Below are 85,287 nucleotides of genomic sequence, written 5' to 3'. Positions count from 1 at the left end.
GAATCCGCGTTTTACCCCCGGTTCTGCTGGCGCCATTACGCCGCCCATCCCCGGCTCCTTTACGCCGCCCCGCGACATGGTGTCGAGCCGACCGTGTTTGGGCAGGCGTTGCTCAAGCGTGGCACGGCGATCTTCGACGAGTTGCGGCGTGGCGCCGTCGATATGGCATTTCTGGCGGATCCCGACGCCGGCGAGCTCAGCATCGGGTGCGTGGAGACGATCACTGCGGGGCTGGCCGCGGCGATCATCGAGGAGATGTCGGAACAGCATCCGCGCCTGACCTTCTCTGTTGCATCGGGCGATGCGCCGGTGCTGCAGGCCCACTTCCTGCGCGAGCGGATCTGTGAGCTAGTGGTTGCGAGACCGTTCGCCGCCGCTCCCGAACCGGACATGAACGGCGAGCCGCTGTTTCACGAGCAGATGAGAATCGTCGTGTCGAATCGCAGTGCGTGGGCCGCGAAGCGGCGCCGACTCGTTCTCGCCGATCTCGTCGACGCCCCCTGGATCCTGTCGCCGAACGAGATCGGGCAGCACTCGCCGATCGTCGAAGCATTCCGCGCGATCGATGCGGAGCCGCCCGTCGTCCGCGTACTGACCGGGTCGTTGAACCTGCGTCGCACGCTTCTTCGTACCGGTCGTTTCGTGACTGTGATGCCGCACTCGCTGCTGCGCTTCGGCCCTGATCAGGAGTGGATCAAGGTACTGCCGATCGAGCTACCGACCTGGACTGTCCCGACGATGCTGATCACGCTGAGGAATCGCACACTGAGCCCCGTTGCGGAGCGGTTCGCCGAGCATGCACGCACGTTGGCTAGATCTCTCGCCGCGGGGTGATCGCTGCCATTGCGGCGGGCGACTCCCTGTACCTGTAACCTTGCGGACTCTTCCGTTCGATCGGGTGAACGACAAACATAGCGGATACCACATTCGCGGGCGCGATGCGCCGAGCGACAGAAAGGAATGGCAAGCCGCCTCACGAACTCACGGGTCTGCGCGTCCGCAAAGGTCGAAGATCTGTCCTCAAAACGACGGCACGGAATGACCGTTCCACTCCGATAACTTCCCTTGGAACAGAGACTGCTCGACCGGCTGTAACGAGTCGGAACCCGTCGATCCTCGAAAGGTAAGCGCAGGTCGCGGCATAGGTTTGCGCGCTGATCCCTGTCATATAAAGCGCAGGTACTGCTGCATCATTGGGGTGATGGGTGCAGGTGCTGCGGTGGGTTGGGTGCTCATGAGACCGGGAAAAGTTGCTTTGGCTGCCCGAGTTTACCAGCGGCTTCGGCGTTCACGCGCGAAGTTCGCCGTTTGGCCAGGTGCGAGTGATGGTGAGCGGCAGTCAAGCGTTTCCAAACTCTCGCGACGGCTAGACGACGAACAAGCAACCACAAAATATCAGAGACGGACCATTAGTACATACCTTCGCCAGGCTTGCACCAGGGCAAAGGTATTGACTGCATCATAAACGTCACTCCGCGCGTGTCGACGGTCGGATTCTGCGCATGACTAAAATCTACGAAACGGTATTGATTTGGAGGTGGTAGATCGTCGCTGGCTCCCAGTCCAAACTGACGGCAGTGAGGCGTCTCGACACGAATGAACCCGTACTCGCCGTCCGGGCCATTCATATGCCTAGATAGGTCCTTTGATAACCCGATGAGAGTCGCAGCGTTCTGTGCCTGCGCTGTCGAAACGACCGACAAGCCTGTAAATGCAACCAGAATGAGTAGTGACTTCACAAGTTGCCCAGTTGGTTTTTCGCGACGACGCATGATTGTGACACGTTCGATGCCGTGCCCTTTTCGGCTAACGACAGATTCTGAAAAGGGTGAGCGTAGGTCTTGGCGTAGCTTTGCGGGCTGATCCTTGTCAGGCAAGGCGCAGGTACTGCTGCATCATCAGCGTGCGCTACGCGGGACCTGGCAGTGGGTCAGTGGGTGTGGAAGCCGTCACGGGTGCCGCTGTCGAGTTGAGTCGGCCGGCTCAACTGAGCCGATAGGCCTTGCCAGGCGTCACTTCCGCCGGCAGCGGCTCGCGGTTCAGTTCGAGCAGCGTGCGCTCGATCTGGCGCGTCATTGCATCGAGGGCGAGATGGTTCGGCCCGTCGCCGAACGGTTCGGCGATCGCATGCGCGATCGCGTCGAGCGCGATCAGCGTATAGGCGACGAACACGGTGACGAACGGCGTCGCCGCGCCGATCGAATCGACGAGACCGAACGGCAACAGCACGCAGTACGCATAGATGGTCCGGTGCAGCAGCACATCGTATGAAAACGGGATCGGCGTCGACGCGATGCGCTCGCAGCCGCTCACCATCGCGACCAGATCGTCGAGGCGCGCGTCAAGCATCCACAGGCGCGTGTCGGAGAGGGTGCCCGTATCGGCGCGTGCGGCGAACGCTTCGCGCAGTGTGTGCACGATGACGACCGGGCGGAACCGCGAAGCGGCGACGCGCGCATAGCTGGCATCGTCGAGCAGCCCGCGCAGGTCCGCGGCCGGATCGGTGCCGCGCAGTTGATGTTTGAGCGCATAGACGTACGCGACGACCTTCCGCACGAACGCGCGTCGCGACGCATCGTCACGGTCGATCGCGCCGTAGCAGAGCGCCTGCGACACCAGCGTGCGCGTGGCGGTCAGTACGCCGCCCCACAGCTGCCGGCCTTCGCGGTAGCGTTCGTAGCTCGCGTTGTTGCGAAACCCCGCGAAAATCGCGAGCGTGAGGCCGATCAGCGTGAACGGCGTCGGGTTCAGCGGTACCTTCTCGCCGAGCACGCGGCCGCCACCCCAGACCGCGACGAGGCTGATCGCGAGCGTCAGCACGAGCTGCGGCAGGATGGTCGGCAGCACCGAGCCGTTCCAGACCAGCAGCATCCGCAGCCAGTGCTCGCGCGGACGAACGATCATCGCCGTGCTCCGTCAGGCGGCGATCGAGGCCGGCGCGGCCGCGCGATGCAGCAGCACCGGAATCGACTTCGACGTCGGCGTGTTGCAGATGTCGCCGACGCTGTCGAGCGGCACGAGCGGGTTCGTTTCCGGGTAGTACGCGCCGATGCAGCCGCGCGGGATGTCGTACTCGACCAGCAGGAAGCCGTCCGCGCGCCGCTCGATGCCGTCGTGCCACACGGTTTCCATGTCGACCCAGTCGCCGGCCTTCAGGCCGAGCATCGCGAGATCGTCGCGGTTCGCGAACACCACGCGGCGCTGGCCGAACACGCCGCGATAACGGTCGTCGAGCCCGTAGACGGTCGTGTTGTACTGGTCGTGCGAGCGCGTCGTCATCAGCGTCATCAGCCGTTCGCCGTGCTGCGCGCGGGCACGCTGGATCGGCGTGTCGGCCGGCAGCGCGTGCGCGATGAAGTTCGCCTTGCCCGTCGGCGTCAGCCATTCGCGGTCGCGCGACGCGACGCGCAGGTGGAAGCCGCCCGGCCGCGCGATGCGCGTGTTGTAGTCGTAGAAGCCGTCGAGCGTCGCCTCGATCGCATCGCGGATCTTCGCGTAGTCGTCCTTGTAGGCCAGCCAGTCGATCTTGCCGCTGCCGAACAGCGCGTGACCCATGTGCGCGACGATCGCCGGTTCCGACATCAGGTTCGGCGACGCCGGCTTGTTCATCCCGTACGACACGTGGACCATGCTCATCGAATCCTCGACCGTCACGCCTTGCGCGACGTTGTCCTGCAGGTCGATCTCGGTGCGGCCGAGCGTCGGCAGGATCAGCGCGTCGCGGCCGTGGATCAGGTGGCTGCGGTTCAGCTTCGTCGTGATGTGCACGGAGAGGTCGCAGCGGCGCATGCCTTCCCACGTGCGCGGCGTGTCGGGCGTCGCCATCGCGAAGTTGCCGCCGAGGCCGATCAGCACCTTCACGTGGCCTTCGAGCATGCCTTCGATCGTCTCGACGACGTCGTAGCCGTGGTGGCGCGGCGGTTCGAAGTCGAACACGTGGCCGAGCCGGTCGAGGAAGGCCTGCGACGGCTTTTCCTCGATGCCGACCGTGCGGTTGCCCTGCACGTTCGAGTGGCCGCGCACCGGGCACAGGCCGGCGCCGGGGCGGCCGATGTTGCCGCGCATCAGCATCAGGTTGGTCAGCATCTGCACGGTCGCGACCGAATGCTTGTGCTGCGTGATGCCCATGCCCCACGTCGCGATCACGCGCTCGCTGCGCGCATAGAGTTGCGCGAGGCTGTCGATCTGCTCGTACGGCACGCCGCTTTCGGCCGTCAGCGCCGACCAGCTTTCGCGGCGCAGATCGTCGGCGAACGCGTCGAAGCCGGCCGTGTGTTCATCGATGAACGCGGTGTCGAGCACGCGCGGCGCACCGGCGGCACGCGCGGCATCGTCAAATTCGAGCACGCGTTTCGCGATGCCCTTGATCAGCGCGAAATCGCCGCCGATCGTCGGCTGGATGAACGTCGATGCGATCTTCGTGCCCGACATCGTCAGCATTTCCAGCGGGCTTTGCGGATCGGCAAAGCGTTCGAGACCACGCTCCTTCAGGGGGTTGATCGACACGATCGTCGCGCCGCGCTTCGCGCACTCGCGCAGCTCGCCCATCATCCGCGGATGGTTGGTCGCCGGGTTCTGGCCGAAGATCAGCAGCGTGTTCGCGTGTTCGAAATCGTCGAGCGTGACGGTGCCCTTGCCGACGCCGACCGACGCCGGCAGCCCGCGGCTCGTCGCCTCGTGGCACATGTTCGAGCAGTCCGGGAAGTTGTTCGTGCCGTACAGCCTCACCAGCAACTGGTACAGGAACGCCGCTTCGTTGCTCGCGCGGCCGGACGTGTAGAACGCGGCCTGGTTCGGGTCGGGCAGGGCGCGCAGGTGGCGCGCGATCAGCTCGAATGCGTCGTCCCACGCAATCGGCACGTAACGGTCGGTCTGCGCGTCGTACACCATCGGGTCGGTGAGCCGGCCGTGCTGTTCGAGTTCGAAGTCGGACTGTTCGAGCAGCTCGGTGACCGTATGCGCGGCGAAGAACTCGGGCGTCACGCGCTTGCTGGTCGCTTCGGCGGCCACCGCCTTCACGCCGTTCTCGCAGAATTCGAACGTCGATGCGTGCTGGCGGTCGGGCCATGCGCAGCCCGGGCAGTCGAAGCCGTCCGGCTGGTTCTGGCGCAGCAGCGTGCGGTAGTTGCCGCCGGCGACCTTTTCCTTGATCAGGTTGATCGTGACGGCTTTCAGCGCCCCCCAGCCGGCGGCCGGGTGGGTGTACGGTTCGATGCGCGCGGTGGCGGATTTCTTTTTCATGATGCTGCGTGGGTCGGGGTCGATGCGTGCAGAGTACGCGCGGCGCCCCGGCCGCTGTGTGTACACCTGTTCACTTCAAAAAAGAGTACAGTTGCGCCAACTCGCACAGTGCGGATCGCAACTGTGTTGTTGAATGGTTTTTGAAAGGGAAGCGGGTGAAGCGCTACGAACAACTGGCCGACGAACTCCACGCACAGATCGAGCGTGGCGTGTACCGGCCCGGCGAGCGGATTCCGTCGGTGCGGCAGGCGAGCCGGCAGCAGCAGCTCAGCGTCACGACCGTGCTGCGCGCGTATCTCGTGCTGGAAAGCCGCGGGCTGATCGAGAGCCGGCCGCAGTCCGGCTATTTCGTGCGTGCGCGGGCCCCGGCGCCGGCCGAGGCCGAGCTGCATGCGTCGGCGCCGGCGGCCGAGCCGTCGGCGGTGGACGTGAGCCGGCTCGTGCTGTCGACGCTGCGCTCGATCGCGCGTGACGATGCGGTGCCGCTCGGCTCGCCGTACCCCGACGCGTCGCAGTTTCCGGTACAGAAGCTCGCGCGCTACGCGCAGACGATCGGGCGGCGCCGCACGCGCTGGGGCGTGATCGACGACCTGCCGCCCGGCAACCAGGAACTGATCCGCCAGATCGCGCGACGCTATGCGGAGCGCGGGATTCCGGTCGAACCGGACGAGATCGTGATGACGATCGGCGCGACCGAGGCGATCAACCTGTGCCTGCAGGCGGTGGCGCGGCCCGGCGACACGATCGCCGTCGAATCGCCGACGTTCTACGCGATGCTGCACGCGATCGAACGCATGGGCATGCGTGCGCTCGAGGTCGCGACGCATCCGGTCGACGGCATCGATCTCGACGCGCTCGAACGGTTGCTCGAACGCGAGCGGATCGCCGCATGCATGGTGATGCCGAACTTCCAGAATCCGCTCGGCTTCCAGATGCCGGATGCGCGCAAGCGCGCGCTCGTCGAACTCCTCGCGAAGCACGGCGTGCCGGCGATCGAGAGCGACGTGTATCACGAGCTGCACTACGGCGAAGCGACGCCGAGCGCGCTGAAGTCGTTCGACCGCGACGGGCTCGTGCTGCATTGCGCGTCGTTCACGAAGAGCCTGTCACCGCGCTACCGGATCGGCTGGGCGATGCCGGGCCGCTACCGCGACCAGGTCGAGAAGCTGAAATTCCTGAACACGCTGGCCACGCCCGCGATCGAGCAGCTCGCGATCGCCGAATACCTGAAATACGACGGCTACGATTTCCACCTGCGGCGCATGCGCAAGCAGTACGCGCAACAGGCGAGCCTGATGAGCGCGATGGTGCGGCGTTTCTTTCCGGAAGGCACGCGGCTGTCGCAGCCGCAGGGCGGGTACGTGCTGTGGGTCGAGCTGCCGCCGCAGGTCGATGCGATGAAGCTGTATGCGCTGGCGCTCGCGCAGCGGATCACGGTGGGGCCCGGGCACATGTTCTCGGCGAGCAGCGATTACCGGCATTTCATCCGGCTCAACTACAGCTATCCGTGGTCGCGGCAGATCGAGGATGCGTTGAAGGTGCTCGGGCGGCTCGCGTCGGAGTGCGCGGCGCGGTGAGCGTAGGCGGCCGCGCGGCGAGCGGCGGCCGATGACCGGCCGCCGTCGCGCGCGTCAACCCGCGTGCGGCGCCCGTTGCCCGGCTTGCGCGGCGCCGGCCATCTGCCGCATGTCGAAGCCCGACGGGTGCTGGTACACGCGCAGCCCGAACTCCGGCAGCACCGCGATCAGGTGATCGAACAGGTCGGACTGGATGGCCTCGTAGTCGACCCAGGTCGTCGTGTCGGTGAAGCAGTACAGTTCGAGCGGAATGCCTTCGGCCGTGAGCGGCAGTTGTCGTGCCATGCAGGTCATGTCGCGGCGGATGCGCGGATGGCCTTTCAGGTAGTTCGCGACATACGCGCGGAACGTGCCGAGGTTCGTCAACTGGCGACGGTTCGCCGGGCAGTCGCCGGCCGCGCCGAGCGTGCCGTTCCATTGCTCGATCGCGTCAACCTTGTCCTCGAGATAGTCCTTCAGCAGCGTCAGGCGTTCGAGCCGTTCGATCTCGTCATTGGACAGAAAGCGCACGCTGGTCGCGTCGACGAACAGCGCGCGCTTGATGCGGCGTCCGCCCGCTTCGGTCATCCCGCGCCAGTTCTGGTAGCTCTCGGTGATCAGTTTCCACGTCGGCACCGTGATGATCGTGTGGTCGAAGTTCGCGACCTTGACGGTGTTCAGCGTGATGTCGATCACGGTGCCGTCCGCGCCGGCCGACGGCATCGTGATCCAGTCGCCGATCCGCAGCATGTCGTTCGACGACAGCTGCACGCCCGCGACGAGGCCGAGCAGCGTGTCCTTGAAGATCAGCATCAGCACCGCCGACATCGCGCCGATGCCCGACAGCAGCAGGCCGATCTGCTTGCCGGTCGCATCGCCGATCACGACCAGCGCGGCCGTGATGAACATCACGAGCTTGACGAGCTGCATCGCGCCTTTCAGCGACAGGTGCGGCTGGTCGCGCTGATCGCGCTGGTACGTGCGATGCGTGTGTTCGAGTGCGGACAGCGTCGCGCTGACGGTCATCGTCACGAGGAACACGATCAGCGCGAACAGCACCTTGTCGGCGGCCTGCGCGGCCGTCTCGGGAATGCCGGGCACCGCGCCGAGCCCGAGCTTGATCACGACGAACGGGACGATGCGGTTCAGCCACTTGAATGCGCCGAACTCGAACAGCGCGTCGTCGACGCGCGTGGCGGAAAGCCGCGCGAGCCGCGCGACCACGCGGAACAGCAGGAAATGGACGGCGGCGGTGATTGCGCCGGCGGCGGCGAGCAGGATGAGGAGGCCGACGAGCGGCGCAAACCAGGGTTCGTTCAGGGTCATAGGGGCAAACGGGGGCCTTCTTGTGCGTTGAATCGGCGCCGCGGCGCGGCGCGCGCCCCGTGAAGGGCACATGAAAGGGACCGTGATTGTGCCATCGGGTTCCGTGCACGTCGCCGTGAATGCAGGGTGTACGGCTCCCGAACCTCCTCACCATTGCGCAGGTCTCCTCTGTAATCGGGTGAGGGCCGGTAATGAAAAAGCGTCACCGCAAGCCGGCGTACGTGCGTGTTGCTGGGTCCGTTGCACGCAGGCCCGGAATCGGTGCGACGCCGCTATCCCGGGCCTTCGCGCTTCAATGCGCGTGAACGGCGATCCATGCAATCATGCAGGCGTCGCATGGATTGTCGGTGCGCCGTTCGTCCTTTTGTGCGGCCCATCCGCAGACGGTGAGCACCGTGCGCGGCCTTCGCGCACTTGCCATGCGATGCCCGCACGGGGCACGATGCGCGAACGACTTCGCGAACCACGCCACCCCATACTCACGCATTTCACGCATGCAAGATTCCAACGAAAGCCGCCCGTCAGGCGTGCGGCTGCTGAAAGGCATCCTCCCGATCCGCCGCGGCGGGGCCATCCGCGATGTATTCGCGGGCATGTCGCTCGCGTCGATGGACATCCCGCAGGTGCTCGGCTATGCGCGCATCGCCGGCATGCCGGCCGTCACGGGCCTCTACACGGTGTTCCTGCCGCTCGTCGCGTTCGCGTGCTTCGGCGCGTCGCGGCATCTGGTCGTGGCGGCCGATTCCGCGACCGCGACGATCTTCGCGAGCCGGCTGTCGTCGATGGCGCCGGCCGGCAGTGCCGAGTATGTGGCACTGGCCGGCATGGTCGCGCTGCTCACCGCCGCGATGCTGCTGCTCGCGCGCATCTTCAAGCTCGGCTTTCTCGCCGATTTCCTGTCGCGTACGGTGCTGGTCGGCTTTCTCGCCGGGGTCGGCGTGCAGGTGTCGATCGCGATGCTCGGCGACATGTTCGGGCTGGCGGTGCCGTATCCGGCGTCGCGCAGCCTCGCGCAACTCGACTACGTCGTCACGCATCTCGTCCACACGAACCGGCCGACGTTCGCGCTCGCGGCGCTCGTCGTCGTCGCGATTCTCGTGTGCAAGCGGTTCGTGCCGCGCGTGCCGATGCCGATGATCGCAGTCGCGGGCAGCATCGCGGCAAGCTACACGTTCGGATTCGCCGCGCATGGCATCGCGGTACTCGGGCCGGTCGCGGGCGGGTTGCCGCCGTTGCGCTGGCCGTCCGTCACGTGGCAGCAGTTCCTCGACCTCGTGCCGGTCGCCGCGTCGTGCTTCGTGATGATCATTGCGCAGAGCGCGGCCGCCGCGCGCGTGTTCGCGCAACAGTACGACGAGGAGGTCGATACCAACGCCGACATCCTCGGCCTCGCGGCCGCGAACGCGGCTGCGGCGGTGGGCGGCGCATTCGTCGTCAACGGCAGTCCGACGCAGACGGCGATGGCCGACGGCGCGGGCGTGCGCAGCCAGATCGGGCATCTGGCGTTTGCCGCCGTGGTGGCGGTGGTGCTGCTGTTTTTCAGCACGTTTCTGCAGTATCTGCCGCATGCGGTGCTGGCCGGCATCGTGTTCACGATCGCGCTCGGGCTGATCAACGTGCGCAGCCTCGCCGCGATCCGCAAGGAGAGCCCAGGCGAGTTCACGCTCGCGCTGGTGACGGCGCTCGCCGTCGTGACGGTCGGCGTCGAGCACGGCATCCTGCTGGCCGTGGCGCTGTCGCTGATGCGGCACGTGCGCCACAGCTACCAGCCGCACACGATGGTGCTCGAACCTGTCGAAGGCAACGGGCGGTGGCAGCCGGTGCCCGCGCGGCGCGGCGCGATGACGGCGCCCGGGCTGATCGTCTACCGGTTCGGCTCCGACCTGTTCTTCGCGAACGATCATCTGTTCACTGCCGAAGTGACCGAGCTCGTCGAGGCGGCGCCGGTGCCGACGCGTTGGTTCGTCGTCGATGCGGGCGCGATCACAGACGTCGACTATTCGGCCGCGCGGACGCTGACCGACCTCATCAAGATGCTGCAGGCACGCGGGATCGGCGTGCTGTTCGGGCGGGTCAACCGCTACCTGCGCGCGGACATGGATCGTCACCGGATCACGGAGATCGTCGGCGCGTCATGCATTTTCCCGACGCTGCACCAGGCGCTCGAGGCCGCCGGCACGACGCCGGCGCCGCAGGAACCGGGCGTCGTGTAGCGGGAACAGGCCCTAGGCCGCCGCCCGCACGCGCGCGAAACCGTTGCGCAGGTGGCGGGCGAGTTCCGTCGCGGCCGGCGTGCGCTGGCCGCGCGGCAGATGCAGGTTGATCGCGAAGTTCGGCAGCGCGGGCAGGCCGCTGTCGGCCGGCAGGATGTCGAGGTCGGCCGGCACGGTCGACGCGAGCCAGGCGGTCACGGCGAGGTCGGAGCGGACGGTCGCGGCCGTCGCGTCGATGCTGCCGTTCTCGAACACGGTGCGCCACGCGCGATCGCAGCCACGCAGCGCGTCGAGCACCGTCGGACGGAACGCGCAGGTCTGCGCGACCATCGACACGGGCAGCGGCGTATTCCGGTACGCGGTGCCGCCTTTCGCGCCGACCCAGACCAGGCGGTCGACGGCGATGCACTCGCCGCGCGACGGCCCGGCCGGCGCCTCGATCAGCGCGACGTCGAGTTCGCCCTGTGCGAGGCCCCGGCGCAGCTCCGGCGACGCCGCGCACACGAGCGTGAGCGCGACCTGCGGATGCGCCTGCGCATAGCCTTTCAGGATCGGTGCGAGACAGCTGCCGACGAGATCCTGCGGCGCGCCGACGCGCACGGTGCCTTCGACCGCACCGGCCGTCATGTCGGTCAGCAGCGCATCGTGCGCGGCGAGCAGCCGGCGCGCCTGCCCAAGCAGCCGCTCGCCGTCCGCCGTGAGCAGCAGGTTGCGGTGCTCGCGGACGAACAGCGGGCCGGACAGCGTTTCGAGCCGTGCGACCTGCTGGCTGATCGCGCCTTGCGTCAGGTGCAGCGCGCGGCTGGCCGCCGTCATGCTGCGATGTTCGGCGACCGTGACGAAGGCGCGCAGCAGCGCGATGTCGAGATTGCGTACCATGCGACGCATTATGAACGCTAATGGAAGACATAAAAAGCTTTCGCTGTCGTAATGCGAAGACCGCGGGTAAAACGGGGCTTCGACGACGACAACCGGGAGCTTCCGTGCCGTTCCGCGACTACCTGCCGCTGATGTTGTTCGTGATCGTATCCACCGTGACGCCGGGCGGCGCGACGACGCTCGCGACCGCCTCGGGCGCGCATTTCGGCTATCGGCGTTCGCTGCCGCTGATGGCGGGCATTGCGGTCGGACTGGCGTCGATGGCCGCCGCCGCTGCGGCCGGGCTCGGCGGTGTGCTGCTGGCGCTGCCCGCGTTGCAACTCGCGATGAAGGCGGTCGGTTCGGTGTATCTCGTGTGGCTGGCCGTGCGCATCGGGCGCGGCGGCAAACCGCGGCTCGATGCCGCGGTGCACCGGCCGCAGGGGTTCGTCAGCGGCGTCTGGATGCTCTGGCACAACCCGAAAGGCTGGGCAATGACGCTCGGCGCGGCCGCGTCGTTTGCCGCGCTCGCGTCCGGCCCGGCACGGCTCGGCGTCTTGCTCGGGCTGGCGTTCGGCGTGGCAGCGATGGCGTCGCTGTCGCTCTGGTGCTTCGCCGGGCTGTTGTTTGCGCGCGTGTTGCGCACGGAGCGGCAGTGGCACTGGCTGAATGCCGGGCTCGGTGTGCTGCTCGTGGTGTCGATCGTGCCGATGTGGCTGCCGTAGCGACGCTACGCACGCTGCGCGGCACAGCGTGACGTAGCGTCTGCGTTCAGCGCGATCCGGCGCGCGCGGTCTCGCCAGGTTGCCCGCCCGCACCGGCCGACCACAGCGGCAGCCGTAGCGTGGTGACGAAGCTCGCCGCGTGCAGCACGCAAAGCAGGCCGAACGCCCACGCATATGCGTTCGCCTGCGTGCCGCCGCTCGCCACTGATTCGGCTTGCAGCCGCCACGCGAGGAACAGCGTGCAGACGGTCGTGAACGTCGGGCCGCCGAGACGCTGCACGATATTGAGTGAGGTCGTCGCCATCGGCAGGTTGCGGCGCTCGACCGACGCATACGCGGCGGAGATCGACGGCGCGCCGATCGCGCTCTGGCCCATGCCGCGCAGAAACAGCGCCGGCACGAGCAGGGTCGGATCGTAGCCGGTCAGCGCGAGAAACACGAACGGCAGCGTCGCGAACAGCGCGAGCAGGGCACCTGCGGCGGCGAGGCGGCGCACGCCGAACCGGCTCGTCAGCGCACCCATCGATGGATACGTGACGAGCATGCCGAGGCCCATCGGTGCGAGCAGCCAGCCCATTTCTCCGGGTGTGCGGCCGCATGCCTGGATCAGGAACACCGGAATCAGCATCTGGCCCGCAAACAGCGCACCGTTCGACAGGAACTGCGTCGATGCGGCCGCGCCGAACACCTTGCCGCGAAACAGCGCAAGGTCGATCAGCGCGCGGTCGCCCTTGCGCGTTTCGACCCGCAGGAACGCCACGAGCAACAGCGCAGCCGCGACGATCGCCGCGATCCCGAGTGCTTCGTTGATCCGCTCGATGCCGTACAGAAACAGCACGAGCCCCGGCGACAGCAGCGCGAGGCCGACCCAGTCGAGTTCTCGCGGCTGCGTGTCGTCGCGGTCGCCGGGCAGGAACCGCACGGCCAGCGCGAGCGCCAGGACGCCGACGGGCAGGTTCACGAGAAACAGCCAGCGCCACGACATGTGCTGCAGGATCGCGCCGGCGACGACCGGGCCGAGGATCGGCGCGAGCAGCACCGGCACGGCCGCGTAGCCGATCACGCGCGCCATCTGCTGGCCGGCGACGCGCGCGATCATCATCTGCGCCATGGGCGCGAGCAGCCCGCCGCTCACACCTTGCAGCACGCGGAAGGCGATCAGCGACGGCGCGGACCACGCGAGCCCGCACAGCGCCGACGAGAGCGTGAACGCCGAGAAGCACCACAGGTACAGCGCCTTTGCGCCGATCCGGTCGACGAGCCAGCCGTTCAGCGGCAGCACCAGCGTGAGCGCGAGCAGATAGCCGCTCGTGACCCACTGGATCGTCGCGAGGCTCGCGTGCAGGTCGGTCGCGAGGCTCGACAGCGATACGTTGACGATCGTCGCGTCGAGCTGCGACAGCAGCGAGCCGAGCACCGCGACCGCGCTGACCTTCCAGATCGACGGATCGGGCCGGCCGGTCGCGTCGTCCTGCGCCGGCCGCGTGCGCGGGTCGCTCACGCGCCGCGCCGGTCGAGCAGCGCGACGATGTCCTGCGTCGTGCCCGTCTCGCCGAGACGAGGGAACAGGCGTTCGACGCTGTTCACGTGCGCATCCGCGTTGAGGTCGGTCATCGCGTCGACGGCGAGCGTCACGTTGTAGCCGAGTTCGTGCGCCTGACGGGCGGTCGATTCGACGCCGATGCTCGTCGCGACGCCGGTCAGTACGATCTGCGTGACGCCGGCGGCCTTCAGGTGCGCATCGAGGTCGGTGCCGGTGAAGGCGCCCCAGGTCTTTTTCGTCACGAGGTGGTCGCCCGGCTGGCGGTTCAGTTCAGGCACGAGCTCGGCCCAGTCGGCGGGAAGGGCGTCCAGGCGCACCTGCTGCTGCGTGCGGCCCGGTGCGCCGCCCGCGACGTTGACGAGCACGACCGGCAGGCCGCGGCTGCGGAATGCGTCGAGCAGTTCGCGGGTGTGCGCGATCACCGGTTCGACCGGGTGCGCGGTGGGGAGGGCGACGATGCCTTTCTGCAGGTCGATGACGACGAGTGCGGTGTGCGTGTCGAGACGGGTTGCGCTCATGATGGGACTCCGTGAAAGAGACGAAGAAAGCCGTGCGCGCGGATGCGGTGGAGCGCGCGGGCCGGATTCATTGCTCGCCGATGCGGCGGATCAGCGGGATCGCGGCGGCGAGCGTATCGATGTCTTCGGGATCGAGCTGCGCGATCGCGGCGCCGAGCCATTGGTGTTTCGCGGCGTTGCGCTTGAGCCGTGCGTCGAGGCCGGCCGCGGTCAGCCGGAACAGGATCTGGCGGCCGTCGGTCGGATGCGGTTCGCGCTCGACCAGGCCGTCTTCCTCGAGGCTGGCAAGCGTCGCTTTCATCGACTGAGGCTTCATTGCTTCAGCGCGCGCGAGATCGGCGGTCGTCATTGGCCCGTGCCGTTCGAGTCGCGCGAGCGCGCTCGTCTGGGACATGCCGAGCCCTCCGGATTCGATCTCGGAGCGGAGCCGGCGGATCAACTGGCCGACCGCGAGGGTCAGGTCGGCGGCGACGGTATCGGCGGAAACGCCGGGTTTGCGTGGCGGGTTCATGCGGCGGATCATAGGACATGACAGTTAAACTTGCAAGTTTAACTGTCTAATTGACCGCCGGATCGACGTGGAGCCGGGTGCGCGGTTACTCGTCGCGGAGCGGGACCGGTACGACCTCGTTGTATCTCGGGGTCGCGGCCTCGTGCAGCAGGTCGCCGAGGTATTGCGCGAGTTCATCCGCGGCGAGCGTGGGCGGAATGTGCAGGTCAGCCGGGCGCCGCTTGCCTTCAGCGCCGAGAGCAAACACCATCCAGCGGTCGTTCTTGCGTACGACGGCGAGTAGCCGACCAAATGCGTTAAAGCGGTATTCGTCCTGCATGGCATCGCTCCCGTCTGGTGAACGCGCCGGCCGCCCGTGCGCGATTACTGGATCGAGCAGGACAGCCAGCGGTGGATTTTGATGGCATCGCTCGATACGCCCGCGCGCGTCGGGGCACCGAGCAGCACGACCGTTTCGCGGCGGCCCTTGACGCGCATGCGCATCACGACGCCGTGTCCCGACTCGTTGATGAAGCCGGTCTTCTGCAAGCGGATCGGCAGGCGGCGGTAGCGGACGAGCGGGTCGGAATTCACGTAAAGCAGCTCGCCGTCGCCCGGGCGCACGGTGGTCGACGTATCCGTCGAGAAATAGCGGATCAGCGGATCCTGCGCGGCCGCGCCGACGAGCTTCGCGAGATCCTCGGCCGTCGACACGTTGTGCGGCGACAGGCCGGTCGGCTCGCGGAAGTGCGTATGGCGCATGCCGAGGCGGCGCGCTTCGCGGTTCATCGCCTTGACGAACGCGGCGCGCCCGCCCGGATAGTCGCGGCTCAGTGCGGCGGCCGCGCGGTTTTCCGACGACATCAGCGCGATATGGAACATCTCGCGGCGCGACAGTGCCGAGCCGACCTGCAGGCGAGATCCGGTGAACTTGATCGTGTCGCGGTCGTGCGCGGTGACACGCAGCACACCGTTCAGCGGACGGTCGGCGTCGCGCGCGACGACGGCCGTCATCAGCTTCGAGATCGACGCGATCGGTCGCACGGTGCGCGCGTTGCGGGCCAGCAGCGGCGTGCCCGAATCGACGTCGAGCACGTAGGCCGCGCGTGAATGGAGCGAGTTGACCGCGCGTGGGGTGTAGCCGCAGCTCGCCATCAGGCGCGGCCCGGCGGCCGGGCGTGGGCGTACCGCACTCGAACGTTTCGCGCGGCGCTGCTGCGGGGCCGGTGCCGCCTGGCGCTTGACCGCCTGATGCTTCACGCGCGGGCTGCGGTGCTTGACGGCCTTCTGTTTACGCTGCGCGGGCTTTTTCTTGACGGCTTTCTTGACGACCTTTTTCGCATGCGGCTGCGCATGCACGACGCGCTGCGGCGCGTGACGTTGTGCGGACGATGCGTTCGTCGAGAAGGCGAGCATCAGCATCGACAGCGCGACGAGCAGGGTGGTCCGGGCGAGAGGCAGGCGCGCGATGAGGCCGGTCAAGCGAAAGTCTCCTTTTCACGCGTGGTGAGGCTGCGTGAAATGCATGGGCGGTCAGCGGGATGCGGAAAATTATACGGTCGATCGCGCGAAGATGACGATTCGTTTACGCATGGCGCGACGATACGCCCCCATGTCGTCATTGCGTGTCGTGCTGGACACGGGTGCCGATACATCGCGCATGCGTGACAAACGGTGGCTGCGTCGGCAAGATGCCAAGGTCACTTTTCAGGAGCTTTCCGTGTCCGCGCACCCGCATGATTTGTCCGTGTCGCCGTATGCGTCGATCGATCGCCTTTGCGAGACGGGCGATCTCGTGGCCTTCAACGTGGGGCCGGACGATGCCGTCTACATGGTGTTCGCGCTGGAGCCGCTCGATTATCGAACCGAGGGGGCCGGCGGCGCGTCGTTTGCGAAAACGGTGCCGTCGACGTCGCAGCGGTATCGCGTGATGGCCTGGCAGGGCGGCGGGGTTCGCATGGACTGCATGATCGATAACGAGCCGTTCAATATTCACGACATCCAGCCTGTCGGCGACGATCTACTGCTGGTTTGCTGCCGGTCCGTCCGTCGCGGGGACGATGATTTCGACCTGAACGGGCGTTTCTACCGGCGCGACGGCACGCCGTGCGGCGCAATCCTGCTTGGCGACGGCATCGAGGCCGTGCAGGCCACGGCTGCCGGGGAAATCTGGACGTCCTATTTCGACGAGGGCGTGTACGGCAATCTGGGCTGGGATTCGCCGGTCGGCGCGTCCGGGTTGGTCGCGTGGAGCCGGGCCGGCGAGCAGCGCTATGCGTTTGCTCCGTCGCCGGGGTTCGGCCCGATCGACTGCTGTTACGCGCTCAACGTTCCGAACGACCGGGACGCGTGGATCTACTACTACAACACATTCGCGCTCGTCCGCGTGCGCGACCGGCAAACAGTCTGGTCATCGCGCATGCCGGTCAATGGCAGCTATGCGTTCGCAGTCATGGAGGATGTAACGCGGCACGACGGATGCGTGGCGCTGTTTTGCGGCTCGTATCAGGAACGCGACATGTTGTACATGGTGCATATTGATGGCGGCGGCGATGCTCGACTGGTGCGCACGTATCGCTTGCAGCGCAATGGCGCCGAACCGGTCGGAATCGCGCGAATGACTGGCCGCGGCCGGGTGCTTCATGCGGTCGGTACGGACGGCAACCTCTATCGCATCGATATCGCCGACCTGGCGCTCGGGTGAGCGCATCGCGCGTTTGACGTCGCGATGGCCGAGGCCGGCATGAAAAGCATGCACGGGCGCCGCACGCCATTCAACGCGGCCAGTTGCGCCGCGACACCACCGCGAAACTGATCGCGATCGAACCGGTCACGGGGCGCGGCGGCGCGTCGTTCATCGCGCTCATCGCATCCACCGCATCGCCGAAGCGAAAGCGGCGGCCGCGGCCGTCAGCGCGTTCGGTACGCGCGACACGTTCGGCACGACGTTTCGGCACGCGCGGATCGGCTGTTGCTGCGGGCTCGTCGATGGCCGCTGCTGCACACGAAGTGTCGTCGGTCGGACATTCACACACGGGATCAAGGGACATGGCGGTCGATTCCGGAAAGGGCATGTCCGTATTGAACGTCATCGCATTCGATCGGTAAAATGAATGTTTCGATCATTACGATTCCTTTTAAGAATGGAATTGAAGCTGCTGCGAACCTTCCTGACGGTCACCGAGCTGTGTCATTTCAGTCGCGCGGCCGATGCGCTGCACATGAGCCAGCCCGCATTGAGCAAGCAGATCGGCGCGCTCGAAGCGAGCCTCGGTGGCAAGCTGTTCGAGCGCGGCCGGCACGGCGCGGAGCTCACATCGTTCGGCGAGCGTTTCCTGCCCGATGCGCAGGCACTGGTGCGCGATGCGGATGAGATTCTCGCCCGCGCGCGTGAGCTGTCGAGCGGGCAGCGCGGTCATTTGCGGCTGGGCATCTGTTTGTCGGTGCTGACGCTCGTCCCGAAGCTCGTCGCCGAGTTTCGCAGCCGGAATCCTGGCATTGCCGTTACGCTGAGCGACCTGTCGTCCGCGGAGCAGACGCGTCGGTTGCGCGCGGGCAAGCTCGACGCCGGGTTCCTGCGCCTGCCGTCCGACGAAGGACTGTCGTCGTTCAAGGTGATCGACGAGGCGCTGGCGCTGGCGGTGCCGCCGCATCTCGGCCTGAAGCGCGTGCCGGCCGATCTCGGTACGCTCAACGAGATTGGCTTCATCGCGTTGCAGCGCGCACGCGGGCAAGGGTTGGCCGCGCAGGTGGACCGGTGGTGTGTCGAGCGCCGCTTCGTGCCGCACGTGACGCAGCAGGCCGAAGATGTGCAGTCGGTGCTCGCGTCGGTCGCGGCCGGCGCGGGCGTCGCGTTCATTCCGTCGCGTGCGCAATATCTGCTGCGTGACGCGACGGTATTGCCGCTCGACGGCCGGGACGCGAAGTGGCGCGTCGGGCTTGCGTGGCTGTCGGGCCGCGACGATCCCGTCACCACACGCTTCGTGTCGTTCATGCGTGCCGCGATCAAGAATGCATGACGGACGAGGCGGTATAGTGTCCTCCCCCGGCGGCGATCGCCCGATCGCGTGCCGGTGCCCGTACGAAAGCCCAGTCTTGCTCACCGACCGCAATCCATGACTTCAGAATCCGACGAATCCCCGCTCGACCCCGCACTCGTTGCGACGCTCGCGACGCTGAACGATGCCGCAAGCGACCCGGCCGGCAAGACCTGGTCGTTGCCGAAGATCGCGAAACGCACGCAACTGCCGATGAGCACGCTGCGCCGCGTGCTGACGCAGCTCGACGCCGCGGGCCTGAGCGCGACGACGTTGAACGAGGACGGCACCGGCAGTGCCGCGCTGACCGACGAAGGTCGCGCCGTGTGCGCGCAACTGTTCGGCGCGAACGACGCGCAATAAAAAACGGGCCGCTGGAAGCGGCCCGTCGTCTTGCGGTCCGATACGGCGTACCGGCGCGTTACCACCGCACTGTCACGCCGCCCATCACCGAATGATCGTAGGTCTGGTCGTTCAGCCTGCGCCGGTAGCCGATGTCGAGATCGAGCCACGGCTTCGGCGAATAGATCGCGCCCGCGATCATGAATGCAGGATTCGCGCCGGCACCGCTTTCCGTGTTGCGCGACGTGCCGATGTCGGCCACGATCTGCAGCTTGTCGGTCGCCTTGTAGATCGCCGCGCCCGACACGGCCCAGATCGACGTCAGGTCGCCCTGGCGATTCGGCTGGTACGTCATGCCGGCATTCGCGAGGAACGAAAACCGCGCGACGTCGAGCTGCGCGAGCAGCGTTGCGCCGGCACCCACGCGTCCGGTGCCGAGCCCGCGCCGGTCGTTGCCGGTCGGCGCGGTCAGTTTCGGCTTCAGCGCGATCGACAGCGGGCCGCGCTCGACGAACCGCCATTTCATGCCGATCTCGACATCGCCGATCCCGGCGCCGTTTTCATCGGTGCGCGTTTGCAGATGCGTGTAAGGCGCGTTCACGTAGAGATCGACGTGGTCGCCGAATCCGCGCGTGAGCGTCGCGTTCCACAGCTGGTGGCGGCCGTTTTCTTCCTGTTTCGAGGTTTCCTCTGCGTTGAACTCGAACTGCCAGTTCGCGTTGCCCTGCGTGCCCGTGTCGTCGCTGACGAGCGGATGGGTGGCGAGGGCATCGAACGGCGCGAGGAGGGCGCTCGCGGCTGCGAGCGGAAGCATTCTCTTCATGGGATCACCTGTCGTGCGTGGCGAGCCGGCCGGCCCATGCAGGGGAGTGCGGGCCGGCCGGCTTCAGGCAAAGATCTTCAGAACCACTGCTTGTAGCGGCGCACGTAGATCGTCTTGACGATCTGCGCGAGCAGGATGTAGCCGACCATCGTCGCGGCGAGCCACAGCCAGAAGGTGCCCGGCAGGTGCATGAAGCCGAGCGATTCCGCGAACGGCGAGAACGGCAGCCAGCAGCCGATCGCGATCGCGGTGAAGGTCGACAGCAGCACCGGCAGCGCGGCCGTGCTTTGCAGGAACGGGATCTTCTGCGTGCGCAGCAGGTGCACGACGAGCGTCTGCGACACGAGGCTCTCGATGAACCAGCCCGAGTTCATCACGATCTGGCCGCCGGTGCCGCCGTTCAGGTGATACATCGCGCCCGCGCCGAACACGGTCCACATCAGGATGTAGGTCGTGATGTCGAATACCGACGACGTCGGCCCGACCCACAGCATGAAGCGGCTGATGTTGCCGGCTTCCCATTTGCGCGGCTTCTTCAGGAACTCGGGATCCATCTTGTCCCACGGCAGCAGCATCTGCGACGTGTCGTAGATCAGGTTCAGTACGAGCAGCTGGGTCGCGAGCATCGGCTCCCACGGCAGGAACGCGCTGGCGACGAGCACCGAGAACACGTTGCCGAAGTTCGAGCTCGCGGTCATGTTCAGGTACTTCAGGATGTTGCCGAACGTCTCGCGGCCCTTGATCACGCCTTCCTCGAGCACCATCAGGCTCTTTTCGAGCAGGATGATGTCGGCGGTTTCCTTCGCGATGTCGGCGCCGCTGTCGACCGAGATGCCGACGTCGGCGTCGCGCAGCGCGGGCGCATCGTTGATGCCGTCGCCGAGGAAGCCGACCGTGTGGCCGTTCGCCTGCAGCGCCTTGACGATGCGCGCCTTCTGCAGCGGCGTCAGCTTCGCGAATACGGTCGTGCGTTCGACGACCTGCGCGAGCGTCGCGTCGTCGAGCGCTTCGATCTCCGTGCCGAGCATCGGCTTGCCGGGTTCGAGGCCGACCTGGCGGCACACCTTCATCGTGACGATCGGGTTGTCGCCCGTCAGCACCTTCACCGCGACGCCGTTTTCGCGCAGCGCGGCGAGCGCCGGCGCGGCCGATTCCTTCGGCGGATCGAGGAAGGTCAGGAAGCCGCGCACGACGAGGTCGTGTTCGTCGGCGGTGCGGTACTGCTGGCGCTCGTCGCCGCGCGTGATCGTGCGCGTCGCGAGCACGAGCACGCGGAAGCCGTCCTCGTTGTACGCGCTGGCCTGTTCGAGCAGCCGCTTGCGCGCGACGAAGTCGAGCGGACGCACGCCGTCTTCATCCTGCACGTGCGTGGAGACGGCCAGCATCTCCTCGACCGCGCCCTTGCAGATCAGCAGGTGCGTGCCACGCGCATCCTCGACGACGACCGACAGGCGGCGCCGCACGAAGTCGAACGGCAGTTCGTCGATCTTCTTGTAGCCCTGCGGCTTCACGCGCTCGCCGATCTCGTCGGCACGCGCGACGACCGCGATGTCGATCAGGTTCTTCTGGCCGCTCTGGTGGAAGCTGTTCAGCCAGCCGAGCCGCAGGATCTCCTCGTCCTTGTGACCCGACAGGTCGAGGTGGTGCTCGAGGATGATCTTGTCCTGCGTGAGCGTGCCGGTCTTGTCGGTGCACAGCACGTCCATCGCGCCGAAGTTCTGCACCGAGTTCAGCCGCTTGACGACGACCTTGCGGCGCGCCATCGCGACCGCGCCGCGCGCGAGGTTCGCGCTGACGATCATCGGCAGCATCTCGGGCGTGAGGCCGACGGCCACCGCGAGCGCGAACGTGAGCGCGCTCAGCCAGTCGCCCTTGGTCAGCCCGTTGATCATGAACACGATCGGCACCATCACGAACATGAACTTGATCAGCAGCCAGCTCACGCTCGCGACGCCGCGGTCGAAGCTCGTCTCGATGCGCTTGTGGCTCACGACGTTGCGCGCGAGCGAACCGAAGTAGGTGTCCTCGCCGGTCGCGACGACGACGGCCGTTGCGGTGCCGCTGACGACGTTGGTGCCCATGAAGCAGACGTTCTCGAGATCGAGCAGCGATGCCGACGTATCGGTCGCCGCGCCGGCCGCGCGCGTGCTGGCGGATTTGCCGGCGACCGCGCCGAGCGTGTCGTACTTCTCGACCGGCAGCGCCTCGCCGGTCAGCACGGCCTGGCTGATGAACAGGTCGCGCGACGCGAGCAGGCGCACGTCCGCCGGAATCATGTCGCCGGCCGACAGGTGCACGATGTCGCCGGTCACGACTTCGCGCATCGGCACCTCGCGGCGGGCCGGTTCGGACGTGTCGGTCACCGAGCGCTGCACGGTCGCGGTCGTGCGGACCATCGCCTTCAGCTTCTCGGCCGCGCGCAGCGACCGGAATTCCTGCGCGAAACGCAGCAGCGCGCTGATCGTGACCATCGTCAGCAGGATCGTCATGCCGACATAGTCGCGATCGTCGGGGGCCGCGAAGTAGACGTCGGTGAAGAAGCTGATGGCGGCCAGCACCAGCAGCACGTAGACGAACGGGTTGTGGAACGAGAGCAGCAACTGGCGGGTCCAGTGCGGCGGCTTGTCGTGCGCGATTTCGTTCGGGCCGTAGTGCTGCAGGCGGTCGGCGGCCTGGTCGTAGGTGAGGCCGCGCGTGCTGGTGTGCAGCGACTTCAGCGTGTCTTCGAGCGGGCGGGCCGCTTCCTGCGCGGCGCGCATGATGCGCGGGTCGTTCTGCGGGCCGGTGCCGGCCTTGATGAAGCCACGCTGTTTCTTTTGCGATGTGTTGTGTCGTGTCGTCATGAGTTGCTCCTTGCGCACGAGTCGGCGGGCGGGGAGCGACCGTGACGTTATCGACGCACGAGCGCTTCCCGCCGCGTCGCGTCGGGCGCGATCGGCTGTGGATCGGTGAAGGCGGGAACGCTCGCCGGCGCGTGCGGTGCGGCCGGAGGGGCGATGTGCAGCGTCGCACCGGCGAGCGGTAATCGACTACTGTCGTCTGAGTTCATCTGCACTCCTGTCGGTTGCGGATAGTCGGCACGGGCGATCGACAGCGACGCACGCACGAAGGCGCGCGGCCGGATGGCACGCGAACGGAAAGCGCGCGAGGCTGACGCTGCGCGCAACACGAACGCACGCGCGCGACGGCGCATCGCGTGCATTCGACAACCATGAAAATTCGGCGGGAGATCTGGCCAGTCAGGCCGGAAGGACGCCGCATCCTGCTTCCCGGGATGCGGCAGAAGACGAGGCTCTGCGCGTTTTCCTCAGGCAGCAGTCAAGTTGGTCAAGCACCAACTACAACTCGCATCGGTGTTCACAGAACACTCCATGTAATTAGACGGGAGCGATGGTAATGGGTCGCTGTGCGAAGCGTCAACCCTTTTGTCAGTCGTTATTTCGAGAAACGTAATCCAGCCGTTGCGCGAGCGGAGAAACGCCGGATCGCCGCCAATGAAACGGCCGCGCGCATGCGATGTCGGCATGCGCGCGGCCGCGACGAAGCAGGGTGCCGGTGACTAGTTGACCGACGCGACGGCCGCCCCTGCATCGAGGATGCCCGAGCCCGCCGGCATCGCGGTGCACGACGTGCCGGCCGCCAGCTTGGTCGTGCGCGTGCCGCCCTGCAGTTTCTGCTGGATCTGCGCGGGCGTGAGATTGCCGTTCACCGACAGCATCAGCGCGGCGACCCCCGACACTTGCGGTGTCGCGAGGCTGGTGCCGTTCGCGAGGCCGTAGGTGTCCGCGCCCGGCGTCGTGGTGCCGGTATTCGACGTCGACAGGATGTTGACGCCGGGTGCGCTGAGCGTGACATCGGCGCCGAAGTTGCTGAACGACGCGCGGCGGCCCGTCGCGTCGGTTGCGCCGACGCTGATCACGCCGCGGCAGTTCGCGGGCTGGTCGAGTCCGGTCGACAGGCCGTCGTTGCCGGCGGCGACGACGACGGTCACGCCCTTCGCGGTCACGTCGTCGATGGCCTGCTGGAACGTCGTGCTGCATGCGCCGACGCCGCCGAGGCTCAGGTTGATGACCTTCGCGGGCGTCGGGTTGTTCGGTACGCCGGTGACCGGAATTCCGGCCGCCCAGCGCATCCCGTCCGCGATGTCGCTCGTCGTGCCACCGCACTTGCCGAGCACGCGAACCGGCAGGATTCGGCCGAGCCACGATACGCCGGCGATCCCGGCGCCGTTGTTCGCGGTCGCGCCGATCACGCCCATCACGCGGGTGCCGTGCCAGCTGCTGTCGCTCGGCTGCGGCGCGCAGTTGTAGTACGGACCGTTCGCATTGCTGAGTTCCTGCTGCGTGACCCAGTCGCCCGGATCGGTTGCGTCAGGGCCGCGCGTCAGGCCGTTGTTGCTGGTGTTGACGTTGCTGATGAAGCTGTAGCCGGGCATCAGGTTCGCGGCGAGGTCGGCATGCGGCCGGTAACCGGTGTCGAGCACGGCGGTGACGACGGTCGGCGAACCCTTGGTCACGTTCCAGGCCGGCGGCATGTCGATGCCGGCGGTCGGGTCGGACAGGTACCACTGCTGGCTGTAGAGCGGATCGCTCGGCGTGTCGCGGATCTGCATCGGGTGATCCGGTTCCGCGTAGTCGACGTCCGAATCGGCTGCGAATGCCTGCGCGAGCGCGGCTGCGTCGGTGGCGGCCATGCGCTGGCCGAGCGACAGCACGGCCGCGCCGTTCGAGATCGTCCGTTCGACCTGCACGTTCACCGGCGCTTGCCCGACCGTGCTCGCATAGGCACGTGCGCTGCCGGCGACCGGCGCAGTCCAGCGCGTCATCGAGCGCTGGATCACGGCGTCGAGCCGCGTCCCGTTGTCGATGGCCGCCATCGCACGCGTGGCCGTCAGCGTCTTGAGCTTGACGATCAGGTGATCGATCGGCGGTTCGGCCGGTGCGGTCTGCGCGGCCATCTGCACGGCGGCCTGCTGCGTCGGGCAGGCATTGCTGCCGGTCGTGGTGGGCGTGGGCGTCGGGGTGGTCGGGGCGGGCGCCGGGGCCGGCGCCGGCGCTGCGTTGGAGGAGGACGGGTTGCTGCCGTCGCCGCCGCCTCCGCCGCAACCGGCGAGGGGCAGGAGGGCGGCGGCAGACAGCATGCCGGCGAGCATGCGCGCATGTGCGGAGCGCGCCAGCGCGAAATTGAAACGCTTGGTTCTCATGTTGAAACTCGATCCTCGTAGATAACCGTCGTGCCGGCGGTGGCGCTGGTCCGGCTGACCCGGACCTTGTCTTTTTTTGTCTGACGGCGGCAGCAAGGTTGCTGCGACGCGCCATGCACTGGGTAACGGCCGGCGTGGCGGCTTCTTGAGTACGTTTCACGAGAAAAACCTGTGCGCGCGCAAACGATTACGTTGGTGCGTTGCAGCATGAACGCGCGTTTGGAACGTGTGGCACAGAAGGTGGGGTCGAGTCCACGCGTGGCCGGTCGGGCGAAACCTGCGTCGCGGGCCGGTTTGCGCGGCACGGCAAACGTCTTTCAACGGGCGGCCACGGTGGAAGGTTGTTTACGCTTTCCCTGATGCGACGCGAATTTTGTCGGGCGTACGATCGCGATTCGATCAACGTTTCGTCAGGAGAAAAGCATGGATCGCCGCTTACGCTGGCTGGCCGTTGCGCTGTCCTGTGCGCTGGCGGGTACCGCGCACGCGCAGGCACTTACCGGCACGCTGAAGAAGATCAAGGACACGGGCGTCGTGTCGCTGGGCATTCGCGAATCGTCGGTGCCGTTCTCGTATTCGGACAACCAGCAGAAGAACATCGGCTATTCGCGCGACATCGCGTCGCGCGTCATCGACCAGTTGAAGACGGAACTGAACCTGCCGAATCTCGCGGTGAAGGAAATCCCGATCACGTCGCAGAACCGGATTCCGCTGCTGCAGAACGGGACGATCGATTTCGAATGCGGATCGACGACGAACACGCTCGAACGGCAGAAGCAGGCCGCGTTCTCGAACAGTATTTTTCTGTATGGCATCCGCTTCAGCACGCGCAAGGATTCGGGCGTGAAGGATTTCGCGGACCTGGCGGGCAAGACGGTCGCGACGACGGCCGGCACGTCGGACGAGCGCCTGCTGCGCAAGCTCAACGAAGAGAAGGCGATGAACATGACGATCATCAGCGCCAAGGATCACGCCGAAGCGTTCATGAACGTCACGACCGGGCGCGCGGTGGCGTTCGTGATGGACGAGCCGCTGCTGTACGGCGAGATCGCGAAGGATCGCAACCCGGGTGCGTACACGGTGACGGGCACGCCGCTCGTCCACGAGAACTACGCGTGCATGATGCGCAGGGACGATCCGGCGTTCAAGCATGTCGTCGATGGCGTGATCGCGAAGATGCAGACGTCGGGTGCGGCCGAGAAGCTCTACAACCAGTGGTTCACACAGCCGATTCCGCCGAAGGGCGTGAGCCTCAACTATCCGCTGTCGGTGGAGATGAAGCAGCTGTTCAGGAATCCGACGGATCAGGCGCAGTATTGATTGCGAGTCGGTGCTGATCGACGTTTGGTCATGAAAAACCGCCGGCGCGTGCCGGCGGTTACGGTGCGGAAGGCGGAAGGCGGAAGGCGCGAAACACGCCAGGCCTCGATTTCCGGCCCACGCGCGGCCGGTGTTGCTGGCGCTGCCGAATGTGCCAGCGGGCGTGCCGTCGCGATGACGGGAATATCGCCCACGGCGCCATCGCGAACCCGACCGGGTGCGGCATCGGCATCGCGCGTGCGTTGGCGAGCGCGACGTGCCGGAGGGCCATCGGGTGCCGGCTCAAGTCAGGATTCAAGCGGCGGACGCCACGCCGATAGCGGATTTCCGGGCAGGCCGCAATCGGCATTCAACCTCGTCCACGCCAGGGGAATCCGGCTGCGCGACCGGACAACAGGCACAATACGATATTCGTCACGACGCACGCGTGTTCGCAGTTCGAACATCGCGCGGCTGCGTCACTGCTGTCCGACCTCCTTCCCAGCCGTCATGAACGCCACGCTCACTCCCGCGCGCGAGTCGAACTCGCCGCGTTTCCTGCTGTTCCTGATCTGCCTGTTCGCGTCCGCCGGCCAGCTCGCGATCGACATCTACGTCCCCGCGCTGCCCGACATGGCACGTTCGTTCGCGACCACGCCGCAGGCGATCCAGTCGAGCGTGTCCGGCTACATGGCGGCCTACGCGCTCGGCCAGCTCATCTTCGGCCCGATCGCCGACGCTTACGGCCGCAAGCGCGTGCTCGCGTTCGGGCTCGTGATCTACACGATCGGCTGCCTGCTGTCGCTCGGCGCGCAGAACCTGGAGACGTTCGTGCTGGCGCGCTGCCTGCAGGGCTTCGGAATCGCGACCACCAACCTGCTCGCGAAGGCGATCATCACCGATTCGTTCTCCGGCCAGGCGCTGATGCACGCGTTCACGTACATGTCGATCGCATGGGGGCTCGCGCCGATCATCGCGCCGGTGATCGGCGCGCACCTGCAGGAATGGTTCGGCTGGCGCGCGTGCCTCGTGTTCCTGCTGGTGTACTCGCTGGCGATGTGGGCGCTGCTGTGGCGTTACCGCGAAACCTTGCCGAAACCGGTGCATCTCGAGCCGCGCACGCTGATGACGAACGCGGGCAAGGTGCTGGCGAGCCCGGTGTTCCAGAGCTGCTTCCTGGCGCAGGGGCTGTGTTACAGCATCCTGCTCGTGTTCAACATCGTCGGGCCGTTCATGGTGCAGACCACGCTGCACAAGCCGCCGACCTTCTTCGGCTATCTCGCGCTCGGGATCGGGCTGATGTATTTCCTCGGCGGCCTGTCGAACCGCATTCACGGGCGCGGGCTGCCGAGCGCCGAGCAACGTCTGCGCATCGGCGCGCGCGTGATGGCGGGGGCCTCGGTGGCGATGCTGGTGCTGGCGCTCACAGTCGGGCTGCGCGTCTGGACGCTCGCGACGCCGGTGCTCGTGATGGGCTTCTGCGCGGGCGCGATGTACCCGACGCTGATGGCCAAGGGGAATTCGCTGTTTCCGCATATCGCCGGCCTGACGAGCGCGATCCTCGGCTGCGCACTGCTGCTCGTGTCGTCCGCGATGATGGGGCTGGCCGGTTTCGTGTCGATCCATGTCCTGACGCCGCTCGCGGTGTTCTTCGTCGCGCTGTCGTGCATCGTCGTGTGGATGGTCACCAAGCTGCTGCGGTACCTGTCGCAGCAGCAGGCCCAGGCCGCGTCCGTCGTGTGCGGGAGCGGGGAGGCTGCGTAAGTGCCGCCCGTCGACCGACCCATGCCCCCGATCCTGCTGAACCGTGTCGCCCGAACCGACGCCGCCGATCTGATCGCCGCCAACCGCGCGAGCCGGAGCCACCATCTGCCGTGGGTCGACTCGTTCACCGACCCGGCGGGATTCGACCAGTGGTTCGCCCGCTGCCTGACGGGGCCGAACGTCGGCCTCGTCGCGCGCGAGCGCACGTCCGGGGCGGTGGTCGGCGTGGTGAACCTCAACGAGATCGTCGGCGGCGTGTTCCAGAGCGCGTATCTCGGGTACTACGGGATGGTGGCGTTCAGCGGCAAGGGGCTGATGACCGAGGCGCTGCGCGCGGCGATCGGCGTCGCGTTCGGCGAACTCGGGCTGCATCGGCTCGAAGCGAACATCCAGCCCGGCAACCACGCGTCGATTGCGCTGGTTCGGCGGCTCGGTTTCACGAAAGAGGGGTTTTCGCCGCGCTATCTGCGCATCGGCGGCGAATGGCGCGACCACGAACGGTGGGCGCTGCTGGCCGACGGCGAGCCCGAAACGCGCGCCTGACGCCCGATCCCGGGCGATCTTCTTTCCGCCGCCGGCCGCTTACAGCGGATGTGCCGCGCCGGCCTGCGCCAGCAGCGAAACGGCCACCGGATCCGGCATCCCGTTCGAGTCGATCGCACCGGCTTTCGCGAGTGCGACGAGGTCGCTGTCGACGCCCGGTTGCCCGACCGTGAACGACGTGGTCAGGAATGCCGGCGCCGCGAGCGTGACCGAATAGCGCTGCTGCAGATTCGTCACCACGGCCGATTGTGCGGCCTGTACGGTGTTCGCATTGTTCATCGCCTGCTGGTAGCGCGAATTCCCCTGGAAATTGCCGATCAGTGTGGCCGTGTCCGTGCCGAGTTGGGCGGCGAGATAGACCAGCATCAGCTCGGTCTCAGGCGTCGTATTGAACGTGCCGCCCGCGTACGCGAGCGAATGCAGGCTCGTGCCGCCCGACGTCACGGTGATCGCGCACGGCAGCACGGCATTGACCGTCACCTGATAGTTGCCGCCGCCGTCCGTCAGCGTCGTCGCCGAACCCGTCACGCAGTTGACCGCCACCTGCGCGCTGGCGAGCGCGTCGCCTGTCGCGGCCGTGCCCGAGAGCGCGACGGTCTGCGTGTTGTTGTTGAAACAGACATCCACGCCGAAGCAGGCATCGCCGTTGCACGCCTGAAGCGTCGCGAGGATGGCGATGCAGAGCGTGCCCAGCGCGGGGCGGATGAAACGGCGGGGGTGAATGTTCATGGTCGCTGGCCTTGAGGAGAGTGGGGCAACCGGTGGGCGCCGGAGAGGTGGTGCCGTTCACATTCTAGGTCCCGAATCGGGTGGCTGCTCGCCGGGTTCGCCCGTTTGGCCCGCTTGTGGCCGGGGCGGCCTGCCGTCGAGCGTGTCATGCGCTGCACGGCTTTGCCGGCATCGGGGCGATACGACGACAGATTGAAATGACGAGGTCCGGAAGCCGGCCGGAAACCTTTCAGTTCCCTTCGCAATTGGTTATGCTGCGGGACGATTAAAAACGACGAGAGAACGCGCCGCTCCCGATGGAGCCGGCGCGCCGTTTCCGACATGAACTTGAAACGACTGACGGGCCGGCCGCGCCTGCCGGGTGGCGAGGGCGATCCGGCAGCGTGGGCAGGCACGACCCGAAACGGCATTCCGCCCACACGCAGCACGAAGGGGGAGGCCCGCAGGCCCGGCTTCTGGAAGGCCACGGCCTTGCTGACGGGCGCGGTCGTGCTGTTCGGCGGCGCGGCCATTGCCGCGACAACCGAAGACGGCAGCAACGCCGTCGTGGCGTCGTCGGCCACCCCGCCTTTCACCCCGGCCCAGTCGGCGTGCACGCACGTGGCTGCCGCAGCGGCCTATCCGGTCGCCGCAAAGCCTGAAGCCGCACCGCCACTCAAAGGCCGCGTGACGGACACCACGGGCGTGCTGAGCGCCGCCTGCGCATCCGAGCTGACCGACCGCCTCGCGGCGCTCGAACAACGGCTTGGCGTGCAGATCGCGATCCTGCTGGTCGGGTCGACCGGGCAATCGACGATCGAGCAGTTCGCGACCACCGTATTCGATCAATGGAAGCTCGGCAAGGCCGAGGTCAACAACGGCCTGTTGCTCGTCGCCGCGCTCAACGACCATGCCGTGCGGATCGAAGTCGGCTACGGGCTCGAAGGCACGATTCCGGACATCGTCGCGGGCCGGATCATCCGTGAGCGGATCGTGCCGGCTTTCCGCGAGAACCGTGTTGAAGGCGGCATCAGCGATGCGGTGGACGCGCTGGCACACGAAATGATGCCGGCAGACGTCGCCACGCCTGAGCCGGCGGCACCCGCGACGGCGCCCGGCGGGCGCGACGACGCATACGAAACGGCCACGGCGACCACGGCGGATGCCACGAACGCACCGCCTCGTGACGCACGGGCCGGCGGCGAACAGTATCAGCCGAACGGCCTGCCGGTGCGGAAACATGCGAATACGGGCGGGGTGCGGTTCTGGTTCCTGCTCGGGGTGGCCAACGTCGTGCTGGGCGTGGTCGCGCAGTGGCGCCAGTTGCGCCGCCGGGTGGCGCTGCTGGCCGCCTGGCTCGTGGCGGCCGTCGTACCGATCGTGATGCTGCCGGTCGGCACAATCTTCAACGGCAATCTCGAAGCCATGCTGGGCGCCGCGTTGTTCGTCCCGGCGGCGGCCGGTGTCGCGCCGTGCCTGCTCGGGATCAACCTGTTCCTGTCGGCGCGCGTGCGCAAATACACGGCGATCGTGGGCGGGACGCTGTTCATGATCGTCGCGATCGGGCGCGAGATGGATTATTCGGTCGAGGAAGTGCTGTCCGGCATCTTCGGCGTGCTGTGCGTGCTCGCCGTGATCTGGGCGAAGTTGATGGGCATCGGCTCGTCTTCGTCGTCTTCCTCGTCCGGCTCCCGGTCGCGCTCGAGCGCCGATTCGTTCCGCGGCGATGGCGGTTCGAGCGGTGGCGGCGGTGCATCGGGCCGCTGGTAGCCACCGCGCGCAGCGTGGCCGCTCGCTCGTTTCTTTTCACCTACGGCTCCACCCGGAGCGTTCAACCGGAAACATCCACCATGAAATGGTTTCGAATCCTGCTTGTGTGCTGCGTGCTGGCTCCGCTCGCGGGGTGCGGTTATAACGCGATCCAGTCGTCCGACGAGAACATCAATGCCGCGTGGTCCGAAGTGCTGAACCAGTACCAGCGCCGCGCCGACCTCGTGCCGAACCTCGCCGCGTCGGTGAAGGGCTACGCGTCGCACGAGGAGCGCGTGCTGACCGAGGTGGCGTCGGCCCGTGCGCGGGTGGGCAGCGTGCAAATGACGCCGGAGATGGCAAAGGATCCGGCCGCGCTCGCGGCGTTCGACCAGCGGCAGGGCGAGCTGTCGGGTGCGCTGAGCCGGCTGATGGTGGTGTCCGAGCGCTACCCGGAGCTGAAGGCGAGCGAAGCGTTCCGCGACCTGCAGACCCAGCTCGAAGGCACGGAAAACCGCATCGCGGTCGCGCGCGGCCGCTACATCAAGACGGTGCAGCACTACAACGTGCAGATCCGCCAGTTCCCGGGCGTCGTGATCGCGAAGATCTTCGGCTACCAGCCGCGCCCGAACTTCGGCGTCGCGAACGAGGCGGCGATCTCGACCGCGCCGGCACTCGACTTCTCCGCGCAACCGCAGTCGCCGAAGGCGAACACGAACGCGGCCGGCGAGTAAGGCCGGCTCACCCACTCAAGCGCTCAGGGCTTGCGCACGGCCGCCTTTGCGAACGCGCCGCGCACCTCGAAGCTGATCGCATCGGCGACATTGCCGCGCGCGTCGACGAGTTCGAGCCGGTGCCGGCCCGGCCACGGCAGCCACGCGATGCGATCGGCATGCCCGATCACCTTGTCGTCGAGCCGCCACGCAAACTTCGTGGCGCGCCCGGCCGAACGCTCGAACCAGATCCGCTGGTTCTTCGGTGGAATGTCCGGATCGATCGCGAAGATCGTGCCGTCGGTCGGCGTGCCGATCGTCAGCGGCGCGCGTGCGCCGTCCTTGCCCGGCGTGACGGGGGCGGCGAGCCGGATCGTGTCGACCGCCGTTCCCGCGATGAACCACTCGTTGCGTGACGGTTCGATATCGCGTTCGAACGTGATGCGGCGCGTCTCGACCCCGGCCGGCGCGCGTGGCGCACGGCTCGGCTGGTCGCGGTGCAGGTAGCCGACGACCGCCGACCACACCGGCGACGCACCCGTGACACCCGACACGTCCCACATCGGCGAACCGTCCGCATTGCCGACCCACACGCCGACCGTATAGCGCGACGTGAAACCGACCGTCCAGTTGTCGCGCATGTCCTTGCTCGTACCGGTCTTGACCGCCGAGAAGAAGCGCGTCGCGAGCGGATTGTCGAAGCCGAACGTGCGCACACGCGCGTTGTTGTCGGACAGGATGTCGGTGACGACGAAGCTGGCCGCCTCGCTGAACACGCGTGTACCGTCGGCGGCGCGGGCGGGCGACGCGGCGGACGCGCCGGCTGCCGGAGCCGGCGCTGGCACGTCGATGACCTTGCGCGCAATGCCGCCGTTCGCGAGCGCGCGGTACGCGTTGGTCAGCGACAGCAGCGTGACGTCCGCACTGCCGAGCGCGAGGCTGAAGCCGTAGTAGTCGCCTTCCTGCGCGAGCGGCAGGCCGAGCGCGGTCAGCGTGCGCGCGAAGCGGTGCGGCGTGACGAGCACGAGCGTGCGCACGGCCGGCACGTTCAGCGAGCCGCCGAGCGCGCTGCGCACGCTCACCCAGCCCTTGAAGTCCTTGTCGTAGTTCTGCGGAATGTACAGGCCGCCGCCGGCGGCGAGGTTGATCGGCGCATCGTCGAGCAGTGACGCGGCCGTCAGCCGTTTCTCGTCGATCGCCTGCGCATACAGGAACGGCTTGAGCGTCGAGCCGGCCTGACGTGGCGCGAGCACGGCGTCCACGTCGCGGGCGCTCGACAGCGCGCCCGACGATCCGACCCACGCGCGAATCTCGCCGGTCGCGTTGTCGATCACGACGACCGCGCCGTCCTGCACGTTGCGCCGGTGCGCGGGCGCGTTGAGTTCGGTCAGCGCGCGCACCAGCGTGTCGCGCGCGAAGCGCTGCAGCGGCGCATCGAGCGTCGTGCGCACCTGCGCGCCGGCCGTTGGCCGGACCTCGGCCGCGATGCGTCGCGCGAAGTGCGGGGCGAGGGCGGCGCCGTCGTCGCGCGCGGCGCTGGCGGGACGCGCGGTGACAAGTTGCACGTAGCCGTCGAGCGATGCGCAGGCCTGCTCGGCATGCATGTCGCGCAGGATCCGGCACGCGCGCTCGGCGACTTTCGCGGGCGTTGCGTTCGGCGCGCGTACGAGCGCGGCCGCGATCGCGGCTTCGCGTGCGTCGAGGCCCGATGGCGCCTTGCCGAACAGCACCTGCGACAACGCGGCGAGGCCGATCGTCTCGCCGCGGAACGGCACGAGGTTCAGGTACGCCTCGAGCACCTGGTCCTTGCGCCAGCCGCGTTCGAGCAGCAGCGCGTTGACCGCCTGCGACGCCTTCTGCGGCAGCGAGCGCTGGCCCGACCGGCGCGGCGAATCGCTGAGCAGCCCGGCGAGCTGCATCGTGACGGTCGATGCGCCGCGCGTGCGCTCGTTCCACAGGTTGCCCCACGCGGCGCCGGCGATGCCGCGCCAGTCGACGCCGCTGTGTTCATAGAAGCGCTTGTCTTCGGACACGACGATCGCTTCGCGAAATGCGGGCGACACGTCGGCGAGCGACACCCAGTCGCCGCGCCGTTCGGTGAGGTCGACTCGCGTGCGCTGCAGCGGCGTGCCGTCGCGCGCGAGCAGCACCCAGTCCGAGCTGCGCCAGTTGCGGCGCACTTCGTCGTAGCTCGGTAGCGCATGCGCGACGAGCGGCGCGGCCAGCACGATGGCGACCAATACGCGGCCGGCGAAACGCGCCGACCGCGGCAATACCAGATCGATCATCACGGTCTCGTTACTTGCCCGCGTCGGCCGCCTTCACGGTCATCGGCGGGTTCGGCCACAGGCCGTACACGGACGGCGCGTACAGCGCCTCGACACGCGTCGGCGGCAGCCCGAACGTGCCGACGTTGTTCAGCCGCACCGTGTATTCGACCGAGAATTTGCCCTTCGGCAGATAGTCGTAGTACGCGCGGTAGCCGTCGAAGTCGCGCTCGATGAACGCCGGCCACGCGCCATCCGGCGTCTTCTCGCCCTGCGTCGCGGCTTCGGAGTCGCGGCCGAGGCCCGATCCGAGGATCGTCGACCCGGCCGGAACCGGATCGTTGACGACGACCCACGTCATGTCGCTCTGCGCATCGATGTCGAGATGCACGCGCACGACGTCGCCGCGCGTCAGCACGCCCTTGACGGCGGGCGACACGGGCGTGACGGTCTTCGTGATCCGGTAGCCGGCCGCGAACGGCGAACGCAGCGGCACCGCCGCGAGGCTTTCGATCGTGGCCCACGGGCGGCCCGTGCCGTCCTGCGTGACGGACAGCGTGGCCGGCGCTTGCGACGCGCGCGGCCACGGCAGCATCACGCTGCGGGACGCGGCGGCGCGGGTGGCCGGGGTGGCCGACGCCGGCGTATCGACCGGCGCGGGTGCCGATGCCTGCGACCACGAGATCGTGCGCTCGTCGCCGCCGAGCGCGACCTTCGTCGCGCCGGCCACCGGCGTGCTCTCGTAGGTGCGCGAGAAGCGCTCGACCGCGAGCAGGCCGAGCGCGTTCGACGTGGTCGTCTGCCATGCGCCCTGGCGCTGCAACGCGAGCAGGCCGGCCGTCACGCGCGGCATCTCGTCCTTCCACGCCGGGTCGCCCGCGAATTCCAGCGCGAGACGTGCCGCGTTGGTCTCGTTGCTGGTCATCAGCCACCACAGGTCGTCGTCGCGCGCGGTCGAGAACACGAGCTGCGTGCCCTGGTACGTGAGGCGTGCCCGCAGGATTTGTTCGGCCTGCGCGCGTTTCTCGTCGCGTTGCGGGATGTCCTTCACGCGCGTCAGGATCGCGTGATAGTCGATCACCGCCGAGGTCGGCCACTGGTTCGGCGCGATCTCGATCGAGCCGAGCATGCGGCCCTGCGCGGCGCCATAGCGCGACAGTGCCTCGATCGCGGCGAGCTTGCGCAGGTCGCGATCCTGGCGCGGCGCCCACGAGTTGCGCTCGAGGCGGCCGTCGACGAAGCGCGCGAGCCCGGCCTCGAGCTGCGTGCGCAGGTCTTCCGGCAGCGCGAAGCGCGGGTCGAGACGGCTCGCCTCGTCGGACACCACGAGCAGGTACGACGACAGCGTCGCGCTGCCGGCGTGCGAATCGTCGGACGACGGCGGGAAGTAGCTCGCGAGCCCGTCGCTGTCGAGATAGACGGGCATGCGGGCGATCAGCGCCTGCCATTGCGCGGGGTCGCGCAGGCCGATCGCGCGCGAGGTCTGCTGTTCGAGGCAGCGGTACGGATAACGTTCGAACCAGCGTTTCACGCCAGGCAGCCCGTCGGCAAGCTTCGACTGCAGCGACACCGCGATGCCGCCGCGCGGCAGGCCTTGCGCGTTGTTCGTGGCGCCGGCCGGAGAGGCCACCGGCACCGTCAACGTGCCGTCGACTTGCGCGAGCGTCGCCTGCTGGACCGTGACCGGCAGCGCGGGCACGACCTTCTGCGCGACCGCCAGCGCGTCGGACGCGCGCTTGCCGCCTTGCTCGGCTGCTTCGATGCGCCAGTTCAGCGCGCCAGCCGTGTCGATCGCCTGTTCGGGCACGGTGATCGTCCACGCGACTTCGGTTGCCGTATTGGCCGCGAGCGATACGGTCTGCGGCGCGACCTCGACACCCGTCACGCGCGGCGTCACGACGACCTGCATCGCGCGGTCGGTCGTGTTGCGCAGCGTGACCTGCGCGCGGAACGCGTCGCCTTCGCGCACGAGCGGCGGCAGGCCGGAGATCAGCTGCAGATCCTGCGTGCTGCGGATCGACGTGCTGCCGGTGCCGAAGCGGTCGGGGCCGACCGCCGCGATCGCGACGATCCGGAAACGCGTGAGCGCGTCGTTCAGCGGTACTTCGACGGTTGCGCTGCCATTGGCATCCAGCGTCACGCGCGGATTCCACAGCAGCAGCGTGTCGAACAGTTCGCGCGTCGGTGCGCTGCCGCCACCGCCGCCGGCCGGCACGGCCTTGCGGCCGAAGTGGCGGCGGCCCACGATTTCCATCTGCGCGGTGGCCGTCTCGACGCCGTACGCGCGTCGCCGCAGCATCGCGTCGAGCAGATCCCAGCTGTTGTTCGGCATCAGTTCGAGCAGCGCCTCGTCGACGGCCGCGACCGCGATCTGCGTGCCGGCCGGTGCGGGCTGGCCGTTCGGCAGTGTGACCTTCACGTGTGCCTGCGCCTTGCTGCGCACCGTGTAGCGCGTCGCGTCGGTCGTCACGGTCACGCCCAGGCGATGCACGCCCGTGCCGACCTTGATCTCGCCGAGGCCGTAGCGGAACGCGGGTTTCGACAAGTCGACGAACGCGGTCGGCGCTTCATAGTGACGGCCTTCGCGCCAGAATGCGCGTGCCCATTCGACCGGTGCCTTCCAGCCCCACGTGAAGAACGAGTACCACGGCACTTCGCGAATCCGGCCGCGCAGTGCGAGCACCGACACGTAAACGTTCGGCCCCCACGATTCGCCGACCTTCAGGTCGACCGTCGGGTTCTTGCCGTTCAGCTCGACGATGTGCGTTTCCATCACGCCGCCGCGTTCGACTGCCACCAGCGCGGTTGCGTAGCGGAACGGCATGCGCACCTGGAAGCGGGCGGTTTCGCCCGGCTCGTACGAGGTCTTCTCCGGGATCACGTCGATCCGGTCGGTGTTGTCGCCGCCGAACCAGAGTTCGTCCTCGCGCGTGACCCACACCGACGTCGATGCATTCGACGTGCGGCCGTCGCCGTCCTTGGCCACCGCGATCAGCTGCACGTTGCCGGCCTGTTCGAGTGTCGCGTCGCAGGCCATGCGGCCCTTGTCGTCGGTCTTGCCCGAGCACAGCACGCCGAGGTCGCGCGTGTCGCTCTTGTTGTCGTAGGCGTAGAAGCCGCCGACCATCCGCTTGCGCGACGACGTCGTGATGTGCGCGACACCCTTGATCTCGATCGGCACCGACGCGCGCGGCTTGCCTTGCAGGTCGACCGCCAGTGCCTGCACGGGCACGTGCTGGCCGACCGATACCCAGCGGCCGGCCTTGATTCCGGCCACCACCGCGGCCGGCCACAGGATCGTGTCGCCGCGAATCGTCTGCACCTCGCCGTTCGGGTCGGCGAACGTCGCTTCGAGCGCGATGCGCTTCGGTGCGTCGACGTCCGGCAGGCCCTTGAGCGTGACCGAGCCGGCACCGTTGCGGTCGAGCGTCAACGGCAGCTTGTCGGCGATCAGCTTCGTCGCGTCGGGATCGTTGTTCGACGCCGATGCGTTGTCGCCGTCCTGCGAATCGTCATCGGCATTGCCGTCGCTCGCTTCGGGGCGATATGGCGTGAAGCTGAAATCCTCGAAGCGATCGGCGAACGGCGGCGACGCCCACTTCATCAGCGCCGACACCTGCACGGGCAGGTTCGATGCGCCGCCGCCCGACACGTAGTCGATCTGCACCGCGAGCGGCGCTTCCTTCACGGCGACGAGCGGGCTCTTCTGCGCGTCGCGCGCGCCGATCGATCCCTTCAGCACCGGCAGGCGGAACGCCTCGACGCGGAAGCTGCCGCTGTAATAGGTGGCGGTCGGCGCATCTTCCGGGCCGCCTTCGAGCTCGACGCTGTATTCGCCGAGCTTCGCGGCGGCCGGCAGCGTGAACTGCGTGTCCGCGCTGTGGTCGGCCGCCCACGTGAGCGGCAGCTTGTAGGTCTGGCCCGTGCCGAGATGGCGGATCGTCACGCGCGTCGGGTATTGCGCCGGGAACGCGAGGCTCTGGAGCGTCTCGGTGCGGATGAAATGCTTCATCGACACGGTTTCGCCCGCGCGCAGCAGCGTGCGGTCGAATACCGTATGCGCGCGCACGGTCCGCGCACTGTCGGTGTCGGTCGGCACGTTGAAGCGCCACGATTCGATCCCGCGGTTCCAGCCCGAGCTGACGAACGCCATGTCGGGGCCCGTCTTCGGATCGTTCACGCGGGCCGACACGAAGTAGTCGTCGAAGCGTTGCTCCGAATCGGACGAGCTGCAGGCGCGCTTCGATTCGAACGCGCCGTCGATCTTCAGCAGGCCCTGCGCATCGGTCGTGCCAGACGCGATCTCGTCGCCGTTGCAGTCCGACACGCGGATCTGCGCGTTCGGCACCGGCTTGCCCTTGTCGAGCGTCGTGACCCACACGAGGTTGTTTTCGCGGCCCTGTTTCAGGTGCACGCCGAGGTTGGTGACGAGCACCGTGGTGCGCACGTACATGCTCGACGGCTTCGCGAGCAGCGAGCGGCCGAGCGCGGGCGACGCGAGTTCGAGCACGTAGAAGCCGGGCTTGTCGATCGGCACGCCGACGACTTCGAACGGGCGCAGGGCCTTCGGGTCCGCCTTCGGCAGCGTCAGCGCCTGCACGCCGGGCTGGCCCTTGAGCAGCGTCAGCGAGCGCACGTCGATGCGGCGATCCTTCGGCGCGGGCGCCTTCTCGCCGGCTTCGCGCGGCACGTAGACGGGGTGCTGGCCCTTGCGTTCGAGCAGGCCGGGAATCTGGCTGTCGATCGAGCCGGCCGTCATCGACCAGTTGTCGAAGCGGTCGACCGTGCGCATCCACTGGCGAATCGCCGTGTCGTCGTCGACCTTCAGGTTCGAGAACTGCGCGCCCTGGGTGTTGAGGCCGTCGATATGCAGGTCGGCCTCGACGTTGCGCAGCGTGACGGGCACGAGCGCGGGCGTATCGGGTTCGGCGAAGCGCTCGACGATCCCGAAGGTGCCCGACGAAAACTTCGCGAGCGGCGGCATCGGCGCGGTGCGCGTCGCGAGCGGGAACAGGTCGGCGTTGGACAACGAGCGGTCGGTCACGTCGCGCAGACCCGACGGCAATTCGATCGTCAGGCCGGCTTGTTCGGGCAGCGGCGGATTGAACGTGACGGTGGTGACTTCCTCGCTCTTGTCGTCGGCCGCGAAGGTCGGCGACAGCGAACCGTCAGGACCGCGCAGCTTGATCGCCTCGGCGTTCTTGCGCGAGATCGGCGCGTTGAACGACAGCGTGAGCGGGCGCAGCGGCGTGCAGGGCGCCTTTGCGTTCTCGCGTTCGCACGAGAAGCTCGCGGCGAACGGTGCGCGCACGGTGAAATCGAAGCGCCGTTCCGTTTCATTCGGGATGCCGCTCGGGCTCGTGACGCCCTTGCCGTAGACGAGCTGCATTTTTGCGCTCGCCGGCAGCGCCTGCGCGCACGACAGCGTCAGCACGCGCGCGGCATCCTTCTTCAGCCCGAAGTGATCGAGCAGTGCGTTGCGCGCATCGTCGTCGGCGGCCGTGACGGGAATGCGGTTGCCGATGCCGGCCGCTTCGCACCAGATGTTCGCGAGCGCCGAGCGCGGTTCGGCCGGGCCGTTCAGCTTCAGCACGAACATCTGCCGTTCCTCGATCTCGCGCGAGCCGGGGCGGACGTTCACCGGGAACGGGCCGCCCGTCTGGAACGTGAAGCGGCGCGGGCCGCTGGCCGCGTTGCCGGCGACCGAGCGCAACGTGTCGTTGAGCGCGACCGCGCAGCGCACGCCGGGCGGCAGGTCGTTTTCGAAATCGTAAACCCAGGTCTTGTCGTCGAGCCAGTGACCCTGGCCGCGCGCGGCGGTGGAATCGTTGCAGGTGACGCGCGCGGGATTCGGCGCGGAGGCCGAGCCGAACGCGACCATCGGTTCGTCGAACTTGACGACGGTTTGACGGACCTCGGTGACGGTGCCTTGCGGCGATACGCTCACCGTGCGCGCCGCGCCCGCATGCAGCGACAGCGCCGTGGCGCCGCCGAGCGCCGCGACGGCGCCGATGCGCCAGAGCAGCCGGGTGGTGTGGTTGGTTCGTTTCGCTTTGTTCTGTTTGTCGTGCTGCTTCATCGCTCGATTGCCCTCGGAGGGAAGCTTTCTGTTTGATTGCACGGGATTCTAACCGACCGACATGCGCGCGCATCGCGCTGCGCAGTGTGTCGTCGGTGTGCGACAACGATGTGCGTGCCGCAGATTTGTCGCGCCAACGACACAAAAATGCAGCGAAATGTCGATTGTCTCGGATGGCGGAACATTTAATGGACTATAAAAAGATTGTTCGATCCGATTTGTGCGCGTACATTTCAGGTCCGCGCCAATGTTTGAGAAATATCAAGCGTGGTTTTCCCGAATCCGGTGTTCGAGAGAAGGAAACATGCACAACGACAACACTCCCCACTCGCGTCGCACTGGCGACGCAGCCGTAACAGGCATCACACGGCGTCAATGGCTGCAGGGCGCACTGGCGCTGACGGCGGCGGGCCTCACGGGCTCTCTGGCGATGCGGGCCCTGGCCGACGATCCCGGCACCGCGCCGCTCGATACGTTCATGACGCTCTCCGAAGCATTGACCGGCAAGAAGGGGCTGAGCCGCGTGCTCGGCCAGCGCTTCCTGCAGGCCTTGCAGAAGGGCTCGTTCAAGACGGCCGACAGCCTGCCGCAACTCGCCGGCGCACTCGCGTCCGGTTCGCTGAATCCCGATCAGGAAGCACTCGCGCTCAAGATTCTTGAAGCGTGGTATCTCGGCATCGTGGACAACGTCGTGATTACCTACGAAGAAGCATTAATGTTCAGCGTCGTATCCGATACGCTCGTGATCCCGTCGTATTGCCCCAACAAACCCGGCTTCTGGGCCGACAAACCGATCGAGAGGCAAGCCTGATGGCCGATACCGATACGCAGAAGGCCGACGTCGTCGTCGTCGGGTCGGGTGTCGCAGGCGCGATCGTTGCACACCAGCTCGCGATGGCGGGCAAGTCCGTGATCCTGCTGGAAGCCGGCCCGCGCATGCCGCGCTGGGAAATCGTCGAGCGCTTCCGCAACCAGGTCGACAAGACCGACTTCATGGCGCCGTACCCGTCGAGCGCGTGGGCGCCGCATCCGGAATACGGCCCGCCGAACGACTACCTGATCCTGAAGGGCGAGCACAAGTTCAACTCGCAGTACATTCGTGCGGTAGGCGGTACGACGTGGCACTGGGCCGCGTCGGCGTGGCGCTTCATCCCGAACGACTTCAAGATGAAGACGGTGTACGGCGTCGGCCGCGACTGGCCGATCCAGTACGACGACATCGAGCATTACTACCAGCGCGCCGAAGAGGAACTCGGCGTGTGGGGCCCGGGCCCCGAGGAAGACCTGTACTCGCCGCGCAAGGAGCCGTACCCGATGCCGCCGCTGCCGTTGTCGTTCAACGAGCAGACGATCAAGAGCGCGCTCAACGGCTATGACCCGAAGTTCCACGTGGTGACCGAGCCGGTCGCGCGCAACAGCCGCCCGTACGACGGCCGGCCGACTTGTTGCGGGAACAACAACTGCATGCCGATCTGCCCGATCGGCGCGATGTACAACGGCATCGTGCACGTCGAGAAGGCCGAGCAGGCCGGCGCGAAACTGATCGACAGCGCGGTCGTCTACAAGCTCGAGACGGGCCCGGACAAGCGCATTACCGCCGCGGTCTACAAGGACAAGACGGGCGCCGACCATCGCGTCGAAGGCAAGTACTTCGTGATTGCCGCGAACGGCATCGAGACGCCGAAGATCCTGCTGATGTCCGCGAACCGCGACTTCCCGAACGGCGTCGCGAACAGCTCGGACATGGTCGGCCGCAACCTGATGGATCACCCGGGCACCGGCGTGTCGTTCTACGCGAACGAGAAGCTGTGGCCGGGCCGCGGCCCGCAGGAGATGACGTCGCTGATCGGTTTCCGCGACGGCCCGTTCCGCGCGACCGAAGCCGCGAAGAAGATCCACCTGTCGAACATGTCGCGCATCAACCAGGAAACGCAGAAGATCTTCAAGGGCGGCAAGCTGATGAAGCCGGAAGAGCTCGACGCACAGATCCGCGACCGTTCCGCGCGCTTCGTGCAGTTCGACTGCTTCCACGAGATCCTGCCGCAACCCGAGAACCGCATCGTGCCGAGCAAGACGGCCACCGACGCGGTCGGCATTCCGCGCCCCGAGATCACCTACGCGATCGACGACTACGTGAAGCGTGGCGCCGTGCATACGCGCGAGGTCTACGCGACGGCCGCGAAGGTGCTGGGCGGCACCGAAGTCGTCTTCAACGACGAGTTCGCGCCGAACAACCACATCACGGGCGCGACGATCATGGGCGCGGATGCACGCGACTCGGTCGTCGACAAGGACTGCCGCACGTTCGACCATCCGAACCTGTTCATCTCGAGCAGCTCGACGATGCCGACCGTCGGTACGGTGAACGTGACGCTGACGATCGCGGCGCTCGCGCTACGGATGTCGGACACGCTGAAGAAGGAAGTCTGACCGTGCGGAAATCTACTCTCACCTTCCTCCTGGCCGGCTGCCTCGCGCTGCCGGGGCTCGCACGCGCGGCCGACGCGGCCGATCCGGCGCTGGTCAAGCGCGGCGAATATCTCGCGGTCGCGGGCGACTGCATGGCGTGCCACACCGCGAAGGGCGGCAAGCCGTTCGCGGGCGGTCTCGGCATGCCGATCCCGATGCTCGGCAAGATCTACACGAGCAACATCACGCCCGATCCCGACACGGGCATCGGCAACTGGTCGGCCGAGGACTTCGAGCGCGCGGTGCGCCACGGGGTGTCGAAGAACGGCGACAACCTGTATCCGGCGATGCCGTACGTGTCGTACGCGAAGATCAACGACGACGACGTGAAGGCGCTGTACGCGTACTTCATGCACGGCGTCGAGCCGGTCAAGCAGGCGCCGCCGAAGAACGAGATCCCCGCGCTGCTGAGCATGCGCTGGCCGCTGAAGATCTGGAACTGGCTGTTCCTGAAGGACGGCGCGTACGAGCCGAAACCGGCGCAGAGCGCCGAGTGGAACCGCGGCGCGTATCTCGTCCAGGGTCTGGCTCACTGCAGCACGTGCCACACGCCGCGCGGCATCGCGATGCAGGAGAAGTCGCTCGACGAGACGGGCGGCAGCTTTCTGTCGGGCTCGGTGCTCGCAGGCTGGGACGGCTACAACATCACGTCCGACGCCAACGCGGGGATCGGCGGCTGGACGCAGCAGCAGCTCGTCCAGTACCTGCGCACCGGCAGCGTGCCGGGTCTCGCGCAGGCGGCCGGCCCGATGGCCGAGGCGATCGAGCACAGCTTCTCGAAGATGACGGAAGCGGACATCGGCGCGATCTCGACGTACATTCGCACGGTGCCGGCAGTCGCCAGCGGCGATGCGAAGCAGTCGCGCACGTCGTGGGGCAAGCCGGCCGAGGACGGGCTGAAGCTGCGTGGCGTCGCGCTCGCGTCGTCGGGCATCGATCCGGCGCGGCTCTATCTCGGCAACTGTGCGACCTGCCACCAGATGCAGGGCAAGGGCACGCCGGATGGCTATTACCCGCCGCTGTTCCACAACTCGACGGTCGGCGCATCGAATCCGACCAACCTCGTGCAGGTGATCCTGAACGGCGTGCAGCGCAAGGCCGGCAGCGAGGACGTCGGGATGCCGGCGTTCCGTCACGAGCTGTCGGATGCGCAGATCGCCGCGCTGACGAATTACCTGACCGGGCAGTTCGGCAATCCGGCCGCGAAGGTCACCGAGCAGGACGTCGCGAAGCTGCGCTGATGCGGCGCGCGACGAAGCAGGGCGATAACTGACAAGAGGAGGAGCACAGCACATCGGGTTGTTGCCCGATGCCGGTTGTTGCAGAGCGGGGCGGGCGGCGCAGGCGGCCGCCCGTCCTGGTTCATTCGCAATCCGATGCGCCGGGGCTGTTTCGGCTGCGCGCATCGTTTTCGTTGATCGACACCATGACACCGAATCAACCGTTTCTCGCGTCCCAGCGCGATGTGCTGCTGCTGCTTGCCCGGATCCTGCTCGTGATCCTGTTCGTGATGTTCGGCTGGAAGAAGGTCGTCGACTTTCACGGCACCATCGCGTTCATGGGTTCGGAGGGCGCGCCCGCGCCGATCATCTCCGCCGCGATCTCCGTCGTGATGGAGCTGTTCGTCGGGATCGCGATCCTGGTCGGCTTCCAGACACGTGCGCTCGCGCTGCTGCTGGCGCTCTACACGATCGGCACCGGCATCATCGGCCATCACTACTGGACGATGACGGGCGGCGAGCAGATCGACAACATGATTCATTTTTACAAGAACATCGCGATCTCCGGCGGCCTGCTCGCGCTTTGCGCGGCGGGCCCCGGGCGTTTTTCGATCGATCGAGGATAAGCGGAACCGGGGCGCGCGCATGGGGCACGCGCCGGACGGTCGAGACTTCGAGGGGGCATCATTTTGCGACTCAAACATTTCGCATGGCTGATCGCGGCCGCCACACCGGCGGCCGCTTTTGCACAGACGAGCGTGATGCTGTACGGCCGCATCGACGGCGGCATCGAATACCTGAACCACATCGCGAAGCCGAACGGCGGCAGCGGGACCCGCTGGAGCGCCGAAAGCGGCGATTGGGGCACCAGCATGTTCGGGCTGAAGGGCATCGAGGATCTCGGCGGCGGGCTGTCGACGGTCTTCAACCTGGAAACCGCGTTCCAGGTGATGAACGGCCAGACGGGCGGTGGGCGCATGTGGTCGCGGCGCGCGTATGTCGGGCTGAAGAGCGACACGTGGGGCCAGCTGCAGGCCGGCCGCAACCTGTTCATCGACAGCGACGGCGTGTGGGAATTCGACCCGTTCGTGCAGCAGGCGTTTTCGTCTGCATCGCTCGTGCGCGGCCGTAACTGGCAGCAGACCAGCAACAACATCGAGTATCACAGCCCGGTGATCGGCGGCTTCGACGTGCAGGCGCAGTACGCGTTCGGCAATCAGTCGCGCGGCTTCAACTACGGCGCGGCCGACGATTTCGGCCGCTCGGACGGGATCATGGTCTCGTACCACTCGCCGTTGCTCGACGTGCGCGGCATCTACGACGAATTGCGCGACAACAACGGCAAGTTCAGCAACATCTTCACCGCGTCGCGCGAGTATTTCGTCGGTGCGAACGTGAAGGTGTCGAAGTTCAAGATCCAGGGCGCGTATACGCACTACCAGGCACCGGACAGCCCGGCCGGCGTGGCCGATCGTGCCGATCACTATTGGCTCGGCGCAACCTACGCGGCGAATCCGCAATGGGCGGTGACGGGCGGCGGTTATTACGTGAAGGTGGGCGACGGCGGCGGCGATGCATCGCACGATCCGTCGGGACACGCGATCATGTACGTGCTCGGCACCACGTACAACCTGTCGAAGCGCACGTTCCTGTACGGCACGGTCGCGTATGTGCGCAACGGCGGCAACTCGAACTTCTCGCTGCTCGCGACACCGCGCGACGCGACGTCGGGCACGAGCCCGATGACGGGCGAGTCGCAGACGGGGGCGTATGTGGGGATGATGCATACGTTCTGAGCGGGGCGGTTCCGCGAGCGGTACGCAACGCACGGGTGGTGGCCGCCCGTGCGTTGTTGCGTTTACGGCGCGTGATCCATGGTCAGAACACGCACGCGTCGGTCGTGGTGAGCGTCGCGAACGGGCCACCGAGCGTCGCATTGTGATGAGAGACGATCCGCTCGGCCGGCAGTTCCGGCGTGTCCATGCAGGTGTGCGCGTCGGTCACGAGCACCGCACGAAAGCCGTGATCGGCGGCCGCACGGCACGCCGTGTCGACACAGTACTGGGTCTTCATGCCCGCGATGACGATCTCGCCGATGCCACCCTCGTGCAGCCATTCGGCGAGCCGCGTCCCTGCGAAGCAACTCGGCCGCGACTTGTCGAACACGACGTCGCGCGCCGTATCGATCGCGAGCTCGGGCAGCAGCGCGGTCAGCGGCGTACCGGGCGCAATCGGCGAACCGGCGGGCCCGGTGTGCCGGACGGCGAACACCGGCGCACCGGCTTCATGCGCGCGACCGATCAACCGGTTGATGTTCGCGAGCACGCGTTCGCCGTCGTACGGACGCTCGGGGCCGTGAAACAGGCCGACCTGCATGTCGACGACGAGCAGCGCGCGTTTCGGAGAAGAGACTTCGGGCATTGCGTTTCTCCTGAGTGACGGATACGGACGGAGAAACGACAAGACCCCGTCCGGAACCCGCGGGGCCTGTGAGGGATGGCGCTACGACCTTGCGCGCACTCGCCGCACGAGCCCGCCGAAGGCGGTCGTGCGCGTCGTGGTCGAGGAAGTGGTCGTGGTGTGGCGCATGGCGCGATCATGCCCGATGCGTGTGCGCCACGTCAATCGCGCATCGTGCGTCGCCCGCCGGTCAGTCGAGCGCCTTCCCGGCCTTTTCGTCCATGCAGCGCACGGCGAGCAGCGTCATCGCACCACACCCGATCGCATACCACGCAGGCGCATTCGGATTGCCGGTCGCCGCGATCAGCCACGTGACGAAGAATTGCGCGAAGCCTCCGAAGATCGCGACGCCGATGCTGTACACGAGCGCGCCGCCGGTGGCGCGCACCGCACGCGGGAACAGTTCGCCGAGCATGGCACCCGTCGCGCCGATGTTGATCGCGTGCACGATCGACAGCGCGGCGATGATCGACAGCAGCGAGGTGGCGCCCGGCCAGCGGTTCAGTGCAACAAACGCCGGGTAGATCGCGGCCATCAGCACGATGCGCGTCCACCAGACGATCCGGTTGCGCCCGTAGACGTCGGACAGATGGCCGCCGATCGGCGTCACGAGCATCAGGATCGCGCCGGCAACGCAGCCGGCCGTCATCGACAGCCACGTCGGCAGGTGCAGCACCTGCACGCCATAGATCGCCATGTAGAACACGATGATGTAGTGGATCGACGTGCCGCCGATCGTCACGCCGAGGCCCGCGAACACGGCCTTGCCGTGATGGCGCAGCACGTCGGCGAGCGGCAGCGATGCGACCGGCTCGTCATGTGCGGCAGCGGCGGCAGGCGCGGCGGCCGGCACTTCCTCGACGGTGCGGCGCAGCCAGTAGCCGATCGGCACGAACAGCGTGCCGATGATGAACGGTACGCGCCAGCCCCAGCTTTCGAGCTGCGCGGCATTCAGCGTCGATGTCAGCGCGACGCCGGTCAGCGCACCGGCGAGCGCGGCGAGCCCCTGGCTCGAGAACTGGAATGACGCGTAGAAGCCGCGACGATGCTGCGGCGCCTGTTCGAGCAGCAGCGTCGTCGATGCGCCGACTTCGCCGCCCGACGCGAACCCTTGCAGCAGGCGCGCGAGCACGAGCAGCAGCGGCGCCGCGAGGCCGATCTGAGCGAAGGTCGGCGCGACGGCGATCGTCGCGGTGCCGAGCGCCATCAGCAGCAGCGTGAGGATCATCGCCTTCTTGCGGCCGGCGCGGTCGGCATACATGCCGATCACGAGCCCGCCGAGCGGGCGCGTGACGAAGCCGACGCCGAAGCTCGCGACCGCGAGCATCAATTGCCCGAACGACGAATGCACGGGGAAGAACAGCTTGCCGATCAGGATCGCGAAGAAGCTGTAGACCGTGAAGTCGTAGAACTCGAGCGCGTTGCCGACGGCGGCGGCTGCGATCAGCCGGCGTTTCTTCGCGGCGGCGCGTGCATCGACCGGCGTGCCGGCGAACGAAAGGGTGGACGTTTCCATGTGGGGCTCCCCCGGTTGGCGCGAAACGATGGGATGACGGGCCGTCAGGCCGCGAGCCAGGCTTCGGCGACGCGAACCCAGTAGCTCGCGCCGATCGCGAGGATGTCGTCGTTGAAGTCGTAACCGGGGTTGTGCACCATGCAGCCGCCTTTGCTGCCGATCCCGTTGCCGATGAACGCGTAGCAGCCGGGGCGAGCCTCGAGCATGAACGCGAAATCCTCGCTGCCCATCAGCGGCGCGGAGTCGGTTTCGACACGGTCGGCGCCGAGCATCTGGCGTGCAATGTCGGCCGCGAACGCGGTCGGTTCCGCGTGATTCACGAGCACCGGGTAGCCGTAGTCGTAGTCGACTTCCGCCGTGACGCCGAAGCTTTCGGCCTGGCCTTTCACGAGGGCTTCGATGCGGCGCGCGAGCAGCGCGCGAACGTCGGCGTTCAGCGCGCGCACCGACAGCTTCATCGTGACGGTTTCGGGAATGATGTTGAACGTCTCGCCGGCCTGCACGCTGCCGACCGTGATCACGGCCGCGTGCTGCGCATCGACTTCGCGCGCGACGATCGTCTGAAGCGCGACCATGATGCTGCCCGCGGCCGACATCGGATCGCGTGCGAAATGCGGCATCGCGCCATGGCCGCCGACACCGCGCAGCGTGATCGTCACGCGGTCGGCCGACGCCATCGCGGCGCCGGTGCGGAAGGCCATGTCGCCGGCCGCGCGGCCCGGCATGTTGTGGATCGCGAAGATCGCGTCGCACGGGAAGCGGTCGAACAGGCCGTCGTCCATCATCGCCTTCGCGCCGCCGAAGTTTTCCTCGGCCGGCTGGAAGATCAGGTTCAGCGTGCCGGAGAACTGGCGCGTGGCCGCGAGGTGGCGCGCCGCGCACAGCAGCATCGCGGTGTGGCCGTCGTGGCCGCACGCATGCATCTTGTTCGCATGGCGGCTCGTGTACGGCAGGCCGGTGGCCTCCGCGAGCGGCAGCGCGTCCATGTCGGCGCGCAGCCCGACCGTGCGCGTGCCTTGCCCTTCGCGCAGCACGCCGACCACGCCCGTCTTGCCGATGCCGCGATGCACTTCATAACCCCAGCCGGTGAGCAGCTCGGCGACGAGATCGCTCGTGAGCGTTTCCTCGAATGCGAGTTCGGGGTGAGCGTGGATGCGGCGGCGTACCTCGACCAGCTCGGGTGCGATCGCGGCGATGCCGGGGATGACGGGGTTCACGGCTTGCAGCATGGTGTCTCCTGTGGGGCAGGTGGGGCGTTTGACGCACATATGACGAGCAAGCATATAAATTTCTTTTGGCCACCAGAAGCTGATAAATTGCTTTGGTGCTCACCACCGGTTGCCGCTCGGGAATACCCTGAACCGGTGTGTGCCGTGCAGCACAGGGTTTCCACGGATCACGCGTTGCCGCCATGAAATACCATCAGTTGAAAGCGTTCGTCACCGTCGCGGAAGAGGGCAGCATTCGTGCTGCCGCGCGGCGTCTGAACGTGTCGCCGGCGGCGCTGACGAAGGCGGTCAAGGAGCTGGAGATCGCGCTCGGCGTGTCGCTCGTCGTGCGCACCGCGCGCGGCGTGCAGCTCACCGCGTTCGGTCAGCAGTTGCAGGTGCGCGCGCGGCTGATCGTCGCCGAAATGCAGCGCGCCCGCGACGACATCGAACAGGCGCAGGGCGCGATGACGGGCTCCGTCGCGGCGGCGATCACGCCGGCCGCTGCGGTGACGATCCTGCCCGACGCGTTTCGCGCGTTCCGGCGCCGCTTTCCGGTGGCGCGCGTCAACCTGGTCGAAGGGTTTCCGGGCGTTGCGCTGCCGCGCCTGCACGACGGCTCGCTCGATTTCGCGGTGGCCGTCGTCGTGCCCGAACTGCTGGCGGCCGAATTCGATCACGCGGAACTCTATGCGAGCCGATCGCTGATCGTCGCCCGCAAGGGGCATCCGCTCGCGTCGGCCACCTCGCTCGCCGATCTCGTCGACGCCGACTGGCTGATGAACCCGTCGCCGGAAAGCTCGACGCAGGTGCTGTTCAATTCGTTCGTTGCCTACGGGCTGCCGGTGCCGGCGCGCGTCGTCGAATGTCCGAGCTTCGGGCTCGCGCACAGCCTGATGACCGGTTGCGACCTGATCGCGTCGATGCCCGAGCAACTGCTACAGGGCGAGTGGGCGCGCGACCAGCTCGCGGTGCTGCCGATTCGCGAGCGCTTGCCGGGCGTCTCGGTGCAGGTCATCACGCGTCGCGACAGCCCGCTCACGCCGGCCGCGACGATGCTGCTCGACTGCCTGCGGGACTCCGCGCGGCGCAAGGGGCTGCGGTGAACCGGTGCCCAGGGTCGGCAGCAGTCATTGCATCGGTATCCTGAAGATCGGGTGCGTGGCGTTGCCGTCGTCAGGCGGGCACGTGGCTTGCACAGCGGACGCCATTCCGGCGCAGGCCGCGCGAGCCGGTATCATAGCGGCCGGCCCGCCGCTCCGGCCGGCCTCCAACAACATCGCCATTCGGCATCCAGCAATCAGAGGCATTTCATGACCAGTGCAACCCAATTCGACAACGTATCGGTCGTCAAGCGCGCGAACGTCTATTTCGACGGCAAGTGCGTGTCGCATACCGTGCTCTTCCCGGACGGCACGCGCAAGACGCTCGGCGTGATCCTGCCGTGCGCGCTCAACTTCGGCACCGATGCGCCCGAATTGATGGAAGTGCAGGCCGGCAAGTGCCGCGTGAAGCTCGACGGCAGCAGCGAATGGCAGACCTACGGTGCCGGCGAATCGTTCTCGGTGCCGGGCAAGAGCCGCTTCGACATCGAAGTGCTCGAGACGCTCGATTACATCTGCAGCTACCTGTAACTCGCCCGTACTCGCGCAGCAAAAGAAAAGCCCCGCCGAAGCGGGGCTTGTCGCAAGTGGAGGGCGCCAGGGCCCTCCGGCGCGCCTGTTCTCTGCTTACAGGCAGGCGTTGATATCGCCGGCGGAAGCCGCATTGCCGCCGCGGAAACCGACCCAGGTCTTCGCGCCTGCGGCGTTGGCCGGGCGCACGATGGCGGCAGCGCCGTTCGGCGGCTGCTGGCCCGGCGCATAAACGGCCATTGCGAGGCCGTTCGCCAGTTCATACTGCGACGTCACCTGTTGTTGCGACTTGTCGGCCCAGGTCTTGGCGATGCACTGCGCCACTTCGTCGGCGGATTTTTGGCTTTGTCCCACGTTCTGCAGGGCAGAATCGGCTGCATGAGCAGAAAATGCCACGGTCAATGCGATGAGCGGTAAGTATTTCGCGGTCACGTTATCTCCCTCGAGTCGTGATTGATTGAGTGGGATGCGCAGCAGTACTGCGTACAAGTGAGATCGCATCAGGCGAGCACGGTTCCGGCTATTCCGAAACAAGTTGTTAACGCGCTTGCCAAATGGCGGCTCCGGTGCTGTGTACTTTGCTGCGGCGCGGCATGCATCGTGTGCGGCACGACGTCATGCGTTGCGTGGTCGGCGCGCTGCCCGGTCGTGTGGTGATGTGACGGCCGCGGCGAGCGGCATGTGTCTGCATGCCGTGCCGCGACTCTTTATTTGATCGCGAAGTGGAATGGCTGATTGATGGCCCCGTCGCATGAGCACCATGATGACAAACTTTCGTCCGTCGAATTGTTAACCAACTTTAAACACGGGAGGCGGCGAAATGCGATGCGGCACGCGAAGGGCGTGCCGCATCGTACGGAAGAGGTGACGCGAGCGGGGCGTGCGCGGCGAGGGTGCCGCGCAGCGCAGTGGATCAGCCGGCCTTGCGCGTGCCGATGTCGCGCAGGTTGGCCGGGACGACCGGGCGGAAGCGCTCGCGCTTCTGTTCGTCGTCGAAGTGCTGGAGCGCGGGCTTGATCAGGTCGCTGCGCGACACGATGCCGGTGATGCGCATCGATTGCTCGTCGGCAACGACAGGCAGGCGCTCGAGTCCGAGCATTGCGAGCCGCGACGCGACGACGCGGCAGGTTTCGTGCGCCTGAGCGACGGCAGGCGCGCGGTTGACGAACGCGCCCGAGATCGGCGTGTCGGCCGTGGCCTGTGCGCGCTGCGCGTCGAGCGTCGCGCGATCGACGAGACCGAGCAGGCGGCCGTTCTGCACGACCGGGTACGCACGGTGCGACTGCTTCGCGCCGAAGTACTGCGACTCGACGGTCGCGAGCGTCGCTGCGCCGTCGATCGCGACGAGCAGGTCGGCCGACGTCATCACTTCGCCGATGTCGTGCCGCTCGAGCGGATCGACGCCGTACTCGCGATAGATGTGATAACCGCGGCGCGCGATCTTCTCCGTCATGATCGAGCGCTTCATCACGATGGTCGCGAAACCGTGCGCGACGAGCGTCGCCGCGAGCAGCGGCAGCAGCGCGTTGGCGTCGTGCGTGAGGCCGAACGCGAACACGATCGCGGTCAGCGGCGCACCGAGCGTCGCGCCGAGCGTCGCGGCCATGCACACGAGCGGCCACAGCGCCGGGTCGCCGCCCGGCAGCATCGGCGACAGTACCGTGCCGAGCCCGGCGCCGAGCATCAGCAGCGGGGCGAGCACGCCGCCCGACGTGCCCGAGCCGAGCGCGATCACCCACATCACGGCCTTCACGATCAGCAGCGCGAGCGCGATCTTCAATGCGATGTGCTGATGAAGCAGGTCGCCGATCACGTCGTAGCCGACGCCGAGCGCGCGCGGCTCGAGCCAGCCGCCGATGCCGATCACGATCGCGCCGAGCGCGGGCCACCACATCCAGTGCACCGGCAGCTTCGCGAAGGTGTCCTCGACGCGATACAGCGCAGCCGACAGGCCGCACGCGAGCATGCCCGACAGCAGGCCCGCGACGATGCACGACAGCAGCGCGACGGGCGTCGGCGCGGCCGTGGTCAGCGGAAACAGCGGATCGACGCCGAAGAACACGGCGCGGGCGAAACCAGCCACCGCGCAGGCGAGCGCGACCGGCAGGAAACTGCGCGGACGCCATTCGAACAGCAGCAGTTCGACCGCGAGCAGCACGGCCGCGACCGGCGTGCCGAACACGGCCGTCATGCCGGCGGCCGCACCGGCGACGAGCAGCGTCTTGCGCTCGGCGGCGGTTACGTGCACGCACTGTGCGATCAGCGAGCCGAGCGCGCCACCCGTCATGATGATCGGGCCTTCGGCGCCGAACGGGCCGCCGCTGCCGATCACGACGCCGGACGACAGCGGCTTCAGGATCGCGACCTTCGGCGACATGCGGCTCTTGCCGAACAGGATCGCCTCGATTGCTTCGGGAATGCCGTGGCCGCGGATCTTTTCCGAGCCGAAGCGCGCCATCAACCCCACGATCAGGCCACCGATCACCGGCACGACGATCACCCACGCGCCGAGCGTGTTGTGCGCGGGCGAGCGGTCGACGAACGAGAATTGCTGGAAGAAGAACAGGTTCGTGAACAGGTGGATCAGGCTCAGCAGTACGAATGCGGCCAGCGTGCTGAGCAGGCCGATCCCGGCGGCAAGCAACGCGATCCTGGGCAGGCGGTCGTTGGTCGCGAAATCGCGTTTGTGTGGTGCGTTCATCGGAGTGGAAAGAGCAGGGGTCAGTAATCGATCTGGGGAACCTGGAACGCGTCCTTGAGCGACTTCAGCTCGGCGCGATGCATGGCCGCGAGGCGGGCGAGCAGCGTTTCGCCGGCTTGCTCGAGGTGGACCTCGACCTGGCGGCGGTCCGCTTCGCTCGTCTTGCGCTTCACGAGGCCGAGCGCTTCGCAGCGCGTGACCAGCGCGACGACGCCGTGGTGCTGCGCCTGCAGGCGTTCCGCGAGTTCGCCGATGGTCGCCCATTCGCGATGCGGGTAGCCCTTGATGTGCAGCAGCAGCAGGTATTGCAGCGGCGTCACGCCTTCGCTTTGCGCGGCGCGTTCGGAGAAGCGCTCGAAGCGGCGCATCTGGTAGCGGAACTCGGACAGTTGCTGGAAATCGCTTTTCGCCAGCGCGCGTCGGGTATCGTTCATCGAGGTCGGTCGGACGGTCAGTTTCGGTAGCGAGAAATATATCACAACATGATATAAATGGCCGAATTCAGGCGGGATGAATGCATTCCGCGTGTCTCAGGCTGTTACATGGCGTTACGTGCGCCGCGTGCGCTGCATGCGTTACGCGGCCTCGCGTATTTGCGTCTGTCGATACAGGCCCGTGACGAGATCCGTCTGCGTAATGATCCCGACGAGCCGGCGCGATGCATCGACGACCGGAATGTGGTGGTGCCCCGAATGCGTAAACAGCGGGACGAGCGCCGTGATCGGCATCGTTTCCGGTACGCACGCGACGTCGCGCGTCATCACGGTGGCGACGCTCGCCGGCTGGCCGCCGAACGATTGCGGCAGCCGCGCGGACAGGCGTTGCCACAGCGGGGCCGGACGGCGCAACTGGCGCGTGAGGTCGGCGCGCGTGACGATGCCGGTCAGGCGGCCTTCGCCGTCGACGACGGGCAGCGCCTTCACGCGGTGGCGGTCGAGCAGCGTGAGCGCGGCCGTGACCGACGTCGATGGCGCGACTTCGATGGCATTCTTTGTCATCAGGTCGGCGCACGAGAGCTGGCCGAACGTGCGCGTATAGGCCTGCATCTCGGTTTCGCGCAGCAGCGCTTCGAGATCGTCCGGATCGACGTCGAGCCATTCGCCGCGGCGCTTCAGCACCGCGTCGAGGTCGCCGCGCGTGAAGCCGCCGCGCGCCGGTGCGGCGGCGCCTGCCTGCGGTTTCGCGTCAGGACGCACGCCGCCGTGCGGATAGCGGTGCCCGGTCAGCGCGTGATAGGCAAGCGCGGCGGACAGCAGGATGGCCGATTGCAGCGCGATCGGTTCCAGCACGAAGCTGAAACCGAGCGAATGGATCGCCGGGCCGCCGACCACGGCCGTGAGCGCGACGGCGCCCGACGGCGGGTGCACGCAGCGCAGCACGAACATGCCGCCGATCGCGCACGCGATCGCGACCGCGGCGGCCGTGATCGGATCGGCGATCCATTGTGCGCACGCGACACCAACCGTGGCCGCGACGAGATTGCCGCCGATGATCGACCACGGTTGCGCGAGCGGGCTGGCCGGTACCGCGAACAGCAGCACGGCCGACGCCCCCATCGGCGCGACGAGCAGCGGCACGAGGCCCGGCACGCCGGGTAGCAGCCGCATCGTCACGCCGACCGTCGCGATGCCGACGAGCGCGCCCGTGCACGAGCGCAGGCGTTCACGCCAGCCCAGCGACATCGGATGGGGAATGAAGCTGTGCAGCCATTGCCGCAACGTGCGGCGCGACGAAGGGGAGCCTGACGACATGGACGGTAAGCGGTAAAGATGACAGCGCGGATGCGCGCGGCGACAAGCGGCGAATTATATCGCGTTGTGATACAAATTGTCGCACCGCATCAAGCCGTTGCATACGCGCGACGGACGTGTCTTGCAAAAAGCTTTCATCCGATGAAAGTTTGCAGGCCGGACAAACGCACAAATTTGTCTGCAGCGGCGTACAATTCGGGCCACTGAATCCCCCGTCATGCCAGAACCACGTACGCGATGCCCGCTCCCCCGCCTTTCCCCCGGCACGGTGATCGAATTGACGTGGTTCGCGGCTGCGTTCCGTTTTCCACCTGACGCGAGCGCTGCCGACGCCTCCCCACTGACTCTCCCCAAGCCAATTCAATGGACATGCTCGAAAACATGCGCCTGTTCGTGCGCGTTGTCGAAGCCGGCAGTTTTACTGCGGTCGCAAAGGAAATCGACGCGACCACCGCGCAGGTGTCGCGCGCGGTATCGAACCTCGAAGCGCACGTACAGACGCGGCTGCTGCATCGCACGACGCGCCACCTCGGCCTTACCGAAAGCGGCGAACGCTACTTCGAGCGCTCGAAATCGATCCTCGCGGAAATCGACTACGCGAACGCGGAGGCGCGCAACGCCCTGCTGCGGCCGAGCGGCAAGATGCGCATCCATGCGATGACGGGGCTCGGGCAGAGTCATGTCGTGTCATCGATCGTTCGCTACCAGGAGGACAACCCCGACGTGTCGGTCGAGCTGACGCTCGCCCAGCGGATGCCGAATCTCGTCGAGGAGGGCTACGACGTGTCGATCGTGACGGCGTCGCAGCTGCCCGATTCGGGCTATGTCGCGCAGACCTGCGGCACGAGCTGCAGCGTGCTCGTCGCGTCGCGCGAATATCTGGCGCGCCACGGCACGCCGCAGTCGCCCGACGAATTGCCGAACCACGTGTGCCTGCGCCTCGATACGCCCGCCTCGCCGGCCAGCGAATGGCGGCTCGAGCGCAGCGATGGCGAGGAAGCCGTCTACGAGCTGCAGCCCGCGCCGTTCCAGGTCAACGTGCCGGACGCGCTGTGCGTCGCGGTGCGCGCCGGGCGCGGGATCGCGTGCGTCGCGCTGTATACGGTGCTCGACGACATCCGCGAAGGGCGGCTGATCCGCGTGCTGCCCGAGTATCGGCTGCAGACGGTGAGCGTGTACGCCGTCTACGCGACGCGCCGCTATCTCGACGCGAAGATCCGCACGTTCCTCGATCACCTGCGCACGACGCTCACGCCCGCGCTGGAGAACGACCTGCGCGAACTCGACCGGCTGACGACCGAACAGACGCCGGGCGGCCGCAAGCGCGCCTGACGATCCGCGCGGGCGCGCGCCGCGCGAACCGCACGGGCCGTGGCGCCGTTCAGGCGCGCGGCGCGATGCGGATCCGCTCGAAGCGTCCCGCGAGCCACGCGTAGGCGGCGATGCCGAGCAACCCGTGCGCGGCGACGAACCATAATGCGCCGGCAAACGAGCCCGTGCTGGCGACGAAGTAGCCGATCACGAGCGGCGTAACGATCCCGGCGATGTTGCCGAGGCCGTTGAACACACCGCCGCTCAGGCCGACCATACCCTCCGGCGCGGTGTCTGCGAGCACGGCCCAGCCGACTGCCGCGAGCCCCTTGCCGAAGAACGCGACCGTCATCAGTGCGATCACGATCGCGTTCGACGACGCGCCGTTCGCGAGCACGAGCAGCGTCGCCATCGCCATCCCCACGACGAACGGCGTCTTGCGCGCCTTCGACGGATGCATGCCGCGCCGGATCAGCCAGTCCGACAGCACGCCGCCGAGCACGCCACCCGTGAAGCCGCAGAGCGCCGGCAGCGCGGCGACCCAGCCGGCTTCCATGATCGTCATCCCGCGCCCCTTGATCAGGTAGATCGGAAACCACGTGATGAAGAAGTAGGTGAGTGCCGTGATGCAGTACTGGCCGATGTAGATCGCCCACAGGTTCCGATGGCGAAACAGTTGCGACACGTCGTGCCACGACACGCGCGGCCGATGGCGCACCCGGTTCGCTTCGAGATCGACGAGTGCGCCGTGCGCGCGCAGGTAGTCGCGCTCCGCGTCGCTCACACGCGGGTGGCCGTGCGGCTCGCGATACCACGCGAACCACAGCGCCGCGAGCGCGATGCCGAGCATCCCCATCCACAGGAACACGTGTTCCCAGCCGAGCGCATGCGTGAGCCAGGCCATCGCGGGCGTGAACAGCACGACGGCCATGTACTGCGCGGAATTGAACAGGGCCGACGCGGTGCCGCGTTCGGCGGTCGGGAACCAGCACGCGACGATTCTCGAGTTGGCCGGGAACGCCGGCGATTCGACGAGGCCGAGCATGAAGCGCATCACGAACAGCGCGAGCGTGGCGGCCGCCCCCTGCACGGCGAGCCAGCCGACCGTCCCCTGCAGCATCGTGAAGACGGACCACAGCAGCAGGCTCAGGCCGTACACACGCCGTGCGCCGAAGCGGTCGAGCAGCCAGCCGCCCGGGATCTGGCCGATCGCATAGGCCCACGCGAATGCGGAAAAGACGATGCCGAGCTGCACGGGCGTCAGCCCGAGGTCGTGCGCGACGCCGGTGCCGGCGATCGACATCGTCGCGCGATCCGCATAGTTGATGACCGTGACCGCGAAAATCAGCGCGAGGACCGTATAGCGGACGCGGCCGATCGTGCGTGAGGCGGCGGGTGATGCGGCGAGAGCAGCGCCGCTGGATCGATTGGGCATGCGTGTCTCCTGGCCTCCGTCGTGCGGAGGCATCCGGTGTTGTAACGGGTGGCCGCCGTGCGGCGTGCGGATCAGCTCGTGACGCTGGTCGGCGGGCGCTGACCTGCAAAACATGCGGCAAGATTGGCGAGCACGATCCGGCCCATCGCTTCGCGCGTTTCGCGGGTCGCGCTCGCGCGGTGCGGCTGCACGACGACGCGGTCGAGTTCGAGCAGCGCGGCCGGCACGTGCGGCTCGTTCTCGAATACGTCGAGACCGGCGCCGGCGATCGTGCCGTCGGCGAGCGCGCGAATCAGCGCGGCTTCGTCGACCAGCTTGCCGCGTGCGACATTGATCAGGAATCCTTGGGGGCCGAGCGCGGAGAGCACGTCGGCCGTCACGAGCACGTTGCCGTGATCGGCCGATGCGGCGATCACGAGTAGGTCGCTGTCGCGCGCGAGCGCGGCGAGGTCGGGCACGAAGCGATAGCCGCTGTCGCGATGCTCGCGCGGGCCGAAGTAGCTGACGGGCATCCGGAACGCCTGCGCGCGCTGTGCGATCGCGCGCCCGACGCGGCCGAGCCCGACGATGCCGAGCCGCTTGCCGGTCACCTGGGTCGCGAGGGGCTGGGCCGTCTTGCCCCAGCGGCCGGCGCGCACGATCCGCTCGCCGGCGCCGAGGTCGCGCAGCGTCATCAGGATCAGCCCCATCGCCATGTCGGCGACGTCGTCGGTCAGCACGTCGGGCGTCGTCGTCACGTGGATGCCGCGCGCCCTGGCACGGTCGAGATCGACGGCATCGGTGCCGATGCCGCTGATCGCGACGATCTCGAGCGCGGGCAGCCGGTCCATCAGCGCGGCGGACAGGCCGTTGGCGCCGCCGGTCACGACCCCGCGAATGCGCGTGGCGACGCGATCGAGCAGCGCGTCCGGTTGCCCGGCCGCATACAGTCGGTGCACCGCGTAACGGGTGGACAGTTCGGCGTCGATCGCGTCGGGGAGCGGCTGGGTGAGCAGGATGTCGATGGTCATGAAGGTCCCGGTCGTCGTGCGCGGCGCGGGCCGCGCATCAGGTGCAACCGAGTATAGAAATCGTATCGATATCGGTCTAACATCAAAAGGCTATCGATTGATTCAGGAATTGGATGATTGAACTGCACCAGCTTCGCTGCTTCGTCGCGGTGGCCGAGGAACTGCATTTCGGTCGCGCGGCCCGACGGCTCTTCATGACGCAGCCGCCGCTCAGCCGGCAGATCCAGCTGCTCGAGCATGCGCTCGGCATCGCGCTGCTCGAACGCAGCAGCCGGCAGGTCAGGCTGACCGCGGCCGGCGAGCGGTTCCTGCGCGACGCGCGGCATATCCTCGAATTCTCCGCGCGGGCCGAGCAGGCCGCGCAGCGCGTCGCGCATGGCGGGGCCGGCCGCATCACGCTCGGCTTCACGGCGGTCAGCGCGTACCGGATGATCCCGATGCTGTTGGCGCACGCCGCCCACGCGCTGCCGGACGTCGACATCGAATTGCGCGAGATGGTGTCGACCGTGCAGATCGATGCGCTTGCGTCGCGGATGCTCGACGCGGGCTTCGTGCGCCAGCGGGCCGCACGCCAGCCGCTCGAATACCGGCTCGTGCAGCGCGAGCCGATGCTGGTCGCGGTCGCGGAGGGCGCGCCGCTCGCCGCGTGCGAGCGCATCGGCCCCGACGAGCTCGACCGGCAGCCGTTCATCGCGTATTCGCCGAACGAGGGGAAATACTTCCACGACCTGATCTCGGGCCTGTTCGCGAACGCGGGGCGGCTGCCGAACTACCTGCACTACGTGGGGCAGACGCACACGATCCTCGGCCTCGTGCGCGCGGGGCTCGGTGCCGCACTCGTGCCGGCGTCGGCACGCGAGCTGCATGTCGACGGCGTGGTGTTCCGGCCGCTGGCGGGCGCCGACGTGGCGGCCGAGCTGTATCTCGCATGGCGCGCGGACAACGACAACCCGGCGCTGCCGGTGTTTAACGCGATGGTCGAGCAATTCCTGCCGGGAAGCGCGGACGACGGACGCGCGTGAATGCCGGCGGCGGGGCGCGGCGAGCACCCGCCTCGCGTCGATAAGTCGGTTGTCTGACGATTGGCGGGGTGGCCCGTCGACAGCGGGATACCTCATTCGCGGACGCTTCAACCTCCTCGTTGCGCCTTTCCTGATGCGGGTTAAGGCGATTTCCACCGTATCTCCTGTTGCTCGACGCGGGGAAACCCTCATTCCGGATTCATCGGTCGTCGTATTACTGTATCGATACACTAAATCGATACAGTCGCGCTGAGATGCGCACAAGCAAAGGAGACGGCCCATGAATACCCTGACCCGGCGGCGCTTTCTGCAGACGGCGTCCGTCGCCACGCTCGCGGCTGCAGGCGGCTTGCCCGGCGTGGCCCGCGCGCAGCCTGCGGTGACGCTGCGCTGCTCGTCGTCGATGCCGGCTGACCAGAACGCCGCGCACTACGTGTGGTACGAGCGTCTGGCGGCGAACCTGAAGGCGAGCGTCGGCGACGCGATCCGCGTCGACTACTTTCCGAACAGCCAGCTCGGCAAGGAGAGCGACGTCGCGCAGCAGGTCAAGATCGGGGCGATCGACATGATGATCGCGGGCTCGTCGATCTGGGCGACGGTGGCGCCGGAACTCGGGATGCTCGATCTCGGCTATCTGTTCGACAGCTATGCGCATGTCGCGAAGGTGCTTGACGGCTCGGTCGGTGCAAGCCTGAACACGCTGCTGCAAAAGCGTGCGGGCAGCTCGGTGCTGACCTGGGGCTCGCATTTCGGCGGGCGCTGCGTATTCACGAAGCAACCCGTGCTTGCGCTGCAGGGGCTGAAGGGCACGAAGCTGCGCGTGCTGCCGACGCCGGCGTTCATGGACACCTTCAAGGCGATGGGGGCGGTGCCGACGCCGATTCCGTTCGGCGAGCTGTACATGGCCGTGCAGACGGGCGTCGTCGACGGGCTCGAGCACGATCCGGCCACGGTGCTTGCGAGCAAGTTCGACGAAGTGGTGAAGTCGTGCTGGCAATCGCATCACGTGTTTGCCGCGATGACCGTCGTGATGGGGCGGCGCGCGCTCGACCGGATTCCGGCGAACCTGCGCCCCGCGTTCGATCGCGCGGTGGCCGACGCCACCGCACAGCAGCGCGCGATTGCCGCGCAGAAGGCCGATCAGGCCGAGCAGGCGCTGAAGCAGCGCGGCATGAGCTTCCATCCGATGGCGGCGGCCGAACGCGATGCGGTGCGGCAGACGATGCACGACCGGCTCTATACGGCATTCGCCCGGCAGTATCCGGCGACCGCGCCGCTGTTTCCGGCGATTGCCGCCGCGCGGAGCTGAATGATGGAGACCTGTTCCGTTTCGGGCGCCGCGGCGGCGCCTGGCGCCGGCCTTCCGGCACGCCGTGTCGCACGCGTGCTGGACGCGATGCTGCGCGCGATCGAATACGTGTCCGCGGCGGTGCTGGCCGTCGATGTGCTCGTCGTGTTCGTCTCGGTCGTGTGCCGCTATTTCCTGCACGATCCGCTCGACTGGACCGAGGAGGTCGCGAGCGCGCTGATGATCGTGCTGGTGTTCTTCGGGGCGGCGACGGTGCTCGGGCGCAGCCAGCACGTCGGCATCGACCTGTTTCGCGGCTGGTTCCCGGCGCGCTGGCAGGGCGCGCTCGTGCAGATCGGCCACTGGATCGTCGCGGCCGTCTCGCTGAACCTGCTGGTGTCGTCGTGCCAGTTGCTGGCCGATTCGTACGACCAGTTGACGCCGGGCGGCCTGCCGGGCTGGATCAACGTGTACCCGATGATGTTCGGCGCGTTGTTCATGACCGTGTTCGCGCTCGCGAACGCACTCGACGCGCCGCGCCGACGCGTGGTCGGCACGCTCGCGTGCTGCGCGGGATTCGCGGCCGCGCTGTACGGATGGAATGCGCTGGTGCCGGCGCACGCGATCGCACCAGGCATGCTGCTGGTCGCCGGTTTCGTCGGCGGGCTCGTGCTGGGCGTGCCGATCGGTTTCGTGCTCGCGTTTTCGGCGCTGCTGTATTTCCTGGCCGACCCGACACTGCCGCTGCTCGTCTACTCGCAGCAGGTCATGGCCGGTGCCGATCACTTCGTGCTGCTCGCCGTGCCGTTCTTCGTGCTGGCCGGGCTGCTGATGGAGTCGAACGGCATGTCCGCGCGGCTCGTCGAATTGCTGCTGCGGATCTTCGGGCGCGTGCGCGGTGGGCTCGGGCTGATCGTGATTCTCGCGACAGCGTGCTTTTCCGGCGTATCGGGCTCCAAGCTCGCCGACATCGCCGCAGTCGGCGGCGTCGTGATGCCGGCCGTGCGCCGCGCGCGCCAGGATCCCGACGAAACGGCCGCGCTGCTCGCGTGCAGCGCGGTGATGGCCGAGACCATCCCGCCCTGCGTGAACATGATCATCATGGGCTTCGTCGCGAACATCTCGATCGCCGGGTTGTTCGTCGCGGGCATCGTGCCGGCCGCGGTGCTGGCCGCATCGCTCGCGGTGGTCACGGTGATCACCGGGCGCAGGATCGATGTCTCGACGGTGTTCACGGAACGCCGCGCGTGGCTGCCGCTCGCGGGCGGCGCGCTGGTCGCGCTGGTGATGGTCGCGATGATCGGCAAGGGCGTGACGTCGGGGATCGCGACGTCGACCGAGGTGTCCGCGTTCGCGGTGGTCTATGCGCTGGTGGCGGGCTGGCTCGCGTTTCGCGAGCTGACCTGGCGTGTGGTCGGGCGCGTGTTCGTGCGTGCCGCGTCGATGGCCGGCGGTATCCTGTTCATCGTGGCCGCGGCGTCGAGTGTGTCGTTCGCGCTGTCGATCGAGCAGATTCCGGCGCTGGTCTCGGGCACAATGACCGCGTTCGCCCATCAGTACGGCGCGACGATGTTCCTGCTGCTCGCGGCACTGGTCATGGTCGTGTTCGGCGCGGTGCTCGAGGGGGCGCCGGCGCTGATCATCTTCGGGCCGCTGCTTGCGCCGATCGCGCTGCAGCTCGGTATCAACCCGCTGCATTTCGGCACGGTCGTGGTGGTGGCGATGGGGCTGGGCCTGTTCGCACCGCCGGTCGGACTCGGGCTGTTCACGACCTGCGCGATCACGGGCACCGACGTCCGGCGCGTTGCGCGGCCGATGGTGAAATATCTGCTGGTGCTGGTTGCCGCCCTCGTGGCGCTGATTCTGGTGCCGGCGTTTTCGTTGTGGCTGCCGGCCCATTTCGGCCTGTAGCCGTTTTTGATAGCAAGACGACATGAGTACGATTCAGGACGTGGCCCGTCATGCGGCTGTTTCGGTCAGCACGGTTTCGAACGTGCTCAACGGCCGTACCGACCAGATGAAGCAGGAAACGCTCGAACGCGTGAAGGCCGCGATGGAAGTGCTGCAGTACCGGCCCAGCACGCTGGCGCGCCAGCTCAAGACGGGGCAGACGCCGCTCGTCGGGCTGCTGGTGCCGTCGATGGCGAACCCGATGTACGGCTACATCGCGCGCGAGGTCGAGGCCTGCGCGCAGGAACGGTACGGGCATCGCGTGCTGATCGGCAATACGTATCGCGATGCGAAGAAGGAAGCGTCGTTCTTCGACGACCTGTTCGCGCATGGCGTACGGCGCGTGATCGTGATCTCGTCGCTGGCCGACGAAAGCCACCTCGAGCGCGCGGCCGAGCGCGGGATGACGGTCGTGAGCTACGACCGCCGCGCGACGCCCGGCGAGCTGTCGAAGGTCGATCACGTCACGGCCGACAACGAGGCCGCCGCGCGGCTCGCGACCCGTTGCCTCGTCGACGCGGGACACCGGCGGCTCGCGTTCGCGACGGTCGCCGGCATGACCGTGAGCCGCAGCGACAAGATCCGCGGCTTTCTCGCGACGGCGCGCGACGCGGGCGTCGAGGCGCACGCGCGGGTGCTCGACGGCGGTCCCGCGAACGAGTACGGCGACGCCGTGATCGTCGACGTGGGGCGCGCGCTGGGCGTCGCGCTGGCCGCCGATCCGGCGCGGCCGACCGGCATCGTCGCGGTCAACGACCTGTTCGCGCTTGGCCTGATGGCCGGGTTGCGCGACGGCGGTCTGCGCGTGCCGGACGATGTATCGGTCGTCGGGATGGACGGTCATTTCCTGTCGGCGATATCGAATCCGGCGCTGACCACGGTGCAGTTGCCCGTCACCGAGATGGCGGAGGAAATGGTGCGGCGCGTGATGCGGGCGGATGGCGACACGCCGCCGCCGACCGAGCCGCACGTGTTCTCCGGCGTGACCCTTATCGAGCGCGCCTCGGTTGCATCGCCGCCGCAAGCGGACGATTCGCACGGAGGGGCAGCATGATGCGCGTCTTCGTCACGCATCCGACGGGGATGCTCGACCACTATTTCGGCGCGAAGGCGCTGCGTGCGCTGCAGGCGATCGCGGACGTCACGTGCAATCCACTCGATCGCGAGCTGGGCACGGACGAACTGGTCGCGGCCGCGCAGGGTTGCGACGCGATGATCGCGTACCGGCAGACGCCCGCGCCGCGTGCGCTGTTCGCCGGGCTGCCGGCCCTTGCGGCGTTCCTGCGCTGCGCGGTCGATATTCGCACCGTCGATGTCGACGCGGCGAGCGCGTGCGGCGTGCTGGTCACGCAGGCGAGCCCCGGCTTCGCGCCGGCGGTCGCCGAGTGGACGATCGGCGTGATGATCGATCTCGCGCGCGGTATCGGCCGCTATGCATCGGCCTATCACGACGGGATGCCGCTGGCGCCGCAGATGGGGCGCGAATTGCGCGGCAGCACGCTCGGCCTGATCGGTTACGGGCAGATCGCGCGCTACCTTGCGCCAATCGCGACGGCGCTCGGGATGCGCGTGCTCGTCAGCGATCCGTACGTGCGCGTCGATACGCCGACGCTCGAACAGGTCGAATTCGCGGCGCTGTTGCACGCCGCCGATTTCGTCGTGTGCCTCGCGCCGGCGACGCCGGCCACCACGAACCTGATCGATGCGAGCGCGTTCGCGGCCATGAAGCCGGGCGCGTATTTCATCAACGCGTCGCGCGGCGAACTGGTCGACGAGCGGGCACTGGCCGATGCGCTCGACACGGGCCGGCTCGCCGGCTGTGCACTCGACGTCGGGCGCGCCGCGGACCAGATGCCGACGCCCGCGCTTGCCGCGCATCCACGGGTGATCGCGACGCCGCACGTCGGCGGCCTGACGCTGCCCGCGGTCGAGCACCAGGCGCTGGAGACGGTCGATCAGCTCGCCGTGCTGCTCGACGGAAGCGTGCCGCGCGGCGCCGTCAACGCGGTACACGCAACGCGGCTGGCGCGCTGGCGCACGGCGCGCGCAGATGCCGGGCCGGACGCGCGATGAGACACGACGCGCCCACCGGGCGGCCGTCCGACGCGTGCGATTGCCACATCCACATCTATGACGATGCCTATCCGCTCGCGCCGACGGCGACGTTCCGTCCGCCGCACGCGCCGGTGGATGCGTATCGCCGGGTGCAGCAGACGCTCGGCCTGGCCCGCGTCGTGATCGTGCAGCCGACCGGCTATGGTGTCGACAACCGTTGCCTGCTCGACGCACTGGCCGCGTTCGGTCAGCAGGCGCGCGGTGTCGCGACGTTGCCGGCCGACGTGCCGGATGCCGAGCTCACGCGGTTGCACGCGGCGGGCGTGCGCGGCGTCCGGTTCATGATGTTGGCAGGCGGGCTGGCGCGGTGGGACGAACTCGAGCGGGTGGCCGCGCGGATCGGGCCGCTTGGCTGGCACGTCGACCTGCAGCTCGACGGCCGGACGCTGCCCGACGTCTTGCCGTTGCTGTCCTCGCTATCGGCGCGTGTCGTGATCGATCACACGGGCAAGTTCCTGACGCCCGTCGCGCCGGACGCACATGCGTTTCTCGCGCTGCGGCGCCTGCTCGACCGTGGCCATGCGTGGGTGAAACTGTCCGCGCCGTACGAGACGTCGCGCTCGGGCGCGCCCGGTTACGACGATGTCGCGCGTCTCGCCACCGTGCTGGCGCGCAACCATCCGGCGCGTTGCGTATGGGGCAGCAACTGGCCGCACCCGAACGCGTCGCCGGTCCCCGACGACATGGGCTTGCTCGGCTGGCTGGATGACTGCACGGCGGACGACTCGGTTACCCGCGCGATTCTGGCCGACAACCCGGCCGTGCTTTACGGATTCTGAGCCGGCACCCGGCACGATGCTGCGCGCGACGAGCTTTCAATCCGGAAGCTTGCGTCTGCGATGACAAGCATTCCTGACCGAGCACGACGGGTCGCAGTCCTGCGAATCCTTACCGTGCTGAAAGCTGCTTCGCTGCCGGTGTTCCAACGGAGGAACGCAGCCGTTCGCTGCACTGCGACAACTGCTTGACGCTGCATGCCGGTCGGCGCAGGATACGTCCGTGCATTTGGAGCGGGACGCGCCGGCCGCGCGGTTCCTGCACCCGCGATACGCAGAAGAACAACGATGAGCCTTTACGCACTCGTACCGGAATACCGGCCCCGCGTTTGTCGGCCCGCCGGAACAACGCTTCTCCCGACGCCCGTCGCGTCACGTATCCGTCATCCCGTTTCGTACCGTGCATCGGTACACGTTCCCGTTCGCGCGCGAGCCGCGACGATGCATGGCGCCTGTCTGCATCGCATCGCTGCGCCGTCCGCCACGCCTCATCACCGCATCCTGAACGGCGCCTACACCGGCGTCTCGTGACGCCCGTCGCGCCCATCCTTGCATTGCGCCACCGGCTTGTCTGACTGCCCGGCGGCGCCGAAGTCCGAAGCATTTCGATTGAGCTTGAAAGAGGCAAACGCAAGCAGTTCGGTTCGAGGTTCAAGGAGAAAAACTCATGTCGCAGCTTTCGAATGAAGAAGCAAACGGCAGTTCGGGGAGTAGCAAGGTCAAGCTGATCAAGTGGGCGATCATCGTCGCCGGCGTCGCGATCGTGGCACCGGCCGCGCTGTTCATCCTGAAGGGGGTGATCGCGCTGGTCGCGGCAGGCGTGATCGGCCTTGGTGCGATCTATCTGGCGCCGGTCGTCGCGATGAAGTTCGCGAACCAGAAGGTGAAGATGATCGTCGAGGAGGCGCAGGCCAATCCGATCGAGACGCTGATCAACCAGCTCGCGGAAAAGCGCCAGGCGGCACAGAAGTTCGCGGACAGCATCACCGCGTTTCGCACCGAGGTGAAGAACTTCGAGAGCAAGACGGAACTGTTCGAGAAGCAGTACCCGGACGACGCGCCGCGCTTCCGGCAACAGCTCGACACGATGAAGCAACTGCTCGCGTTTCGCGAGGGCCGCTACAAGCAGGTGCAGGCCGAGCTGAAGAATTTCGCGTCGGCGATCGACCGCGCGAAGGCGATGTGGGACATGTCGCAGGCGGCGCAGCAGATGAACAAGCTCGCGGGCCGGCAGGCGTCCGACACGTTCGAGCAGATCAAGACCGACGTGGCCGTCGATTCGGTGATGCGCTCGGTCAACAAGGCGTTCTCCGAAATGGAGACGTCGCTGATGGATAACCCCGAGGTCAAGCAGGCGCAGCAGCAGGCGGTGATGAACGCCCCCCGCGCGCCCGGGCTCGATACGGCGAACCCCGCGCAGTTGCCGTCGAAACAACAATAACTTCCTGCAGGCACGCAACCATGAAAAAACTTCTTGGCGCCATCGCGTTTCTGGTAGTGCTCGTCGGCGTATGGATCGTGCATCAGGGCGGCCTGTCGACGCTGATGCCCGCGCATGACGCGTCGCCGGCCTCGACATCCGCGCAAAGTGGCGACACGAGCCAGCCCGCGCAGCCGTCGCCGTCGGCCAACGTGCTGCCGGCCGGCTTCACGCCGCAGGCCAGCACGCTGAAATCGATTGCCGACAACGGCCTCGTGCGAATCTCGGTGCAGAACCCGAGCGAACCGTTCTTCGGCGAGGACAAGGGCATGGCGCACGGCTTCAACGTCGAGTTCGCGCGGCTGCTGTTCGCCGATCCGTCGTTCTCGCGCGGCGGCAAGCCGGTTGCCGTCGATACGCGTCACGAGGTCGACACGTACCCGGGTGTGCCGAAGCAGCTGCTCGACACGGACGCGAAGGGGAACCACGTGGTCGACGTGGCCATGGACGGGCTGACGTTCCCGGACAACACGCCGGCGGGCGTCGTCTACTCGGTGCCATACGTCGACGATTTCGGTTATTCGCTGATCGTGAGGCAAGGCTCCGCGATCCGCTCGACCGACGATCTCGCGGGCAAGACGGTCGGTATCCTGAAAGGCGACCCGGATGTACGCGCGTTCGTCACGCGCCAGTATCCGAACGTGAAGTTCGTCGAAGTCGACGATTCCGATCCGGCGTTCATCGCGAAGAGCCTCGACGGCCATACGGTCGATGCGTTCATCTACGACTATCCGTTCGCGGTCAGCTCGATCAAGGGCACCGACCTGAAGTTCGCGGTGACCAAGCTCGACGGCTCGAACATCGCGTACAAGATCGGCGTGCGCGCCGACGACCAGGATCTGCTGATCTACCTGAACGCCGCGATCGCAAAGCTCAAGCAGTCGCCGCAGTATCTCGACCTGCTGCGCAAGTACTTCGTCAGCGACCAGGCGGTGACGACCGCAGCCGCGTCGGGCGAACACACGTACGTGGTGAAGGCGGGTGACACGCTGAACCTGATCGCCGCGAGCAAGCTCGGCAGCGGCCAGCGCTATCGCGAGATTCAACGCCGCAACAACCTCGCGAACCCGAACCTGATCCTGGCGGGCCAGCATCTGGTGATTCCGGTGCGGTAACGGCGGCGTGAAGTGAAGGTGGGAGCAGGGGCTTGAAAGACTGCGCGCGGCCCGGCGGAGGTGATCCGCCGGGCCGCGCGCTTTTCTGCGTCAATGCGTGATCGACAGGAACAGGTAAGCAGCGAACAGCGACAGGTGCACGACGCCGTGCAGCACCGTCGTGCGCCCCTGGCTGAGCGTCAGCGTGCTGACCAGCAGCGTCAGCGACAGCAGCACGGTTTCCATCGGGCCGATGCCGAGCGTGAGCGGCTGGCCGACCCAGATGAACACGGCGGCGACGGTCGGAATCGTGAGCCCGATGCTCGCGAGCGCCGAACCGAGCGCCAGGTTCATGCTGGTCTGCAGCCGATTCGCGCGCGCGGCGGTGACGGCAGCGAGCCCTTCCGGCAACAGCACGAGCGCGGCGATCACGATACCGACCGCGGCTTCGGGCGCACCGAGCTGCATCACGGCATGCTCGACGGCCGGCGACAGCAGCTTCGCGAGCAGCACGACCGCGACGAGGCTCGCGAACAGCAGCAGCATGCTGATCAGCGCGGTGCGGCTGCTCGGCGGCGATGCGTGCACCGATTCGTTCGCGCTGTCGTGCGCGGTAAGGAAGTAATCGCGGTGACGCACGGTCTGCACGAACACGAACGCGCCGTACAGCACGAGCGACGCCACGCCGGCGAACGCGAGCTGCGATTTCGAAAAGAACGGGCCCGGTGCGGCGTTCAGGTAGTTCGGCATCACGAGCGACAGCACCGACAGCGACGCCAGCACCGCGAGCGCCTTGCTGGCGCCGCGCCCCTGGAAGTCCTGTTCGCCGTGCTTCCACGCGCCGACCAGCAGGCAGAGGCCGACGATGCCGTTGCAGATGATCATCACGGCGGCGAACACGGTGTCGCGGGCGAGGCCCGATTTCTCGGGGCCCGCGCCGAGCATCACCGACACGATCAACGCGACTTCGATGACGGTCACGGCGACCGCGAGCACGAGCGTGCCGAACGGTTCGCCGACGCGGTGCGCGACGACTTCGGCATGGTGAACGGCGGCGAACACGGCGCCGGCGAGTGCGGCGGCGAACACCGCGATGACGAGGCCTTCGGCCGGCACGACGCGCGACAGCGCGAGGACCAGCCATGCGGCAAGCGGGGCCACGAGGGTCCAGCGCGGGAGCTGGTTGGACGAGAGCGGCATGGAGGGTTTCCTTATGCGAGTGGCGGCGCGCGACGCGCCGTCACGGGTTGACGAAGCCCGGCCGTACTATCCGCCGAACGAGGACGATGAAACCTGGGGTGGCAGCACGCAACGGCTGCCCTGGGTTCGCCGCCGTGAGGCGGCGAGGGGCGCGGGCGGGCCGGAGCCCGTCGCTGGATGAAACGGTTCGATGCGGCCGGCCGCAAACGGCGCGGCGCGCCCGCGTGACGACGCGCGGGCCGGAGGCTCGGTTCCGACCCCGAAAGGGCGCCCGGCGATGGACGGCGGTGGCGGCGTGACACGCGGTTTCCCCCTGAAATCCGGCGGTTTGTCGAATTTTATCAGGCGTTCGGGGGTCACTATCTCATATTCGAACGCTTTCATTGACCTTTCGGTTTACAAAAAGTGCCCGAATCTTTCAATTTTTTTGTCTTTGCAGTTTCCGTAACGGTCTCTTGCACGACAAATTCGGGCTCGCCCTGACATAAATCTACCGACCGGTCGGTTTATAATCGCTCGCACCTCCACTTCATGACGGATCGCAAGCGATGGCTGTTTCTTCTGCACATTCGGTGAACTCGGGCGCGCTGGCGCCGTCGGCCGTCGTCGGCGTGATCGGCGCCGGCGCGATGGGCGCGGGCATTGCGCAGGTCGCGGCGGCGGCCGGTCATACGGTGCTGCTGTACGACCTGAACGAAGCGGCCTGCGACAAGGCGCTGGCCGGCATCCGCGCGCAGTTCGCGCGGCTCGCGGAGAAAGGCCGGCTCGCACCGTCCCAGGCGGAGGCGGCTGGCGCCCGGATTCACGCGGTGCGTGAACTGGCCGATTTCGCGGGCGCCGCGCTGATCGTCGAAGCGGCGGCCGAGCGGCTCGACGTGAAGCGCGAGATCTTCGCGACGCTCGAACGCCACGTCGATGACACGTGCGTGCTGGCGACCAACACGTCGTCGATCTCGATCACGTCGATCGCGGCCGGGCTGCGCGTGCCGCAGCGCGTCGCCGGCCTGCATTTCTTCAACCCGGCGCCGCTGATGGCACTCGTCGAGGTGGTCAGCGGGCTCGCGACCGCGCCCGACGTCGCGCAGGGGTTGGTGGCGACCGCCGCCGCGTGGGGCAAGCAGCCCGTGATGGCGAAATCGACACCCGGCTTCATCGTGAACCGCGTCGCGCGGCCGTATTACGCGGAGGCGCTGCGCGTGCTGAACGAGCAGGGCGGCGCGGCGGCATCGATCGACGCGGTGATGCGCGAGGCCGGCGGCTTCCGGATGGGGCCGTTCGAGCTGATGGACCTGATCGGCCACGACGTGAACTTCGCGGTGACCGAATCGGTGTTCCGCGCGTATTTCAACGATCCGCGCTATACGCCGTCGCTGATCCAGCAGGAACTCGTGAACGCGGGCTTCCTCGGACGCAAGTCGGGGCGTGGCTTCTATTCATATGCGGACGGCGCGACGCCGCCCGCGCCCGATCTCGAAGCACCGCGCGACGCGCCGGCCGACGTTGCGCTGTTTGCGCAGGACGGCCCGGCCGCCGCTTTGCATGCGCGCTTCGCCGAACGCATCGCGAGTGCCCGGCAGGCTGGCGCGCATGCCGACGATCTGCTCGCGACGGCCGGCCGTGCATCGATCGCGCTGACCGACGGCCGCACCGCGACCGCACGCGCCGCGCAGACGGGCGTGGCCGATCTCGTGCTCGTCGACCTGGCGCGCGATTACGCGCAGGCCGGGCTCGTTGCGCTGACGCGCGCGCTCCAGTGCAGCGATGCGGCCTATGCGGACGCGGTCGGCCTGTTCCAGCAGGCGGGTTTTCGCGTCGTCGGCGTCGCGGACGTGCCGGGCATGGTCGCGATGCGTACCGTCGCGATGCTCGCGAACGAGGCGGCCGACACGGTGAACCAGGGCGTATGCTCGCCCGCCGATCTCGATCTCGCGATGGAGAAGGGCGTGAACTACCCGTGCGGCCCGCTCGCATGGGCCGATGCGATCGGCATCGGCCGCGTGTATCGCGTGCTGTCGAACCTGGCGGCGAGCTACGGCGAGGACCGCTATCGCGTGTCGCCGCGTATTGCCGCGCTGCATGCGGCCGGCCGCCTGTTCCGGTCGTAACGCCGGCCCTGTTCCCACGATCACGATAACGACATCACTCCATTGGAGGAGCACCCCGATGACTCACCCGACGCATCCCGCCGCCGCCCTCGAGCCGATCGAGACCGCCAGCCGCGACGAACTGCAGGCGCTGCAGCTCGAACGCCTCAAGTGGTCGCTGCGCCACGCGTACGACAACGTCCCGCACTATCGCCGCACGTTCGATGCTGCAGGCGTGCATCCGGACGATCTGAAGTCGCTCGCCGATCTCGCGAAATTCCCGTTCTCGACCAAGAACGATTTGCGCGACAACTATCCGTTCGGGCTCTTTGCGGTGCCGCGCGAGCAGGTCGTGCGCGTGCACGCGTCGAGCGGCACGACCGGCAAGCCGACGGTGGTCGGCTACACCGCGCGCGACATCGACACGTGGGCGAACGTGACCGCGCGCTCGATCCGAGCGGCCGGCGGCCGCCCGGGCGACACGCTGCACAACGCATTCGGCTACGGCCTCTTCACGGGCGGCCTCGGGATTCATTACGGCGCGGAACGGCTCGGCTGCATGGTCGTGCCGATGTCGGGCGGGCAGACCGAGAAGCAGGTGCAACTGATCCGCGATTTCGAGCCGAAGATCATCCTCGTCACGCCGTCGTACATGCTGAACCTGATCGACGAGATGGTGCGGCAGGGGATGGATCCGGCCGAGTCGTCGCTGAAGATCGGCATCTTCGGCGCCGAGCCGTGGACGCAGGCGCTGCGTGAGGAAGTCGAGACGCGCGTGGGCATCGACGCGCTCGACATCTACGGGCTGTCGGAAGTGATGGGCCCGGGCGTCGCGTGCGAATGCGTGGAGACGAAGGACGGCCCGGTGATCTGGGAAGACCATTTCTATCCGGAGATCATCGATCCCGTTACGGGCGAAGTGCTGCCCGACGGCAGCCAGGGCGAGCTGGTGTTCACGTCGCTGACGAAGGAGGCGATGCCGGTGATCCGCTACCGCACGCGCGACCTCACCGCGCTGCTGCCGCCGACCGCGCGCGCGATGCGCCGTCTCGCGAAGATCACGGGCCGCTCCGACGACATGCTGATCGTGCGCGGCGTGAACGTGTTCCCGAGCCAGATCGAGGAGATCGTCGTCGCGCTGCCGCAGTTGTCGGGCCAGTTCCAGATCACGCTGTCGCGTGACGGTCACATGGACCGGCTCGACCTCGCGGTCGAACTGCGCTCCGAAACGGCCGCGTCCGTCAGCGACAGCGCTCGCGCGGCGCTCGCGCGCGAGCTGCAGCACCGGATCAAGACGATGGTCGGCGTGTCGTCGGGCGTGACGGTGCTGGCGGCGGGCGGCATTCCCGCGACCGCGACCGGCAAGGCCCGGCGCGTGATCGACCGCCGTCAGGCCGCGTAATTCCGATGTTTGTCGTTCTACCCGAGGAAACCTGTTCGATGGATGGATTGAAGACCCTGGCCGTCACGGTCGATGCGCGCGGCATCGCCACTGTCGCGCTGCAGCGCGGCGACGTGCTCAACGCGTTCGACGAGACGATGATCGCCGAGCTGACCGACGCGTTCACCACGCTCGGCCAGCGTGACGAGGTGCGCGCGATCGTGCTGCGCTCGGACGGCCGCGCGTTCTGCGCGGGCGCCGACCTGCAGTGGATGCAGCGCGCAAGCGCGAACGATGCGGCCGCGAACCTGCGCGACGCGGAGCGGTTTGCCGCGATGATGCGCGCGATCCGGCAATGTCCGAAGCCGACGGTGGCACGCGTGCAGGGCCATGCGTTCGGCGGCGGCGTCGGCCTGTGCGCGGCGTGCGACATCGTGATCGCGAGCGATCACGCGCGCTTCTCGGTCAGCGAGGCACGTTTCGGGATCCTGCCGGCCGTGATCGGCCCGTATCTGGTCGAGGCGGTCGGCCAGCGCCAGGCGCGCCGGCTCGCGCTGACGGCGACCCAGCTCGCCGCCGGCGAGGCGGTCGCGATCGGCCTGATCCACCAGGCCGTGCCGCTCGATTCGCTCGACGAAGCGCTCGACAAGACGCTCGCCGAACTCGGTCGTAACGGCCCGAACGCGCTGATGGAGATCAAGCGCTTCTTCGACGCGATCGGCGAGTATCCGCCGTCGGACGAGCGTGCGGCGTTCACCGCGCAGACGATCTCCCGCGTGCGGGCGACACCGGAAGCGAAGGAAGGCTTCACGGCGTTTTTCGCGAAGCGGCCGCCGGCATGGGAGGCGGGCACCGAGTAAGGGGCAACGGCGAGGGAAAACGGCGACGATCGACCGCGCAGCGGGCCCGGCCGCAATTTGCGGCTCGGGCGCGGGCGCTTGCTCTACAATGCGTGACCCCCGGCGCGCTGCCGGCCCAGCCCCGACCGATTCTTCATCCGATGATCGTCAACCGCCTTATCTCCGAGATCCTGTTCGGCTTCACCGGCCTGATCGGCATCATCAACCCGATCGGCATCGCGTTCCTGTTTCTCGAACGGACCGAGGCGCTCACCGAGCAAGAGCGCGATCTGCTCGCGAGAAAGGTCGCGTTCAATGCGTTCATCGTGCTGATGGTCGCGTTCTTCGCCGGCACGCCGGTGCTGCATTTCTTCGGGATCTCGATGGAAGCGCTGCGGATCGGCGGCGGCTTCGCGGTTGCGGTGGCCGGCTGGCAGATGCTGAACGAACCCGACGGCCCGGGCGGCGGCGACACGCCCGTCAAGCCGATCGACGCGAACGCGATCATGACGCGCGCGTTCTTCCCGCTGACCATGCCACTGACGGTCGGCCCCGGCTCGATCGCGACCGCGATCGCGCTGAACGCGAACCGCACGCACAAGCTGTCGGAGTTCATGCTGTCGAGCATCGTGTCGATCGCCGTCTCCGTGCTGGTTGCGATCGTGATCTGGCAGGTCTACAGCCGCTCCGCGCTGCTGTCGCGCTACCTCGGCAGCGAAGGCACCAAGGTCGCGAAGCGCGTGTCGGCGTTCCTGCTGCTGTGCATCGGCGTGCAGATCATGCTGACCGGTTTCTCCGCGTTCCTGCAGCCGATCGCCGACCAGGTCAAGTAAGCGGCCGGCGCCGCGGCGCACGTGACGTGCAGCCGGCGCCCCGCACGACCTCGCGCTGACCAGCGCCTCCTCCGTACGATGCGGCGACGCCGCACGCCTTTTTGCCACCCGCGATAACATGCGACGGTCCGGCGGATGCGCGGCGCGCATCCGGCCGTCAGCTCAACTTCAATGGCGAGGCGTGCAATGGAATACGTGAAATTCGGATCGACAGGGCTGGAAGTGTCCAACCTGGTGCTGGGTTGCATGACGTTCGGCGAACCGTCGCGCGGCTCGCATCCGTGGACGCTGCCGGAAGCGGAGAGCCGTCCGATCATCCAGCGGGCAGTCGAAGCCGGCATCAACTTCTTCGATACCGCGAACATGTATTCGGACGGCACGTCGGAGGAGATCGTCGGCCGCGCGCTGCGCGATTTCGCGAAACGCGACGAGATCGTGATCGCGACCAAGGTGTTCTACCGGATGCGGCCGGGGCCGAACGGCGCGGGGCTGTCGCGCAAGGCGATCATGACCGACATCGACCAGAGCCTGAAACGGCTCGGCACCGACTATGTCGATCTCTATCAGATTCACCGCTGGGACTACGGCACGCCGCTCGAGGAGACGCTCGAGGCGTTGCACGACGTCGTCAAGGCCGGCAAGGCGCGCTACATCGGCGCGTCGTCGATGTTCGCGTGGCAGTTCGCGAAGGCGTTGCACACGTCGAAGCAGCACGGCTGGACCCGCTTCGTCAGCATGCAGAACCACCTGAACCTGCTGTATCGGGAAGAAGAGCGGGAAATGCTGCCGCTGTGCGAAGACGAAGGAATCGCGGTGATTCCGTGGAGCCCGCTCGCGCGCGGCCGCCTGACGCGCAACTGGGACGAGTCGACCGAGCGGCAGCAGAGCGATGCGGTCGGCCAGCGGCTTTACGATGCGACGGCGGAGTCGGACAAGGCGGTCGTCGACGCCGTTGCGACGATCGCGGCCGCACGCAACGTGCCGCGTGCGCAGGTCGCGCTCGCCTGGGTCGCGCAGAAGCGCGGGGTCACCGCGCCGATCGTCGGCATTTCGAAGCCGCAGCAGCTGGACGACGCACTCGCCGCGCTCGAGCTGAAACTGACCGGCGACGAGATCGCCACGCTCGAACGCCCGTACGTGCCGCACGCGGTCGCCGGGATCAACTGAGCGGCCGCGCCGCGCGGCCGTCAACGCGCGGCGGCGAGCATCGGGTAGGTGAACAGGCCGAAGTGGACGACGTTCAGCCCCGCATGCGCGAGCGCGGACGCGAGCAGTCCGCCGCGCCGCCAGGCGAGGCCGTAGCCGACGCCGGCCACCGTGCCGAGCACGATCCATTGCCAGCCGCCGGCCGCATGCGCGGCGCCGAACAGACCCGCGCCGATCGCAAGCGCGGCCCACGGCCCCCATGCGAACGCGCGCAGCGCGCGCGTCAGCCCGCCCTGCACATAGCCGCGGAACAGCGCTTCCTCGGCGAGCGTCACGATCAGCAGGTTGTTCACGAGCCACAGCCAGCCTGACGACGGCCACTTGGGCGCCCAGCCGACCATCCCGAACGCGAGCGCGCCGGCCAGGCATGCGGCCGCCGTTGCCACGGCCGCCACCGCGCCGGTGCGCAGCGCGCGCGACAGCGGGATGTCGGGGGCGACCCACGGCAGCACCCACACCAGCCACAGGCCGATGAGCGGCTTGTCCAGATTCAGGTACATCGTGAATGGCACGGCATCCGGCGTGAAGCGCGCCGCGGCGATCACGCGCGGATTGTGGAAGCCGGGAATCAGGTGCAGGCTGAGCGCGATCGCGAGCGCGGCAAAGACGGCGTGGGCGGCGATGCGCACCGCACGCGGGCGCTCGGGCATCACGCCCCAGGCGGCCGCGGCCAGCAACGCGAACGGCGCCAGCGCGAGTGGTGCGAGCTTGCCGAACGCCAGCGCGCACGCATAGCCGAGCGCGGCGAGGCCGAGGCTCAGGCCGTGCTGCGGGCGATGCCACGCGAACGCGGCGGCCGCGAACAGCGCGAGCCAGATCGTGGCGGACGGAAGGAGAGAAAGGGACATGACAGGTGCGGCATTCGTCGGACGAGACGCCGCGCATCATACAGCAGGCGTCCCGCCATGCCGGCCGGGCGCGCTCAGCGGCCGGCGGTTTCGGTGACGCCGTCGCGACCCGGGATGTGAACGCTGTTGCGCACGCGCATCCGCCGCCGGTACCAGAAGGTCCACGTCAGCAGACAGCCGAACACGGTATAGCCGATGATCGGCGACACGACCAGCACACGTTCGACCGGCCAGGTCACGACCATCCAGAGGCGCAGCAGCATTTCCAGCGTCATGAACGCGCCCCAGACGAAGGTCATCCGTCGGAGCATCTGCCGCAGCCCCGGCTGCGCGTCCCAGACGGCTTCGAAATGCGCGGCGCCGCCGTCCATCTCGCGGGCCACGGTGGCGCGGGCGAGATAGAAGATCAGTGGACGTGCGCGGAACAGCGACAGCAGGAATACGACACCGATCGTGCCGGACGCGAGCGACTCGCGCATCAGCAGCGTGCGCGGGCTGCCGCCGAGTGCCATCCCGATGATCGACAGCGCGATGCCCAGCAGCACGATGGCCGCCACCGCATCGACGCGGCGCGAGCGGATGAATTCGACGATCGACCAGACGATCGGCGGGACCGCCGACGCGTACAGCGCGCCGGTTTCACCGAAATACGGCTGCGCGGCCCGGTAGGCGACCCAGGGCAGCACCAGGTTGACGAAGAGTTCGAGAATCAGTCCGGCTCGCGGTTTCACGGTGCGCTATTCCACGCAGGTTGAGGCGAACGTGCAAAGGGCGTGGTGGCCCCCGGTTGCCCCGAAAAGGGTTCGGTCCAGTATATCGAAGAATCGGGTGGGGCTGCGGCGTCGCCTCGGCCGCTTGCCGCCGTCACGGATTCACCGCCACGGGCAGCGTGATCGTGACCGTGGTGCCGTGCAGCACGACACTGTGCACGTGGATGTTGCCTTCATGCCGCTCGACGACTGCCTTGACGAACGCCATGCCGAGCCCGACGCCGCTGGTTTCCGGCTGGCCGGCGGTGCGGAAGCGCCGGTAGCGCTCGAACAGCCGCATCTGGTCCGCGCTGCTGATGCCGCACCCGCTGTCGCGGATCGTGCAGCGCACGGTCTTGCCGTCGCCACCCGGCTCGACCTTGCATTCGACGCTCGTCAGCGGCGCGCTGTACTTGATGGCGTTGTCCAGCAGGTTGATCAGCGCGCGCGATAGCAGTGCCGGGTCGCCCTGGACGATCGTGTCGTCGCGCCGCGGCACGTCGTCGATCGACATGGATTTCCGGTGCGCGAGCGGCCACACGGCGTCGCGTGCCTCGTTCATCAGGTCGGCGAGGTTGACCGGCACGCGTTCGTATTCGCTGGCCTCCGCACGCGAGAGCTGCGCGAAACCGTCGGCCATCGCCAGCGTGTGCCGCGCCAGCTTGCCGATTCTCGCGAACTGCTGCTTCGTCTGCGCGTCGCCCGCCCGGTGCGCCTGCGTGTCGATCAGGATGATCAGCGAGGTCAGCGGGGCGCGCATGTCGTGCGAGAACAGCGTCAGCATGTCGTTGCGCTGGCGCTCGAGCATGTCGCGGCGGACTGTCGCGTTGCGCAACGTTTCCAGCGCGTCATGGATCCGCGCGATCTCGGGCCCGATGCCGCGCGGCATCGCGACGTGCGACGTATCGCCGTCGCTGAGCGCGACGATCCGGCGGCCGAGCGCATCGAGCGGCTTCGACAACAGCCGCTGCGTGCCGCGCGCGAGCGAGACCAGGATCGCGATGCACAGTGCCGTGGCGAACGCCGACAACCCGACCTTGATCCGGGCGGCGTTCCGGTCGCCGATCGCGCGGTGCCGGGCAAGGTCGATCACGCGGTCGCGCAGCAGTTCGCTCGGCCGGAAATGCGGCACGATCGCGCGGGAAAACTCGGCCGCGCTCATCGTATAGGCACCGTTCCGGCCGCTGGCGACCGTCGCGTCGACGAGCGGCAGGATGTGCGTGTCGAAGGCCGCGTTGAGCTGCGCGTATTCGCGTGCCACGTCGGGGTCGTCGAGCTGCGCGCCGATCGCGCCGTCGATCAGCGCGCGCAATTGCTCGATGCGGCCGCGCATCCGCATGATGTCCGCGAACTGCGCGCGATCGAGCGCCTGCCGCGCGAACATCGGCGCGATGAGCAGCGAGCCCGTGCGGCCCGCGTATTCCCGGAGATCGCCGAGGAGCCGCGCCAGCAGGATCGCACCCGACGTGCGCGGGGCGCGCATCGCGGTGTCGGTCATCGCCCCGTCGATCAGCAGCGACAGCGTGTCGACGACCCGGAACAGGTGCGCCTGTGCGTGCTGGATATCGTTAACGGTGCGTGACGTGAGCGGCCGCGCGTCGAGCGCATCGACTTCCGCACGCGCATCCGCGAGCGTCATCCGGGCCGAATCGAGTGCATGCAGCAGGTTGCCGCGTTCGCGATCGTTCAGCACGGTCGCCTGCGCGATGCCGTCGCGAAAGCGTTCCAGCGCCTGGTCGGAACGCGCGCGCGCGGCGAGCAGGTGGCGGGCTTCGGTGGCGCCGTCGTCCTGCAGGCGGACCAGCAGGTCGTTCGTCGGGCCGCGCTCGGCCGAGATCACGTTGGCGGCGCGCATCGCCCCGCGGACGAATTCGAAGCTCTGCAGGTCGGCGTTCTCCTGCCGGTATTGCCGGAAACTCCCCCAGATAATCGTGCCGCACAGCAAGGCCAGCAGCGTTGTGACGATTGCGAAGCCGATATGCGTCTTCTGCAGGATCGTCAGCGATCGAATGTTGTATGCGCGTTCCCGGTTAAACGAGAATGATCGATTCATGACACACCATGTTTGCAAGCTATCCCGGGTGGGCCCGTATTCTCTGCCTGTCGGAGCCGTGACGCCGTAAGGTTTATTGGGGGGCAGGGAGCCGCCTTCACGGGGCGGCAACGATCCCGGCCGGGAAGCCGGATCGTGCTTGGCACAGGATCGCCTTGCGTCAGTGTCCTGTCGACACCGGACGAATCACGCTTGATCCGGAGAAACCCTGATCGCGTATCGCGCCCGTGGCGCGTGACGGCAGATGGTTTGGATTGCGAATGTTTTGAATCGACGTGTCCGACCGGGACGCGGCATCAAGTCCGCTTCGGACGATGGCAGGCAGGCGGGGAAGGGGCGCGCGGGAGGGGGGCGGCAGGCACGTCGCCCGCGAACGGGCGACGCTTCAGGGCGATACGGCAGCAGGCGTGCCGCAGCGCGAATCGCGGCCGCGGGCCTAGCGAGCGGTCAGGCAGCGGCGGGCTGAACGATGATCTTCACGTTCCGGTCCTTGTGGTTGACCAGTTCCTCGAAGCCGTGCGAGACGATGTCGCCGAGCGCGATGCGCCCGGTGATGAGCGGCTGCACGTCGATGCGGCCGTCCGCGATGAAGCGGATCACGTCCGCGAATTCGCCGTTGTACGCCAGTGAGCCGATCACTTCCTTCTCGGTCGACACGATGTCGAAGAAGTTGAACGGCGCCGGCTCCTCGAAGATGCCGACCATCACCGACTTGCCGGCCTTGCGGATCACGTCGATCGCGAGCTTCGCGGTGGTCGCGTGCCCGATGCACTCGAACGACACGTCGGCGCCGTAGCCGCCGGTCAGCGCCTTCACTTCCGCGATCGCGTCCGACGTCTTCGGATCGATGACGACGCTCGCGCCGACTTCCAGCGCTTTCTGCTTGCGCGCGGCCGACATTTCCAGCGCGATCACGCGCCCGGCGCCCGCGGCTTTCGCGCACATGATCGTGCACAGGCCGATCGTGCCCGCGCCGACCACGACGACCGTCTGCCCGACGATGTTGCCGGCCTTCTTCACCGCATGCAGCCCGACCGCGAGCGGCTCGATCAGCGCCCCGGCCTCGGTCGGGAAATCGTCGGGCAGCTTGTACAGCAGCTCGGCCGGCACGTTCACGTATTCGGCGAACGCGCCGTTGTTCATCAGCCCGGTGAACGCGAGGTTCTCGCAGATGTTGTACAGCCCGTGTTTGCAATACCAGCAGGTGCCGCAATGCTGGCATGCGTCGGCCGTCACGCGGTCGCCGACCGCGAAGCCCGTCACGCCCGCGCCGAGTTCGGCGATCTCGCCGCTGAACTCGTGGCCGAGGATGCACTGGCCCTTCAGGCCCGTCAGCGGATGCGGCGCGTCGACCGGGATGAACACGGGCCCCGCGACGTATTCGTGCAGGTCGGAACCGCAGATCCCGCACCAGTGCACGCGAATCGTGACCCAGCCTGCCGGCGGGCGCGCCGGCACGGGAACCTGTTCGACGCGGATGTCGTGGCGGCCGTGCCAGACGGCGGCTTTCATGCTGAGGGCGGTGGTCGATGCCGGTGTACTCACGTTGCTGTCTCCATCAGGTTGTCGTCGGGCGCAGCGCGTGGCTGCCGGTATGCCCGTCGCGCGATTGCGCGATCGACCGGTATGCAGGAACGGGGCCAGCTTGAGTGGGGGCGCCGGGTGGTGGCAGGGCGGGACGGGAATGACGCAATGCACCATTGCTGTGTCCGCTGATGGGGAAATGTTGTGAGGGGATTGGGTGCGGAATTTGCTGCGCAAGCAAAATCGCAGGCCGGATGAGACGCTGGGACGTTCGTCTCAGCGCAATGAGACGAATTGCGAGACGCGTGCCGATGGCCGGCGCGGTTCGATTTGCGTTCAGGCAACCACTTCGTCGACCGCGACCGGTGCGAGCGGCGTGAATCCGGCGGCGCGGTACAGCGGCAGACCGGCCGCGGTCGACACGAGCCAGACACGCTGCGCGCCGCGTTGCCGGGCATGCGCGGCGATCGCGGCGAGCAGCTGCATCGCGAGGCCGACAGCTTAGATCGGGGCGGTGCACGCTGCCATGCCGGCCCATTGCCGCGATCGACGGAACGGATCGTTGCGCACATTACCCCTTTACTTGAAGTGAACTTCAATTTGTATCATGTGCGCCAGTCCGATCGCGGACGCGTGACGTATCCCGTGGCACGCGGCCGCTTCAACCGAGGTGGAGATGACCGAATCGCCTGTCGCGGCCGATGCCGCCACGCTATCGTCGCGCCGCTACCGGGCCGCTGTCGCGAACGTGGTGCTGGCGAGCATCGTGTCGGCGTTGCACGTCGGCAAGGCGACGATCGCGTTGCCGTCGCTCCAGCACGAGTTCGGCGGCTCGCTCGCTTCGCTGAGCGGGATCATGTCGGTGTTTCCGTTCGTCGGCGTATTTGGCGGGATCGCGGCCGGCGTGCTGGTGCGGCGCTGGGGCGACCGGCTGCTGCTGATCGCGGGCCTCGTCATCCTCGGCCTGTCGAGTGTTGCCGGGGCATGGGCCGACAGCTTCGCGCTGCTGCTGGTCACGCGCTTCGCCGAGGGGCTCGGTTTCGTGATCGTGGTGGTCGCCGCGCCGGCGGTGCTGAATCGCGTGACGCCGCCCGAGCGGCGCACGCTCGCGTTCGGGCTGTGGAGCACGTTCATGCCGGTCGGCATGGCGCTGTCGATGCTGGTCGGGCCGCTGCTCGGCGGCTGGCGCAACGGCTGGCTCGCGGCCGCGGCGTTGACGCTCGTGGCGGCGGCCGCGGTGCCCGTCACGACGTCCGCCGATGTGCCGTCGCGGCAGGCCGCCGCGCCACGCATCGGGCCCGCGCTGCGCGACGTGCTCGCGTCGCGGTCGACCACGCTGCTCGCGCTGGGTTTCGCCACCTACAACGTGCAGTTCTTCGCCGCGATGACGTTCCTGCCGGTGTTCCTGATGCAGCGCCTCGGCGTCGCGGTCGGCGCGGCGGGGCTGATCAGCGCGGCGATCGTCGCCGCGTGCGTGATCGGCAACCTGACGGCCGGCTGGCTGCTGTCGCGCGGCGCACGGCCGGGGATCGTGATGGCCGCGACGTCGGTCGCGATCGGCGCGGCCGGCGCAGGGCTCTTCAGCGCGGCCACGCCGGCACCGCTCGCGGTCGCGCTGGGTTTTGCGTTCTCGGCGATCGCGGGGATGCTGCCCGCGACGATCCTCGCGTGCGCGCCCGGCTCCGCGCCGACGCCGTCGCTGGCGCCGCTCAGCATCGGCTGGGTCGTGCAGGGCAACTATCTCGGACAGGTGATCGGGCCGCTGGCGATCGGCGCGATCGTCGGTGCCTTCGGCTGGTCGGGCGGCATCGGGCTGATGTTCGCGGCCGCCGTCACCGGCGCGGCGATCGGCTTGTCGCTGCTGCGCGAACCGCTGGGCCGGCGCTGAGCGCGGCGCCGTTCAACCTGTACGGAAATCCGTCAAGCATGCTCAACACCATGGAAAGCCTGATTTGCGCAGAAGACCCGCCGTGCGATGCGCCGGCATGGGTCGAACACGATCCGATGCCGCCGTGTGACGGCGTCGCGCATCCGCTCGTGACGATCGGCCGGGTGCCGGCTCCTGAGCACGCGGCGTTGGCCGTCTCGCCGTTGCGTCCGCAACTGTTCGTCACGGTGCTGGAGGCCGGCGACAACGCGTTGCTGGTTCGCTGGGTCGAGAGCGGCCGTTGCCATTACGGCGAACAGCGCTGGCGTTTGCGTATCGCGCTGCAGCCGGGCCGCTGCGCGATCTCGGGGCAGTCGATCGAGCCGGGCGAGCCGGTGTTCCGGCCGGTACGGCGGCCCGTGCCGGCCAACGGCGACGAGATGATCTGCCCGGCGTCGGTGCGGGGTGCCACCGGCGCGACGTGTGGCGTCACGGCGGAGGATGACGACGCACACGCGCCGGCCGACGTTCGCGGCTGAACGCCGGCCGGCTGCTGCAGCGGGTTACTTCTTCACGTCGTGCCGGTACTGGATGAACCCGGCGTTGTTCGCTAGCTTGTCGTACAGTGCGCGCGCGGTCGTGTTGGTTTCGTGCGTGAGCCAGTACACGCGGCTCGCGCCGGCTTCGCGGGCATGGTCGTACACGGCCTCGATCAGCGCACCGCCTGCACCTTGCCCGCGTGCGTCGGGTGCGGTGTAGAGATCCTGCAGGTAGCAGTAGGGCCCTTCGGTCCAGCACGAGCGGTGGTAGATCGAATGCACGATCCCGACCAGCGCACCCGATGCGTCGAATGCGCCGAGCACGAACATCGGTTCGGCGGGATCCATCAGGCGCGCCCACGTCGTCGCGAACACCGCGTCGCTCAGCGCGGTGTCGTAGAACTGCTGATAACCCTGCCACAGCGGGCGCCACGCGGCTTCGTCGGCGGCGACGAGCGGGCGCACCGTGACGCGCGTCGCGTCCTGCGCGCGGCTGGCCGCATCGCGCTCACGCGCCTGCGCGTGACGGATCGCGATGAGCGACTGGCGCTGCTCGCCGTGCGCGTCGAAGTTCTCCGGTGCGAGCCACGCGTCGAACGCGGCGCGGACATCCGGCCATTCGCCGTCGATGATCGAGAACCACGCGGTGTCGCGATTGCGGTCGCGGTAGACGATCGCCTGCCGGAACGTGCCTTCGTAGCGGAACCCGAGCCGGGCGGCGGCCTTGCGCGACGGGATGTTCAGGTCGTCGCACTTCCATTCGTAGCGCCGGTAGCCGAGCGTGTCGAACGCGTACTTCATCAGCAGGAACTGCGCTTCGGTCGATACGGGCGTGCGCTTGAGCAGCGGCGAGAACGTGACGGAGCCGACCTCGATCACGCCGTTGGCCGGATCGATGCGCATCAGCGCGAGCGTGCCGACCGCGCGGCCCGTGGCGCGGTCGATCACCGTGTAGTGCAGCGGATCGGTGCTTGCCTGCGCGCCGCGCGCGTAGTCGCGGTAGCTCGACTCGTCGGCGTACGGGCCGTGGACGAGATAGGTCCAGTCGCTGCCGTCCGGCGCCTGGGCGTAGGCGGCGTACAGGTCGGCCGCATGGCGTTCGGCGTCGAGCGGTTCGAGCCGGCAGTAGCGGCCTTCGAGGACGATGCGCTCCGGCCGCGGGCGCGCGGACCAGTCGGGAACGGGGTGGCCGATGGGTTGCTGGAAAGCGTTGGTGAGCGTGGACAAGGTCGATCTCGCTTCGGTTGGCGGCCGGCGACATGCCGGCATGCAGACGATCGTAGTCGCGGCGAGGTACCATGAGAAGCGCCAGAGATCGGCAAATTTATGGTGCCACGCGTTACGGGGCGCGAACCGCGAGCCGTGCGCCACTAGCCGTGCGCCACCTTCCGACATTTTCACGCTGCGATGTTCCGATGACGACAGTTCTTCCTTCCGCCGACGCGCCGTTGCTGCCGCTCGACGCGCCGCTGGCGCGCACGCCGGGCGCGCCTTCGCTGCAACGCCAGTTGCTGCGCCGTGTGCGCGACGCGATTCTCGGCGGCGCGATGCCGGCCGGCACGCGGCTGCCCGGCACGCGCGCGCTGGCCGAGACGCTCGGCGTGTCGCGCAACACGACGGCCGCCGTCTACGAGCAGCTCGTCGCCGAAGGTTTCCTGCAGTCCGACCGCCGAGGCACGCGCGTGGTCGGGTTGTCGCGGCCGGCACCGCCGCGCCGGCGTGCCGCG

The 85,287-nt window shown here is 67.6% G+C and carries 70 protein-coding genes and 1 pseudogene; 37 read left to right on the top strand and 34 right to left on the bottom strand.

What is annotated here, in order from left to right; all coding sequences use genetic code 11:
• Positions 1-834: LysR family transcriptional regulator substrate-binding protein (locus BDO18943_RS25225; RefSeq protein WP_210771953.1), on the top strand; the 834-nt coding region annotated here is incomplete at its 5' end.
• A 1,149-nt stretch (positions 835-1,983) separates the two neighbouring features.
• Here the strand turns inward: BDO18943_RS25225 and BDO18943_RS25220 are convergent.
• Positions 1,984-2,904, bottom strand: a complete 921-nt coding sequence (locus BDO18943_RS25220) for a bestrophin family protein (RefSeq protein WP_175024501.1) — start codon at positions 2,902-2,904, stop codon at positions 1,984-1,986.
• A 12-nt stretch (positions 2,905-2,916) separates the two neighbouring features.
• Positions 2,917-5,241: an FdhF/YdeP family oxidoreductase gene (locus BDO18943_RS25215; protein ID WP_175024500.1), complete on the bottom strand. Its 2,325-nt coding sequence runs from the start codon at positions 5,239-5,241 to the stop codon at positions 2,917-2,919.
• 155 nt (positions 5,242-5,396) lie between these two features.
• On the opposite strand from BDO18943_RS25215, the gene BDO18943_RS25210 reads away from it, so the two are divergent.
• A complete protein-coding gene (locus tag BDO18943_RS25210; RefSeq protein WP_043184348.1) occupies positions 5,397-6,818 on the top strand; it encodes an aminotransferase-like domain-containing protein in 1,422 nt (473 codons plus the stop codon).
• Positions 6,819-6,872: 54 nt separating this feature from the next.
• Here the strand turns inward: BDO18943_RS25210 and BDO18943_RS25205 are convergent, their stop codons facing one another.
• Positions 6,873-8,123 carry a mechanosensitive ion channel family protein gene (locus tag BDO18943_RS25205; RefSeq protein ID WP_175024499.1) on the bottom strand — a complete coding sequence of 417 codons (1,251 nt, stop codon included), beginning with the start codon at positions 8,121-8,123 and terminating at the stop codon, positions 6,873-6,875.
• 494 nt (positions 8,124-8,617) lie between these two features.
• Between BDO18943_RS25205 and BDO18943_RS25200 the strand changes: the two genes are divergently transcribed.
• Positions 8,618-10,336, top strand: coding sequence for a SulP family inorganic anion transporter (locus BDO18943_RS25200; RefSeq protein ID WP_175024498.1), 1,719 nt, complete (start codon positions 8,618-8,620; stop codon positions 10,334-10,336).
• 12 nt (positions 10,337-10,348) lie between these two features.
• On the opposite strand, the gene BDO18943_RS25195 is transcribed toward BDO18943_RS25200, so the two are convergent.
• Positions 10,349-11,224 carry a LysR substrate-binding domain-containing protein gene (locus tag BDO18943_RS25195; RefSeq protein WP_175024497.1) on the bottom strand — a complete coding sequence of 292 codons (876 nt, stop codon included), beginning with the start codon at positions 11,222-11,224 and terminating at the stop codon, positions 10,349-10,351.
• 95 nt (positions 11,225-11,319) lie between these two features.
• On the opposite strand from BDO18943_RS25195, the gene BDO18943_RS25190 reads away from it, so the two are divergent.
• Complete coding sequence (locus BDO18943_RS25190; RefSeq protein WP_080741641.1) at positions 11,320-11,919, top strand: LysE family translocator; 600 nt, start codon at positions 11,320-11,322, stop codon at positions 11,917-11,919.
• A gap of 46 nt (positions 11,920-11,965) precedes the next feature.
• On the opposite strand, the gene BDO18943_RS25185 is transcribed toward BDO18943_RS25190, so the two are convergent.
• The 5 genes from BDO18943_RS25185 to BDO18943_RS25165 all read right to left on the bottom strand — a co-directional run bounded on the left by BDO18943_RS25185 (position 11,966) and on the right by BDO18943_RS25165 (position 15,952).
• Positions 11,966-13,420 carry a DHA2 family efflux MFS transporter permease subunit gene (locus BDO18943_RS25185; RefSeq protein WP_175024496.1) on the bottom strand — a complete coding sequence of 485 codons (1,455 nt, stop codon included), beginning with the start codon at positions 13,418-13,420 and terminating at the stop codon, positions 11,966-11,968.
• Positions 13,417-13,980, bottom strand: coding sequence for an isochorismatase family protein (locus tag BDO18943_RS25180; RefSeq protein ID WP_175024495.1), 564 nt, complete (start codon positions 13,978-13,980; stop codon positions 13,417-13,419). Before BDO18943_RS25180 ends, BDO18943_RS25185 begins: the two co-directional genes overlap by 4 nt.
• A gap of 67 nt (positions 13,981-14,047) precedes the next feature.
• Positions 14,048-14,503: a MarR family winged helix-turn-helix transcriptional regulator gene (locus tag BDO18943_RS25175; protein ID WP_080741642.1), complete on the bottom strand. Its 456-nt coding sequence runs from the start codon at positions 14,501-14,503 to the stop codon at positions 14,048-14,050.
• A 73-nt stretch (positions 14,504-14,576) separates the two neighbouring features.
• On the bottom strand, positions 14,577-14,810 hold the full coding sequence (locus BDO18943_RS25170) for a DUF7661 family protein (RefSeq protein ID WP_175024494.1): 234 nt from the start codon (positions 14,808-14,810) through the stop codon (positions 14,577-14,579).
• 44 nt (positions 14,811-14,854) lie between these two features.
• Entirely contained in the window at positions 14,855-15,952 is a 1,098-nt protein-coding gene (locus BDO18943_RS25165) for a serine hydrolase (RefSeq protein WP_175024493.1), read from the bottom strand.
• Positions 15,953-16,082: 130 nt separating this feature from the next.
• On the opposite strand from BDO18943_RS25165, the gene BDO18943_RS25160 reads away from it, so the two are divergent.
• Positions 16,083-17,174 carry a hypothetical protein gene (locus BDO18943_RS25160; protein ID WP_175024492.1) on the top strand — a complete coding sequence of 364 codons (1,092 nt, stop codon included), beginning with the start codon at positions 16,083-16,085 and terminating at the stop codon, positions 17,172-17,174.
• 70 nt (positions 17,175-17,244) lie between these two features.
• Here the strand turns inward: BDO18943_RS25160 and BDO18943_RS25155 are convergent, their stop codons facing one another.
• On the bottom strand, positions 17,245-17,562 hold the full coding sequence (locus tag BDO18943_RS25155) for a hypothetical protein (RefSeq protein WP_175024491.1): 318 nt from the start codon (positions 17,560-17,562) through the stop codon (positions 17,245-17,247).
• A 51-nt stretch (positions 17,563-17,613) separates the two neighbouring features.
• Here BDO18943_RS25155 and BDO18943_RS25150 point away from each other — a divergent pair, with 51 nt between their 5' ends.
• Together BDO18943_RS25150 and BDO18943_RS25145 are read left to right on the top strand one after the other, a co-directional pair.
• On the top strand, positions 17,614-18,489 hold the full coding sequence (locus tag BDO18943_RS25150; protein ID WP_175024490.1) for a LysR family transcriptional regulator: 876 nt from the start codon (positions 17,614-17,616) through the stop codon (positions 18,487-18,489).
• A 96-nt stretch (positions 18,490-18,585) separates the two neighbouring features.
• Positions 18,586-18,870, top strand: coding sequence for a hypothetical protein (locus BDO18943_RS25145; protein WP_043184359.1), 285 nt, complete (start codon positions 18,586-18,588; stop codon positions 18,868-18,870).
• Positions 18,871-18,928: 58 nt separating this feature from the next.
• Here the strand turns inward: BDO18943_RS25145 and BDO18943_RS25140 are convergent, their stop codons facing one another.
• From BDO18943_RS25140 to BDO18943_RS25125, 4 genes are all read right to left on the bottom strand, one after another.
• Positions 18,929-19,672 (bottom strand): transporter, encoded by a 744-nt coding sequence (locus BDO18943_RS25140; protein ID WP_175024489.1) that lies wholly within the window; start codon positions 19,670-19,672, stop codon positions 18,929-18,931.
• Positions 19,673-19,749: 77 nt separating this feature from the next.
• The gene (mgtA, locus tag BDO18943_RS25135) at positions 19,750-22,515 is read right to left on the bottom strand and encodes a magnesium-translocating P-type ATPase (protein WP_175024488.1); all 2,766 of its coding nucleotides are present in this window, start codon (positions 22,513-22,515) and stop codon (positions 19,750-19,752) included.
• Between the two features lie 47 nt (positions 22,516-22,562).
• Positions 22,563-22,721: a hypothetical protein gene (locus BDO18943_RS25130; protein WP_175024487.1), complete on the bottom strand. Its 159-nt coding sequence runs from the start codon at positions 22,719-22,721 to the stop codon at positions 22,563-22,565.
• Positions 22,722-23,231: 510 nt separating this feature from the next.
• Complete coding sequence (locus BDO18943_RS25125) at positions 23,232-24,875, bottom strand: S8 family peptidase (protein WP_175024486.1); 1,644 nt, start codon at positions 24,873-24,875, stop codon at positions 23,232-23,234.
• Between the two features lie 423 nt (positions 24,876-25,298).
• On the opposite strand from BDO18943_RS25125, the gene BDO18943_RS25120 reads away from it, so the two are divergent.
• Entirely contained in the window at positions 25,299-26,195 is an 897-nt protein-coding gene (locus BDO18943_RS25120; protein WP_175024485.1) for a glutamate/aspartate ABC transporter substrate-binding protein, read from the top strand.
• A gap of 101 nt (positions 26,196-26,296) precedes the next feature.
• Here BDO18943_RS25120 and BDO18943_RS43165 read toward each other — a convergent pair.
• Positions 26,297-26,481 (bottom strand): annotated as a pseudogene (locus BDO18943_RS43165) (hypothetical protein); the annotation flags it as partial.
• 203 nt (positions 26,482-26,684) lie between these two features.
• Between BDO18943_RS43165 and BDO18943_RS25115 the strand changes: the two are divergent.
• Both BDO18943_RS25115 and BDO18943_RS25110 read left to right on the top strand, forming a co-directional pair.
• Positions 26,685-27,938: a multidrug effflux MFS transporter gene (locus tag BDO18943_RS25115; RefSeq protein ID WP_175024484.1), complete on the top strand. Its 1,254-nt coding sequence runs from the start codon at positions 26,685-26,687 to the stop codon at positions 27,936-27,938.
• Between the two features lie 21 nt (positions 27,939-27,959).
• A complete protein-coding gene (locus BDO18943_RS25110) occupies positions 27,960-28,481 on the top strand; it encodes a GNAT family N-acetyltransferase (RefSeq protein WP_175024483.1) in 522 nt (173 codons plus the stop codon).
• A 39-nt stretch (positions 28,482-28,520) separates the two neighbouring features.
• On the opposite strand, the gene BDO18943_RS25105 is transcribed toward BDO18943_RS25110, so the two are convergent.
• Positions 28,521-29,210, bottom strand: coding sequence for a hypothetical protein (locus BDO18943_RS25105; protein WP_175024482.1), 690 nt, complete (start codon positions 29,208-29,210; stop codon positions 28,521-28,523).
• A 321-nt stretch (positions 29,211-29,531) separates the two neighbouring features.
• On the opposite strand from BDO18943_RS25105, the gene BDO18943_RS42720 reads away from it, so the two are divergent.
• Entirely contained in the window at positions 29,532-30,959 is a 1,428-nt protein-coding gene (locus BDO18943_RS42720; protein WP_175024481.1) for a TPM domain-containing protein, read from the top strand.
• Positions 30,960-31,039: 80 nt separating this feature from the next.
• Entirely contained in the window at positions 31,040-31,672 is a 633-nt protein-coding gene (locus BDO18943_RS25095) for a LemA family protein (RefSeq protein ID WP_175024480.1), read from the top strand.
• A gap of 23 nt (positions 31,673-31,695) precedes the next feature.
• On the opposite strand, the gene pbpC is transcribed toward BDO18943_RS25095, so the two are convergent.
• Positions 31,696-33,939 carry a penicillin-binding protein 1C gene (gene pbpC, locus BDO18943_RS25090; RefSeq protein ID WP_175024479.1) on the bottom strand — a complete coding sequence of 748 codons (2,244 nt, stop codon included), beginning with the start codon at positions 33,937-33,939 and terminating at the stop codon, positions 31,696-31,698.
• Between the two features lie 10 nt (positions 33,940-33,949).
• A complete protein-coding gene (locus BDO18943_RS25085; protein ID WP_175024478.1) occupies positions 33,950-39,997 on the bottom strand; it encodes an alpha-2-macroglobulin family protein in 6,048 nt (2,015 codons plus the stop codon).
• A gap of 304 nt (positions 39,998-40,301) precedes the next feature.
• Here BDO18943_RS25085 and BDO18943_RS25080 point away from each other — a divergent pair, with 304 nt between their 5' ends.
• From BDO18943_RS25080 to BDO18943_RS25060, 5 genes are all read left to right on the top strand, one after another.
• Positions 40,302-40,808, top strand: a complete 507-nt coding sequence (locus tag BDO18943_RS25080; RefSeq protein WP_043184374.1) for a sugar dehydrogenase complex small subunit — start codon at positions 40,302-40,304, stop codon at positions 40,806-40,808.
• Complete coding sequence (locus BDO18943_RS25075) at positions 40,808-42,427, top strand: GMC family oxidoreductase (protein WP_175024477.1); 1,620 nt, start codon at positions 40,808-40,810, stop codon at positions 42,425-42,427. The genes BDO18943_RS25080 and BDO18943_RS25075 overlap by 1 nt, the downstream gene beginning before the upstream one ends.
• A gap of 2 nt (positions 42,428-42,429) precedes the next feature.
• Positions 42,430-43,707, top strand: coding sequence for a cytochrome c (locus BDO18943_RS25070; protein WP_175024476.1), 1,278 nt, complete (start codon positions 42,430-42,432; stop codon positions 43,705-43,707).
• Between the two features lie 185 nt (positions 43,708-43,892).
• Positions 43,893-44,312, top strand: a complete 420-nt coding sequence (locus tag BDO18943_RS25065; RefSeq protein WP_175024475.1) for a DoxX family protein — start codon at positions 43,893-43,895, stop codon at positions 44,310-44,312.
• 63 nt (positions 44,313-44,375) lie between these two features.
• Positions 44,376-45,482, top strand: coding sequence for a porin (locus BDO18943_RS25060; RefSeq protein WP_175024474.1), 1,107 nt, complete (start codon positions 44,376-44,378; stop codon positions 45,480-45,482).
• 82 nt (positions 45,483-45,564) lie between these two features.
• Here the strand turns inward: BDO18943_RS25060 and BDO18943_RS25055 are convergent, their stop codons facing one another.
• The 3 genes from BDO18943_RS25055 to BDO18943_RS25045 all read right to left on the bottom strand — a co-directional run bounded on the left by BDO18943_RS25055 (position 45,565) and on the right by BDO18943_RS25045 (position 48,891).
• Entirely contained in the window at positions 45,565-46,107 is a 543-nt protein-coding gene (locus tag BDO18943_RS25055; RefSeq protein WP_175024473.1) for a cysteine hydrolase family protein, read from the bottom strand.
• 229 nt (positions 46,108-46,336) lie between these two features.
• On the bottom strand, positions 46,337-47,662 hold the full coding sequence (locus BDO18943_RS25050; RefSeq protein ID WP_175024472.1) for an MFS transporter: 1,326 nt from the start codon (positions 47,660-47,662) through the stop codon (positions 46,337-46,339).
• A 44-nt stretch (positions 47,663-47,706) separates the two neighbouring features.
• The gene (locus BDO18943_RS25045) at positions 47,707-48,891 is read right to left on the bottom strand and encodes a M20 aminoacylase family protein (RefSeq protein ID WP_175024471.1); all 1,185 of its coding nucleotides are present in this window, start codon (positions 48,889-48,891) and stop codon (positions 47,707-47,709) included.
• Positions 48,892-49,073: 182 nt separating this feature from the next.
• Between BDO18943_RS25045 and BDO18943_RS25040 the strand changes: the two genes are divergently transcribed.
• Positions 49,074-49,976, top strand: coding sequence for a LysR substrate-binding domain-containing protein (locus BDO18943_RS25040; protein ID WP_175024470.1), 903 nt, complete (start codon positions 49,074-49,076; stop codon positions 49,974-49,976).
• Positions 49,977-50,183: 207 nt separating this feature from the next.
• Entirely contained in the window at positions 50,184-50,504 is a 321-nt protein-coding gene (gene ppnP, locus BDO18943_RS25035) for a pyrimidine/purine nucleoside phosphorylase (RefSeq protein ID WP_175024469.1), read from the top strand.
• A gap of 96 nt (positions 50,505-50,600) precedes the next feature.
• Here the strand turns inward: ppnP and BDO18943_RS25030 are convergent, their stop codons facing one another.
• From BDO18943_RS25030 to BDO18943_RS25015, 4 genes are all read right to left on the bottom strand, one after another.
• A complete protein-coding gene (locus BDO18943_RS25030) occupies positions 50,601-50,936 on the bottom strand; it encodes a hypothetical protein (protein ID WP_175024468.1) in 336 nt (111 codons plus the stop codon).
• Positions 50,937-51,417: 481 nt separating this feature from the next.
• Positions 51,418-53,205: a chloride channel protein gene (locus tag BDO18943_RS25025; RefSeq protein ID WP_043184387.1), complete on the bottom strand. Its 1,788-nt coding sequence runs from the start codon at positions 53,203-53,205 to the stop codon at positions 51,418-51,420.
• A 20-nt stretch (positions 53,206-53,225) separates the two neighbouring features.
• Positions 53,226-53,639, bottom strand: a complete 414-nt coding sequence (locus tag BDO18943_RS25020; RefSeq protein WP_043184389.1) for a MarR family winged helix-turn-helix transcriptional regulator — start codon at positions 53,637-53,639, stop codon at positions 53,226-53,228.
• A 141-nt stretch (positions 53,640-53,780) separates the two neighbouring features.
• Complete coding sequence (locus tag BDO18943_RS25015; RefSeq protein ID WP_175024467.1) at positions 53,781-54,956, bottom strand: HPP family protein; 1,176 nt, start codon at positions 54,954-54,956, stop codon at positions 53,781-53,783.
• A gap of 363 nt (positions 54,957-55,319) precedes the next feature.
• On the opposite strand from BDO18943_RS25015, the gene BDO18943_RS25010 reads away from it, so the two are divergent.
• On the top strand, positions 55,320-56,288 hold the full coding sequence (locus tag BDO18943_RS25010; RefSeq protein ID WP_175024466.1) for a LysR family transcriptional regulator: 969 nt from the start codon (positions 55,320-55,322) through the stop codon (positions 56,286-56,288).
• Between the two features lie 49 nt (positions 56,289-56,337).
• Here the strand turns inward: BDO18943_RS25010 and BDO18943_RS25005 are convergent, their stop codons facing one another.
• Positions 56,338-57,702 (bottom strand): MFS transporter, encoded by a 1,365-nt coding sequence (locus tag BDO18943_RS25005; protein ID WP_175024465.1) that lies wholly within the window; start codon positions 57,700-57,702, stop codon positions 56,338-56,340.
• Between the two features lie 71 nt (positions 57,703-57,773).
• A complete protein-coding gene (locus BDO18943_RS25000; RefSeq protein ID WP_175024464.1) occupies positions 57,774-58,712 on the bottom strand; it encodes a 2-hydroxyacid dehydrogenase in 939 nt (312 codons plus the stop codon).
• On the opposite strand from BDO18943_RS25000, the gene BDO18943_RS42990 reads away from it, so the two are divergent.
• From BDO18943_RS42990 to BDO18943_RS24960, 9 genes are all read left to right on the top strand, one after another.
• Positions 58,711-58,833 carry a hypothetical protein gene (locus tag BDO18943_RS42990; protein ID WP_265328606.1) on the top strand — a complete coding sequence of 41 codons (123 nt, stop codon included), beginning with the start codon at positions 58,711-58,713 and terminating at the stop codon, positions 58,831-58,833. The two genes, BDO18943_RS25000 and BDO18943_RS42990, sit on opposite strands and share 2 nt — an antisense overlap.
• On the top strand, positions 58,826-59,734 hold the full coding sequence (locus BDO18943_RS24995; protein ID WP_043184397.1) for a LysR substrate-binding domain-containing protein: 909 nt from the start codon (positions 58,826-58,828) through the stop codon (positions 59,732-59,734). Before BDO18943_RS42990 ends, BDO18943_RS24995 begins: the two co-directional genes overlap by 8 nt.
• A 280-nt stretch (positions 59,735-60,014) precedes the next feature.
• Positions 60,015-61,043 carry a TRAP transporter substrate-binding protein gene (locus BDO18943_RS24990; protein ID WP_175024463.1) on the top strand — a complete coding sequence of 343 codons (1,029 nt, stop codon included), beginning with the start codon at positions 60,015-60,017 and terminating at the stop codon, positions 61,041-61,043.
• A 3-nt stretch (positions 61,044-61,046) separates the two neighbouring features.
• Positions 61,047-62,933, top strand: a complete 1,887-nt coding sequence (locus tag BDO18943_RS24985) for a TRAP transporter large permease (protein WP_175024462.1) — start codon at positions 61,047-61,049, stop codon at positions 62,931-62,933.
• A gap of 22 nt (positions 62,934-62,955) precedes the next feature.
• A complete protein-coding gene (locus BDO18943_RS24980; protein ID WP_175024461.1) occupies positions 62,956-64,026 on the top strand; it encodes a LacI family DNA-binding transcriptional regulator in 1,071 nt (356 codons plus the stop codon).
• A complete protein-coding gene (locus BDO18943_RS24975; RefSeq protein WP_175024460.1) occupies positions 64,023-65,045 on the top strand; it encodes a hydroxyacid dehydrogenase in 1,023 nt (340 codons plus the stop codon). The genes BDO18943_RS24980 and BDO18943_RS24975 overlap by 4 nt, the downstream gene beginning before the upstream one ends.
• Complete coding sequence (locus BDO18943_RS24970; RefSeq protein WP_175024459.1) at positions 65,042-65,866, top strand: amidohydrolase family protein; 825 nt, start codon at positions 65,042-65,044, stop codon at positions 65,864-65,866. The genes BDO18943_RS24975 and BDO18943_RS24970 overlap by 4 nt, the downstream gene beginning before the upstream one ends.
• 664 nt (positions 65,867-66,530) lie before the next feature.
• Positions 66,531-67,304, top strand: a complete 774-nt coding sequence (locus tag BDO18943_RS24965; RefSeq protein ID WP_175024458.1) for a hypothetical protein — start codon at positions 66,531-66,533, stop codon at positions 67,302-67,304.
• 20 nt (positions 67,305-67,324) lie between these two features.
• Positions 67,325-68,458, top strand: coding sequence for a transporter substrate-binding and LysM peptidoglycan-binding domain-containing protein (locus BDO18943_RS24960; RefSeq protein ID WP_175024457.1), 1,134 nt, complete (start codon positions 67,325-67,327; stop codon positions 68,456-68,458).
• A gap of 90 nt (positions 68,459-68,548) precedes the next feature.
• On the opposite strand, the gene BDO18943_RS24955 is transcribed toward BDO18943_RS24960, so the two are convergent.
• Entirely contained in the window at positions 68,549-69,637 is a 1,089-nt protein-coding gene (locus BDO18943_RS24955) for a calcium:proton antiporter (protein WP_175024456.1), read from the bottom strand.
• 548 nt (positions 69,638-70,185) lie between these two features.
• On the opposite strand from BDO18943_RS24955, the gene BDO18943_RS24950 reads away from it, so the two are divergent.
• The 5 genes from BDO18943_RS24950 (at position 70,186) to BDO18943_RS24930 (ending at position 75,941) form a co-directional block, all read left to right on the top strand.
• The gene (locus tag BDO18943_RS24950; RefSeq protein WP_175024455.1) at positions 70,186-71,742 is read left to right on the top strand and encodes a 3-hydroxyacyl-CoA dehydrogenase; all 1,557 of its coding nucleotides are present in this window, start codon (positions 70,186-70,188) and stop codon (positions 71,740-71,742) included.
• Between the two features lie 58 nt (positions 71,743-71,800).
• Positions 71,801-73,123, top strand: a complete 1,323-nt coding sequence (gene paaK, locus BDO18943_RS24945; protein ID WP_175024454.1) for a phenylacetate--CoA ligase PaaK — start codon at positions 71,801-71,803, stop codon at positions 73,121-73,123.
• 38 nt (positions 73,124-73,161) lie between these two features.
• On the top strand, positions 73,162-73,962 hold the full coding sequence (locus BDO18943_RS24940; RefSeq protein WP_175024453.1) for an enoyl-CoA hydratase-related protein: 801 nt from the start codon (positions 73,162-73,164) through the stop codon (positions 73,960-73,962).
• 140 nt (positions 73,963-74,102) lie between these two features.
• Positions 74,103-74,774 carry a MarC family protein gene (locus tag BDO18943_RS24935; protein ID WP_043184423.1) on the top strand — a complete coding sequence of 224 codons (672 nt, stop codon included), beginning with the start codon at positions 74,103-74,105 and terminating at the stop codon, positions 74,772-74,774.
• 186 nt (positions 74,775-74,960) lie between these two features.
• Complete coding sequence (locus BDO18943_RS24930; RefSeq protein ID WP_175024452.1) at positions 74,961-75,941, top strand: aldo/keto reductase; 981 nt, start codon at positions 74,961-74,963, stop codon at positions 75,939-75,941.
• A 20-nt stretch (positions 75,942-75,961) separates the two neighbouring features.
• Here the strand turns inward: BDO18943_RS24930 and BDO18943_RS24925 are convergent, their stop codons facing one another.
• The 5 genes from BDO18943_RS24925 to BDO18943_RS24905 all read right to left on the bottom strand — a co-directional run bounded on the left by BDO18943_RS24925 (position 75,962) and on the right by BDO18943_RS24905 (position 81,640).
• Positions 75,962-76,828 carry a CPBP family intramembrane glutamic endopeptidase gene (locus BDO18943_RS24925; RefSeq protein WP_175024451.1) on the bottom strand — a complete coding sequence of 289 codons (867 nt, stop codon included), beginning with the start codon at positions 76,826-76,828 and terminating at the stop codon, positions 75,962-75,964.
• Between the two features lie 74 nt (positions 76,829-76,902).
• Complete coding sequence (locus tag BDO18943_RS24920; RefSeq protein WP_175024450.1) at positions 76,903-77,559, bottom strand: VC0807 family protein; 657 nt, start codon at positions 77,557-77,559, stop codon at positions 76,903-76,905.
• A gap of 133 nt (positions 77,560-77,692) precedes the next feature.
• Positions 77,693-79,630 (bottom strand): sensor histidine kinase, encoded by a 1,938-nt coding sequence (locus tag BDO18943_RS24915; RefSeq protein ID WP_175024449.1) that lies wholly within the window; start codon positions 79,628-79,630, stop codon positions 77,693-77,695.
• Between the two features lie 447 nt (positions 79,631-80,077).
• Positions 80,078-81,142, bottom strand: a complete 1,065-nt coding sequence (locus BDO18943_RS24910; RefSeq protein WP_175024503.1) for a 2,3-butanediol dehydrogenase — start codon at positions 81,140-81,142, stop codon at positions 80,078-80,080.
• Between the two features lie 348 nt (positions 81,143-81,490).
• The gene (locus BDO18943_RS24905; protein ID WP_235996186.1) at positions 81,491-81,640 is read right to left on the bottom strand and encodes a GNAT family N-acetyltransferase; all 150 of its coding nucleotides are present in this window, start codon (positions 81,638-81,640) and stop codon (positions 81,491-81,493) included.
• A 190-nt stretch (positions 81,641-81,830) separates the two neighbouring features.
• Here BDO18943_RS24905 and BDO18943_RS24900 point away from each other — a divergent pair, with 190 nt between their 5' ends.
• Entirely contained in the window at positions 81,831-83,042 is a 1,212-nt protein-coding gene (locus BDO18943_RS24900; protein WP_175024448.1) for an MFS transporter, read from the top strand.
• Positions 83,043-83,080: 38 nt separating this feature from the next.
• On the top strand, positions 83,081-83,560 hold the full coding sequence (locus BDO18943_RS24895; RefSeq protein WP_175024447.1) for a DUF3331 domain-containing protein: 480 nt from the start codon (positions 83,081-83,083) through the stop codon (positions 83,558-83,560).
• Between the two features lie 24 nt (positions 83,561-83,584).
• On the opposite strand, the gene BDO18943_RS24890 is transcribed toward BDO18943_RS24895, so the two are convergent.
• On the bottom strand, positions 83,585-84,787 hold the full coding sequence (locus BDO18943_RS24890) for a GNAT family N-acetyltransferase (RefSeq protein ID WP_235996185.1): 1,203 nt from the start codon (positions 84,785-84,787) through the stop codon (positions 83,585-83,587).
• 188 nt (positions 84,788-84,975) lie between these two features.
• On the opposite strand from BDO18943_RS24890, the gene BDO18943_RS24885 reads away from it, so the two are divergent.
• A partial coding sequence (locus BDO18943_RS24885) for a GntR family transcriptional regulator (protein ID WP_175024445.1) occupies positions 84,976-85,287 on the top strand: 312 nt, incomplete at its 3' end.

The organism is Burkholderia aenigmatica (assembly GCF_902499175.1).
Taxonomy (GTDB): domain Bacteria; phylum Pseudomonadota; class Gammaproteobacteria; order Burkholderiales; family Burkholderiaceae; genus Burkholderia; species Burkholderia aenigmatica.
Note: the sequence above shows the minus strand (reverse complement) of the source record. Positions and strands in the feature narration are given on the sequence as shown.

Excerpts from the sequence above, each read along its gene's own strand:
- BDO18943_RS24950 (WP_175024455.1), top strand. The coding sequence starts at position 70,186 with ATGGCTGTTTCTTCTGCACATTCGGTGAACTCGGGCGCGCTGGCGCCG.
- BDO18943_RS24925 (WP_175024451.1), bottom strand. The coding sequence starts at position 76,828 with ATGTCCCTTTCTCTCCTTCCGTCCGCCACGATCTGGCTCGCGCTGTTC.
- BDO18943_RS24960 (WP_175024457.1), top strand. The coding sequence starts at position 67,325 with ATGAAAAAACTTCTTGGCGCCATCGCGTTTCTGGTAGTGCTCGTCGGC.
- BDO18943_RS24895 (WP_175024447.1), top strand. The coding sequence starts at position 83,081 with ATGCTCAACACCATGGAAAGCCTGATTTGCGCAGAAGACCCGCCGTGC.
- BDO18943_RS25015 (WP_175024467.1), bottom strand. The coding sequence starts at position 54,956 with ATGTCGTCAGGCTCCCCTTCGTCGCGCCGCACGTTGCGGCAATGGCTG.
- BDO18943_RS24905 (WP_235996186.1), bottom strand. The coding sequence starts at position 81,640 with ATGCAGCTGCTCGCCGCGATCGCCGCGCATGCCCGGCAACGCGGCGCG.
- BDO18943_RS24990 (WP_175024463.1), top strand. The coding sequence starts at position 60,015 with ATGAATACCCTGACCCGGCGGCGCTTTCTGCAGACGGCGTCCGTCGCC.
- BDO18943_RS25000 (WP_175024464.1), bottom strand. The coding sequence starts at position 58,712 with ATGACCATCGACATCCTGCTCACCCAGCCGCTCCCCGACGCGATCGAC.
- BDO18943_RS24975 (WP_175024460.1), top strand. The coding sequence starts at position 64,023 with ATGATGCGCGTCTTCGTCACGCATCCGACGGGGATGCTCGACCACTAT.
- BDO18943_RS25145 (WP_043184359.1), top strand. The coding sequence starts at position 18,586 with ATGACTTCAGAATCCGACGAATCCCCGCTCGACCCCGCACTCGTTGCG.
- BDO18943_RS25215 (WP_175024500.1), bottom strand. The coding sequence starts at position 5,241 with ATGAAAAAGAAATCCGCCACCGCGCGCATCGAACCGTACACCCACCCG.
- BDO18943_RS25200 (WP_175024498.1), top strand. The coding sequence starts at position 8,618 with ATGCAAGATTCCAACGAAAGCCGCCCGTCAGGCGTGCGGCTGCTGAAA.
- mgtA (WP_175024488.1), bottom strand. The coding sequence starts at position 22,515 with ATGACGACACGACACAACACATCGCAAAAGAAACAGCGTGGCTTCATC.
- BDO18943_RS25180 (WP_175024495.1), bottom strand. The coding sequence starts at position 13,980 with ATGAGCGCAACCCGTCTCGACACGCACACCGCACTCGTCGTCATCGAC.
- BDO18943_RS25160 (WP_175024492.1), top strand. The coding sequence starts at position 16,083 with ATGTCGTCATTGCGTGTCGTGCTGGACACGGGTGCCGATACATCGCGC.
- BDO18943_RS25085 (WP_175024478.1), bottom strand. The coding sequence starts at position 39,997 with ATGAAGCAGCACGACAAACAGAACAAAGCGAAACGAACCAACCACACC.
- BDO18943_RS25205 (WP_175024499.1), bottom strand. The coding sequence starts at position 8,123 with ATGACCCTGAACGAACCCTGGTTTGCGCCGCTCGTCGGCCTCCTCATC.
- BDO18943_RS25220 (WP_175024501.1), bottom strand. The coding sequence starts at position 2,904 with ATGATCGTTCGTCCGCGCGAGCACTGGCTGCGGATGCTGCTGGTCTGG.
- BDO18943_RS25110 (WP_175024483.1), top strand. The coding sequence starts at position 27,960 with ATGCCCCCGATCCTGCTGAACCGTGTCGCCCGAACCGACGCCGCCGAT.
- BDO18943_RS25175 (WP_080741642.1), bottom strand. The coding sequence starts at position 14,503 with ATGATCCGCCGCATGAACCCGCCACGCAAACCCGGCGTTTCCGCCGAT.
- BDO18943_RS25025 (WP_043184387.1), bottom strand. The coding sequence starts at position 53,205 with ATGAACGCACCACACAAACGCGATTTCGCGACCAACGACCGCCTGCCC.
- BDO18943_RS25150 (WP_175024490.1), top strand. The coding sequence starts at position 17,614 with ATGGAATTGAAGCTGCTGCGAACCTTCCTGACGGTCACCGAGCTGTGT.
- BDO18943_RS25010 (WP_175024466.1), top strand. The coding sequence starts at position 55,320 with ATGGACATGCTCGAAAACATGCGCCTGTTCGTGCGCGTTGTCGAAGCC.
- BDO18943_RS25005 (WP_175024465.1), bottom strand. The coding sequence starts at position 57,702 with ATGCCCAATCGATCCAGCGGCGCTGCTCTCGCCGCATCACCCGCCGCC.
- BDO18943_RS25140 (WP_175024489.1), bottom strand. The coding sequence starts at position 19,672 with ATGAAGAGAATGCTTCCGCTCGCAGCCGCGAGCGCCCTCCTCGCGCCG.
- BDO18943_RS24910 (WP_175024503.1), bottom strand. The coding sequence starts at position 81,142 with ATGAAAGCCGCCGTCTGGCACGGCCGCCACGACATCCGCGTCGAACAG.
- BDO18943_RS24940 (WP_175024453.1), top strand. The coding sequence starts at position 73,162 with ATGGATGGATTGAAGACCCTGGCCGTCACGGTCGATGCGCGCGGCATC.
- BDO18943_RS25095 (WP_175024480.1), top strand. The coding sequence starts at position 31,040 with ATGAAATGGTTTCGAATCCTGCTTGTGTGCTGCGTGCTGGCTCCGCTC.
- BDO18943_RS24965 (WP_175024458.1), top strand. The coding sequence starts at position 66,531 with ATGTCGCAGCTTTCGAATGAAGAAGCAAACGGCAGTTCGGGGAGTAGC.
- BDO18943_RS24985 (WP_175024462.1), top strand. The coding sequence starts at position 61,047 with ATGGAGACCTGTTCCGTTTCGGGCGCCGCGGCGGCGCCTGGCGCCGGC.
- BDO18943_RS24970 (WP_175024459.1), top strand. The coding sequence starts at position 65,042 with ATGAGACACGACGCGCCCACCGGGCGGCCGTCCGACGCGTGCGATTGC.
- BDO18943_RS24900 (WP_175024448.1), top strand. The coding sequence starts at position 81,831 with ATGACCGAATCGCCTGTCGCGGCCGATGCCGCCACGCTATCGTCGCGC.
- BDO18943_RS25065 (WP_175024475.1), top strand. The coding sequence starts at position 43,893 with ATGACACCGAATCAACCGTTTCTCGCGTCCCAGCGCGATGTGCTGCTG.
- BDO18943_RS25045 (WP_175024471.1), bottom strand. The coding sequence starts at position 48,891 with ATGCTGCAAGCCGTGAACCCCGTCATCCCCGGCATCGCCGCGATCGCA.
- BDO18943_RS25130 (WP_175024487.1), bottom strand. The coding sequence starts at position 22,721 with ATGAACTCAGACGACAGTAGTCGATTACCGCTCGCCGGTGCGACGCTG.
- BDO18943_RS25040 (WP_175024470.1), top strand. The coding sequence starts at position 49,074 with ATGAAATACCATCAGTTGAAAGCGTTCGTCACCGTCGCGGAAGAGGGC.
- BDO18943_RS42720 (WP_175024481.1), top strand. The coding sequence starts at position 29,532 with ATGAACTTGAAACGACTGACGGGCCGGCCGCGCCTGCCGGGTGGCGAG.
- BDO18943_RS42990 (WP_265328606.1), top strand. The coding sequence starts at position 58,711 with ATGAAGGTCCCGGTCGTCGTGCGCGGCGCGGGCCGCGCATCAGGTGCA.
- BDO18943_RS25115 (WP_175024484.1), top strand. The coding sequence starts at position 26,685 with ATGAACGCCACGCTCACTCCCGCGCGCGAGTCGAACTCGCCGCGTTTC.
- pbpC (WP_175024479.1), bottom strand. The coding sequence starts at position 33,939 with ATGATCGATCTGGTATTGCCGCGGTCGGCGCGTTTCGCCGGCCGCGTA.
- BDO18943_RS25170 (WP_175024494.1), bottom strand. The coding sequence starts at position 14,810 with ATGCAGGACGAATACCGCTTTAACGCATTTGGTCGGCTACTCGCCGTC.
- BDO18943_RS24980 (WP_175024461.1), top strand. The coding sequence starts at position 62,956 with ATGAGTACGATTCAGGACGTGGCCCGTCATGCGGCTGTTTCGGTCAGC.
- BDO18943_RS25195 (WP_175024497.1), bottom strand. The coding sequence starts at position 11,224 with ATGCGTCGCATGGTACGCAATCTCGACATCGCGCTGCTGCGCGCCTTC.
- BDO18943_RS24930 (WP_175024452.1), top strand. The coding sequence starts at position 74,961 with ATGGAATACGTGAAATTCGGATCGACAGGGCTGGAAGTGTCCAACCTG.
- BDO18943_RS24995 (WP_043184397.1), top strand. The coding sequence starts at position 58,826 with ATGATTGAACTGCACCAGCTTCGCTGCTTCGTCGCGGTGGCCGAGGAA.
- BDO18943_RS24915 (WP_175024449.1), bottom strand. The coding sequence starts at position 79,630 with ATGAATCGATCATTCTCGTTTAACCGGGAACGCGCATACAACATTCGA.
- BDO18943_RS25020 (WP_043184389.1), bottom strand. The coding sequence starts at position 53,639 with ATGAACGATACCCGACGCGCGCTGGCGAAAAGCGATTTCCAGCAACTG.
- BDO18943_RS25155 (WP_175024491.1), bottom strand. The coding sequence starts at position 17,562 with ATGACGTTCAATACGGACATGCCCTTTCCGGAATCGACCGCCATGTCC.
- BDO18943_RS25105 (WP_175024482.1), bottom strand. The coding sequence starts at position 29,210 with ATGAACATTCACCCCCGCCGTTTCATCCGCCCCGCGCTGGGCACGCTC.
- BDO18943_RS25075 (WP_175024477.1), top strand. The coding sequence starts at position 40,808 with ATGGCCGATACCGATACGCAGAAGGCCGACGTCGTCGTCGTCGGGTCG.
- paaK (WP_175024454.1), top strand. The coding sequence starts at position 71,801 with ATGACTCACCCGACGCATCCCGCCGCCGCCCTCGAGCCGATCGAGACC.
- ppnP (WP_175024469.1), top strand. The coding sequence starts at position 50,184 with ATGACCAGTGCAACCCAATTCGACAACGTATCGGTCGTCAAGCGCGCG.
- BDO18943_RS25125 (WP_175024486.1), bottom strand. The coding sequence starts at position 24,875 with ATGAGAACCAAGCGTTTCAATTTCGCGCTGGCGCGCTCCGCACATGCG.
- BDO18943_RS24955 (WP_175024456.1), bottom strand. The coding sequence starts at position 69,637 with ATGCCGCTCTCGTCCAACCAGCTCCCGCGCTGGACCCTCGTGGCCCCG.
- BDO18943_RS25050 (WP_175024472.1), bottom strand. The coding sequence starts at position 47,662 with ATGGAAACGTCCACCCTTTCGTTCGCCGGCACGCCGGTCGATGCACGC.
- BDO18943_RS24935 (WP_043184423.1), top strand. The coding sequence starts at position 74,103 with ATGATCGTCAACCGCCTTATCTCCGAGATCCTGTTCGGCTTCACCGGC.
- BDO18943_RS25055 (WP_175024473.1), bottom strand. The coding sequence starts at position 46,107 with ATGCCCGAAGTCTCTTCTCCGAAACGCGCGCTGCTCGTCGTCGACATG.
- BDO18943_RS25080 (WP_043184374.1), top strand. The coding sequence starts at position 40,302 with ATGCACAACGACAACACTCCCCACTCGCGTCGCACTGGCGACGCAGCC.
- BDO18943_RS25120 (WP_175024485.1), top strand. The coding sequence starts at position 25,299 with ATGGATCGCCGCTTACGCTGGCTGGCCGTTGCGCTGTCCTGTGCGCTG.